Origin of the sequence: Xanthomonas sp. CFBP 8151 (assembly GCF_011761885.1) — a bacterium.
Taxonomy (GTDB): Bacteria; Pseudomonadota; Gammaproteobacteria; order Xanthomonadales; family Xanthomonadaceae; genus Xanthomonas; species Xanthomonas arboricola_B.
Map to the genome: position 1 here is coordinate 287069 of NZ_JAASQZ010000003.1, position 115343 is coordinate 402411.

Annotated in this window: 102 protein-coding genes, 1 tRNA gene and 1 other RNA gene (2 of these 104 running past the window's edge); 50 read left to right on the plus strand and 54 right to left on the minus strand. The window is 66.1% G+C overall.

All coding sequences use genetic code 11. The annotated features are described in order from the left end of the window. From hrcA to FHT08_RS15450, 6 genes are all read left to right on the plus strand, one after another. Positions 1-500: the final stretch of a heat-inducible transcriptional repressor HrcA gene (gene hrcA, locus FHT08_RS15425; protein ID WP_104538049.1), read on the plus strand. The gene continues 553 nt to the left of window position 1, outside the view; the window shows 500 of its 1053 coding nt (coding positions 554-1053); its start codon lies off the left edge, out of view; it ends in the stop codon at positions 498-500. A 99-nt stretch (positions 501-599) separates the two neighbouring features. After that, positions 600-1118: a nucleotide exchange factor GrpE gene (gene grpE, locus FHT08_RS15430; protein WP_010366360.1), complete on the plus strand. Its 519-nt coding sequence runs from the start codon at positions 600-602 to the stop codon at positions 1116-1118. A 142-nt stretch (positions 1119-1260) separates the two neighbouring features. Beyond that, complete coding sequence (gene dnaK, locus FHT08_RS15435) at positions 1261-3189, plus strand: molecular chaperone DnaK (RefSeq protein WP_104538048.1); 1929 nt, start codon at positions 1261-1263, stop codon at positions 3187-3189. A 142-nt stretch (positions 3190-3331) separates the two neighbouring features. Beyond that, positions 3332-4459: a molecular chaperone DnaJ gene (gene dnaJ, locus FHT08_RS15440; RefSeq protein WP_104605398.1), complete on the plus strand. Its 1128-nt coding sequence runs from the start codon at positions 3332-3334 to the stop codon at positions 4457-4459. A gap of 334 nt (positions 4460-4793) precedes the next feature. Beyond that, positions 4794-5702, plus strand: a complete 909-nt coding sequence (gene pdxY / locus FHT08_RS15445) for a pyridoxal kinase (RefSeq protein ID WP_166775602.1) — start codon at positions 4794-4796, stop codon at positions 5700-5702. After that, positions 5699-6823, plus strand: a complete 1125-nt coding sequence (locus tag FHT08_RS15450; protein WP_166775603.1) for a prephenate dehydrogenase — start codon at positions 5699-5701, stop codon at positions 6821-6823. Before pdxY ends, FHT08_RS15450 begins: the two co-directional genes overlap by 4 nt. A gap of 259 nt (positions 6824-7082) precedes the next feature. Here FHT08_RS15450 and FHT08_RS15455 read toward each other — a convergent pair whose 3' ends face one another. The 17 genes from FHT08_RS15455 to FHT08_RS15535 all read right to left on the minus strand — a co-directional run bounded on the left by FHT08_RS15455 (position 7083) and on the right by FHT08_RS15535 (position 28149). Further along, entirely contained in the window at positions 7083-7295 is a 213-nt protein-coding gene (locus tag FHT08_RS15455) for a hypothetical protein (protein WP_166775604.1), read from the minus strand. A gap of 152 nt (positions 7296-7447) precedes the next feature. After that, the gene (locus tag FHT08_RS15460; RefSeq protein WP_166775605.1) at positions 7448-8851 is read right to left on the minus strand and encodes a TolC family protein; all 1404 of its coding nucleotides are present in this window, start codon (positions 8849-8851) and stop codon (positions 7448-7450) included. Next, on the minus strand, positions 8848-9933 hold the full coding sequence (locus FHT08_RS15465) for an HlyD family efflux transporter periplasmic adaptor subunit (protein WP_104605406.1): 1086 nt from the start codon (positions 9931-9933) through the stop codon (positions 8848-8850). Before FHT08_RS15465 ends, FHT08_RS15460 begins: the two co-directional genes overlap by 4 nt. Further along, the gene (locus FHT08_RS15470; protein ID WP_104538042.1) at positions 9917-11605 is read right to left on the minus strand and encodes an ABC transporter ATP-binding protein; all 1689 of its coding nucleotides are present in this window, start codon (positions 11603-11605) and stop codon (positions 9917-9919) included. The genes FHT08_RS15465 and FHT08_RS15470 overlap by 17 nt, the downstream gene beginning before the upstream one ends. A gap of 88 nt (positions 11606-11693) precedes the next feature. Continuing rightward, positions 11694-12593 (minus strand): hydrogen peroxide-inducible genes activator, encoded by a 900-nt coding sequence (locus FHT08_RS15475; RefSeq protein WP_166775606.1) that lies wholly within the window; start codon positions 12591-12593, stop codon positions 11694-11696. 101 nt (positions 12594-12694) lie between these two features. Beyond that, complete coding sequence (locus FHT08_RS15480; protein ID WP_166775607.1) at positions 12695-14464, minus strand: ABC transporter transmembrane domain-containing protein; 1770 nt, start codon at positions 14462-14464, stop codon at positions 12695-12697. After that, entirely contained in the window at positions 14461-15063 is a 603-nt protein-coding gene (locus tag FHT08_RS15485) for a YigZ family protein (RefSeq protein ID WP_166775608.1), read from the minus strand. The genes FHT08_RS15480 and FHT08_RS15485 overlap by 4 nt, the downstream gene beginning before the upstream one ends. Positions 15064-15433: 370 nt before the next feature. Beyond that, on the minus strand, positions 15434-16027 hold the full coding sequence (locus tag FHT08_RS15490; RefSeq protein WP_104605414.1) for a TIGR00730 family Rossman fold protein: 594 nt from the start codon (positions 16025-16027) through the stop codon (positions 15434-15436). 155 nt (positions 16028-16182) lie between these two features. Then, positions 16183-17619, minus strand: a complete 1437-nt coding sequence (lpdA, locus tag FHT08_RS15495; RefSeq protein WP_166775609.1) for a dihydrolipoyl dehydrogenase — start codon at positions 17617-17619, stop codon at positions 16183-16185. Between the two features lie 150 nt (positions 17620-17769). Then, positions 17770-18984 (minus strand): dihydrolipoyllysine-residue succinyltransferase, encoded by a 1215-nt coding sequence (gene sucB, locus FHT08_RS15500; protein ID WP_166775610.1) that lies wholly within the window; start codon positions 18982-18984, stop codon positions 17770-17772. A 42-nt stretch (positions 18985-19026) separates the two neighbouring features. Beyond that, positions 19027-21930 carry a 2-oxoglutarate dehydrogenase E1 component gene (locus FHT08_RS15505; protein WP_208409072.1) on the minus strand — a complete coding sequence of 968 codons (2904 nt, stop codon included), beginning with the start codon at positions 21928-21930 and terminating at the stop codon, positions 19027-19029. A gap of 105 nt (positions 21931-22035) precedes the next feature. Continuing rightward, positions 22036-22968, minus strand: coding sequence for a GNAT family N-acetyltransferase (locus tag FHT08_RS15510; protein WP_166775612.1), 933 nt, complete (start codon positions 22966-22968; stop codon positions 22036-22038). Continuing rightward, on the minus strand, positions 22965-24443 hold the full coding sequence (locus FHT08_RS15515) for a cupin domain-containing protein (RefSeq protein WP_166775899.1): 1479 nt from the start codon (positions 24441-24443) through the stop codon (positions 22965-22967). Before FHT08_RS15515 ends, FHT08_RS15510 begins: the two co-directional genes overlap by 4 nt. 82 nt (positions 24444-24525) lie before the next feature. Then, positions 24526-24603, minus strand: a non-coding RNA gene (locus tag FHT08_RS15520) — sX9 sRNA. Positions 24604-24740: 137 nt separating this feature from the next. After that, a complete protein-coding gene (locus tag FHT08_RS15525; protein ID WP_104605426.1) occupies positions 24741-25364 on the minus strand; it encodes a DUF3060 domain-containing protein in 624 nt (207 codons plus the stop codon). 58 nt (positions 25365-25422) lie between these two features. Further along, positions 25423-26790 (minus strand): adenylosuccinate lyase, encoded by a 1368-nt coding sequence (gene purB, locus FHT08_RS15530; RefSeq protein ID WP_166775622.1) that lies wholly within the window; start codon positions 26788-26790, stop codon positions 25423-25425. A 36-nt stretch (positions 26791-26826) separates the two neighbouring features. After that, positions 26827-28149: a hemolysin family protein gene (locus FHT08_RS15535; protein ID WP_104605428.1), complete on the minus strand. Its 1323-nt coding sequence runs from the start codon at positions 28147-28149 to the stop codon at positions 26827-26829. 289 nt (positions 28150-28438) lie between these two features. Here FHT08_RS15535 and FHT08_RS15540 point away from each other — a divergent pair, with 289 nt between their 5' ends. Beyond that, complete coding sequence (locus FHT08_RS15540) at positions 28439-29845, plus strand: class II fumarate hydratase (RefSeq protein ID WP_166775625.1); 1407 nt, start codon at positions 28439-28441, stop codon at positions 29843-29845. Positions 29846-29964: 119 nt separating this feature from the next. Here the strand turns inward: FHT08_RS15540 and FHT08_RS15545 are convergent, their stop codons facing one another. From FHT08_RS15545 to FHT08_RS15575, 7 genes are all read right to left on the minus strand, one after another. Further along, complete coding sequence (locus FHT08_RS15545) at positions 29965-30387, minus strand: hypothetical protein (protein ID WP_104538031.1); 423 nt, start codon at positions 30385-30387, stop codon at positions 29965-29967. Positions 30388-30591: 204 nt separating this feature from the next. Continuing rightward, positions 30592-31122: a DUF2884 family protein gene (locus FHT08_RS15550; RefSeq protein WP_166775627.1), complete on the minus strand. Its 531-nt coding sequence runs from the start codon at positions 31120-31122 to the stop codon at positions 30592-30594. A 33-nt stretch (positions 31123-31155) separates the two neighbouring features. Continuing rightward, positions 31156-31980, minus strand: a complete 825-nt coding sequence (locus FHT08_RS15555) for a DUF4097 family beta strand repeat-containing protein (RefSeq protein WP_166775629.1) — start codon at positions 31978-31980, stop codon at positions 31156-31158. Between the two features lie 10 nt (positions 31981-31990). Next, positions 31991-32977: an ABC transporter permease gene (locus FHT08_RS15560; RefSeq protein WP_104538028.1), complete on the minus strand. Its 987-nt coding sequence runs from the start codon at positions 32975-32977 to the stop codon at positions 31991-31993. Beyond that, positions 32974-33849 (minus strand): ABC transporter ATP-binding protein, encoded by an 876-nt coding sequence (locus FHT08_RS15565; protein ID WP_016901534.1) that lies wholly within the window; start codon positions 33847-33849, stop codon positions 32974-32976. Before FHT08_RS15565 ends, FHT08_RS15560 begins: the two co-directional genes overlap by 4 nt. Next, positions 33846-34208 carry a GntR family transcriptional regulator gene (locus tag FHT08_RS15570; RefSeq protein ID WP_003483692.1) on the minus strand — a complete coding sequence of 121 codons (363 nt, stop codon included), beginning with the start codon at positions 34206-34208 and terminating at the stop codon, positions 33846-33848. The genes FHT08_RS15565 and FHT08_RS15570 overlap by 4 nt, the downstream gene beginning before the upstream one ends. Positions 34209-34210: 2 nt before the next feature. Continuing rightward, positions 34211-34459, minus strand: a complete 249-nt coding sequence (locus FHT08_RS15575) for a hypothetical protein (protein ID WP_104538027.1) — start codon at positions 34457-34459, stop codon at positions 34211-34213. Positions 34460-34594: 135 nt separating this feature from the next. Between FHT08_RS15575 and FHT08_RS15580 the strand changes: the two genes are divergently transcribed. The 10 genes from FHT08_RS15580 to FHT08_RS15625 all read left to right on the plus strand — a co-directional run bounded on the left by FHT08_RS15580 (position 34595) and on the right by FHT08_RS15625 (position 44432). Further along, positions 34595-35152, plus strand: a complete 558-nt coding sequence (locus FHT08_RS15580) for a glutathione peroxidase (RefSeq protein ID WP_104538026.1) — start codon at positions 34595-34597, stop codon at positions 35150-35152. A gap of 90 nt (positions 35153-35242) precedes the next feature. Further along, complete coding sequence (locus FHT08_RS15585; RefSeq protein WP_166775631.1) at positions 35243-36214, plus strand: FKBP-type peptidyl-prolyl cis-trans isomerase; 972 nt, start codon at positions 35243-35245, stop codon at positions 36212-36214. A 24-nt stretch (positions 36215-36238) separates the two neighbouring features. After that, complete coding sequence (locus FHT08_RS15590) at positions 36239-37588, plus strand: UDP-glucose/GDP-mannose dehydrogenase family protein (protein ID WP_047125002.1); 1350 nt, start codon at positions 36239-36241, stop codon at positions 37586-37588. Continuing rightward, positions 37581-37817 carry a SlyX family protein gene (locus FHT08_RS15595; protein ID WP_005988457.1) on the plus strand — a complete coding sequence of 79 codons (237 nt, stop codon included), beginning with the start codon at positions 37581-37583 and terminating at the stop codon, positions 37815-37817. Before FHT08_RS15590 ends, FHT08_RS15595 begins: the two co-directional genes overlap by 8 nt. Before the next feature lie 18 nt (positions 37818-37835). Beyond that, positions 37836-38573: a DUF2058 family protein gene (locus tag FHT08_RS15600; RefSeq protein ID WP_343125444.1), complete on the plus strand. Its 738-nt coding sequence runs from the start codon at positions 37836-37838 to the stop codon at positions 38571-38573. 249 nt (positions 38574-38822) lie between these two features. Further along, entirely contained in the window at positions 38823-39656 is an 834-nt protein-coding gene (locus FHT08_RS15605; RefSeq protein ID WP_166775632.1) for a transporter, read from the plus strand. Positions 39657-39798: 142 nt separating this feature from the next. Then, positions 39799-40923 (plus strand): LacI family DNA-binding transcriptional regulator, encoded by a 1125-nt coding sequence (locus tag FHT08_RS15610; RefSeq protein ID WP_166775634.1) that lies wholly within the window; start codon positions 39799-39801, stop codon positions 40921-40923. Positions 40924-40936: 13 nt separating this feature from the next. After that, positions 40937-42247 carry an L-fucose:H+ symporter permease gene (gene fucP, locus FHT08_RS15615; protein WP_166775636.1) on the plus strand — a complete coding sequence of 437 codons (1311 nt, stop codon included), beginning with the start codon at positions 40937-40939 and terminating at the stop codon, positions 42245-42247. Continuing rightward, positions 42244-43230, plus strand: coding sequence for a carbohydrate kinase (locus FHT08_RS15620; RefSeq protein WP_166775638.1), 987 nt, complete (start codon positions 42244-42246; stop codon positions 43228-43230). The genes fucP and FHT08_RS15620 overlap by 4 nt, the downstream gene beginning before the upstream one ends. After that, entirely contained in the window at positions 43227-44432 is a 1206-nt protein-coding gene (locus FHT08_RS15625) for an AGE family epimerase/isomerase (protein WP_104538020.1), read from the plus strand. The genes FHT08_RS15620 and FHT08_RS15625 overlap by 4 nt, the downstream gene beginning before the upstream one ends. Positions 44433-44569: 137 nt before the next feature. On the opposite strand, the gene metH is transcribed toward FHT08_RS15625, so the two are convergent. Genes metH through FHT08_RS15640 form a run of 3 tightly spaced genes read right to left on the minus strand, consistent with a single transcriptional unit; the run spans position 44570 to position 49484 of the window. After that, positions 44570-47323, minus strand: coding sequence for a methionine synthase (gene metH / locus FHT08_RS15630; RefSeq protein ID WP_104605448.1), 2754 nt, complete (start codon positions 47321-47323; stop codon positions 44570-44572). Next, a complete protein-coding gene (locus tag FHT08_RS15635) occupies positions 47320-48492 on the minus strand; it encodes a homocysteine S-methyltransferase family protein (protein WP_166775640.1) in 1173 nt (390 codons plus the stop codon). The genes metH and FHT08_RS15635 overlap by 4 nt, the downstream gene beginning before the upstream one ends. Continuing rightward, the gene (locus tag FHT08_RS15640) at positions 48489-49484 is read right to left on the minus strand and encodes a metalloregulator ArsR/SmtB family transcription factor (protein WP_166775642.1); all 996 of its coding nucleotides are present in this window, start codon (positions 49482-49484) and stop codon (positions 48489-48491) included. The genes FHT08_RS15635 and FHT08_RS15640 overlap by 4 nt, the downstream gene beginning before the upstream one ends. A 152-nt stretch (positions 49485-49636) precedes the next feature. Between FHT08_RS15640 and FHT08_RS15645 the strand changes: the two genes are divergently transcribed. Continuing rightward, a complete protein-coding gene (locus FHT08_RS15645) occupies positions 49637-50755 on the plus strand; it encodes an acyl-CoA dehydrogenase family protein (RefSeq protein ID WP_243849071.1) in 1119 nt (372 codons plus the stop codon). 326 nt (positions 50756-51081) lie between these two features. Continuing rightward, complete coding sequence (locus FHT08_RS15650) at positions 51082-52605, plus strand: platelet-activating factor acetylhydrolase IB subunit (RefSeq protein ID WP_166775646.1); 1524 nt, start codon at positions 51082-51084, stop codon at positions 52603-52605. Between the two features lie 230 nt (positions 52606-52835). On the opposite strand, the gene FHT08_RS15655 is transcribed toward FHT08_RS15650, so the two are convergent. After that, positions 52836-52922: transfer RNA gene (locus FHT08_RS15655), tRNA-Leu, on the minus strand. Between the two features lie 121 nt (positions 52923-53043). On the opposite strand from FHT08_RS15655, the gene rnr reads away from it, so the two are divergent. Further along, positions 53044-55584 (plus strand): ribonuclease R, encoded by a 2541-nt coding sequence (gene rnr, locus FHT08_RS15660; protein ID WP_166775648.1) that lies wholly within the window; start codon positions 53044-53046, stop codon positions 55582-55584. Positions 55585-55757: 173 nt separating this feature from the next. Then, a complete protein-coding gene (gene rlmB, locus FHT08_RS15665; protein ID WP_166775649.1) occupies positions 55758-56507 on the plus strand; it encodes a 23S rRNA (guanosine(2251)-2'-O)-methyltransferase RlmB in 750 nt (249 codons plus the stop codon). A 446-nt stretch (positions 56508-56953) separates the two neighbouring features. On the opposite strand, the gene rnt is transcribed toward rlmB, so the two are convergent. The 9 genes from rnt to FHT08_RS15710 all read right to left on the minus strand — a co-directional run bounded on the left by rnt (position 56954) and on the right by FHT08_RS15710 (position 65642). After that, complete coding sequence (rnt, locus tag FHT08_RS15670) at positions 56954-57595, minus strand: ribonuclease T (protein ID WP_102584351.1); 642 nt, start codon at positions 57593-57595, stop codon at positions 56954-56956. Between the two features lie 136 nt (positions 57596-57731). Further along, a complete protein-coding gene (locus FHT08_RS15675) occupies positions 57732-58130 on the minus strand; it encodes an RcnB family protein (protein ID WP_104538012.1) in 399 nt (132 codons plus the stop codon). Between the two features lie 121 nt (positions 58131-58251). After that, a complete protein-coding gene (gene phoU / locus FHT08_RS15680; protein ID WP_005994733.1) occupies positions 58252-58962 on the minus strand; it encodes a phosphate signaling complex protein PhoU in 711 nt (236 codons plus the stop codon). Positions 58963-59091: 129 nt separating this feature from the next. Continuing rightward, complete coding sequence (gene pstB, locus FHT08_RS15685) at positions 59092-59922, minus strand: phosphate ABC transporter ATP-binding protein PstB (protein ID WP_104582775.1); 831 nt, start codon at positions 59920-59922, stop codon at positions 59092-59094. 22 nt (positions 59923-59944) lie between these two features. Beyond that, positions 59945-60808 carry a phosphate ABC transporter permease PstA gene (pstA, locus tag FHT08_RS15690; protein WP_166775651.1) on the minus strand — a complete coding sequence of 288 codons (864 nt, stop codon included), beginning with the start codon at positions 60806-60808 and terminating at the stop codon, positions 59945-59947. Then, positions 60808-61782, minus strand: a complete 975-nt coding sequence (gene pstC / locus FHT08_RS15695) for a phosphate ABC transporter permease subunit PstC (RefSeq protein WP_006450306.1) — start codon at positions 61780-61782, stop codon at positions 60808-60810. The genes pstA and pstC overlap by 1 nt, the downstream gene beginning before the upstream one ends. A 112-nt stretch (positions 61783-61894) precedes the next feature. Beyond that, a complete protein-coding gene (gene pstS, locus FHT08_RS15700; protein ID WP_166775654.1) occupies positions 61895-62986 on the minus strand; it encodes a phosphate ABC transporter substrate-binding protein PstS in 1092 nt (363 codons plus the stop codon). Between the two features lie 187 nt (positions 62987-63173). Further along, complete coding sequence (gene pstS / locus FHT08_RS15705) at positions 63174-64193, minus strand: phosphate ABC transporter substrate-binding protein PstS (protein WP_166775656.1); 1020 nt, start codon at positions 64191-64193, stop codon at positions 63174-63176. A 198-nt stretch (positions 64194-64391) separates the two neighbouring features. Continuing rightward, a complete protein-coding gene (locus FHT08_RS15710) occupies positions 64392-65642 on the minus strand; it encodes an OprO/OprP family phosphate-selective porin (RefSeq protein WP_104605472.1) in 1251 nt (416 codons plus the stop codon). Between the two features lie 336 nt (positions 65643-65978). On the opposite strand from FHT08_RS15710, the gene FHT08_RS15715 reads away from it, so the two are divergent. The 3 genes from FHT08_RS15715 (at position 65979) to FHT08_RS15725 (ending at position 68673) form a co-directional block, all read left to right on the plus strand. Further along, a complete protein-coding gene (locus tag FHT08_RS15715) occupies positions 65979-66299 on the plus strand; it encodes a hypothetical protein (protein WP_181141263.1) in 321 nt (106 codons plus the stop codon). A gap of 113 nt (positions 66300-66412) precedes the next feature. Then, positions 66413-67093: a carbonic anhydrase gene (locus FHT08_RS15720; RefSeq protein WP_016902474.1), complete on the plus strand. Its 681-nt coding sequence runs from the start codon at positions 66413-66415 to the stop codon at positions 67091-67093. An 11-nt stretch (positions 67094-67104) separates the two neighbouring features. Beyond that, positions 67105-68673, plus strand: coding sequence for a SulP family inorganic anion transporter (locus FHT08_RS15725; RefSeq protein WP_166775658.1), 1569 nt, complete (start codon positions 67105-67107; stop codon positions 68671-68673). Between the two features lie 210 nt (positions 68674-68883). Here FHT08_RS15725 and nth read toward each other — a convergent pair whose 3' ends face one another. From nth to FHT08_RS15740, 3 genes are read right to left on the minus strand one after another with little or no spacing between them, the layout of a single operon-like run. Then, positions 68884-69594, minus strand: coding sequence for an endonuclease III (gene nth, locus FHT08_RS15730; RefSeq protein WP_166775660.1), 711 nt, complete (start codon positions 69592-69594; stop codon positions 68884-68886). Beyond that, on the minus strand, positions 69591-69971 hold the full coding sequence (locus FHT08_RS15735; RefSeq protein ID WP_166775662.1) for a hypothetical protein: 381 nt from the start codon (positions 69969-69971) through the stop codon (positions 69591-69593). The genes nth and FHT08_RS15735 overlap by 4 nt, the downstream gene beginning before the upstream one ends. Before the next feature lie 10 nt (positions 69972-69981). Continuing rightward, a complete protein-coding gene (locus tag FHT08_RS15740) occupies positions 69982-70764 on the minus strand; it encodes an enoyl-CoA hydratase-related protein (RefSeq protein ID WP_166775664.1) in 783 nt (260 codons plus the stop codon). A gap of 163 nt (positions 70765-70927) precedes the next feature. Here FHT08_RS15740 and FHT08_RS15745 point away from each other — a divergent pair, with 163 nt between their 5' ends. The 4 genes from FHT08_RS15745 to FHT08_RS15760 all read left to right on the plus strand — a co-directional run bounded on the left by FHT08_RS15745 (position 70928) and on the right by FHT08_RS15760 (position 74455). Next, on the plus strand, positions 70928-71626 hold the full coding sequence (locus tag FHT08_RS15745; protein WP_104538002.1) for an FKBP-type peptidyl-prolyl cis-trans isomerase N-terminal domain-containing protein: 699 nt from the start codon (positions 70928-70930) through the stop codon (positions 71624-71626). A gap of 120 nt (positions 71627-71746) precedes the next feature. Continuing rightward, positions 71747-72544, plus strand: coding sequence for a CoA pyrophosphatase (locus tag FHT08_RS15750; protein WP_104538001.1), 798 nt, complete (start codon positions 71747-71749; stop codon positions 72542-72544). Continuing rightward, a complete protein-coding gene (locus FHT08_RS15755) occupies positions 72541-73413 on the plus strand; it encodes a sulfurtransferase (RefSeq protein WP_104605482.1) in 873 nt (290 codons plus the stop codon). The genes FHT08_RS15750 and FHT08_RS15755 overlap by 4 nt, the downstream gene beginning before the upstream one ends. 88 nt (positions 73414-73501) lie before the next feature. Then, a complete protein-coding gene (locus tag FHT08_RS15760) occupies positions 73502-74455 on the plus strand; it encodes a DUF1684 domain-containing protein (RefSeq protein ID WP_104537999.1) in 954 nt (317 codons plus the stop codon). Between the two features lie 50 nt (positions 74456-74505). Here FHT08_RS15760 and FHT08_RS15765 read toward each other — a convergent pair whose 3' ends face one another. Further along, a complete protein-coding gene (locus tag FHT08_RS15765; RefSeq protein ID WP_104537998.1) occupies positions 74506-75081 on the minus strand; it encodes an N-acetylmuramoyl-L-alanine amidase in 576 nt (191 codons plus the stop codon). Positions 75082-75104: 23 nt separating this feature from the next. Here FHT08_RS15765 and FHT08_RS15770 point away from each other — a divergent pair, with 23 nt between their 5' ends. The 9 genes from FHT08_RS15770 (at position 75105) to FHT08_RS15810 (ending at position 83833) form a co-directional block, all read left to right on the plus strand. Then, positions 75105-75596 (plus strand): MOSC domain-containing protein, encoded by a 492-nt coding sequence (locus FHT08_RS15770; RefSeq protein WP_104537997.1) that lies wholly within the window; start codon positions 75105-75107, stop codon positions 75594-75596. Then, positions 75593-76120 (plus strand): YqiA/YcfP family alpha/beta fold hydrolase, encoded by a 528-nt coding sequence (locus FHT08_RS15775; protein WP_104537996.1) that lies wholly within the window; start codon positions 75593-75595, stop codon positions 76118-76120. The genes FHT08_RS15770 and FHT08_RS15775 overlap by 4 nt, the downstream gene beginning before the upstream one ends. Positions 76121-76160: 40 nt before the next feature. Further along, a complete protein-coding gene (locus FHT08_RS15780; RefSeq protein WP_104605490.1) occupies positions 76161-76667 on the plus strand; it encodes an N-acetyltransferase in 507 nt (168 codons plus the stop codon). 392 nt (positions 76668-77059) lie between these two features. After that, positions 77060-78673, plus strand: coding sequence for an ABC-F family ATP-binding cassette domain-containing protein (locus FHT08_RS15785; RefSeq protein ID WP_166775666.1), 1614 nt, complete (start codon positions 77060-77062; stop codon positions 78671-78673). Continuing rightward, on the plus strand, positions 78652-78843 hold the full coding sequence (locus FHT08_RS20215) for a hypothetical protein (protein ID WP_166775667.1): 192 nt from the start codon (positions 78652-78654) through the stop codon (positions 78841-78843). The genes FHT08_RS15785 and FHT08_RS20215 overlap by 22 nt, the downstream gene beginning before the upstream one ends. Continuing rightward, entirely contained in the window at positions 78840-80975 is a 2136-nt protein-coding gene (gene rlmKL, locus FHT08_RS15795; protein ID WP_166775669.1) for a bifunctional 23S rRNA (guanine(2069)-N(7))-methyltransferase RlmK/23S rRNA (guanine(2445)-N(2))-methyltransferase RlmL, read from the plus strand. Before FHT08_RS20215 ends, rlmKL begins: the two co-directional genes overlap by 4 nt. A gap of 197 nt (positions 80976-81172) precedes the next feature. Continuing rightward, complete coding sequence (locus tag FHT08_RS15800) at positions 81173-81949, plus strand: NAD kinase (protein ID WP_016902458.1); 777 nt, start codon at positions 81173-81175, stop codon at positions 81947-81949. A gap of 175 nt (positions 81950-82124) precedes the next feature. Continuing rightward, complete coding sequence (locus tag FHT08_RS15805; protein WP_024940674.1) at positions 82125-83090, plus strand: 5'-nucleotidase; 966 nt, start codon at positions 82125-82127, stop codon at positions 83088-83090. After that, a complete protein-coding gene (locus FHT08_RS15810) occupies positions 83087-83833 on the plus strand; it encodes a transferase (protein ID WP_166775671.1) in 747 nt (248 codons plus the stop codon). Before FHT08_RS15805 ends, FHT08_RS15810 begins: the two co-directional genes overlap by 4 nt. A 67-nt stretch (positions 83834-83900) precedes the next feature. On the opposite strand, the gene FHT08_RS15815 is transcribed toward FHT08_RS15810, so the two are convergent. The 12 genes from FHT08_RS15815 to asnS form a co-directional block, all read right to left on the minus strand. Further along, on the minus strand, positions 83901-84467 hold the full coding sequence (locus FHT08_RS15815; RefSeq protein WP_166775673.1) for a DUF2939 domain-containing protein: 567 nt from the start codon (positions 84465-84467) through the stop codon (positions 83901-83903). Positions 84468-84591: 124 nt separating this feature from the next. Further along, entirely contained in the window at positions 84592-85278 is a 687-nt protein-coding gene (locus FHT08_RS15820; RefSeq protein ID WP_104605496.1) for a DUF2461 domain-containing protein, read from the minus strand. Further along, on the minus strand, positions 85275-86720 hold the full coding sequence (gene sbcB, locus FHT08_RS15825) for an exodeoxyribonuclease I (protein ID WP_166775675.1): 1446 nt from the start codon (positions 86718-86720) through the stop codon (positions 85275-85277). Before sbcB ends, FHT08_RS15820 begins: the two co-directional genes overlap by 4 nt. Before the next feature lie 106 nt (positions 86721-86826). Continuing rightward, complete coding sequence (locus FHT08_RS15830) at positions 86827-88194, minus strand: NAD(P)/FAD-dependent oxidoreductase (RefSeq protein WP_166775677.1); 1368 nt, start codon at positions 88192-88194, stop codon at positions 86827-86829. Positions 88195-88367: 173 nt separating this feature from the next. Next, the gene (kynU, locus tag FHT08_RS15835) at positions 88368-89639 is read right to left on the minus strand and encodes a kynureninase (RefSeq protein WP_166775679.1); all 1272 of its coding nucleotides are present in this window, start codon (positions 89637-89639) and stop codon (positions 88368-88370) included. 34 nt (positions 89640-89673) lie between these two features. After that, positions 89674-91815 carry an FUSC family protein gene (locus FHT08_RS15840; RefSeq protein WP_166775681.1) on the minus strand — a complete coding sequence of 714 codons (2142 nt, stop codon included), beginning with the start codon at positions 91813-91815 and terminating at the stop codon, positions 89674-89676. Between the two features lie 201 nt (positions 91816-92016). Then, a complete protein-coding gene (locus FHT08_RS15845; RefSeq protein ID WP_024939857.1) occupies positions 92017-92547 on the minus strand; it encodes a 3-hydroxyanthranilate 3,4-dioxygenase in 531 nt (176 codons plus the stop codon). Between the two features lie 85 nt (positions 92548-92632). Further along, positions 92633-93295, minus strand: coding sequence for a carbonate dehydratase (gene can / locus FHT08_RS15850; RefSeq protein ID WP_046342290.1), 663 nt, complete (start codon positions 93293-93295; stop codon positions 92633-92635). A gap of 93 nt (positions 93296-93388) precedes the next feature. Then, positions 93389-94027 carry an FMN-binding negative transcriptional regulator gene (locus FHT08_RS15855; protein ID WP_166775683.1) on the minus strand — a complete coding sequence of 213 codons (639 nt, stop codon included), beginning with the start codon at positions 94025-94027 and terminating at the stop codon, positions 93389-93391. A 1-nt stretch (position 94028) separates the two neighbouring features. Beyond that, the gene (locus FHT08_RS15860) at positions 94029-94355 is read right to left on the minus strand and encodes a hypothetical protein (protein ID WP_046342292.1); all 327 of its coding nucleotides are present in this window, start codon (positions 94353-94355) and stop codon (positions 94029-94031) included. Further along, the gene (locus FHT08_RS15865) at positions 94352-94657 is read right to left on the minus strand and encodes a hypothetical protein (RefSeq protein WP_046342293.1); all 306 of its coding nucleotides are present in this window, start codon (positions 94655-94657) and stop codon (positions 94352-94354) included. Before FHT08_RS15865 ends, FHT08_RS15860 begins: the two co-directional genes overlap by 4 nt. Positions 94658-94729: 72 nt before the next feature. Further along, positions 94730-96124, minus strand: a complete 1395-nt coding sequence (gene asnS, locus FHT08_RS15870; RefSeq protein WP_026064746.1) for an asparagine--tRNA ligase — start codon at positions 96122-96124, stop codon at positions 94730-94732. A gap of 207 nt (positions 96125-96331) precedes the next feature. On the opposite strand from asnS, the gene FHT08_RS15875 reads away from it, so the two are divergent. The 7 genes from FHT08_RS15875 (at position 96332) to FHT08_RS15905 (ending at position 103532) form a co-directional block, all read left to right on the plus strand. Continuing rightward, the gene (locus FHT08_RS15875) at positions 96332-96670 is read left to right on the plus strand and encodes an iron-sulfur cluster assembly accessory protein (protein WP_016904198.1); all 339 of its coding nucleotides are present in this window, start codon (positions 96332-96334) and stop codon (positions 96668-96670) included. A 407-nt stretch (positions 96671-97077) separates the two neighbouring features. After that, on the plus strand, positions 97078-97512 hold the full coding sequence (gene rpsF / locus FHT08_RS15880) for a 30S ribosomal protein S6 (protein WP_006451585.1): 435 nt from the start codon (positions 97078-97080) through the stop codon (positions 97510-97512). 11 nt (positions 97513-97523) lie between these two features. After that, positions 97524-97754 (plus strand): 30S ribosomal protein S18, encoded by a 231-nt coding sequence (rpsR, locus tag FHT08_RS15885; RefSeq protein ID WP_005991243.1) that lies wholly within the window; start codon positions 97524-97526, stop codon positions 97752-97754. A 235-nt stretch (positions 97755-97989) separates the two neighbouring features. After that, positions 97990-98439, plus strand: coding sequence for a 50S ribosomal protein L9 (gene rplI, locus FHT08_RS15890; RefSeq protein ID WP_016904199.1), 450 nt, complete (start codon positions 97990-97992; stop codon positions 98437-98439). A 207-nt stretch (positions 98440-98646) separates the two neighbouring features. Further along, positions 98647-102150: a chromosome segregation protein SMC gene (smc, locus tag FHT08_RS15895; RefSeq protein ID WP_166775685.1), complete on the plus strand. Its 3504-nt coding sequence runs from the start codon at positions 98647-98649 to the stop codon at positions 102148-102150. A gap of 56 nt (positions 102151-102206) precedes the next feature. Beyond that, positions 102207-102938 carry a cell division protein ZipA gene (zipA, locus tag FHT08_RS15900; protein WP_104605506.1) on the plus strand — a complete coding sequence of 244 codons (732 nt, stop codon included), beginning with the start codon at positions 102207-102209 and terminating at the stop codon, positions 102936-102938. Positions 102939-103127: 189 nt separating this feature from the next. Further along, the gene (locus FHT08_RS15905; protein ID WP_166775687.1) at positions 103128-103532 is read left to right on the plus strand and encodes a hypothetical protein; all 405 of its coding nucleotides are present in this window, start codon (positions 103128-103130) and stop codon (positions 103530-103532) included. A 159-nt stretch (positions 103533-103691) separates the two neighbouring features. Here the strand turns inward: FHT08_RS15905 and FHT08_RS15910 are convergent, their stop codons facing one another. Next, a complete protein-coding gene (locus FHT08_RS15910) occupies positions 103692-104816 on the minus strand; it encodes a pyridoxal phosphate-dependent aminotransferase (protein WP_104605582.1) in 1125 nt (374 codons plus the stop codon). Positions 104817-104993: 177 nt separating this feature from the next. On the opposite strand from FHT08_RS15910, the gene ligA reads away from it, so the two are divergent. The 6 genes from ligA to FHT08_RS15940 all read left to right on the plus strand — a co-directional run. Next, positions 104994-107495 carry an NAD-dependent DNA ligase LigA gene (ligA, locus tag FHT08_RS15915; RefSeq protein ID WP_166775689.1) on the plus strand — a complete coding sequence of 834 codons (2502 nt, stop codon included), beginning with the start codon at positions 104994-104996 and terminating at the stop codon, positions 107493-107495. After that, positions 107492-108454 (plus strand): EF-P lysine aminoacylase EpmA, encoded by a 963-nt coding sequence (gene epmA, locus FHT08_RS15920; RefSeq protein ID WP_166775691.1) that lies wholly within the window; start codon positions 107492-107494, stop codon positions 108452-108454. The genes ligA and epmA overlap by 4 nt, the downstream gene beginning before the upstream one ends. A gap of 155 nt (positions 108455-108609) precedes the next feature. Further along, entirely contained in the window at positions 108610-109296 is a 687-nt protein-coding gene (locus FHT08_RS15925) for a DUF3011 domain-containing protein (RefSeq protein ID WP_104537976.1), read from the plus strand. 632 nt (positions 109297-109928) lie between these two features. Next, positions 109929-110993 (plus strand): S-methyl-5-thioribose-1-phosphate isomerase, encoded by a 1065-nt coding sequence (gene mtnA, locus FHT08_RS15930; RefSeq protein WP_166775693.1) that lies wholly within the window; start codon positions 109929-109931, stop codon positions 110991-110993. 209 nt (positions 110994-111202) lie between these two features. Beyond that, the gene (gyrA, locus tag FHT08_RS15935; protein ID WP_166775695.1) at positions 111203-113914 is read left to right on the plus strand and encodes a DNA gyrase subunit A; all 2712 of its coding nucleotides are present in this window, start codon (positions 111203-111205) and stop codon (positions 113912-113914) included. A gap of 194 nt (positions 113915-114108) precedes the next feature. Further along, positions 114109-115343, plus strand: the 5' portion of a protein-coding gene (locus tag FHT08_RS15940) for a membrane-bound PQQ-dependent dehydrogenase, glucose/quinate/shikimate family (protein WP_166775698.1). 1243 nt of this gene lie beyond the right edge of the window; the window shows 1235 of its 2478 coding nt (coding positions 1-1235); it begins with the start codon at positions 114109-114111; the stop codon falls past the right edge of the window.

Here is a 115343-nt window from a genome sequence, read left to right on the forward strand (position 1 = left end):
ATTACCTCAACGCGCAATTCGCCGGGCGGGCGTTGTCGGACATCCGCGCCTGCCTGCTGCGCGAGTTGCGCATGGCCAAGAACGAGATGGAGCAGCTGCTGGCGCACAGCGTCGATCTGGCCAGCGAGGCGCTGGTGCCGGCCGACGCCGACGACATGGTGATGGCCGGGCAGACCCGCCTGATGGGCGTGCAGGACCTGTCGGACCTTGACCGTCTGCGCGAGCTGTTCGAGGCCTTCGCCAGCAAGCGCGAGATCCTGCAACTGCTCGAACGCACCATCCAGGCGCCGGGCGTGCGCATCTTCATCGGCGAAGAGACCGGCATGGTGTCGCTGGACGATGTCTCGCTGGTCACCGCGCCGTATGCCGCCAATGGCCAGGTGCTGGGCGTGCTGGGCGTGATCGGGCCCAAGCGCATGGCCTACGACCGGGTGATTCCGCTGGTGCAGACCGCCGCCCAGGTGCTGGGCGCGGCCATGGAACCGCCCGGCACGCGATAAGCGGCAGCGATCGATACGATCGTTTTGCTTGAAACGCGCGCGCGCGCCCACATACGGGGTGACGTTGGGGCGGGCGTTCCGCTTGCCCGGGAACTGCACATGAACCAAGACCACCCCGAATTCGACTCCGAAGACCTGTCCCAGAACCCACCCGAGACCGATCCGCTCAAGGCCGAGATCGAGTCGCTGCGCAGCGAGATCGCGCTGGTCAAGGCCGATGCCCTGCGCGAGCGTGCCGATCTTGAAAACCAGCGCAAGCGCATCGCCCGCGATGTCGAAAACGCGCGCAAGTTCGCCAACGAGAAGCTGCTGGGCGAGCTGCTGCCGGTGTTCGACAGCCTGGACGCCGGCCTGACTGCGGCCGGCACCGAGCCCAGTCCGCTGCGCGATGGCCTGGACATGACCTACAAGCAATTGCTCAAGGTCGCGGCCGACAACGGCCTGACCCTGCTCGACCCGGTCGGCCAGCCGTTCAACCCGGACCAGCACCAGGCGATCAGCCAGGGCGAGGCCGAGGGCATCGCCCCGGGCCACGTGGTGCAGGTGTTCCAGAAGGGCTATCTGCTCAACGAGCGTCTGCTGCGCCCGGCCCTGGTGGTCGTGGCCAAGCACGACTGAACCGCAGCGCCCGGCTGAACTGCCCGGCGCATGCGCGAAACGCAGATTCGTGCAGGTGGCTTGAACACCTGCGCACCACCCCCACATCTCAGCCAGACCCGGCGTCGCCGGACACAGCTACAGAATCATCAGGAGCGTATCCATGGGCAAGATCATTGGTATTGACCTCGGCACCACGAACTCGTGCGTGTCGATCATGGACGGCGGCAAGGCCCGCGTCATCGAAAATTCCGAGGGCGATCGCACCACGCCTTCGATCGTCGCCTACACCAAGGATGGCGAAGTGCTGGTCGGTGCCTCGGCCAAGCGCCAGGCGGTGACCAACCCGAAGAACACCTTCTACGCGGTGAAGCGCCTGATCGGCCGCAAGTTCACCGACGCCGAAGTGCAGAAGGACATCTCGCACGTGCCGTACGGCATTCTGGCCCACGACAACGGCGATGCCTGGGTGCAGACCAGCGATGCCAAGCGCATGGCGCCGCAGGAAATCTCTGCCCGCGTGCTGGAAAAGATGAAGAAGACCGCCGAGGACTTCCTGGGCGAGAAGGTCACCGAGGCCGTGATCACGGTGCCGGCGTACTTCAACGACAGCCAGCGTCAGGCCACCAAGGACGCCGGCCGCATCGCCGGTCTGGACGTCAAGCGCATCATCAACGAGCCGACCGCCGCAGCCCTGGCCTATGGCCTGGACAAGAATGGCGGCGACCGCAAGATCGCCGTGTACGACCTGGGCGGCGGTACCTTCGACGTGTCGATCATCGAAATCGCTGAAGTCGATGGCGAGAAGCAGTTCGAAGTGCTGGCCACCAACGGCGACACCTTCCTGGGCGGCGAAGACTTCGATAACCGCGTCATCGAGTACCTGGTCGACGAATTCAACAAGGACCAGGGCATCGACCTGCGCAAGGATCCGTTGGCGCTGCAGCGCCTGAAGGACGCCGCAGAGCGCGCCAAGATCGAGCTGTCGACCAGCCAGCAGACAGAAGTGAACCTGCCGTACGTCACCGCCGATGCCTCCGGTCCGAAGCACCTCAACATCAAGTTGACCCGTGCCAAGCTCGAAGCGCTGGTGGAAGACCTGGTCAAGAAGTCGATCGAGCCGTGCCGCACCGCGTTGAACGATGCCGGCCTGCGCGCCAGCGACATCAACGAAGTGATCCTGGTCGGCGGTCAGACCCGCATGCCGAAGGTGCAGCAGGCGGTTGCCGATTTCTTCGGCAAGGAACCGCGCAAGGACGTCAACCCGGACGAAGCCGTGGCCGTGGGCGCGGCGATCCAGGGCGGCGTGCTGGCCGGCGACGTCAAGGACGTGCTGCTGCTGGACGTGACTCCGCTGTCGCTGGGTATCGAAACCATGGGCGGCGTGTTCACCAAGATCATCGAAAAGAACACCACCATCCCGACCAAGGCCTCGCAGACCTTCTCCACCGCCGAGGACAACCAGTCGGCCGTGACCGTGCACGTGTTGCAGGGCGAGCGCGAGCAGGCCCGCTTCAACAAGTCGCTGGCCAAGTTCGACCTGTCCGGCATCGAGCCGGCACCGCGCGGCATGCCGCAGGTGGAGGTGTCCTTCGATATCGACGCCAACGGCATCCTGCACGTGTCGGCCAAGGACAAGAAGACCAACAAGGAACAGAAGGTCGAGATCAAGGCAGGTTCCGGTCTGTCGGACGAAGAGATCCAGCGCATGGTCGCCGACGCGGAAGCCAACCGCGAGGAAGACAAGAAGTTCCAGGAACTGGTGCAGGCCCGCAACCAGGCCGATGGTCTGATCCACGCCACCCGCACCGCGATCACCGAGCATGGCAGCAAGGTCGGTGGCGATGTGATCGGCAAGGTGGAAGCGGCACTGTCGGATCTGGAAACCGCCATGAAGAGCGACGACAAGGCGCAGATCGAGGCCCGCAGCAAGACCCTGGAAGAAGCCGGCCAGTCGCTGTACGCCGCCGCCGCCGCGGCAGAGCAGGGCGGCAACGCCGATGCGGCCAGCGGCAACGCGCAGACCTCCAAGGCCGCCGACGACGTGGTGGACGCCGAGTTCACCGAGGTCAAGGACGACAAGAAGGCGTGAGTGGGGAATAGGGAATCGAGAATGGGAGGAGCGGTGCTGCGGCATCGCTCCTTCCCGTTGTCCGACCCTTCCACTTCGATTGCGATTTACTGAGGATGTGCGCTTTGAACGATTCCCGTCTCCCGATTCCCGATTCCCTGTCATGAGCAAACGCGATTACTACGAAGTGCTGGGCGTTGCCCGTGGCGCCAGCGACGAGGAGCTGAAAAAGGCGTATCGGCGCTGTGCAATGAAGCACCATCCGGACCGCAATCCAGGCGACGCTGCTGCCGAGGCGATGTTCAAGGAGTGCAAGGAAGCCTATGAGGTGTTGTCGGACGGCAACAAGCGCCGTGCCTACGATGCGCATGGCCACGCTGCGTTCGAGCACGGCATGGGCGGTGGTGGTGGGCCGGGTGGCCCGGATATGGGAGATATCTTTGGCGATATCTTCGGCAATATTTTCGGCGGTGGCGCCGCCGGTCCGCGCGCTGCGCGACGTGGCGCCGACGTCGGTTATGTGTTGGAACTGGATCTGGAAGAAGCCGTCGCCGGCATCGAGCGCCGCATCGAGATCCCGACCCTGATCGAGTGCGAGCCCTGCCACGGCAGCGGCTCGGAAGACGGCAAGGTGGAAGTGTGCGGGACCTGCCACGGACGCGGCCAGGTGCGCATCCAGCGCGGCATCTTCGCCATGCAGCAGAGCTGCCCGCATTGCGACGGGCGCGGGACGCTGATCCAGAATCCGTGCAAGACCTGCCACGGCGCCGGTCGCGTGGAAGAGGACAAGGTGTTGTCGATCAAGGTGCCTGCCGGTGTGGATACCGGCGACCGCATCCGCCTGGCGGGCGAAGGCGAGGCCGGTCCGGCCGGCACGCCGCCGGGCGATCTGTATGTGGAAGTGCGCGTGCGCGAGCACGCGATCTTCCAGCGCGATGGCGACGACCTGCATTGCGAAGTGCCGATCCGCATCTCGCAGGCCGCGCTGGGCGATATCGTGCGTGTGGCGACCCTGGGCGGGGAGGCGGAGATCCGCATCCCGGCCGAGACCCAGACCGGCAAGCTGTTCCGGTTGCGCGGCAAGGGCGTGCGCTCGGTGCGTAGCCGCACCGAAGGCGATCTGTATTGCCGCGTGGTGGTCGAAACGCCGGTGAACCTGACCGCCGATCAGCGCGCGTTGCTGCAGCAGTTCGAGGCCACGTTCACCGGTGAGGATGCACGCAAGCATTCGCCCAAGTCGGCTACGTTCATCGACGGCGTCAAGGGCTTCTGGGATCGGATGACGTCCTGAGGCTGGGAATCGGGAGTCGGGATTGGGGAATCGTAAGGGCGGCGTGACCGGGCCTGCCGGGATGGTGCGCCAGTGTGGCGATTCGGGATTCGCAAGTGCGGACGCCCGCTTCCGAATGCCCGGAGAGTTGCACGGCTGAGCGAGGTTCTCTCTAGGAATGCCGGCCCCAGGGGCCGGCATTAACGTTTGTGCGGCGGGAGCCCGCAGAGGTAAGGGCGATAGCGACTGCTGCCGGCGCCCAGACAGGCCTGGCGGCGGTGTGTGCGGCGGCAAGCAGACGACGGTCGCATCGATCGACGGTGGGCGTGCCGTGGCGCTGGCGTAAAATGCGGCGATGAACAATCCCCCCGACAGTCATCTGGTCCACGGCCGGCGCCAGCGCCCGGATGGTCCTTCGCCGATCGATGTGATCTCGGTGCAATCGCAGCTGGTGTATGGCCATGCCGGCAACAGCGCTGCGGTGCCGCCGTTGCGTGCGCTGGGCCTGCGGGTGGCGGAAGTGCCCACCACGCTGCTGAGCAACGCGCCGTTCTACGCCACCTTGCGCGGCCGCATCCTGCCGGCCGACTGGTTGGCAGACCTGTTGCTGGGTGCCACCGAGCGCGGTCTGCCGCAGCGCGCCCGCATGCTGGTCTCCGGCTACTTCGGCAGCCTGGCCAATGGCGAGGCGTTTGCCGACTGGCTCGAGCAGACCTTGCCGCAGGCGCCGCAGCTGCGTTACTGCCTGGATCCGGTGATCGGCGACACGCACACCGGCCCGTATGTGGAACCCGGACTGGAGCGCGTCTTCGCCGAGCGGCTGTTGCCGCATGCCTGGCTGGTGACGCCGAATGCGTTCGAGCTCGGGCGCCTGACCGGTTTGCCGAGTCTGCAGCAGGACGATGCCATCGTTGCCGCGCGCGCATTGCTGGCGCGCGGTCCGCAATGGGTGCTTGCACACAGCGTGGCCGGTGCGGCCGGTGAGCTGGTGACCCTGGCGGTCAGCGACACGGCAGTGTATCGCTGGGCCACGCCGCATCTGCCGGTGGATGTGGCCGGTACCGGCGATGTGCTGATGGCGTTGCTGATCGGTTTGCTGCTGCGCGAGGTGTCGTTCGAGCAGGCGGTGGGGCATGCGCTCAGCGGCGTGCACAGCGCGTTGGAAGCGACCCTGGCTGCGGGCTTTGAAGAGTTCGATGTGCTGGCCGCCGCCCCGGCCGCCCTCGCTGCCGCACCGCGCTTTGCCGTCGAGCGATTGGCATGACGCAGCCGGTGGTCGGCATCGTCGGCATCGCCGGCGCCTACGGGCGCTGGCTGGCGCAGTTTTTGCGCACGCGCATGCGGCTGGAGGTGATCGGCTTCGATCCGGCCGGTGACGGCGACATCGACGAAGCCACGTTGGCGCAGCGTGCGGATGTGTTGATCTTCTCTGCACCGATTCGCCACACCGCCGGCTTGATCGAGCGCTATGTGGACCTTGCCGGCCCGCGCGCCGCGTCGCAGTTGTGGATGGATGTCACCTCGATCAAGCAGGCGCCGGTTGCCGCGATGCTGGCCTCGTCGGCCGAGGTCGTCGGCCTGCATCCGATGACCGCACCGCCCAAATCGCCGACCTTGAAAGGGCGGGTGATGGTGGTCTGCCAGGCGCGCCTGCAGCAGTGGTCCACGTGGGTACAGGCGCTGTGTACCGCGTTGCAGGCCGAGTGCGTGTACGCCACGCCCGAGCACCACGACCGGGTGATGGCGCTGGTGCAGGCAATGGTGCACGCCACCCATCTGGCGCAGGCCGGCACCATGCGCGACTACGCGCCGCTGCTCGGCGAGCTGCGCGCGCTGATGCCGTATCGCTCGGCCTCGTTCGAGCTCGATACCGCGGTGATCGCGCGCATCCTCTCGCTCAATCCGGCGATCTACGAAGACATCCAGTTCGGCAATCCCTACGTCGGCGAGATGCTCGATCGGCTATTGCTGCAACTGCAGGAGCTGCGCGGCCTGGTCGCGCAGGGCGACGATGCGGCGCGCGCGCAGTTCCGCGCCCGGTTCCTGGACGACAACGTGCAGGCGCTGCAGGGCGAGTCGCTCGCCGCGGGCAATTACACCTATGAACGCGTGGGCTACCTGCTGGCCGACCTCACCGAGCCGTTGACCTTAAGCGTGTATCTGCCGGAAGACCAGCCCGGCTCGTTGCGTGCGTTGCTGCATGTGTTCGAGCAGCATGGAGTGAACCTGTCCTCGATCCACTCCTCGCGCACGCCGGTGGGCGAGTTGCATTTCCGCATCGGGTTCGAGCCGGGCAGCGATCGCGCGGCGCTGGCGCAGGCAGCCAGCGACATCGACCGCAGCGACATCGGGCGAGTGCTGGAGCGTTCCGATCGCGTCGGGTAGCAGCAGTGCAGGGCGGCCGTGGGCCTGCTCGATGTCTCAGGGTGCAGCTGTCCGGCAGCGATCACGTCCTGGCCCATGGCAGCGCATGCGATGAGCCGAAGGCGAGAGTGATCGTCGATTGGCGCAAGGCCGAACAACACGCACCGGTTTCATCCACATAGGGTGTGGATGAAACCTGCACAAGCATGTGGATAACTGCGCGCAGCCATTGCGCTGCAACGGCTACGGGCAAGTTGGTCAAAAAATGACCAGTGCTATTTCAGGGCGTCGACAGGCGCAGCTCGCCACCAGCGGTGATGAAGCGCTGGCCTTGCCGTTGCAGGCGGCGGCCATCGGGCAGTTCGTAGCGTGGCGCCTTGTTCGGCTGCGTGCGGGCTTGCTGCTCGTTGCGGGATTCGAGCTCGTCGTGGAATTCGATGATGACGTAGGACTCGCCATCTGCACCGATTGCGGGAAATTGCCGGAAAGACATACGCACCTCCGAAGGATTTCAGGGTCGCAGTGCGAGTCGTCAGGGACCGCACGCCCGGCGCCGGGCCGGTGCAGGCGAGCATGCGCAGGCAGGTGTTACCCGGGCGTCATTGCGCACTGCGGAAACGCTTGGCGAGCCGGCCGGCAGCCTGCTCAACGGCCCAGCTGCAACGCGTCCCGGTCGGCCGTTGCCGCTGCCAGCTCGGCACGCGCCGAGGCGATCCGCGCCTGCGCATCGATCAGGCGCACGCGGGCATCGTTGGCGGTCTCCTCGCGCTGATTGACCAGGAAGAAATCGCCCGATCCCAGTTCGAAGCGGCGGCGCTCGGCCGCGGCGAGGCGGTCGGCCAGGCTGCGTTCTTCGTCGGCGATCCTGGCCAGCCGCTCGGCAGCGGTGAGCGAGATGACGACCGACTCGACCTCCACCGTGATCTGGTCGCGCAGGTAGCGGCTGCGCTGATCCAGCGCCTCGATCTCGGCGCGTGCTTCGGCGACCTTGCCCTTGGCGGCGCGGTTTTCCAGCGGCACGCTGAAGCGGAAGCCGATGATCGCATCGGTCGGCGAGCGGTTCGGGCCGCCCATACCGGGCGCGCCCAGGTCCTTGCTGACCTCGAGGCTGACATCCAGGCGTGGTTTGAGATCGTTCTGCGCCAGCATCAGTCGCGCGGTGGCCTGATCGATACGGGTCAGCACCGCGCGGTAATCGGGGCGCTCCACCGGTGCGGTGATCCTGCTGGCACCGGCCAGACTTTCCAGCGCCGAGGTATCGGCCGGCAGGCGTTCGGTGGAGACGATCAACGGCATGCCGGCGTCGTCGCGCAGGTACAGCGACAGGGCATTGGCGGCATTGGCGAAGTCCTGTTCCGAGCGCACCACCAGGGCGCGCCGGCGGACCAGGTTCTGGTCGTTCTCGGTCAGCAGGATGGTGGGCCGCGCGCCCAGCGTCACCTGCCGTGAAATTGCATTGCGGCGCTGCTCGGCCAGCTGCAGCAGGTCGCTGTAGGCGCGCAGTTTCAGGCCGGCCGCGACCCAGCTCTGGTAGGCATCCACCGCGCGGCGTTGGACGCCGATGGCGACCATTTGCGCCTCGTACTGGGCGACATCGATATCGCCACCGGCAACGTTGCGGCGGGTGCGGCGCTCGTCGACCACCCGGTCGCGCAGCAGCGCATACAGCGCGCCGACTTTCACTTCGCCGCCGCGGTCGGTGTAGGACTTGTCCTCGTAGACCGGGAACGCACCGCGCGAGGAACGATAACCGCCGTAGTAATAGCCGCCGTTGTCGTCGAAGGGACGCTTGACGGTGCTTTCGATCGTGCTGCCGTCGTAGTAGCCGGCCTCGCGCGAGCGGCCGTCGAGATCGAACACGGTATCGAACGCACCGTCGGCCGAGATGCCCTTGCCCTCGGCCTGGCGGACCTTGGCCAGCGCTTCGACGATCTGCGGGGAAGAGCGGGCAGAGGAGCGCAGCACGTCATCCAGCGTCAGCGGGGTGGTCTGGGCGGCGACCACGCCCGGGGCGAGCGCGATCAGCACGGCGACAAGACGGCGGATCATTTCTTGCCGGTCTCGTCGTCTTCGGCCTTGGGCGCCGCCTTGGCCTTGCCCTCATCCTGCGTCGTCGTTGCCGCCGGACGGCGGCCGAACTCCAGCGGGAAATTGTTGAGCTGGCGCCACAGTTCGTAGCCCACCCTCACCGTTTCGCCCTGCACCCAGCCGCGCACCTTGCCGCCCTGGCGGGCGAATTCCTGCGCCGGCCAGGCCGGCTTGCCCGGCTGCGGTTCGACCAGGATACGGAACAGCCCATCGGGCGCGGCATTGGGGTCGATGGCGCGCACGCGGCCATCGAACATGCCGTGCGCCACTGACGGCCAGCCGCTGAACTGGATCGCCGGCCAGCCCTCGAACTCCAGCCGCACCGGGCGGCCGGGGCGGATCAGCGGCACGTCGCGACCGTCGATATACAACTCGACCGCACGCTCCACCCGCTCCGGCGCAATCACCGCCAGCACCGTGCCGGGCGAGACCATCGCACTGCCGCTGGCGGCGTTGAGCTGCTGCACGCGGCCATCGCGCGGTGCGCGCACCAACTGCGCCGACTGGCGGTTCAACTGGATGTCGATGCGGGTCAGCTTGGCGCGCGATTCGGCCAGCTTGGCATCGGCCTCGGCGACCTTGATCTGGGTCAGTTCGAAGTCGCGGCGGCCGGCCAGCCCTTCGGCGAGCAATTGCCTGCTGCGCGCCACATCGATGCTGGCAACCGCGCGCGATTGCTGGATCGCGGTGATTTCCGCCTGCACCTGGGCCCGTTCGCTGGCCAGGCGAACAAGCAGATCCGGGTCCAGGTCGCCGACGCGCGCGATCGGATCGCCGCGCGAGACATGCTGGCCGTCGTGCACATACCAGCGTTCGACCCGGCCTGGCACGAAGGCGGTGACCTGCTGCTGGCGGTCGCCCGGATCCAGCGCCACCACCTGGCCCTTGCCGCTGGCGGTCTGCACCCACGGCGCTAGCGCCAGGATCGCGCTGGCAATGACAATGCCGATCAGCAGCATCCAGGCCAGCGCCTTGGCGATGCTGGGTGGGCGCATCGCCGCCAGGGTGGGGAAGTGCGCGTTGCGATCAGTAGCGTGCTGCATCGTTGGCCTCCTGCGTGGAGGCGATCAGTTCGGCGCGGGTGGCAAAGCGCTGCTGTCGCTCGGGCTGCAGGTGGAACCAGCCATCCAGGGTGATGTCCTCCGGCCGGCCGGTGCACAACAGCACGGTGGTGCCGGCCGCCTTCAGACGTCGCAGCACGCCGGCCAGGCGGTCGGCGGGAATCAGGTCGTACAGCTGCGACAGCATCAGCACACGCGGGCGCACCAACAGCGCGTTGGCCAGCTTCAAGGCCATCACTTCACCGATCCACAGCGGATAGCCGGAGGCGGCCAGCCGCGTGTCCAGGCCTTGCGGCAGCGCGGCGATGCGGGTGCGCAAGCCCACCGCATCGATTGCTTCCAGCATCGCTTCGGAGCTCACATCGGCCGACGCCAGCGCCAGATATTCGCGGATGGTGACCTCGACGATGGTCGGCCGGTCGAGCACCGTCACTTCCGAGCGCAACAGATACATGTCGAAGGTGGCCATGTCCGCACCGCCCACCATGACCAGCCCGCGATCGGGTACCACATGGCGCTTGAGGATCATCGCCAGCAGCCGCTCCGCGCCGCCATCGGCGATCGTCACCAGCTGCTCGCCGGCAGTCAGCGAAAAATCGAAACGCGCGCCGTCGATCACCACGCCATCCAGGCGCACCGCGCTGTTGCCGGGCGTCTTGCCGGGCGCCACGACCGCACGTTCCTGCGGAATGGCGAACAGCAGCGACAGTTCCTCTGAGCTGGCGACCAGGTCGTAGAACGCGTCCAGATACGCACCGAGTTGCGAGATGCCGTAGAAGACCGCGCTGAGGATCAGCTCGGCGGCCACCAGCTGGCCGATCGATAGCTCGCCACGCAGGATCAGGTTGCCGCCCAGCGCCAGCAGCGCCGCGCTGGCGATCGCATAGACCAGCAGGAACGCGACCGTCTGGGTAAAACTGTAACGGAAGTGGCGCCGATGCCGGTCGACATAGGCGGCGGTGACGGACTCGGAGCGGTCCATCGCAAAGTTGAGGTGGCGGCTGGATTTATAGAAGCCGTTGGAGCCGCCGACACTTTCCAGCCAGCGCGCGGCCTCGTGCTTGGCATGGCTCAGGTCGACCGCGGTGCGGATCGACCCGCGCGACCAGATCATCCAGATGCCGAAGATGACCAGCAGCAGCAAGGCATTGAAGCCCAGAAAGAACGGGTGGTAGAAACTGGTGAGTATCAGCCCGACCGCCGATTGCAGCACGATGGTGAAGGCGCCGATGGCCAGGCTCGGCACCGCTTTCTGCACCACCACCAGATCGAAGTAGCGGTTGAACATGTCGCCGCGGTTCTGGTCGGCGAAGAATGGATTCTGCGCATGCACCGCGCGCACGGTGATTTCCGACACCACGCGCGCGAACAGCCGGCGCTCGAACAGCGCCATGACCCATACCCGCATCGCGCTCAGGCCGGCCACCAGCAGCAACAGGCCCAGCAACAGGCTCGACAGGGTCCACAACGGCGCCGGCAGTGCGGTATTGGCCACGCTGTTGATCAGCAACTGCACCGAGATCGGCGTGGCCAGCGACAGCAGGCTGATCGCGACCCCGTACACCATGGCCAGGCGCACATAGGGCATGTCCGGCCCGACGATCTCCGCCAGCCAGGCTCCCGCTTCCCGCCATCCGATCTGCTTGCCCGCCATTCGATTTCCGTTGATGAGTTCAATGAAGCATTGACGAGTTGCAGCTGGCGAACAAGGCCGCCGCGCTTATTCGACGCATAGGATTTTCCTATGCGGCCACCGCACGCAGAAGATCGGCGATCAGACCGAAGGCCGGCGCGCGTCCTGCGCCCTGCCGCCACAACAGCCCGATCTCCCTATAGTAGCGTCCGCCTTTGATCGGCCGGACCACGACATCGTCGCCCTCGCGGATTTCCTGGCGCACATACAGGTCTGGCAGCAATGCAAGACCCATGCCCATCCCGGCCATCTGGCGGATCGCATCCAGGCTGGTGCCTTCGTAATCGCGCAGCACATTGGCACCGACGTCCATGGCGATCGCCGCCACCTGTTCGGCCAGGCGGTACTCAGGCATCAAGGTGAGCAGGTTGGTGCCGCGCAGATCAGCCGGCGTGATGCAGGTCTTGGCACGCAACGGGTGATCGGCGGCCATGGTCACATGCAGCGGTTCGCGAAACAGCCGCTCGCTATGCAGGCCGCGCCCGGCCACCGGCAATTGCGCCAGGATCAGGTCGTGCACGCCGCTGGCCAGGCCACTGGCGAGCACGGTGGGCAGGCCTTCGCGCACGTGCACGCGCAGTGCCGGGTGTTCGCGATGCAGGCGCGCCACCAGGCTCGGCATCAGGTAGGCGCCCAGCGTGGGCGACACGCCCAGCCGGATGGTGCCGATCAGGGTGTCGGCCGAGGTGGCGCGGACGTCTTCCAGGTCGGCGACGTCCAGCAGGATGCTGCGCGCGCGTTCGAGCAGGTCGCGCCCCAATGGCGTCAGGATGGCCGGCACGCCGCGTTCGAACAGCGCGGCGCCGACGATGGTTTCCAGCGCACGGATCTGTTGCGACAGCGACGGTTGCGACACGCCCATCTGCTCGGCGGCGCGGGTGAAGCTGCCGGTGTCGGCGAGCGCGACGAAGTAACTGAGCTGGCGAATGGTGGTTCTGGGGCGGGGCATGCGTGACGTCGTCATTTAGGGGCGCGTGGGGGCGCTGGATCGGCCCGGGCCGCTGCCGCGGACATGCCGGCATGACAGCACATGCCGGTGTCGCCCAGACGTCACTGATCGATGAACTGCAGCCGCGCCAGCTCCGCGTACAGACCATCTTCGGCGATCAACTGCGCGTGCGTGCCCTGCGCGACGATGCGGCCGGCATCCATCACCACGATGCGGTCGGCCTTGAGCACGGTGGCCAGGCGATGGGCGATGACCAGCGTGGTGCGGCCTTCCATCAACCGGTCCAGCGCCTGCTGCACGGCACGTTCGCTCTGCGCATCCAGCGCGCTGGTGGCCTCGTCCAGCAGCAGGATCGGCGCGTCCTTGAGCAAGGCGCGCGCGATCGCCACCCGTTGCTGCTGGCCGCCGGACAGGCGCGTGCCGCGTTCGCCGAGTTCGCTGGCGTAGCCCTGCGGCAAGGCGCGGATGAAACTGTCTGCCTCGGCGGCTGCAGCGGCGGCTTGCACCTCCGCATCGCTGGCGTCCAGGCGCCCATAGCGGATGTTGTCGGCGGCGCTGGCGGCAAACAGCGTGGGCTGCTGCGGCACCAATGCAATGCGTTCGCGCAGCAGTACCGGGTCGGTATCGCGCAGGTCCACCTCGTCGATGCGCAACCTGCCGCTGACCGGGTCGTGGAAGCGCAGCAACATCGCCAGCACCGTGCTCTTGCCGGCGCCGGAGGGCCCGACCAGCGCCACGGTTTCGCCCGGATGGACATGCAGGTCGAAGCCATCCAGCGCCGGCGCGTCGGGGCGCTGCGGATAATGAAATACCACCCGATCGAAGTGGATCGCGCCGCGCAGCGGCTGCGGCAAGGGCTGCGGCGTGGCCGGCGCGACGATCGCCGGCTGCTCGTCGAGCAACTCGCCAACCCGGCCCATGCCTCCGGCCGCGCGCTGCAACTCGTTCCAGACCTCGGCCAAGGCACCGACCGACCCGCCGCCGATCAGTGCGTACAACACGAACTGTCCCAAGGTGCCGGGGGTCATGCGTCCGGCGATCACATCGTGCGCGCCCAGCCACAGCACACCGACGATGGCGCCGAAGATCAGCAGGATCGCCACCGCCGTCACGGTGGCCTGGGTGCGGATGCGCAGCCGCGCGGTATCGATCGCGGCGAACAGTGCCTGGCTGAACCGCTGGCTCTCGTAGCGCTCGCGCGCGTGCGCCTGCACGGTGCGCACCGCGCCCAGCGTTTCGGCTGCCAGGGTGTTGGCATCGGCAACGCGGTCCTGGCTGGCGCGCGAGATCTTCTGCAGGCGGCGTGCGCCCAGCACGATCGGCAGCACCGCCAGCGGAATGCCGACCAAGGTGAAGCCGGCCAGCCGCGGGCTGGTGACGAACAGCATCACCATGCTGCCGATCACCGTCACCGAGCTGCGCAACGCCACCGACATGGTGGTACCGATCACGCCGCGCAGCAGCTCGCTGTCTGCCGACAGGCGCGACACCAGCTCGCCACTGCGGCTGCGGTCATGAAAGCCGGCATCCAGCCCGATCAGATGCGCGTAGAGGCGGCCGCGCAAGTCGGCCACCACCTTTTCGCCCAGCAACGCGACGAAATAAAAGCGCGCGGCCGTTGCCACCGCCAGCACCACCGCCACCGCGAACAGCAGCGCGAAGGCGTGGTTGATCTGCGAGCCGCCGGAGAAACCATGGTCGATCATCTGCTTGACCGCCGCCGGCAGGCTCAATGTCGCGGCCGAGGAAATGGCCAGTGCGATCAGCCAGGCGGCGAACAGGCCACGCTGGCGCCGCACGAAGGGCCACAAGGTGCGCAGGCTGCCAAGCTTCCGCAATGGGTTGGGCCTGGCGGCGGCTGGCTGGTTCATGCGGCTTCCGGTGACGAGAGATGGACACGGTTGCGAGTGGCGTCGCACAGGCGCGTTTTCAAGCCGGCCAGTTGATCGGCAGGCAGTTGCACGCGCAGTGCGGCGCCCTGCGCGTCGAAACGCTCGTCCAGCTTGTCGGCGTGGAAGGCGCTCAATGCAGCATGCACCAGGCCCAGGTCGTCGAACCGGCATTGCAGGTCGAGCAGCGACAGCGCAATCAATGGCTGTCGCGTCGCCAGTCGCAGGCATTCGGCCGCTGCGCCGCCATAGGCACGCACCAGTCCACCGGCGCCGAGCTTGATGCCGCCATACCAGCGCGTGACCACCACGACCACGCGGTCGTAGCCCTGGCCATCAATGGCCGCGAGAATCGGCCGCCCGGCGGTGCCGCTGGGCTCGCCGTCGTCGCTGGAGCGATAGTCCTGCCCGAATCGATAGGCCCAGCAGTTGTGGGTGGCATCGGCAACGGATACGCGCTGCACGATCTCCAGCGCCTGTGCGGGAGAATCCAGTGCCGCAGCGTTGGCCAGAAAGCGACTGTGCTTGATGTCCAGGCTGTGGTGCGCATCAGCGGCGAGGGTATCGAGCATCGTCGCCATTCTATGCGAGCCGGTCGTGCCGGACGCTGCAGCCATCGGCAAGCTTGCAGACCGGCAGGGTGTTCGATGGGGCGTTGCGACGGGGCGGATGTGCAATGAGCGCGCGCTGGCTCCCGGGCGGTTGCGCGCGCGCGCTGTCGTTGCTCTGTCGACCTGGTGAACAACGTGACGCACGGTGCGTGACGTGGCAGCGCCGCCGGGTGCGGCATCGCGCCCGAGCGATGGCCGCATAAGTAGGACATGGTCCGGTGCGTCGCTGCACTTCCACGCAGCTGACGTATGACTACAGCGCCGCTGCGCGCCTGTTGGTGCGCATGCCTGATGCCTGGCCTGGCCTGCGATGGGGTAGGGAGCTTACCTCGCCCCCGCATCACACCAGGGTGGAGCGGCGCTTCTCGTCGATCCACTTGGAGGCCTGCGCCGGCGTGTAGCGCTGCATCCACTGCAGCATCTGTTCGATATCGGCGCCGTACCACAGGTCGCTGCGCTGGTCCGGGTGCAGGAAGCGCTCTTCCACCATGCGATCGATCATGCCGATCAGCGGTGCGTAAAACCCTTCGATGTCCAGGAACGCGCAGGGCTTGTTGCCGATGCCGAGCTGGCGCCAGGTCAGCATCTCGAAGATCTCTTCCATCGTGCCGAAGCCGCCGGGCAGGGCGACAAAGGCATCGGACAGCTCGAACATACGCATCTTGCGCTCATGCATGGAGCCGACGATTTCCAGTGTGGTCAGTCCACGGTGCGCCACTTCCCAATCGGCCAGCTGCTGCGGAATCACCCCGGTGACCTCGCCACCGGCCGCCAGCACCGCATTGGCCACGGTGCCCATCAACCCGACGTTGCCGCCGCCATAGACCAGCCGCAGGCCCTGCTCGGCGATGCGCTGCCCCAGCGCGGTGGCGCGCTCGGCGTAGGCGGGCTTGTTGCCGGCATTGGAACCGCAGTAGACGCAGATGCTTTTCATGGGATTCGGGAACCGGGAGTGGGGAATAGGGAATGGGTCAAAGCAAACACAGAAGCCAGAACGCATGACGCCGGACCTGGGTCCGGCGTCAGCATGAAGAGCGAGGTGATGGGAACGCTCTTACGATTCCCAATTCCCCACTCCCGATTCCCGGCTCAGTTGGCCTTATGAATCGCGCGCTTGCTCACTGCCATCGCGGCGTCGTGGATCGCTTCGGACAGCGTCGGGTGGGCGTGGCAGATGCGTGCCAGATCATCGGCCGAGCCGTTGAATTCCATCGTCAGCACGCCTTCGTGGACCAGCTCCGACACGCCCACGCCGACCAGGTGCATGCCCAGCACGCGATCGGTTTCGGCATCGGCGATGACCTTGACGAAGCCGGCCGGCTCGCCCATGGCCACCGCGCGGCCGATCGCCGCGAACGGGAAGCTGCCGGCCTTGTAGGCCACACCCTCGGCCTTCAACTGCTGCTCGGTCTTGCCGACCCAGGCGATTTCCGGCTCGGTGTAGATGACCCACGGAATGGTGTCGAAGTTGACATGGCCGGGCAGGCCAGCGATTAGCTCGGCCACCGCGATGCCTTCCTCGAAGCCCTTGTGCGCCAGCATCGGGCCACGCACGCAGTCGCCGACCGCCCACACGCCATCGACGCCGGTGTGGCAATGCCCGTCCACTTCGATCTGGCCACGCTCGTTGAGCTTAACGCCGGTGCCCTCGGCCAGCAGGTTCTTGGTCGCAGCCTTGCGGCCTACGGCCACCAGCAACTTGTCCACGGTCAGGGTCTGCTCGCCAGCGGCGTCGGTATAGCTGACCACCACCTGCTTGGCATCGCCGCTGCCGGTGATCTCGGTCTTGCTGACCTTGGCGCCGAGCTTGATGTCCAGGCCCTGCTTCTTGAATTCCTTCAGCGCGGTCTTGGCCACTTCGGCATCGGCCAGCGCCAGGAAATCCGGCAGCGCTTCGAGGATGGTGACCTCGGCGCCCAGGCGCTTCCACACGCTGCCCAGCTCCAGGCCGATCACGCCGGCACCGATCACCGCCAGACGCTTGGGAACGGCAGTGAAATCCAGGCCGCCGACATTGTCGACGATGGTGTCGCCTTCGAACTTGGCAAACGGCAGCTCGATCGACTCCGAGCCCGGCGCCAGGATCACGTTGGTGCCCTTGAGCGCGATCTCGCCGCCTTCGTGCTGGGCGACCTTGACGATGTTGCCCGGCAGCAGCTGGCCGAAGCCGTAGTACGGGGTGATCTTGTTGGCCTTGAACAGCATCGCGATGCCGCCGGTGAACTGCTTCACGATCTTGTCCTTGCGGCCGATCATGGTGGGCACGTCCATCTTGGCGTCGTTGAAGCTGATGCCGTGGTCGCCGAACAGGTGGCCCATGTTCCAGAACTGGCGCGAGGAATCCAGCAGCGCCTTGGACGGAATGCAGCCCACGCGCAGGCAGGTGCCGCCCAGTGCAGGCTTGCCGTCCTTGCCGATGGCCGCGTCGATGCAGGCGACCTTCATGCCCAGCTGGGCCGCGCGAATCGCAGCGTGATAACCGGCCGGACCGGCACCGATGACGACGACGTCGAATTGTTCGCTCATTTCATTTGCTCACGGGAATGGGGAATAGGGAATGGAGAATCGCAAGAGCGCATGCGTGCGCCTGCCGCGTCCCATCCAGGTCCAGGCGGGAATGGAGCGGTTGATGGGCGCTTGTCCCATTCCCCAGTCTCCATTCCCGATTCCCGGCTCTTACAGACCGAACAACATCCGGCCCGGGTTTTCCAGCTGATTCTTGATGTCGACCAGGAACTGCACCGAATCCTTGCCGTCGATGATGCGGTGGTCGTAGGACAGCGCCAGATACATCATCGGGGCGATCACGATCTGGCCGTTTTCGGCAATCGGACGCTCCTTGATCGCGTGCATGCCCAGGATGGCGCTCTGCGGCGGGTTGATGATCGGGGTGGACAGCAGCGAGCCGAAGGTGCCGCCGTTGGTGATGGTGAACGTACCGCCCTGCAGATCGTCCAGTCCCAGCTTGCCGGCGCGCGCCTTGGCGGCGTAGTCCGCAATGCCCTGCTCGACGTCGGCGAACGACTGGCGCTCGACGTTACGCAGCACCGGCGTGACCAGGCCCTTCTCGGTCGAGACCGCAATCGAGATGTCGCTGTAGCCGTGATAGATGATGTCGTCGCCGTCGATCGAGGCATTGACCAGCGGGAAGCGCTGCAGCGCGTTGGCGGCGGCCTTGACGAAAAAGCTCATGAAACCGAGCTTGATGCCGTGCGCCTTCTGGAATTCGTCCTGCAGCTCCTTGCGCGCGGCCGACACCTTGGCGAGGTTGACCTCGTTGAAAGTGGTCAGCATCGCGGTGGAGTTCTTGGACTCCATCAGGCGCTTGGCGATGGTCTTGCGCACGCGGGTCATCGGCACGCGCTCTTCCGGACGGGCGCCGGACGCCTTGCCCACACCGCCGGCTTTGGCGAAGTTGACGATGTCTTCCTTGGTCACCGCGCCACGACGGCCGGTGCCTTCGACCTGGGCCGGATCCACGCCCTGGGTGATTGCGGAAAAACGCGCACCCGGGGGCAAGGCATCGGCAGCGGACTTGGACGCAGCGGCAGGCGCAGCGGCAGCAGCCGGGGCCGGCGCCGCGACCGGTGCAGCAGCGGCAGGCGCCGGTGCATCGGCCTTCTTCTCGTCGGCCGGTGCGGCCGCAGCCACGGCGCCTTCTTCGATGATTGCCAGGATCTGGTTGCTGGTGACGGTGCTGCCGGCTTCGAACTTGATTTCCTTCAGTACGCCGTCGACCGGCGAAGGAACTTCCAACACGACCTTGTCGGTTTCCAGGTCGACCAGATTCTCGTCGCGCTTGACCGCTTCACCGGCCTTCTTGTGCCAGCTGGCGATGGTGGCGTCGGAAACGGATTCGGGCAGTACCGGAACTTTGACTTCGGTGGCCATTCGGGGAGCGTCCTAGGGTTTTCGTTCTTTGGGGAAGAGGAGTTATTCAGCGACTTGGTCGTTGAACGGATTGAGTAGCGCATCGGCGACCAGCTTCTGCTGCTCGACGATGTGGTCGGCCATGTGGCCGGCGGCAGGCGAGGGCGAACGGGCACGGCCGGCGTAATGCAGGCTCTGACCGCTGGCCAGGCAGAAATTCAGATGGTGACGGATCTGGTACCACGCACCCTGGTTCTGCGGTTCTTCCTGGCACCACACCACGTCGGTGGCGTTGGCATAGGCCTTGAGCTCGGCGGCCAGCTGCGCACGCGGGAACGGATACAGCTGCTCCACGCGCAGGATGGCGACGTCGTCCTGGCCACGCTTGGTCTGGTCTTCGAGCAGGTCGTAATAGACCTTGCCCGAGCACAGCACCACGCGCTTGACCTTGCCGGCATCGGCCTTGGCGTCGGGAATCAGATGCTGGAACTCGCCCTCGGCCAGTTCTTCCAGGCTCGACACCGCCAGCTTGTGGCGCAGCAACGACTTGGGCGTCATCACCACCAGCGGCTTGCGGGTGGTCATGCGCATCTGGCGGCGGATCATGTGGAAGCACTGCGCCGGCGTGGTCGGCACGCAGACCAGCATGTTCTCCAGCGCGCACAGCTGCAGGAAGCGCTCCAGACGCGCGGAGCTGTGCTCCGGACCCTGGCCTTCGTAGCCGTGCGGCAGGAACAGCGACAGGCCCGCAATGCGGCCCCACTTGGCTTCGCCAGCGGCGATGAACTGGTCGATCACCACCTGCGCGCCGTTGGCGAAGTCGCCGAACTGCGCTTCCCAGATGCACAACGCATTCGGGTCGGTGGTGGAGTAGCCGTATTCGAAGCCCATCACCGCTTCTTCGCTGAGCAGCGAGTCGATGATGGTGGCGTCTTCGGGGTTCTGCACCAGCTGGCGCAGCGGCAGGTAATAGCTGTCGGTCTTCTGGTCATGCAGGATCGCGTGACGGTGGAAGAACGTGCCGCGCCCGGCATCCTGGCCGACCAGGCGCAGCTTGTGGCCTTCGGCCAGCAAGGTCGCATAGGCCAGGTTTTCGGCAAAGCCCCAGTCGCCGGCCTGCTCGCCGGCGGCCATCTTGACGCGGTCGTCGTAGATCTTGCCGACGCGCGCATGCAGCTCGACGCCTTGCGGGATCGTGGTGATCAGCTTGGCCAGACGATCCAGCTGCTCGCGCTTGACGCGGGTGTCGACCGGATCGGCAGCGGTGCCGACCAGATACTTGGACCAGTCGATGGCAAATTCGTCCGGCTTGCGTGTCGCCAGCTCGGTGGTGTATTCGCCCGAATCGAGCTTGTTGCGGTAACCGTCCACCAGCGCCTTGGCCTCGTCGGCGCTCAGCAGGCCCTCGCCTTCCAGCTTGGCGGCGTACAGCTCGCGTGTGGTCTTGTGCTTGCGGATGGTCTGGTACATCACCGGCTGGGTCGCTGCTGGTTCGTCGGCCTCGTTATGGCCCCAACGGCGGTAGCAGACCAGGTCGATGACCACGTCCTTCTTGAACTGCTGGCGGAACTCGTAGGCCAGCTTGGACACGAACATGACCGCGTCCGGGTCGTCGCCGTTCACGTGGAACACCGGCGCGCCGATCATCTTGGCCACGTCGGTGCAGTACAGCGTGGAACGGGCGTCGTCGCGGGCGCTGGTGGTGAAGCCGATCTGGTTGTTGATCACGATGTGCACGGTGCCGCCGACGGCGAAACCGCGCGCCTGCGACATCTGGAACAGTTCCATCACCACGCCCTGGCCGGCGAATGCGGCATCGCCGTGGATCAGGATCGGCAGCACGGTCTTGCGCTCGGCATCGCCGAAGCGTTCCTGACGCGAACGCACGCTGCCGACCACGACCGGGTCGACGATTTCCAGGTGCGAGGGGTTGAAGGCCAGTGCCAGATGCACCTGCTTGTCGCCACCGACCGCGATGTCGGCCGAGAAACCCATGTGGTACTTGACGTCGCCGGTATGCGCGCGGTCGTCGTGGGCGTGCTCGAACTTGCCTTCGAACTCGTCGAACAGCTTGCGGGGGTTCTTGCCCAGCGTGTTGACCAGCACGTTGAGGCGGCCGCGGTGGGCCATGCCGATCACGATGTCCTTGACCTGATCGCTGCCGGACTGGCGAATGATCTCGTCCATCATCGGGATCAGCGCGTCGCCGCCTTCCAGCGAGAAGCGCTTCTGGCCGACGTACTTGGTATGCAGGTAGCGCTCCAGGCCTTCGGCGGCGGTGAGCCGCTCCAGCGTGCGCTTGCGGCTGGCCGCGTCGCCGGCGATCTTGCCGCCGGCATCTTCCAGGCGCTTGTAGATCCACTGGCGCTGGTCGAATTCCTGGATGTGCATGAACTCTGCGCCGATGGTGCTGGCGTAGGTCGCCTTCAGGCGGGTTAGCAGGTCCTTCAGCTTCATGCGCGGCTGGCCGCCGACGCCGCCGGTGCTGAACTCGCTGTCCAGATCCGCCTGCGACAGGCTGTGGAACGGCAGGTCCAGATCGGGCGGGTTGACCGGCGGGGTCAGGCCGAGCGGGTCGAGCTGCGCGCCGAGGTGACCACGCGCACGATAGGCGGTGATCAGGCGGCCGACGTTGCGCTCGCGCTCGTCACTGGCCCCTGCGCCGGTCCCGGCGCTGGCAGCCTGCTTGGAGGCGGTGAGGATGTGGGCAATGGCCGCCGAGTGCGGCACATCACCGGCATCGCGACCCTTGAAGCCATCGAAATAGCTCTTCCACTTCGGGTCGACACTGTCCGGGGCGACGAGGTACTGCTCGTACAGATCCTCGATATAGGCGGCGTTGCCGCCGGCGAGCTGCGATGACTGTGCGAACTGCTTTAGGAGATTATCCACGATGGTAAGTCGGGTCTGCTGTGGGGATGATTGTGCGGAAGCGGCAGGGCGAGATGCCCTGTCGGTCGGTCTCAAATCTCGAAAAATTATACCCCCTTGCGTTAGTGAGGGGGCGTCTGCCAGCTGACCGGACGGGTAGGTGCAACCGCCTGGCGCCCACGTGCGAAGGGCGCTGCGGTCTCAGATGCCGAGTGCGCGCGGTTCGTTCCAAAGCGCGCTGCGCTCCCATATCTGCGCGAATTCGCGCTCCAGCTGGCGGCTGCGCGCTGCCCCCGAAAGCCAGGTTTCGCCATCGTCGAAGCGATGGCCAGTTGGACGAAAGTAGTAGGCGTCATCGCCCACCACATAGGCCGACGCGTAGCTGGCATCGACCGGATCGCTGACCGCGCGGAAGCGGAACACGCTGGGCAGGCGCTGGGCCAGCCGCAACATCGCGCTACTGTTGGCGCCTGCGACGGCGGTGTCCTGCACCAACACCTGCACGCGTTTGTCGTGGCGGGCGGTGGCGAAGCGGCGCAGCGCATCGAGCACTGCGGCGTTGTCGAACAGCGGCGGATCCAGTGCCCGCGTATAGATCAGTACCTGGCGGCGTGCGGCGCACAGCAAGCCGGTGGTGGCAGCCAGGGCCGCGCGCAGGTCGTCCACCGCCATCGGGCCGTCGAGACGGCGGTGCAGGGGCCTGCCCGGCCGATCGCCCGCGGCTGCGGCGCGATCTGGATGCACGCCGTCACAGGTGTCCGGCAGAAAGCCTAGACGTGCGAACACGGCCTCGGCGCTTGGGGTCACGCGCGTCCGTACGCCGGGCCAGCCACGTTGTCGCGCGTTGGCGACGGCCGCTGCGAGCAACGCGTCGGCGAGGCCGCGGCGGCGCCAGCCCGGCAGCACGCCGAGCCTGTCGATACGCCGATCTGCCGTCAGCCGCACCGAGCCGATCAGCTGGCCACCCTCGTTGCGCAGGGCCAGTTGCAGGCTGAGTGGGTCCAGTGCGTCCCATTCTGCAGTCCCGCTGTGGTCGGCGCCGCCAGTGCCGCAGGCCAGGCGCAGCGCAAGCAGGGCCGCAGCGTCGGATGCCGCATCCAGCGGGACGACCTGCGGCCCGGCCTGGGGACTCATGAGCGCTGGTCGGACCCGTCGTCGCCAGCGTCCGATGCCGCGCCGTCGTCGGCCAGCCGGCTGTCGTCGTTCTGGTCGGCATCCTCGCCGTGTTCGGCCTCGTCGGCCTGGGCCGGGCCGTCCGCGGCATCGGCGACCTGCTCGACGTCGGCCTCGGCGTCGATCTCATCGTCCGCATCCGGCGTGTCGGCTTCGGCCTCGGCGTCGTCATGGTCGCCCGACAGGCTCAGGACGTGGGCCTGGTCGTCGTCGATGTCGTCCTCCGCGTCCTCGTGGGCGCGCTGGTAATGGCCCTGCGCCAGCAGCTCCAGCACCACCTCGCGGCCACGGTTGGACAGCTGCGCATACAGCGCGCCGTCGATCTCTTCGGCCGCGGCCAGCCGTGCGGCGTCCTTGGCCGACAGCGCGAACTCCAGGCCACTGCAGAACAGGGTGGCGCCACGCTTGGCGCGCCGCCAGGCCAGCCGCGACCAGGGGTGACGGTGCAGCAGGACGCCTTCGTCCAGGGCCTGCTCGACCGCCTCGCGGGGGATCGGTTCGGGCGCCGGCACCACATCGCCCGAGGCGCGGTAGGTGGTCATGAAGCGACCGAACCAGTCACCCAGGCGATCCGGGTCGTTCATGCGCAAGGCATTGAGCGCTTCGACCGCGCGGTTCATCGCGGTAACGTCGATCTCGTAAGGATCGGCCGGCACCTTGAGGTCTTCGTCGTGATAGCGCACCGCCTCGTCGGCATCGGCGATCAAGGTGTCCAGATAGTCGCCGATCAGCTCGGCCGAGGACGGCGCGCGGGTACCGATGGAGAAGGTCAGGCAGGCGTCTTCGGCCACGCCGTGGTGCGGCACCAGCGGCGGCAGGTACAGCATGTCGCCCGGAGCCAGCACCCAGTCGTGGGTGGGCTTGAAGTCGCGCAGCAGCTTGAGCTCGACATCGTCGCGGAACGCCAGCGGCGCGGCCTTGCGGCCTTGCTGCGCGCGCGCGTCGATCTGCCAGCGGCGGCGGCCATGGCCCTGCAGCAGGAACACGTCGTAATGGTCGACATGCGCGCCGACCGAGCCACCGGTGGCGGCGAAACTGATCATGATGTCGTCGATACGCCAGCGCGGCAGGAAGCGGAACTGTTCCAGCAGCACGCGTACGTCGGCGTCCCACTTGTCCACGTCCTGCACCAACAGGGTCCAGTCATGGTCGGGCAGGCCGGGGAAGTCGGCTTCCTGGAACGGGCCGGTGCGCACGGTCCAGTCGTCCGTGGCACGGTCGTGGCTGATCAGGCGTGCCAGCACGCCGTCTTCGCAAGCCAGGCCGGCCAGGTCTTCGGGCTGCAGCGGGGACTGGAAGTCTGCAAACGCGTTGCGGATCAGCAGCGGGTGCTTGTGCCAGTAGTTGCGCAGGAAGCGCTCGACCGGCATGCCCAGCGGCTGGTCGCGGGTGGCGTGGATCTCGAAGGGCAGCGGCGCGCCTTTCCTGGCGGCGATCTTCTTTGCGGGGGTTTTTTTCATGGTGTCACGGGTCCGACTGGAGGGCCGGCACGGTGCGGCCGGCGAGGTGGCTTGGAGCGGCTAACAAAACAACGTAGCCAGCGGTCGTCAGGTGGTGGGACGGCGCGCTCAGAACCGCAGTGTACGAGTGATACATGCCGATTCCGAGCACCGGCCGCGCCCGCCTGACGGCGGTGCAGTGGTCCAGCCCGCCGTACGACGCCTTGGATGCGGGTATCGCGAAGGTTTCAGTGCATCTACGGGCCACCGATGACCTGGGGGGCCGGCGGCGGGTCAGCGGGTGGAGATCTGATTGTCGCTGCCGTAGTCGTTGAGCACGGCGTTGCCGGATTGCTGGGTGATGCGGTTGCCGCGGCCGTGCAGCGTGGCGGAGGCGATCGCCTGCGCCTGTACCTGATTGTTGTCGCCAGGTACCAGCAGGGTGTCGATGCGACCGGCCTTGAGCATGGAGGAGCGACTCAACACTTCGACGGTCCTGGCATCGCCAGCGAGGGTGAGCTGGGCATCGTCGCCGACCAAGCGCACTGCCTCGGCGTGCTCGATGTGCACGATCGCATGCTGCCCCAGCACGGCGACCGTGCCGCAGGCGCCCTTGAGGACCAGATTGGCGTTCTGGCCGGTCAGGTCGACGTTATGCCCCTCGCAGCTGACCGTGCCGCCGGTTGAGGTGATCATCAGTGTCGGCCGCTCGCCGGTGCTGGCGGCCTGGCTAGCGCCGTCCAGGCTCGGGACCGACGGCACCGACGGCACCGGTGCGATCGACGCGCCGGCCGGCGCTTGCGGCGCGGCAGCGGCAGCGTCGGGGTGCGAGTCGGGAGCGGCCTGCTTCCCGCAGGCCAGCAATCCGCAGGCCACCGACGCAAGCAGGGAGACAGACAGCAGCGAGCGCAATGCCATGGCAATACTCCTGACAGCTGGATACAAGGGCGTGATAACGGGCGTTAGATGCCGCCGCTTAGATGGCGCGCGCCAGCTGTTCGGCCAGCCCGGTGTAGGCGCCCGGCGTCAGCGCGCGCAGGCGCTGCTTGTCCTGCTCCGGCAATTGCAGGCTTTCCACAAAGGCCTGCATGGACGCGGCGGTGATGCCCTGGCCGCGGGTCAGCGCCTTGAGCTGTTCGTACGGGTTGGGCAGGCCGTGGCGACGCATCACCGTCTGCACGGCTTCGGCCAGCACTTCCCAGGCCGCATCCAGATCGGCATCCAGACGCTCGGGATTGACGGTCAGCTTGCCCAGGCCCTTGGCCAGCGAATCCAGCGCGACCTGGGTATGACCGAACGCGGTGCCCAGCGCGCGCAGCACGGTGGAATCGGTCAGGTCGCGCTGCCAGCGGCTGATCGGCAGCTTGGCGGAAAAATGCTCGAACAGTGCATTGGCGATGCCGAAATTGCCTTCGGCGTTTTCGAAGTCGATCGGGTTGACCTTGTGCGGCATGGTCGAAGAGCCGACTTCGCCTTCCTTGAGCTTCTGCTTGAAGTAGCCCAGCGAGATGTAGCCCCAGATGTCGCGCGCCAGGTCGATCAGGATGGTGTTGACGCGGCGGCTGGCGTCGCCGATTTCGGCCACGTTGTCGTGCGGCTCGATCTGGGTGGTGTAGGGGTTGAACACCAGGCCCAGGCTTTCGACGAAGCGCTGCGCGAACGCGGCCCAGTCCAGCTCCGGGTACGACACCAGGTGCGCGTTGTAGTTGCCGACCGCGCCGTTGATCTTGCCGGTCAGTTCGACCGCGACGATCTGCTTGCGCTGACGCTCCAGGCGCGCGACCACGTTGGCGATTTCCTTGCCCAGCGTGGTGGGCGAGGCGGTCTGGCCGTGCGTGCGCGACAGCATCGGCTGGCCGGCCTGGGCATGGGCGAGCGTGCGCAGGCTGGCGGTGATGCCGTCCAGCGTCGGCAGCAGCACCTCGCGGCGCGCCTGTTCCAGCATCAGGCCGTAGCTGAGGTTGTTGATGTCTTCGCTGGTGCAGGCGAAATGCACGAATTCCAGCGCCGGGCCCAGCTCGGCATCGTCCTTGAGCTGCTCCTTGATGAAGTACTCCACCGCCTTGACGTCGTGGTTGGTGGTGCGCTCGATCTGCTTGACCCGCGCCGCGTCGCTGACGCTGAAGTCGTCGGCCAGACGGCGCAGGGTCTGGGTAGCGGCCGCCGAGAACGGCGCCAGCTCGGCGATACCCGGCTCGGCGGCCAGCGCCAGCAGCCATTCGATCTCGACCTTGACCCGTGCCTTGATCAGGCCGTATTCGGAGAAGATCGGGCGCAGCGCATCCACTTTGGAAGCGTAGCGACCGTCGAGCGGGGACAGGGCGAGCAGGGCGGAATCCGACATGGGCAGGGCACTGGGAGGCTGGCGGGGGTGCGTATTCTACGCCGCCCCGGCGCCGGCTTCGCCGATCGGCCGCACCGTGATCGCCTGGATGCGGTGGCCGGCCATGCGCCGCACCGTCAGTGCATGGCCGTCCAGCTCCAGGGTCTCGCCCTCTTCGGGCAGCCGCTGCAACCGGTGCACGATCAGCCCGCCGACCGAATTGACGTGGTCCGGCGCGCTCAGGTCCCGGCCCAGCAGGCGTTCCAGGCGGAAGATGGAGGTGCTGCCGGCCACCAGCAGCGAGCCGTCCTGGCTGCGGACCGGGGCATCGCGCACCACGTGGCGGTGCTCGTCCTCGATCTCGCCGACCACCACCTCCAGCAGGTCTTCCAGGGTGAAGAATCCCAGGATGCGTCCCTCGTCCTCCACGCACAGCGCCAGATGGGTGGTGCCGGTACGGAACTGTTCCAGCGCGCTGGGAATCGGGGTTTCCAGCGGCAGCAGGGTGGGCGGACGCAGCAACGGGCGCAGATCGTCCAGGTCCTGGCTGCGTGCCATCGCCACCAGCAGATCCTTGGTATGCAGGATGCCCAGCACCTGCTCGCCATCGGCGTCGAACCACGGGTAGCGGCTGTAGCGCGACTCGCTGAACTCGGCCAGCACCGATTCCAGCGTCATGCCTTCGCGCAGGCTGCGCAGGTGCTCGCGCGGGCGCATCAGGTCGCCGGCGACCAGGTCGGGCAGTTCCAGCGCGTGGCTCATCAGGGCCAGCCCGTGATCGGGCGTGGCCGCGTTGGGATCCTGGCGGCCGACGATGAGCATCAGTTCTTCGCGCGAATAGCGATGCGATTGATGTTCCACATCGCCCCAGCCCAGCACGCGCAGCAGGCGGTTGGCGCTGGTGTTGAGCACCCAGATCGCCGGATACATCAGCCAATAGAACACGTAGAGCGGCGCGGCGGTCCACAGCGACATCCGCTCCGGGCGGCGGATCGCCATGGTCTTGGGCGCCAGCTCGCCCAGCACGATGTGCAGGAACGAGATCAGGCTGAAGGCGATCGCCAGTGCGGTGAACTGCGCCGCTTCGGGCGCCAGGCCGGCGCTGTCGAACAACGGCTGCAGCAGATGCGCAAAGGCCGGCTCGCCGACCCAGCCCAGGCCGAGCGAGGCCAGGGTGATGCCGAGCTGGCACGCCGACAGATAGGCATCCAGATGCGCATGCACCCCGAGCAATAAACGTCCACGCCACCCGTTGTTCTGCGCCAGGCCCACCGCCTGCGTATGTCGCAGCTTGACCAGCGCGAACTCGGCAGCAACGAAGAAGCCGTTCAACAGCACCAGCAGCAGTGCGACCAACAACAGCAGCACGTTACCCACCATGGCGTCGGCCTCCGTGCTGCGTAACAGCGGTCACGCTGCGTGTCAGCCGCTGCGCGTCAGTGCCGGGGCGGTGTGCGAGGGAGAAAGACGCAAACGAGGCGTTTCTACAGTCAGGGTCGTCGCCCATGGCGGCGTGGTACCTCGTATGGATCAATGGGCAGTCTAGCCCACCGTTTGCGACGACACGGTCGCAACGCCGCGAGCGAGTATCGTAGGCAGCCTCGCCAGCGTGGGTGCGCCCGCTGCCAGCCATCCATCACCACAAACCAACCATGTGCGGAGAGTGCAGATGAGCGAACGTTTCAGGACCGAACACGACAGCATGGGCGAACTGCAGGTGCCTGCCGATGCCTTGTGGGGCGCGCAGACCCAGCGTGCCGTGCAGAATTTTCCGGTGTCCGGCCAGCCGATGCCGCGCGGCTTCATCCGCGCGCTGGGGCTGATCAAGGCCGCTGCGGCCGGCGTCAATGCCGAACTCGGGCTGCTGCCCAAGTCGATCGGCAAGGCCGTGCAGGACGCGGCGCTGCAGGTCGCCGACGGCGCGTATGACGCGCAGTTTCCGATCGACGTCTACCAGACCGGCTCGGGCACCTCGTCCAACATGAATGCCAACGAGGTGATCGCCACGCTGGCCACGCGCGCCGGCAAGGATGCGGTGCATCCCAACGATCACGTCAATCTCGGCCAGAGTTCCAACGACGTGGTGCCCACCGCGATCCGGGTGTCGGCGTTGCTGGCGGTGCAGGAACACCTGCAGCCGGCGCTCAAGCATCTGCGCAAGACCATCGACAAGCGCGGCAAGGGGCTGGACAAGGTGGTCAAGACCGGGCGCACGCATCTGATGGATGCGATGCCGCTGACCTTCGGCCAGGAATTCGGTGCGTGGTCGGCGCAGCTGAGTTCGGCGCAGGAGCGCATCGACGATTCCCTCAAGCGCCTACGCCGGTTGCCGCTGGGCGGCACGGCGATCGGCACCGGCATCAACGCAGATCCGCGTTTCGGCGGCAAGGTGGCCAAGGCCTTGTCGGGCACGAGCAAGTTCAAGTTCGAAAGTGCGGACAACAAGTTCGAAGGCCTGGCCGCACAGGACGATGCGGTGGAGTTGTCCGGTCAGCTCAACGCGCTGGCCGTGGCATTGATCAAGATCGCCAACGATCTGCGCTGGATGAATGCCGGCCCCCTGGCCGGGCTGGGCGAGATCGAGTTGCCGGCGCTGCAGCCGGGCAGTTCGATCATGCCGGGCAAGGTCAACCCGGTGATTCCCGAAGCCACGGTGATGGCCTGTGCGCAGGTGATCGGCCACCACACCGCGACCACCGTGGCCGGGCAGACCGGCAACTTCCAGTTGAACGTGACGCTGCCGTTGATCGCCTACAACCTGCTGGATTCAATCACGTTGCTGGGCAATGTGGCGCGGTTGCTGGCCGATAGCGCGATTGCCGGGTTGAAGGTGCGCCAGGAGCGCGTGCGCGAGGCGCTGGACCGCAATCCGATCCTGGTCACCGCGCTCAACCCGATCATCGGTTACGAGAAGGCGGCAGCGATCGCCAAGCGTGCCTACAAGGAACAGCGCCCGGTGCTGGACGTGGCGCTGGAAGACAGCGGGCTCAGCGAAGCGGATCTGCGCCGTTTGCTGGATCCGGCTGCGTTGACGCGTGGTGGCATCCAGGCCGGCAGCAGTGGCGGCGGCGGCTGACCACCGCAGTGTGCATGCGTAGGAGCGCACCCGGGCGCGACGGGCGTTGTCGATAAAGCCCCGTCGCGCCCAGGTGCGCTCCTACACGGCTTTGCGCGAATCCTCGGCTTCGCCAGGACTCAGTGCCGCTCGGCCTGCACGTTGCCGAAGCTCTCGCGGTACGGCTGCAGCGACGGGATCTCATTTAGCAATTCGCCGCTGAGCTGCTGGATCTGTGGCGTTGCGGTCAGCTTGATCGACTTGTATTCCGGATCCGCGCCAGCCTCGTTGACTGCCTGCTGGCGCAGCATCTGCAGGTGCCCGAACAGCAGCTGCAACTTGGCGCGCGTCGGCTCCTTTTGCGGCAGCGCGATATCGTCGATCTTCAGCGTGCCGTCCGGGGTGATTTCCGCATTGGCCGCCGGTGGGCGGCGGATCATCACCGACTGAGTGGTGATGGCAACGCGCGGCTTGCCGCGTTCGGCGCGCCGCGACGACTGGTCGCCACAGGCGGTCAGGGCGCATAGCAGAAGCGCCATGCAGAGCATCACGAACTTGTTCATGGGGTCGCTGGGTTCGGAGGGGTGCACTAGTGTAATCCCGCTCCGACCGGCCGATCGGTGCCTGCGGCACATGGTGCGGCTGACAAGATGTCGCAGGCGGTATCGGGTGCCTGGCGTGCGCGCAGCAATCGGCGTGACGGTCCCTCCGGTTCCGATCAGCCGCTGCGCCCGTCGATGAGGGCGCAGCGGCGATCCAGGCCACGCTTACTTGCGGCAGTCGTCGACATCGTGCTGGGTAAGCGTCGAGTACGGCGCAAATGCCGGCACCAGATGCGCGGCGGCGTCCTGCGCGTTGCGCAGCTTGGCCAACTGATCGCAGATCTGCATCGCCTTGTGTTTGAAGGTTTCCGCCTGCGCCTCGATCTTGTCGCCGATCTGTTCGGTGTTGCCGCTGAACACACCCTTGAGCGCTTCGCCGGCGGCGTGCGCACCGAAGGCCGCGCCCTGCGTGCCGATGTCGATGCCTTTTTCCGCGACGCCCTGAATCTGCACGTAGAAACCGCGCATCGCCTGCCGCTGCGCATCGTTCAGGCTCACCGGCTTGCCAGCGATGCTGAGCGCGCCATCCGCACCGATGGTGGCCTCGGGCAGGCCGTCGCGGTGGAGCGTCAGGCTCTTGCCGTTGAAGATCACCCCGCTCGCGTTGGTCTGGCCCGACACAATGACCTTGGGTTCGGACTTGCCGCAACCGACCAGCAGTACGCCCACCAATACCGCACAAATCAACAGTTTCATCAGCCGTCCCCTCTCGAATGGTCAATGCAGTGGTCAGTTGTCGGTCGGCATGCGGGTGTTGCCGGCAACGTCGCTGACGTCGATATCGCCGCTGCCCTTGCGCGCGACGCTGACGTCGCCGCGCACCTTGTGCACGCTCAGGGCGCCGGAGTTGACCGCTTCCACGCCCACATCGCCCTGCACATCCTCGATGTCGACATCGCCGGAGCCAATCGTGCCGAGCTTGACGTTGCCCGCAACGCCGCGCAGCTTGACGTCGCCCGAACCGACCTTGCCGAGCTCGGCCGCGCCATGCACCTGCCTGGCCTTGAGATCGCCCGAGCCGACCGCCAGCACGCGCAGCGACCCCATCTGTTCCAGCTCGATATCGCCGGAACCGACCTTGGTGGTGACCCGGCCCCTGGTGCGGCGGATGGTCATGTCGCCGGAACCGACATCGGCACTCACCGCGGCAGCGCCGCTGATCTCGGCGTCGCCGGAGCCCACGTCGAACTGCATCAGGAGCGCGTCGGGCACGCTGCCGCGCAGGTCCAGGTACGCGTAGCTGTCGCCGATGGAGATGCGCAGCGGGCGGTCATCGGCCAGCGTCACCACCAGCTTGTCGCCGACACGCTTCTGGGTGACGGTCAGGCCCTTGAGCAGATCGGCCCTGGCTGCGCAGGCGCGGCCGCTCAGACGCCCGCCGTTGCCCGGCGCGGCGTCCAGATGCAGATCGTTGGAGGCGACCTCGAACAGCACCGACTTCACTCCACCCAGTTTCAACTCCAGGCTGCGCGGTTCGGAGAATTTGCATTGCTCCTCGGCAAACGCAGCGCCGGGCAAGGCGAACAGGATGGCCAGACTCAGCAGACGATGCATGGGATGTCCTTCAGGCTTCGGAGCGCCGACGGCGCAGGTAGATGGAGGCGGCGATCAGGACAACGCCGATTGCAGCGCCGATCCAGATGTCCGGATTGCCGTAGACCCGCGCGCTGTCGGTGTGCTGCAGCGCCCACTGCACCAGGTCGCTGGGGTTCTGCATCGCGCTGCTGTCGAGGTTGCCGCTGACCGCACGCGGCGACCAGGTGCCGGGCAGGGCGCTGAGCAGGCCGCGGTAGCCGACGATGTACCAGATCCAGCCGATCGGCAGCGAGATGCCCGGCATCGCCGAGAGGATGCTCAGCATCACGCAGGCCAGCAGCGGGAACAGCACCGCCCACAGGAACGGCTTGCTGGTGGCCCAGGCCGAGCAGAACATCAGCCAGCCCACCGTCGGCAACGCCCACAGCAAACTCATCGGCACGGTCTTCAGCAACAGCCACAGCAACGAGAACGGGTGCGAATGGGTCGCCAGGGCCCAGGGGCTGGGGACGCCGGCGATCGAGGCGCCAACGATGGCGATCAGCCATAGCGCCAGGCCGACCAGCACGCCGATCGCGATGGCGATCAGCGGCGCCAGCAACAGCGCCCAGGCGGCCTTGGACAGCACCGTCTGCACATCGGACACCGGCAGCGATTTCCAGAACAGCACGCTGCGGTCGCGGCGGTCGTCGTACAGGCTGCCCAGCGAATAGAAGAACACCACAAACGCCAGCACCACCGAGGCGATGCCGATACCGCCGAGCAGCAGGCCGTCGCCGACCTGGCCCAGGGTGCGCGTGTATTCGGCCAGATCGTCCATCGTGATGCTGTCGCCGATCATGTTGCGACGCGCGCTGATCGCGCCGATCACCGCGCCCAGCAGCGCGAAGAACACCGCGATGCCGCCGGTGATGATCTGTGCCCAGACGAAACCGCCACGGTGTTCCCAGTACTCGCGTTTGAGCAGCCAGCCGAACGTGCGTGCGGGAGAAGCTTGGTGGGTGAGTGCATTCATGCGTAGGTCCCCTTCATGACCGCAACGAACAGGTCGGCAAGGCCGGGATTGCGGGTTTCGCCAAAACGGGCGAGCTGCGCTTTGGGCACGCCATCGAACAGCATCACGGTCTTGCCGAACGGCAGGCTGCGCTCGTCGATCGGCTGCAGGCCTCGGGCGGCGTCGAGATGCTCGGCACCCACCAGCACTTCGGTGTAACGCTCGGCCACGTTCTCCATGTCGGCGGTCAGCACGATGCGGCCGTCGCGGATGAACATCACATCGGTGAGGATGTGTTCGATCTCTTCGACCTGGTGGGTGGTGACGATGATGGTCTTCTGCTCGTCGAAGTAGTCCTCTAGCAGGCGCTGGTAGAACTGCTTGCGATACAGGATGTCCAGGCCCAGGGTGGGCTCGTCCAGCACCAGGATGCGGGCATCGATGGCCATCACCAGCGCCAGGTGCAGCTGCACGATCATGCCCTTGGACAGCTCGCGCACCCGCGACTTGCGGTTGAGCTGCGTATTGGCCAGGAAGCGCTCGCACTTGGCGCGATCAAAGCGCGGATGTACGCCGGCGACGAAGTCGATCGCCTCGCCGACCCGCAGCCAGCGCGGCAGCACCGCCACGTCGGCGATGAAGCAGACCTCGTTCATCAGTGCGTTGCGCTGGGTGCGCGGATCCATGCCGAGCACGCTCAGTTCGCCGTCGAAATCGGTCAGCCCCAGCACCGCCTTGAGCGCGGTGGTCTTGCCGGCGCCGTTGGGGCCGATCAGGCCGACGATGCGCCCGGCGGCGATGGTGAAGCTGGTGTTGTCCAGCGCGAGCCGGTGCTTGTAAGCCTTGCGCAGGCCACGTGCGTCGACCACATGGTCGGAGGAGACGGCGGTCATGGTGTTTTTCCCTGTGGCAACAGATCGTCGATGGACAGTCCCAGGCGCTGGATGCGTTCCAGCACCGCGGGCCATTCTTCATTCAGGAAACGCTCGCGCTCGCTGCCGCGCAATTTCTGTGCGGCCTCCGGGGTCATGAACATGCCCAGGCCGCGGCGTTTCTCCACCAGGTTCTCGTCGGCCAGTTCCTGGTAGGCACGCGAGACGGTGATCGGGTTGAGTTGGTAGTCGGCCGCCACCTGGCGTACCGAGGGCAGGGCATCGCCCGGCTTGAGGATTCCATCGAGCATCATGGCAATCACCCGTTCCTTGAGTTGGCGGTAGATGGGAGCGCCGTCGCTCCATTGGATGTCGTTCATGGTCAGCTCCGTGGGCGCAGAACCTGCGCGAAGGAGAAATAGGGCATCGACAGCGAGGTGCGCAGGTGCCGGCTGGGCCGGTTGCGCGCCTCGGGGGGAGTTGTCGCGTTTTCCGTAACCGCCTCCGACACGCCATAATCGGCGCCGGATTCCGTGACCTGACTGGAAGCGGCTCCCAGGCAACCAATGGCGAACAGGGCGCTGCCGAACAGCAGCAGTGGAGCTGGTCGCGTGAAGCGTGTGCTGTTCATGCTTTCCCCTGCGTTGGATGACTGGTGTTGTATTCAACTATAACACCGACACGCAGGCAGTCAACTGCCTGTCATACCCAACTGATGGCACCCCCGCGTCGTTGGGTGGCCGGAACCAACCGAAAGGGATCGCTCATGTTGCTCAAGCGTCTGCTGGTCGTTGTATTTGCTGGCTTTTTCTCCGTCTCGGCGCTGGCCGCCGATGCGCCGCTGCTGGATCTGGACTACCGGCCGCTGGCCGGCAAGGCGCCGATCAACCTGAACCGTACCTACGGCGGCAAGGTGCTGATGGTGGTCAATACCGCCAGCAAGTGCGGCTACACGCCGCAGTACGAAGGGCTGGAGGGGCTGAATCAGCGCTTCGGCAGCCGCGGCTTCTCGGTGCTGGGCTTTCCGTCCAACGATTTCCAGGGGCAGGAACCAGGATCTGAGAAGCAGATCCAGGAATTCTGCACGCTGACCTATGGCGTCAAGTTCCCGATGTTTGAGAAGGTGCATGTGCTGGGTGCGCAGGCCACGCCGCTGTATCAGCGCCTGACCCAGGCCACCGGTGTGGCGCCGGGCTGGAACTTCCACAAGTATCTGATCGGTCGCAATGGACGCGTGGTGGCGCAGTTCCCCAGCAAGATCAAACCGGACGATCCGCGCGTGTTGGCGGCAATCGAACGCGCGCTCAGCGCGCCGTCGCGCTGAGCGCGGCGCTCGCAAGCTCGCGTGCGCATGCGACAATGCGCATTCAGCGCCGGCGTCGGCGTGTCTTTTCACTTTCGGGAAGTGCATCGAATGAAGATGGGAAAGCGCGGCGCGGCGGCGTCGCTACTGATGGTGGCAGTGTCGGCATCGATGCCGGCGATGTCGCAGCAACCGGCCGCAGCGGCCACCAAGGAGAAGCCAGTTTTGAATGCATCGTCTGAGAAGAGCACGCGCGACAACGTCAGCTACGCCATCGGTATGGATGTGGCACGTTCGTTCGAGCCGATTGCCCAGGACATCGATGTAAGCGCGCTGCAACGCGCCATCGAGAATGCGTTCAAGGGCGGCAAGCCGCTGTTGTCCGACGAACAGACCCAGGCCACCGACACCGCATTGCGCACCGCGCTGGCGGCGCGTAACGGTCAGCAGGTCCCGGGCATGGCGCCAGGTAGCGCGCCGGCCGCGCCGTCCAAGGAAAATGTCGGCCTGATGCTGGGCGATCGCGCGGTCGGTCCGTCGCTGGCCGGTATCAAGGACGAGATCGATCTGTCGATCCTGATGGAAGCGGTGCGGACCGTGTTCGCCAAGGGCACCACGCGTCTGACCCAGCAGGAAGCCGCTGCCACCATGCAGGCGTTTGCCTCTGCCAAGCAGGGCGCTGCCGGCGCCAAGAATCGCGAGGAAGGCAATGCCTTCCTGGCCAAGAACAAGACCGAGAAGGGCGTGATCACCACCGCGTCGGGCCTGCAGTACACGGTGCTGCGCCAGGGCAGCGGCGAGCGTCCGATGCCCACCAATACGGTGCGCGTGAACTACGAAGGCAAGCTGCTCAACGGGCAAGTGTTCGACAGCTCCTACCAGCGCGGCCAGCCGGCCGAGTTCGGTCTGAATCAAGTCATTGCTGGTTGGACCGAGGGCGTCGCATTGATGCCGGTCGGTTCGAAGTATCGTTTCTGGATTCCATCCAACTTGGCCTATGGCCCGAACGGCACGCAGGGGGGGCCGATCGGACCAGACGCAACGTTGACGTTCGATGTCGAACTGATGGGTATCCTTCCCTGATCCCCCACAGGAGTACCCCCACCCATGCGAGTTGCGATCTTTGGTACCGGCTATGTTGGTCTTGTCACCGGTACCTGTCTGGCGGAAGTAGGTCATCACGTTATCTGCGTGGATATCGACCAGGCGAAAGTTGATGGTCTCAATCGTGGGGTGATTCCCATCTATGAACCCGGCCTGGAGCCGATGGTGAAAGCCAACCACGCCTCTGGCCGGTTGCGCTTCACCACCGATGCGGCCGAGGCGATTGCGCACGGCGAAATCACCTTCATCGCCGTGGGCACGCCGCCGGACGAGGACGGCAGTGCCGACCTGCAGTACGTGCTGGCGGTTGCGCGCACCGTCGGTCGGCATATCGATGGCCCGTCGGTGGTCGTCAACAAGTCCACCGTGCCGGTTGGCACCGCCGACAAGGTGCGCGCCGCGATCCAGGAAGAGCTGGACGCACGCGGCCTGGACCATGAGTTCGATGTGGTCTCCAACCCCGAGTTCCTCAAGGAAGGCGACGCCGTGGCCGACTGCATGCGTCCGGATCGCATCGTGATCGGCGCCAAGAAGCCGGCGGCCATTGCCCGCATGCGTCGTCTGTATGCGCCGTTCAACCGCAACCGCGATCGCATCGTGGAGATGGACGTGCGTTCGGCCGAGCTGACCAAGTACGCGGCCAACGCAATGCTGGCGACCAAGATCAGTTTCATGAACGAGATCGCCAACATTGCCGAGCGTGTCGGTGCGGACGTCGAGCACGTTCGTAACGGGATCGGTTCGGATCCGCGCATCGGCTGGCACTTCATCTATCCCGGCGCCGGTTATGGCGGCTCGTGCTTCCCGAAGGATGTGCAGGCACTGGCCAAGACCGCAGAGCAGTACGGCATGGAGCCGACCCTGCTCAACGCGGTGGAAAGCGTCAACAACGCGCAGAAGGGGCACCTGTTCGAACTGGTGCAGCGTCATTACGGCGCTGAGGGCACCGGCAGCATTGCCGGCAAGACATTCGCGGTGTGGGGCCTGGCATTCAAGCCCAATACCGACGACATGCGTGCCGCGTCCAGCCGCCGTTTGATGGAGCAGTTGTGGGAGGCCGGTGCCACCGTGCGTGCCTACGACCCGGAAGCAACCCATGAAGCCAAGCGCATCTTCGGCGAGCGCGACGATCTGACCTTCTGCGACGAGGCATTTGCCGCACTGGAAGGCGCCGACGCCCTGGTCGTGGTCACCGAGTGGAAGCAGTTCCGCAGCCCGGATTTCGGCAAGATCAAGCAGGCCTTGAAGGACGACGTCGTGTTCGACGGCCGCAACCTTTACGATCCGCAGGAAATCGAGGCCGCAGGTCTGGCCTACTACGCCATCGGACGAGGCCGTTCGTTACATGCATGAGCAACTCTCGCCGCGCGACCAGGCACTGGACGCGCGGTTGGTTGAACTGGAAACGCGCCTGTCCTTTCAGGAGCAGGCGCTCAATGAACTGAGTGAAGCACTTGCGGACGCCCGTTTGACGGGCGCCCGCAATGCCGAACTGATCCGCCACCTGCTCGAGGATCTGGGCAAGGTGCGCTCCACGTTGTTTGCCGACGCTGCGGATGAACCGCCGCCTCCGCATTATTGATTGCAGATTGCCACCGCCATGAGCGATACCTTACGTGACCAGTTGCTTGGGTTGGGCTTCAAGTCCGCACCCAAGCCCGAACGCAAACCCGACGCACGGCCTGCCGCGCGTCAACATGGCAACGGTGGCAGGCCTGCGCCCGGCGGCAACAAGCCGGGCGGCCAGGGCAGGGGACCGCAGCGGCCGCATGCCGCTGCGGCGACCGACGGCAAGGACGAGCGCAAGAACGACCGCAGGCCGGAGCGTCGCAACGATGGCAAGCCGGCAGCGGCTGCACGTCCGCAGCAGTCCACCGCCGACCGTCGCGGCCCCAGGCCGGCACGCACGCGCGAAGACATCGACCTGGCCAAGGCCTATGCGATCCGCGCGCAACGCGAGAAGGATGAGCGCATCGAAGCCGAGCGGCTCAAGCAGGAAGAAGCACGCCTGCGTCGCGAAGCCAAGACCAAACTCGAGGAGTTGCTCAAGGACAAGGGGCTGAATCATGCCGATGCGGATATCGCCCGGCATTTTCCGTATGGCGGCAAGATCAAGCGTATCTACGTGACCGCCGATCAGCTCAAGGCGCTCAATGCCGGCGAGCTGGGCGTGCTGCAGCTCAACGGCCGTTACCTGTTGGTGACTGCCGAGGTACTGGCCGAGGCGGAAGCGGTATTTGCGCCATCGGTAGCATTGAAGGTGGACCCGAATGCGCCGGCAGGCGAAGACCCGTATGCCGATCCCCAGTACCAGGTGCCCGACGACCTGGTCTGGTAACGCTGCGTGTAGTGTTTGTTGGCACATGGGCACCTGATGGGTGCCCATGTTCTTTGGGTGCGTTGCCCTGTGTGTTGCGTGCTTGAATCGTGAATTGCGCACCTTCGGTTTGAACTATGCGGCAAACCTACCGCCGGCGATACACGGGCCGGTCACGGCGCGCGCGGCACGATCGCCGCGTTACTGGCCGACGCATCCGGACATGGTGTCCACTGCGTTGCCGCTCACTCCCTGCCGATGGTGCCGCGTATGTCCATGTTGTCGAAAATGTCGAATTCCTGTGCCATTGCGTCGATTGCGTCCACCGCACGTGATGCTTCGGGTTTGCAGCCCACGCGCGCCCTGGTGCCCGCCGCGGTCGTGCTCGCGTTATGCGTGGTGAGTCAGCAGGCCGCTGCACAGACGGAGGACGCACCGGCGTTCGACCGTCCCGGTATTCCATTTGCCGCCGAAGTGCTGCAGCCCGGCGTGTTTGCCTGGGAGCAGGGCCTGCCGGATGCGAGTACCGATCGCAGCGACGGGCAGCGAGTCACGCAGTACACCGCCGATACGGTGCTGCGCCTGGGTCTGTTCCAGAACGTGGAGCTGCAGGTCGGGAGCGACAGCTACAACTGGCAGCACGGTGGTGGTGAACATGTGCGTGGCGGAGGCGATAGCCATATCGGCTTGAAAGTGGCATTGCCGTCGCAGTCGGACAACTTTCATTGGGCTGCGCTCGGCAGCTACAGCGTGCCGACCGGCAGCCCCGCCTTCAGTGATGGCTATGCGCGCGAACTCGGCGTGACCGCGTCCTGGGATCTGGCCCAACAGCGTGCACTGGCGCTGTACGTCAACTACGCGCGCGACAGCGACGGGCATACCTGGACCTTCTCGCCCAATTACACGTTCTTTTCCGGCGAGCATTTCAGCAGCTACGTGGAAGCAGGCTTCGACACCGGCAGCGAGCACTCGCGCGTGGCCGGTGCCGGCGGTGCCTGGCAGTTGCCGTATGCGATGCAACTGGATATCTCGGTGCTGCGCGGGCTGACCTCGGAGAGCCCGGACTGGCAGGGCGGGATCGGCCTGTCGATCGCGTTTCAATGATGGGGATGGAAGGGCAGTAGTTGAACGCAGTTGCTGCGCATGCTGCACTGCCGCATGCATTGGGCGCGCGGACAAGGCCTAATTGGATCGATCCAATCGACGCCTGACGCATGCGCACTTTTTTCATTGCTAGGTCGGCAACGTGACGCGTGCCAAGCCGCCGCCCTCCGCTCCAGAGGACGGCGACGCGCGCCGCAGCGGACGTGGCGCGGTGACCTTGCGCGATATCGCCGCCGCCATCGGCGTGTCGCGCGCGACCGTGTCGTTGGTGCTGCGCGGCAGCCCGCTGGTGCATGCGGCCACGCGCGCGCGCGTGGAAGCCGAACTGGATCGGCAGCATTACGTCTACAACCGTGCTGCGGCCAATCTGCGCCGCCGTACGTCATCCAGCGTCGCGCTGGTCATCAACGATCTGTCCAACCCGTTCTTTGCCGAATTCGCTGCAGGCGTGGACGAGGCGCTGGGCGCGGCCGGTTATGTGACCCTGCTCGGCAGCACCGGCGAATCGACGCAGCGCCAGCAGGCAGTACTGACCTCGCTGATGGAGCACACGCCTGCCGGCATCATCCTGTCGCCGGCCGAAGGCAGCCAGGCGCAGGCACTGACCCAGGTGCTGGGGCGTCAACACAACGTGGTGTTGTTCAACCGCGAGGTGGAAGGCGCGGGCTGGGATCTGCTGGCGCTGGACAACGAGCAGGGCGCGTTGCTTGCCTGCGCGCACCTGATCGCGCAGGGCCATCGGCGCATCGTGTTCTTCGGTGGCCACGCCCAGTCCAGTTCCTGCCGGCAACGCCGCGCCGGTTACGCGCGCGCGATGGCCGATGCCGGTCTGGCCGTGCACTACGTCGAATCCGCACCGAACCGGCAGGATGCTGCACTGTGCGCCGGTCGCATGTTGGATAGCGCCGAGCACGATCGCGCAACTGCGGCGGTCTGCTACAACGACAGTGTCGCATTGGGCCTGATGGCGGCGCTGGCGATGCATGGCATCGTGCCGGGGCGCGACTTCGCGGTGACCGGCTTCGACGATATCGCCGAAGCCGCGCTGTTTACGCCCGCGCTGACCACCCTGGCCGCAGATCCGCGTGCGCGCGGCCGCCAGGCTGCGCAACTGGTGTTGCAGCGTATCGGCAGTCCTGCCCTTGCATCGCAACGCCTGACCGCCGCAGTCGAATTGAAGATCCGCGCCAGTAGCGCCAGCGCGTCAAGCTCCGTCGTTCCGCTTCACTCCCCCAGCGATTCCCCCACCAAGGCCTCAGGCCGCTGACCAGGCAACTCCTATGGTTTCCCTTTCCACGCAATCCACTGCGCCAAGCGGCAACAAGGCGCCCGTCAACAACCGCGTAGCGTTGTCGGTCGTCACCACCATCTTCTTCATGTGGGGCTTTCTTACCTGCCTCAACGACATCCTGATTCCGCATCTGAAGGCGGTGTTCGAACTCAACTTCGCGCAGGCGATGCTGGTGCAGTTCACCTTCTTCGGCGCCTATTTCCTGATGTCGCTGCCGGCCGGTTGGCTGGTGGCCAGGCTTGGCTACAAGCAAGGCATCGTGGCCGGGCTGGCGGTTGCCGCGATCGGTGCGTTGGGCTTCTGGCCCGCGGCAGAACTGCGCGTCTATGGCGCATTTCTCGGCGCGCTGTTCGTGCTGGCCACCGGCATCACCATCCTGCAGGTGGCCGCCAACCCGTATGTCGCGCTGCTGGGCCCGGAGCGCAGTGCGTCCAGCCGCTTGACCCTGGCGCAAGCGCTCAATTCGCTGGGCACGGCGATCGCGCCGCTGTTCGGTGGCTGGCTGATCCTGTCCAACACCGTGATGAGCGGCGACCAGCTCAAGGTGCTGCCGGACGCCGAGCAACTGGCCTATCGCGTGCAGGAAGCGCAAGCCGTGCAGGGGCCGTACATCGGTCTTGGCATCGTGCTGTTTCTGCTGGCGATCTTCGTATTCCTGTTCCGTCTGCCGGCTCTGACCGATGCGAGCGCGCAGAAGGATGACAGCGGGCATTCGCTGCTGGATGCGCTGGCGCATCCGCATGTGCGCTTCGGTGTCTTGGCGATCTTCTTCTATGTCGGTGCGGAAGTGGCGATCGGCAGCCTGATGGTCAATTATTTCTCGTTGCCGCAGATCGGCGGGTTCACCGAGCGCCAGGCGACCCACTACGTGTCGGCGTACTGGACGCTGGCGATGATCGGCCGCTTCATCGGTTCGGCCTTGCTGGCCAAGTTGTCGCCGCGCGTGCTGCTGTCGGTGTTCGCCGGGATCAATGCACTGCTGCTGGGTCTGACCATGGCCAGCGGCGGCATGCTGGCGGTGTATGCGCTGGTGGCGATCGGCCTGTTCAATTCGATCATGTTCCCGACCATCTTTACGCTGGGCATCGAGCGGCTCGGTCCGCTGACCGGCCGCGCCTCGAGCCTGTTGATCATGGCCATTGTCGGCGGCGCCATCGTGCCGTATCTGCAGGGTCTGCTGGCCGACAGCATCGGTCTGCACGCGTCCTTCGTGCTGCCGCTGGTGTGCTACCTGTACATCGTGTTCTACGGCATCTGGGGCTCGCGTCTGCGCGGCGCACTGGCGGAGGCGCACGCATGAGTGCTGCCAAGGACCGGGTGGTCTGTTTCGGCGAGGCCCTGATCGACATGCTGGCACTGCCGCAGGCCGGTCCGGATGAGGCACGCACGTTTGCGCAATACGCCGGCGGTGCGCCGGCCAATGTCGCGGTCGCGGTGGCGCGCCTGGGTGGCGCGGCGCATTTCGTCGGCATGCTGGGGCGCGACATGTTCGGCGATTTTTTGCTGCAGAGCCTGCAGCAGGCCGGCGTCGCCACCGATGGCATCGTGCGCACCGATCAGGCCAAGACCGCGCTGGCCTTCGTGGCGCTGGATGAAGCCGGCGAGCGCAGTTTCAGTTTCTATCGTCCGCCTGCGGCGGATCTGCTGTTCCGGCCGGAGCATTTCGCCGCGGACGGCTTCACGCAGGCCGCCGTGCTGCATGTGTGTTCCAACAGCATGACCGAGCCTGCGATCGCGCAATGCACGCTGGACGGCATGCGCCGCGCACGCGCCGATGGCGCCATCGTCAGCCTGGATCTCAACCTGCGCCCGATGCTGTGGCCGCAGGATGTGGACCCGGCTGCGCTGCTGTGGGAGGCGTTGGCGCTGGCCGATGTGGTCAAGCTCTCGCGCGAAGAACTCGATTACCTGGCCGGCACGCTCGATGGCGACGCCAGCGCGGTCACCCGCAAGCTCTGGCAGGGCCAGGCCAGCTGGTTGCTGGTTACTGACGGTGGCGGGCCGGTGCACTGGCAGACACGCACCGATTCGGGCCAGGTGCCGGCCTTCCGCGTGCAGGTGCGCGACAGTACGGCAGCGGGCGATGCGTTCGTCGGTGGCTTGCTGTTTCAGCTGGCGACGCGTGCGTCCACGCTGGAGCAGCTGTCCGGCGATGCTGCCGCGATCACCGAGGTGATCCGTTTTGCCGCGGCGGTCGGCGCGCTGGCGGTAACGCGCAAGGGCGCGTTTGCGGCCATGCCGAGCGTCGATGAAGTCCATTCCCTGATCCAGGAACAATCATGAGCCGTTTGCCTGCGAGCCCCGCACCCGATTTCCGTTCGGCCGATGTACTGCGTCAGCATATCGCCGACACCATGGCGTTCTACCACCCGCGCGCGATCGACCCGGCGGGCGGGTTTTTCCAGTATTTCCGCGACGATGGTTCGATCTACGATGCCGGGCATCGGCATCTGGTCAGCAGCACGCGCTTTGTCTTCAACTACGCGATGGCGTATCGCGAATTCGGCGATGCGCAGTACCTGCAGGCGGTGCGTCACGGCCTGGACTATCTGCGCAACGTGCATCGCAATCCGGCCACCGGCGGCTACGCATGGACCTTGCGCGACGGCGTGGTCGAGGACGACATGAATCACTGCTACGGCGTGGCCTTCGTGCTGCTGGCGTACTCGTGCGGCCTGAAGGCGGGCATCGAGGAGGCGCGCGCATGGATGGACGAGACCTGGCAGCTGCTGGAAAAACATTTCTGGGAGCCGGAATTCGGCCTGTACCGCGACGAAGCCGATGCGCAGTTCAACTTCACCAGCTACCGCGGCCAGAACGCCAACATGCACATGTGCGAGGCGATGATCGCCGCCTACGAAGCCAGTGGCGAACAACGCTACCTGGACCGTGCGCTGTCGCTGGCCGACACCATGACCCGGCGTCAGGCGGCCAAGGCCGACGGCCTGGTGTGGGAACACTACGATCTGCAATGGAACATCGACTGGGACTACAACCGCGACGATCCCAAGCACCTGTTCCGCCCCTGGGGTTTCCAACCGGGCCATCAGACCGAATGGGCCAAGCTGCTGATGCTGCTGGATCGCTACGCACCGACCGACTGGCTGTTGCCGACCGCGCAACACCTGTTCGATGTGGCAGTGGAGCGCTCCTGGGATGCGCAGCGTGGCGGGCTGTATTACGGCTTCGACCCGGACGGCAAGGTCTGCGACGACGACAAGTACTTCTGGGTGCAGGCAGAATCGCTGGCGGCGGCCGCATTGCTGGCGCAGCGCAGCGGCGAGCAGCGCTATTGGCAGTGGTACGACCAGCTCTGGGAATATTCCTGGAAGCACATGGTCGACCACCGCTACGGTGCGTGGTACCGCATTCTGGACGCGGACAACCGCAAGTACAGCGATGAAAAAAGCCCCGCCGGCAAGACCGATTACCACACCATGGGCGCGTGCTACGAAGTCTTGAACGTGTTGCGGCCGGCTGCTTGATGCTGGTGTGATCAAGGGCACCGCCGTGCAATGCGTCGGCGCCGCGTAGGAGCGCACCCGGGCGCGATGAGGCTTTACCGGCAAAGCCTCATCGCGCCCGGGTGCGCTCCTACGACGTCTGCAGTCTGCAGCTGTTCTTACTCCGGGTCGTAATCCAGATTCGATGCCAGCCAACGTTCGGCCAATGCCAAGGTGATGCCCTTGCGCTTGGCGTAGTCGGCCACCTGTTCCTTGCCCAGGCGCCCGACCACGAAGTACTGGCTCTTGGGATGGCTGAAGTAGTAGCCGGAGACCGCTGCGGTGGGCAGCATCGCGAAACTTTCGGTCAGCGTCATCGTGGTATGACGCTCGGCATCGAGCAGGTCGAACAAGGTGCGCTTTTCGCTGTGCTCGGGGCAGGCGGGATAACCCGGTGCCGGGCGAATGCCGCGATAGCGCTCGGCGATCAGCGCTTCGTTGTCCAGCGTCTCATCTTCCACATAACCCCAGAATTCGGTACGCACGCGTTGATGCAGGCGTTCGGCCAGCGCCTCGGCCAGACGGTCGGCCAGGGCCTTGAGCAGGATGGAGTTGTAGTCGTCGTGCGCGGCTTCGAACCGTGCCACATGGGGGTCGATACCGATACCGGCGGTCACCGCAAACGCACCGATCCAGTCCTGCTTGCCGCTGCTCTTGGGCGCGATGAAATCTGCCAGGCAGAAGTCGGGGCGGTCGATGGGTTTGTCGACTTGTTGGCGTAAAAAGTGCAGGGAATGGGGAATGGAGAATCGGGAATGGTCGGGCGCCGATGCGCCGCCTTGCGATTCCCGATTCCCGATTCCCGATTCCGCAGGCTCGGTCAGCACGACAACATCATCGCCTACCGCATTGGCCGGCCACAGCCCGAACACCGCCTTCGCGGTGAGCCATTTTTCGGCGACGATGGTGCGCAGCATCTTGCGTGCATCGCGGTACAACTCGCTGGCCTGGGTGCCGACCACCTCGTCGCTGAGGATCGCCGGAAACTTGCCGGCCAGTTCCCAGGCCTGGAAGAACGGGGTCCAGTCGATCAGCTCGATCAACTCCTGCAGCGGATAGTCGTTCAACACATGCAGGCCCGGCTGGCGCGGGGCGGGCGGCGTGTAGGTGTCCCAGTCGCCATCGAAACGCTGGGCGCGTGCCTTTTCCAGCGACACCAGGCGTTTGGCGTCGCCGCGGTTGCGATGGCGCGCGCGGATCTCTGCGTAGTCGGCATCGTTGGCGGCGACGAAGGCCTGGCGCAGGTCGCGCGAGATCAGCGATTGCGCAACGCCCACCGCACGCGAGGCGTCCTTCACCCACACGGTGGGGGCGGTGTAATGCGGGTCGATCTTCAATGCAGTGTGCGCGCGCGAGGTGGTGGCGCCACCGATCAACAGCGGAATCTCGAAGCCTTGCCGCTGCATCTCGCGTGCAACGTGCGACATCTCTTCCAGCGACGGCGTGATCAGGCCGGACAAGCCGATCAGGTCCGCATTCTCTGCGCGTGCACGGTCCAGGATCACCTGCGCCGACACCATCACGCCCAGGTCCACCACATCGAAGTTGTTGCATGCCAGCACCACGCCGACGATGTTCTTGCCGATGTCGTGCACGTCGCCCTTGACGGTGGCCATGATGATCTTGCCGTTGGACTTGCCGACATCGCCGGTCCGCAGCTTTTCCGCTTCGATAAAGGGCAGCAGATACGCCACCGCCTTCTTCATCACACGCGCGGACTTGACCACCTGCGGCAGGAACATCTTGCCGGCGCCGAACAGGTCGCCGACCACGTTCATGCCGTCCATCAGCGGGCCTTCGATCACATCCAGCGGACGGGTGGATTGCTGGCGCGCTTCCTCGGTGTCGGTTTCAACGAATGCGTCGATGCCGTGCACCAGTGCATGCGCCAGCCGCGCACGCACCGGCTTCTCGCGCCAGGCCAGGTCCTCGACTTTCGCCGCGCCCTTGCTGCCTTTGTAGCGTTCGGCGATTTCCAGCAGCCGCTCGGTGCCGTCGCGGCGCCGATTGAGGATCACATCCTCCACGCGTTCGCGTAGTTCCGGGTCCAGCTCGTCGTAGATCGGCATGCCGCCGGCGTTGACGATGCCCATGTCCATGCCAGCCTTGATCGCATGGAACAGGAACACCGAGTGGATCGCCTGGCGCACCATCTCGTTGCCGCGGAACGAGAACGACACGTTGGAGACGCCGCCGGAAATATGGCAATGCGGCAGCGTGCGTTTGATCTGGCGGGTGGCTTCGATGAAGTCCACCGCGTAGTTGTCGTGCTCCTCGATACCGGTGGCCACGGCAAAGATGTTTGGGTCGAAGATGATGTCTTCCGGCGGAAATCCTACCTGTTCGGTCAACACCTTGTAGGCGCGCGTGCAGATCTCGACCTTGCGCGCGCAGGTATCGGCCTGGCCGACTTCATCGAACGCCATCACCACCGCGGCAGCGCCATAGCGCAGCACCTTGCGCGCGTGTTCGATGAACAGTGCCTCGCCTTCCTTGAGCGAGATCGAATTGACCACGCTCTTGCCTTGCAGGCACTTCAGGCCGGCTTCGATCACGCTCCACTTGGACGAATCCACCATCACCGGAATGCGCGCGATATCCGGCTCGGACATGATCAGGTTGAGAAAGCGCGTCATCGCCTTTTCCGAATCGATCAGGCCCTCGTCCATGTTGACGTCGAGGATCTGCGCACCGTTGGCGACCTGCTGGCGCGCCACTTCCACCGCTTCTTCGTAGCGCTCCTCCTTGATCAGCTTGCGGAACTGCGCGCTGCCGGTGACGTTGGTGCGCTCGCCCACGTTGACGAACAACAGGTCAGGGGTGATGACCAGCGGTTCCAGTCCGGACAGGCGGGTGTGGCGGGGAGTGCTCATGCGATGCTCTGGAGAAGGGCGGCCGCGTTGCTAGTCCGGCTGGATACAGGCAATTGCCGCGGCGGCAGGTCGGCGACCGCTTCGGCGATTGCGCGGATGTGATCCGGCGAGGTGCCGCAGCAGCCGCCGACCAGATTGAGCAGGCCGGCCTGCGCGAATTCGCGCAGGGTTTGGGCCATTTCTTCCGGCGTTTCGTCGTACTCGCCGAAGGCATTCGGCAGGCCGGCATTGGGATGCGCGCTGACATAGGCGTCGGCAATCTGCGCCAGCGTTTCCACATGCGGGCGCAAGTCCTTGGCACCGAGCGCGCAGTTCAGGCCCACCGACAGCGGCCGCCCGTGTGCGACCGAGGCATAGAACGCTTCCGCCGTCTGGCCGGACAAGGTGCGTCCGGACGCATCGGTGATGGTGCCGGAGATCATCACCGGCAGGCGCCCGCCGCGCGCTTCGAACACTTCCTCGATCGCATACAGCGCAGCCTTGGCGTTGAGCGTGTCGAAGATGGTTTCCACCATCAACGTGTCGGCGCCGCCATCGATCAAACCGTCGATGGCCTCGCGATAGGTGTCGCGCAAGGCGTCGAAGCTGGTGTTGCGGTAGCCGGGGTCGTTGACGTCCGGGCTGATCGAGGCGGTGCGGCTGGTGGGGCCGAGCACGCCGATCACGAAGCGCGGTTTATGCGGGGTCAGCGCCTCCACTTCGTCGCAGCAGGCGCGCGCGACCTGCGCGCCGGCCTTGTTCAATTCGTAGACCAGATGTTCCAGGTGATAGTCGGCCTGGCTCACCGAGGTGGCGTTGAAGGTATTGGTTTCCAGCAGGTCGGCACCGGCGTCCAGATAGGCGCGATGGATGCCGGCGATGATTTCCGGGCGCGACAGCAACAGCAGATCGTTGTTGCCTTTCAGGTCGTGGCCCTCCGGCGCATGTGCGTGATCGCAGCCTGGGCCATGCACGTGTACCTGCGCGCTGTCGTAGCCGTCGGCAAAGCGGGTGCCGCGATAGTCGGGCTCCTGCAGATCGTGGCGCTGGATCATGGTGCCCATCGCACCGTCGATGATGAGGATGCGTTCGGCGAGCGCGGCAGTGAGCCGGGCGGCGCGCTCGGGATGCAGCCAGGGCAGCGCAAACGGGACTGGGGATTGGGGATTGGGGATTACCGCGGGCGTCATGATGCGATTCTCCGTGAGGCAGTGGCGCTGCTTTCACCGTTTCCCGATTCCCGATTCCCAGTTCCCGGCTTCGCCGCAATCAACGAAATCACCTCGAAATGCGGCGGGCGCTTCTCCCGCGTCACCGTTTCCAGGCTGGACACGTCCAGGCCGGCTTTCTCGGCGAACCTGCGCAATTCCTTGGCAGCAAACCCGAGATTGACGTGGCCATAGGCGTGCACCGCGGCGCGGTGTTCGTGCTTGGCCAGGCTGCATAGCAGCAGGCGGCCGCCGGGGCGCAGCACGCGCGCGGATTCGGCCACTGCCTGCGCCGGCTTGGCTGCGTAGGTGAGCGCATGCATCAGCACCACCAGGTCGAAACTGGCATCGGGAAACGGCAGCGCATGCATGTCGCCCTCGCGCACTTCCACATTGCGCAGCTTGCGCAAGCGCTCGCTGGCGGCGGCGACCACGCGCGCGCTGGTGTCGATGCAGATGTAGCGGGTGGCATGCGGCGCCACCAGCTCGGCCAGCACGCCGTCGCCGGAGGCGATGTCGAGCACGTCGCCGGTTTCCAGCAAGGGCAGGGCGGTGCGCGCCAGCGCTTCCCAGGTGCGCCCCGGGGAGTAGTGCCGCTCCATGTCGCCGGCCACCGAATCGGCCCAGTTCTGGTCGGCCGCGCGGTTGGCCAGCACCGCGGCCACGCGCTCGGCGTCCTGGCGCAGCAGCGGATCGTCGCTGCCGGTGCTCAGTGCCAGCCACAGGGCGCGCTGCGCCGGGTCCAGCGACACCTCATCGAAACGGTAGTAAGCCGACACGCCGGCGCGGCGGTCGCGCACCAGCCCGGCTTCCTTGAGCTTGGCCAGGTGCGTGGACACGCGCGGCTGGGCCAGGCGGGTGATCGCCGACAGCTCGGCCACGGTGAGTTCTTCCTGCTCCAGCAAGGTCAGCAGGCGGACGCGGGTGGCGTCGGCAAATACCTTCAGGCGCGCCGACCAGTCTTCCAGATCCATGAATATCTCTATATCGCGATATGGAGATATTTTCGGCCGGGCAGGGAGTGGGGTCAACTACATACGCATGCGAATGGTTGGGGCTACAATGGACACTCAGCCTAGGCCTGGAGGGGTGCGACGTGGATTTCAGCTTTACCGAAGAACAATTGATGATCCAGGATGTGGCGCGCCGCATCGCCCAGGAAAAGATCGCCCCCAGCGCGGAGCAGTTCGATCGCAGCGGCGAGTTCCCGCTGGAGAACATCCGCCTGCTCGGCGAAAACGGCCTGATGGGCATCGAGGTGCCGGCCGAGTACGGCGGCGCCGGCATGGACCCGATCAGCTATGCGCTGGCAATGATCGAGATCGCCGCGGCCGACGGCGCGCATTCCACCATCGTGTCGGTCAACAACTCGCTGTTCTGCACCGGCATCCTGAAGAACGGCAGCGAGGCACAAAAACAGCTGTACGTGCGCGCGATCGCCGAGGGCGCGCGGATCGGCGCGTTCGCACTGACCGAGCCGCAGTCCGGCTCGGATGCCTCGGCGATGCGTTGCCGCGCGGTCAAGCAGGCCGATGGCAGCTTCGTGATCAACGGCAAGAAGAGCTGGATCACCTCCGGCCCGGTTGCCAAGTACATCGTGTTGTTTGCGGTGACCGAGCCGGACAAGGGCTCGCGCGGTATCACCGCCTTCATGGTCGACGCCGATCGCGCCGGCTTCCATCGCGGCAAGACCGAGCCCAAGCTCGGCATCCGCGCTTCGGCCACCTGCGAGATCGAGTTTGCCGATTACATTGCCCAGCCCGAGGAAGTGCTGGGCGTGGAAGGCGAAGGCTTCAAGACCGCGATGAGCGTGCTCGACGCCGGGCGCATCGGCATCGCTTCGCAAGCGGTCGGCATCGCGCGTGCGGCGTACGAAGCGACCTTGGCCTACGTCAAGGAGCGCAAGGCTTTCGGCGCGGCCATCGGCACGTTCCAGATGACCCAGGCCAAGATCGCCGACATGAAGTGCAAGCTGGATGCAGCGCTGCTGCTGACGCTGCGCGCGGCCTGGTTGAAGGGGCAGGGGCAGAAGTTCGGCACCGAGGCGGCCGTGGCCAAGCTCACCGCCTCGGAAGCGGCGATGTGGATCACCCATCAGGCGGTGCAGATCCATGGCGGCATGGGCTATTCCAAGGAAATGCCACTGGAGCGCTACTTCCGCGACGCCAAGATCACCGAGATCTACGAAGGCACCTCGGAAATCCAGCGCCTGGTGATCGCGCGCGGCGAAACCGGCCTGCGCTGAGCAGCTGATCCGGCAGCGCCGCCGCCATCGGCTCGATCGGCCCAAGATGCGCAGCGGTCGATCCGGCAGCTCGGTGCGGTGATTGCTTCGCATTGCATAGGAGCGTGCCTGCGCGCGATGAAGCTTATCGATAGCGCTTCATCACGCGCAGGCGCGCGCTCACGCAAGCGTGCGCGACCTGGCATCAGAGATGCGCCGTGTCAGTGGCCTGGCGTCGGCACCTGGCAAACACTTCGCAGTGTTACATCGCAGCTGGCGGCGTCCGCGCTTGTCGTGTGCAGCGCACGCGGATCACAATCGCTGCTTCTCCAGCCTCTGGTGCGCGCATGCCCCGGTCTTCGCACGCGGTAGTTCCTCGCTTCTCGTTGTCTGCCATTGCGCCCATGCTGGTGTGTTGGGGGCTGTTGCTGGTCTGCGCTGCGGCAGGTGCGCAAACGCCGCCGCCCTCGATCGTGCCCACCGACCGCCTGCAGGAAGCCTGGTGGTCGCAGCGGCATGCGCAGGTGCTGGAGCAGGTGAAGCAGCACGCCGACACGCCGCTGTTGTTGATCGGCGATTCGATCACCCAGAACTACGAAAAAGCCAAGGCGCCGGACGAGGATTTCCAGCCGACCTGGCAGACCTTCTACGGCAGCCGTGGCGCGCTCAACCTGGGCTTCAGCGGCGACGGCACCGAACACGTGCTGTGGCGGCTGGCCAATGGCGAGGTCGATGGCCTGCAGCCCAAGGTCGCGCTTGTGTTGATCGGCACCAACAACACCGGCCATCTCGGCCAGACCGCGGAGCAGGCCCAGCTCGGTATCGATGCGGTGGTGGCGGCGATCGAACAGAAATTGCCGCGCACGCAGATCTTGCTGCTGGGCGTGCTGCCCAGCGACCTCTCCGGCGAGAAGTCGCGCCGCGATGCGCAGATCAACCAGGGCCTGGCGGTGCGCTATGGCGACAATCCACGCGTGACCTATCTGGATGTGGGGTCGATTTTCCAGCGCGACGGCAAGCTGCGCACCGAGCTGTTTTACGACACCCGCTTCCGTCCGCCGGCCGCTGCCCTGCATCCGGACACGCAAGGCCAGCGCATGCTGGCCGAGGCGATCGAGCCGACCCTGGCGCGCCTGCTCGGCGAGCCACCGGTCAAGCCGGTTGCGGCGCTGGGCCGCGATTTTGCGACCTCGCTGATTCCGGTCGACCGGCTGGAGCAGGATTCCTACGACTGGTATGCGCGTCACCATGCGGCGCTGGCCGCAGCGCGCGCGCTCAAGCCCGAGGTGGTGATGATCGGCGATTCGATCACGCACTTCTGGGCCGGCCCACCGCAGGCAACGCGCGTCAGCGGACCCGAATCCTGGAGCTGGTTGTACGGCAGCCGCCCGGTGCTGAATCTGGGCTTCGGCTGGGACCGCACCCAGAATGTGCTGTGGCGGATCCGCCAGGGCGAGCTCGACGGCCTGGATCCGCGCTGGGTGGTACTGCATATCGGCACCAACAACCTCACCGGCACCGCGCAATCGCGCGCGGCTACGCCGGCCGAGACCGCGCAGGGCGTGGAGGCGGTGGTGAGCGAGGTGCGTCGCCGTTTGCCCAGCAGTCAGCTGATCCTGATGGCGATCATGCCGCGTGGCCGCCATGCCGGGGATGCGCAGCGCGCGCCCATTGCCGAGACCAATCGGCTGCTGGCCGCGCGTTATGGCAAGGATCGGTCCGTGCGCCTGGTCGACATCGGCCCCCGGATGCTGCAGCCGGACGGGACCTTGCCCGAGGCGCTGATGCCCGACGGCACCCATCCCAGTGAGGCCGGGTATGCGATCTGGGCGACGGCGCTGCGCGAGGCGGGCATCACGGCAACGCCATAACCAGCCTGCGTTGCGGAGTCAGGGCTGCGGCATCGAAGAGGGCGCTGCTGCCGCGCAGCAGGCTATCCGGTTGCACAGTTGCCGCGTCATGGGGTGAGCGGAATGAAAGCTTTGGCCGCCGATCAATAGCGGGCTGCCATCGGCCGGCAACGCAGGCGCACGGCCACCGTCAGAACTTTCCGGACCCCAGAAACCAGAAGACCCCCGATCGCTCGGAGGTCTTTTTAAACTGGTGCCCAGAAGAGGACTCGAACCTCCACGAAGTTGCCCCCGCTAGCACCTGAAGCTAGTGCGTCTACCAATTCCGCCACCTGGGCAGGTGAGCCGCGAATTTTGCAGACTCCCGGCGGGCTTGTCAATGCCTGGCGAGCGGCGATGATGGCCGGCCGGGCGAGGCTTGCTGCCCATGGCGCGGCCGCAAGGGGTACCATGTAAGCAATGACGAAGAAAAACACCCCAGATTCCGATCGGCCCAGTCGCCGCAAGTCCACCAGCCCGGGCGAGTCCACCACCGCCGAAAAACAGAAGTTGCCGGGCTGGATGCCGGACTTCCTGGTCCGCGCCGCCGCCGGTGCGTCGACCAAGTCCGCCAGCAAACGCGCTGCCGACAAGGCCGCCAACGCCTCGCCCGAGCCGCCGTTAGCGCCCGTACTGCCCACGCCGCCGCCACGCGCCCCGCATCCGCGCAAGAGTGGCCCGCCGGCGCCGCCGCCGGAACGCTTCCAGCAGGCGCCAACCGAAGCGCCCGCGCCGGCGGCGGAGTTCAAGGATCCGCATGCCGATCGCGAAGCACTGCGCTACGCCGAACCGATCGCCAGCCGCGAGGCCATCCTGCAGCTGCTCGACGCCTGCGATGGCCCGCAGACCGCCGAGGAAATCGCCGAACAACTCAATCTCAGCGACCGCATCGACGCGCTGGGTAAGCGCCTGGCGGCGATGGTGCGCGAAGCGCAGTTGGTGCAGAACCGTCGCGGCGGCTATGCACCGGTGCAGCAGACCAGCTTGATCGCCGGGGTGGTGATCGCCAATCCGGAAGGCTTCGGCTTCCTCAAGCCCGACGAAGGTGGCGACGACCTGTTCCTGCCGCCTTACGAGATGCGTAAGGTCATGCACGGCGATCGGGCACTGGCCAACGTCACCGGCATCGACCGCCGCGGCCGTCGCGAAGGTGCGATCGCGCGGGTGCTCGAGCGCCGCATGTCGCGCATGCTCGGGCGCTTCTTCTACGAGCATGGCGTGGCCTATGTCGACCCGGACGACAAGCGCGTGCAACGCAACGTGCAGATCGCACCGGATGGCATCGGCGAGGCACGCGAAGGGCAGTTGGTGGTGTGCGAGCTGATCGCGCCACCGGACGCGCGGCGCCCGGCGATCGGCAAGATCATCGCGGTGCTGGGCGACAAGCTGACGCCGTCGCTGGTAGTGGAAATGGCGATCCACGGCCATGAGCTGCCGCACGAATTCCCGCAGGAAGTGCTGGACCAAGCCGCGGCGGTGCCGTTGGTGGTCGAGCCGCAGATGATCGGCGGGCGCGTGGATCTGCGGCAGATGCCGCTGGTCACCATCGACGGCGAAGACGCCAAGGATTTCGACGACGCGGTGTATTGCGAATCCAATGCCGACGGCTTCCGTCTGGTGGTGGCGATCGCCGACGTGTCCAACTATGTGCGTCCCGGCACCCCGCTGGACGACGAGGCGCAAAAGCGCGCCACCTCGGTGTATTTCCCGGGTTTCGTCGTGCCGATGCTGCCCGAAACGTTGTCCAATGGCATCTGTTCGCTGATGCCCAAGGTCGACCGCATGTGTTTCGTCTGCGACATGCAGGTGGGTCGCGATGGCGAAGTCACCGGTTCGCGCTTCTATGAGGCGGTGATGAACTCGCATGCGCGCCTGACCTATAACCAGGTCTGGAAAGCGGTCGGCGAAGACGACGCGGACACCAAGGCCTTCATCGGCCCGCTGCTGCCGCAGGTGCAGCGCCTGCATCAGCTGTACAACGTGCTGTCGAAGGCGCGCACGCAGCGTGGCGCGATCGAGTTCGAAACCTCCGAAGTACGCTTCGTGCTCGACAACACCGGAGAAGTCACTCAGGCCGGCATGCTGGTGCGCAACGATGCGCACAAGCTGATCGAAGAATGCATGATCGCCGCCAACGTCGAGGCCGCGCGTTATCTGCTGAGCATGCATGTGCCGGCGCCGTACCGCGTGCATGAGCGGCCGCCGGAGAGCAAGTACGAAGACCTGCTGGAGTTCCTCAAGGAGTTCCAGCTGAGTCTGCCGGCGTGGAGCAAGGTGCGCCCTGGCGACTACACCAAGTTGCTGAAAAAGGTGCGCGCGCGGCCCGATGCGGCGCTGCTGGAATCGGTGCTGCTGCGCAGCCAGAGCCTGGCGGTGTACTCGCCTGACAACAACGGTCACTTCGGTCTGGCGCTGGAGGCGTATGCGCACTTCACCTCGCCGATCCGTCGTTACCCGGATCTGCTGGTGCACCGCGCAATCAAGCACGCGTTGACCGGCGCCAGCCCGGAAAAATACATCTACACCTCGCGCCAAATGGCGGCCTTGTCGCTGCAGTGCTCCGAGCGTGGTCGGCGTGCCGACGAGGCCGAACGTGAAGTCGACGAGCGGTATCGCGCCGCGTGGATGGAAAAGCATGTCGGCGGCCAGTTCGACGGCGTGATCAGTGGCGTCACCGGATTCGGCCTGTTCGTGGAATTGAACGAGTCCAAGGTCAATGGCCTGGTGCATGTCACCCAGTTGCCGCAGGACTATTACCAGTTCGATCCGATCCGCAAGACGCTCAGTGGCGAGCGCCGCGGCCGTGCATTCCGCCTGGGCGATCCGGTGCGGGTGCTGGTGCTCAAGGCCAGCATGGAAGAGCGCAAGATCGACTTCCGCTTGGCAGAGGATCGCGGCGATTCGCCCGAACCGCCGCCGCCGCGCGCTCAGCCGGCCAAGCGCAAGAAAAAACAATACTGAGCGCGTTTGCAATACCGCGCGCTGCCGTCTGACGGCGGCGCGCGTTGCGCACGAAGTCAACGAGGCGCCTGCGTTTTCGCAGCGGCTGCGCCGTCACGCGGTCCAGGTTGCGGCCGTGACGTGGCAGGCCGCAGGCCCTACCATTCCCTCTTTACCTCTTCCTATCCCGCGCAATGAGCAAGCAGAATCAGTGGATCGTCGGCGTCAACGCCGTCGCCTCGTCCGTCGAGAACGACGCCGACAACGTGCGTGAGGTATTGATCGAGGCCGGTAGCAAGAACCCGCGCCTGATCGAAATCGAAGAGCAGGCCCGCCGCAAGGGCATCGACGTGCGCCGGGTCAACACCCAGGCACTCGATGGCGTTGGTGGGCAGGTGCGCCACCAGGGTGTGGTCGCGCGCTATGCCGCAGCGCGGCTGTGGGCCGAAAACGAGCTCGAGGCGTTGGTGACCGCAGCCGAGGGACGGGCGTTGCTGCTGGTCCTCGACGGCGTACAGGACCCGCACAATCTCGGTGCGTGCCTGCGCAGCGCGGCGGCGGCCGGCGTCACTGCGGTAATCATTCCCAAGGACAAATCGGCCACGGTCAATGCGACCGTGCGCAAGACTTCGGCCGGTGCGGCCGACCGTATTCCGGTGGTAGCGGTGACCAATCTGGCGCGTTGCCTGCGCGATCTGCAGAAGCAGGGCGTGTGGCTCTACGGCCTTGCCGGCGAAGCCGAGGCGTCGTTGTATGGCGTGGACCTGCGCGGCAATGTCGGGCTTGTACTCGGTGGCGAAGCCGACGGCCTGCGTCGACTGACCCGTGAGCACTGCGATGGCCTGGTCAAGATTCCGATGCCGGGCGATATCGAGAGCCTCAACGTGTCGGTAGCGGCCGGTGTGACCTTGTTCGAAGCGGTACGCCAGCGCCTGGGCGCCTAAGCGGCAATCGACGCTGCTGCGCGCATCGCCAGGCAGGCGCGGACGGCATCGCAATCGGCATAAGCCATTCGTACGCAGCGGCTTCTCCGCCTCGTGCGTACCTAGCTGGCGACTGCTCACTACATCGAAAGACCCCGACGTGGTGCGGGCTGGCCACGCAGCGCGGGGTGGGGAGTGGGTGAACGGCAAGCGGCGTCCCTGGCCGTCGACGGCCCGCCTGCACGAAGAGCGCGCCGATCACGCGCTGTATCAGGCCAGGAATGCGAGGCGCGATCGCGCTTGTATCGGCTAGGCGCTGGGAATGGGGATTTGGATTGGCAAAGGCAGTGAGGGGGCGCTTCAGAACCTACTGACTGGCTATCCCATTATCTGCGGCGCAGGGTGGCTCAGGACAAGCAACGCGTCAGGCAACTGGCCCTTGCGAATCGCCAATGCCCAATCCCCGCTCAAACAGGCCCCGGCCAGGCATTGGCGATCGTGCAGAACAGCCGCGCGGTCTGCTCGGTGTCGTAGACCGCGCTATGCGCATCGGCGGCGTTCCATTCCAGGCCCGCGGCTTGTGCCGCGCGCGCCAGCACGGTCTGCCCATACGCCACACCGGCCAGGGTCACGGTGTCGAACACGCTGAACGGATGGAACGGATTGCGCTTGTGGCCCACGCGCGCAACGGCAGCATTGAGAAAATTCAGATCGAAGTGCGCATTGTGACCGACCAGGATCGCGCGCTGGCAGCCGTACTTTTTCACTGCCGCACGCACCGGTGCGAACACGTGGTCCAGCGCGTCCTTTTCCTGCTTGGCAAAGCGGAATGGGTGGTCAAGCACGATGCCGGTGATCTCCAGCGACTTCGGGTCGATCTCCAGTCCCGGCGCCGGTACCAGATGGGCGCTGGCGGTGTCGCCGGGGAAGAACCGTCCGTCGGCATCCATTTCGATCGGCACGCAGGCAATTTCCAGCAAGGCGTGCTTGTTCCAGTCGAACCCTCCCGTTTCCACATCCACCACCACGGGTAGATAGCCGCGGAAGCGCCGCGACATGGGCAGGAAGGAGGGGGCAGGCTGCAGGTCGACCGGTTCGTTCATCGGCATAGCCTAGCAGGTCGCACGGCTGGCTCGATCGTGGCAGCTGGCGGCTTGCCACGTCTACTGAGCGGCGATCCGGCAACCAAAAGCCCGACCCGTGTCGCCACGGATCGGGCTCAGGAACTCTGCTAAACCGCCGGCGTCAGCGGGCAGCCACCACGCTTGCGATCAGCCCGGTGGCCACCGCAATCAACACGTAGTTGTTGTCCACGCGGCGCCACTCGTGCCCGCGCTGCGGCGTGTTCAAGTGATGCTTGCGGTAGTCGGCCACCCGCGTGCCGCGATGGTCCGGTGCCAGACGCTCGCCACGCCGGTAAGGCGGGCCTCGACGATCGTTGCGGTGATCGTCGTTGTGCGCGCTGCGGCGGTCGTCGCGCCGGTCGTCGTGTCTGTCGTTGCGGTGATCGTCGCGACGCTCCGGACCACGGTCGTCGTCGTGCTGCGCGCTGCGGTCGCGATCATCATGCTGTTGCGGCGCAGCGAACGCTGCACCGGACGTCAGCAGCGACACAACCATGAGGGATCCGATGATACGTTTCATCTGCCTACTCCTGCGTCACAGGAACAGCCTGTGAAAGATCACCGTAGGCATTTGGAGCTGAATACGTAATGAAATAAGGCGCTGCGCTTGTGCCGGCGGATGTCGCCGGCATCCGCTGCAATCAGATGACGCCGGTCGTGCTGGTGTCGTCGCGTTTCAGACGCGGCGGCAGCGGCTGCTCGCCGTGGACCAGAAACCACACATTCTCGGCGATGTTGGTGGCATGGTCGCCGATGCGCTCCAGATTCTTGGCCATGAACAGCAGATGCGTGCACGGGGTGATATTGCGCGGGTCTTCCATCATGTAGGTCAGCAACTCGCGAAACAGCGCGGTGTATTGCGCATCCAGGCGTGCATCTTCGTCGCGTACGCGGATGGCCGCATCGGCATCCTTGTTGCGGTACGCCTGCACCGCTTCGCGCACGGCATCGGCGGCCATCTGGCCGAGCGCACGCAGGCCCACCGTTTGCGGCAGCGGCGGTGCGGAATTGAGCGCGATCGAGCGCTTGGCGACATTGGCCGCGTAATCGCCGATGCGTTCGATATCGGCCGGAATGCGCAGGCCGGCCAGGATCTCGCGCAGGTCGCGCGCCATCGGGCCACGCAATGCCAGGCGCATCACGTCGTGGCTGATCGCATGCTCCAGCGCGTCAATCGCTTCGTCGTTGACCACGATGCGATGTGCGGCGTTGTCGTCACGACGCTCCACCACATCCAGTGCGGCTTCCAGCTGCGCCACCGCCGTGTCGCCCATGCGCACGATTTCGGCGACAAGACGGTGCTGCTCCTCGTCGTAGCTTTTGACGATGTGGTCGTTGAGGTGCTGGTTCATCGTAATCTCGATTCGTGGCGGTGGTGGATGTCTGCCGCTGCCTGGCAACATCGCATGCAGCGTGGATACCGGTCAGGGCAGGGTGTGGCGGGGTCGTTTGACTGCAGCGCTGCGGCGGCCCGCCTTGCATCAACCGAAACGACCGGTGATGTAGTCCTCGGTCTGCTGCTTGGACGGCTGGGAAAAAATCGTTTCGGTGCGGTCGTGTTCAATCAGGTCGCCCAGATACATGAAGGCGGTGTAGTCGGACACGCGCGCGGCCTGCTGCATGTTGTGGGTCACGATGACGATGGTGTATTCGCGCTTGAGCTCTTCCACCAGTTGCTCGATACGGCTGGTGGAAATCGGATCCAGCGCCGAGGTCGGCTCGTCCAGCAGCAACACGTCCGGGCGTAGCGCCACTGCGCGTGCAATGCACAGCCGCTGCTGCTGGCCGCCGGACAGGCCCAGCGCGCTTTGCCCCAGCTTGTCCTTGACCTCGTCCCACAGCGCGCCCTGGCGCAGCGCCTGCTCGACACGGTTCTGCATGTCGGCCTTGGACAGTTTTTCGTGGTGGCGGATGCCGTAGGCGACGTTTTCGAAGATCGTCATCGGAAACGGCACCGGCTTCTGGAACACCATGCCGACCTTGCTGCGCAGCCGGTTCATCGGGTACTTCGGCGACAGGATGTTTTCGTTGTCCAGCAACACTTCGCCGCGCGCTTCCATCTTCGGATACAGCGCATAGATGCGGTTGAAGATGCGCAGCAGGGTCGACTTGCCGCAACCCGACGGCCCGATCAGCGCGGTGACGCGCTTTTCCGGAATCTCGATGTTGATGCCCTTGAGCGCGTGGTATTTGTCGTAATAGAAGTCCAGATTGCGTGCGGCCACCTTCACCGGCGCCTGCGCGGTCGGTGCCCCCTTGGCGGCCGGAACGGCGATGCGATGCATCGGCATGGCGTTTTGGAGATCGTTCATGTCGGGTGTCCGGAGGGAGAGGTCAGTCATTGGAAATCTTGTTGCGCAATAGCAGGGCGCGCGCGCCCAGGCTCACCAGCAGCACGAACACGGTCAGCACCAGCGCGCCGGACCAGGCCAGGGTCTGCCAGGTGTCGTACGGGCTGCCGGCGAACTGATTCATGATCACCGGCACGCTGGCCATTGGCTGGAACACGTTGCTGTTCCAGTACTGATTGCCGAAGGCGGTGAACAGCAACGGCGCAGTCTCGCCGCTGATGCGGGCCAGCGCCAGCAGGATGCCGGTGAGGATGCCGGCCGAGGCGGCGCGATACAGCACCTGCACGGTGACCTTCCACTGCGGGATGCCGAGCGACAACGCCGCTTCGCGCATCTGCGCCGGCACCAGGCGCAGCATCTCGTCGGTAGTGCGCACCACGACCGGCAGCACGATGAAGGCCAGCGACAGCGCGCCGGCAAACGCGGAGAAGCGCCCGCCGGTCTGCATCACGTACAGCGTGTAGACGAACAACCCCAGCACGATCGACGGTGCCGACAACAAGATGTCGTTGACGAAGCGCACTACCACCCCGGCCTTGCGTGCATTGCCGTATTCGGCCAGCCAGGTGCCGGCGGCAATGCCCAGTGGCGTGCCGATCGCCAGCGCCAGGCCGCACATCACCGCACTGCCGAAGAAGGCATTGAGCAGGCCGCCTTCCTGCATCGGCGGCGGTGTCATCTTGGTAAACAGGTTGATGTCGATGCCCGGCACGCCCTTGGACAACAAGGTCCACAGGATCCAGGCCAGGAAGAACAGACCGAACAGCGCGGTAACGCACGAGAGCAGCAGTGCGATCGCGTTGGTCACGCGGCGGCGGTTGTACAGCGATTGCGAGACCGAGGACATCAGTTGCCCTCCCGACGCGACAGCTGCATCAGCATGAAGCGCGCAATCGCCAGCACGATGAAGGTCACGATGAACAACACGAAGCCCAGCAGCAGCAATGCCGAGCGATAGGTTTCGGTGGCCTCGCCGAAGTCGTTGGCGATCAACGCGGCGATGGTGGTGCCGGGCTCCAGCAGCGACGGCGACAGCCGCACCGTGTTGCCGACCACGAACGCCACCGCCATGGTTTCGCCCAGCGCACGGCCCAGGCCCAGGAACACGCCGCCGATCACCGCGGAGCGGGTGTAGGGCAGCACGATGTCCCAGCTGACTTCCCATTTGGTGGACCCCAGCGCGTACGCCGATTCCTTCAGGCGCGTCGGCACGGTCAGGAATACTTCGCGCATCACCGAGGAGATGAACGGAATCACCATGATCGCCAGCACGAAGCCGGCGGTCAGCAACCCGATTCCCAACGGCGGGCCCTGGAACAACGGGCCGATCAGCGGCAGCGTGCCCAGGTGATCGTTGAGCCACGGCGTCACGTGCTCGGTCATCACCGGCACCAGCACGAACAGGCCCCACATGCCGTAGATGATCGACGGGATGCCGGCCAGCAGTTCGATGGCGGTGCCGACCGGGCCGCGCAACCAGCGCGGCGCCACCTCGGTGAGGAAGAACGCGATACCGAAACTCACCGGCACCGCGATCACCATCGCAATCAATGCGGTGACCAGGGTGCCGTAGATCGGCGCCAGCGCGCCGTATTTGTTTTCCACCGGATTCCAGTCGGCGGAATAGAAAAAGCTCAGGCCCTGCATCTGCAAGGCATGGCGCCCGCCCCACAGCATCGACAGCGCGGCGCTGCCGAGCGCCAACAGGACGAAGACGACCGTGGCGGCCAGCGCAAGCTTGAACAGGCGATCGGCACGTGCATCGCGCAGGTCGCGGCCGCGCGGGGCGGTCATCGCTTCGGGAATGGCGGTGGCATTCATTGGATTGGACTCGTCACCCGCGCACTGGCGGGAGCGTGAGACAGCAGGAACGGCGAGGCGCCCGCAGGCACCTCACCGCAGCGCAGCCCGCCATGACAGCGGGTGCAGGGCATCACTTGAACTCGCTGGCCCAGTAGGCCTGGATCTGCTTGACCAGTTCCGGCGGCAGCGGCACGTAATGCAGTCCGCTGGCCTGGGCCTGGCCGTTGTCCAGCGCCCACTTGAAGAAGTCCAGCGTCGCCTTGCTGCGCGCCGCATCCTTGGGCTGCTTGTGCATCAGCATGAAGTTGGTCGCGGTGATCGGCCAGGCCTTCTCGCCTGGGGCGTTGGTGATCACCAGGTTGAAATCCTTGGCGTTGGCCCAGTCGGCGCTGGCGGCAGCGGCGGCGAAGCTTTCCGCATTCGGCTCCACCCACTGTCCGGCCGCATTCTGCAGCGAGGCGTACGGCATCTTGTTCTGCAGTGCGTAGGCCAGTTCGACATAACCGATCGAACCCTTGATCTGCTGCACGTAGGAGGCCACGCCTTCATTGCCCTTGCCGCCGACGCCACCCGGCCACTGCACCGAGGTGCCTTCGCCGACCTTGCTCTTCCACTCCGGGCTGACCTTGGACAGGTAGTTGGAGAAGTTGAAGGTGGTGCCCGAACCGTCGGAGCGATGCACCAGGTTGATCTTGGTCGCCGGCAGCGTCACGCCCGGATTGGCCGCGACGATCGCCGCGTCGTTCCACATCGTGACCTTGCCCAGGAAGATGTCGCCCAGCAGCGCGCCGGTCAGGCGCAGCTTGCCCGGTGCGATGCCTTCCAGGTTCACCACCGGCACCACGCCGCCGATCGCCGACGGGAACTGGCCCAGACCGGCCTGCTGCAGTTCGACGCTGTCCAGCGGCTTGTCCGTCGAGCCGAAATCCACCGTGCCGGCCTTGATCTGCGCGATGCCGCCGCCGGAGCCGATCGACTGATAGTTCACCTTGTTGCCGGTGGCGGCGTTGTAGTCGGCCGACCACTTGGAGACCAGCGGATAGATGAAGGACGCACCGGCACCGGAGATCTCCGCGCTCTTGCTGTCGCCGGCCGTGGCGCCTGCGCTGGGGGAATCCTTGGCGGTATCGCCGGACTGCGCATCCTTGCCGGGCGAGCAGGCGGCCAGGGCGAGGGCGATGGTGAGAGACAGGGCGGTCAGGCTGGCCGACTGCAGTTTCATGGAAGCTCCGAGGCTGGATTGGCCGGGGGATCCGGCAGACCACGCTATGAAATGATGTTTTTGTTACACGTGCATGACAGTGCCTTTTGGCGAAGGCATCACAAAAAAGACGCGACCCCTTGGGGGCCGCGTCCCGGTGCCGACGCCGGGGAGAGAGACGGCGTCGTTCCTGTCGCTGTGGCTGGCGTTACTTGGGCAGGTTCTTGGCCCAGTAGCCTTCAATCTGGGTCACCAGGTTGTCCGGCAGCGGCACGTAGTCCAGCTGCTTGGCCTGCGCATCGCCCTTGCTGTAGACCCAGCGGAAGAACTCCAGCGTGTTCTTGAGGCCGGCCGCGTTCTTGGGCTTCTTCTGCACCAGGATGAAGTTGGTGGCGGTGATCGGCCAGGCGTTGTCGCCGGAGGCATTGGTCATCACCAGGTAGAAGTCCTTGCTGTTGCCCCAGTCGGCGCTGTTGGCGGCGGCGGCGAAGGTCTCGTCGGACGGCTGCACGAACTTGCCGGCGGCGTTCTTCATCGCGGTGTAGGCCATCTTGTTCTGCAGCGCATACGACAGCTCGACGTAGCCGATGCCGCCCTTGATCTGCTTCACGTACGCGGCCACGCCCTCGTTGCCCTTGCCGCCAATGCCGGTCGGCCACTGCACCGCGGTGCCTTCGCCGACCTTGCCCTTCCAGTCCGGGTTGACCTTGGACAGGTAGTTGGTGAAGTTGAAGCTGGTGCCCGAACCGTCGGAGCGATGCACCACGGTGATCTTGCCGTCGGGCAGCTTCACGCCCGGGTTGAGCGCGGCGATCGCCGGGTCGTTCCAGGTGCTGACCTTGCCCAGGAAGATGTCGCCCAGGGTCTTGCCGTCCAGCTTCAGCGCGCCTGCCGCCACGCCGGGCACGTTGACCACCGGCACCACGCCGCCGATCACCGACGGAAATTGCGCCAGGCCGGCCGCGGCCAGTTCTTCCGGCTTGAGCGGCGCATCGGACGCGCCGAAATCCACGCTGGCTGCCTTGATCTGGGCAATGCCGCCGCCCGAACCGATCGATTGATAGTTGACCTGCTTCTTGGTGGCCGCGTTGTAGTCGGCCGACCACTTGGACATCACCGGGTAGATGAACGACGCACCCGCGCCGGTGACATCGGCGGCCTGGGCGCACAAGGCCAGCGAGGCGGTGAGCACGCCGACGGCCAGACGGGTCTTCAAAGAGTGGATCACGGAACAGCTCCTGTAGCGAAGGGATGAGGACGTCCCGCGGTCGTGCCATTGCAGGGCAGGGGCATGACCGCGCGGTGTCCGGGAGATGACATGCAGATGACGGCGTTGCGGTGACGCTTTTGCCGGGGCGGGCCAGGGTGGTCGCCGCCGTGGCGCGCTCACAGAAAACGCATCACAGCGGCCGGTTCCACCGCGCACTTACCAATAGAACTGCGCACGTGCCTCGATGATCGACGGGTTGTCGTCCACCAAGCCACGCGTGGCGCTGTTGTAACGGGTGCTTTCCACCTTGGCGTAGTCGAGTGCGAACTTGAAGTTGGAGCGCCAGTACCAGTTGGCACCGACCGTCCATACATCCATCTTGCCGCCCAGCACGCCGTCCACGAACGGCGTGGTGCCGTTGGAGACCAGATGTCCGTCGTTGAGGTCCAGGGTGTCGTAGCGCACCGCCAGCTGCCACATCCCCGAGGCCGGTGCGTTCGGCAGCGGGGTGGTCGGCACGCCGGCCTTGTAGCCCCAGGTCTCGCCGGTGATGTTCCAGACGCCGCTGACGTACCAGCCGTCACTCTTGTAATCGTGGGCGTTGCTGCCGATGCGCTTGGCGTTTTCCTGGAAGAATTCGCTCTGTAGCTTGAACGGGCCGGTGATCCACATCGCCTCGGCTCCGGCCACACCCACGCTGTCCACGTTGGTGATGGCGCCGCTGTCGATCAGGCGCACCGTGGTCAGGTCGGCGTCCGGGCGCGCGCGCAGGCGCAGGGTGTCGTCGTCGGTGTCGTAACCCAGGTAGCTCAGGCCGACGTGCAGCACGTTGCCGCTCTCGTTGATCGGCGCCCAGGTGCCGCGCGCGCCGTAGCCGCTGCCGTGTGCCTGGTTGCGGGTCAGTTCGCGGCCGAATGCACTGGCGGTGATGCTCCAGTTGTTGTCGCCCATGCCGTAGGCCACGCCCAGCCGGCGCGAGATGCCGTAGGTGTTGGTCACTGCTGCCTTGGAGACAAAGTCGTTGTTCTTGGTGCTGGACAGCTCTTCCAGGCTGTTGGGCTGCTTGAACTGGCCGACCTGCAGGTAGTTGTTGGCGTTGCCGGCGAACTTGTACTTGATGTTGTTGTCGAGGAAACGCCCGGTGCTGCGGATGGTGGTGCCGCGGATGGTGACTTCCTTCAGCACGCTGGGGTCGTAACCGGCCACCCATTCGAAATTGCCCGGGCCCTTGCCCTTGAGCACCAGCTCGGCACGCCGGATGCTGAACTCGGAATTGTCGCCGTTGGCACCGATCGGGCCATTGAGGTCTTGCACATCGTTGTGGAACCAGTTGCCATCGGCCTGGACCAGGCCTTCGAGCGACATCTCCGAACCACCGATCACGTCGATGGCGATTTCGGCGTGCGCAGCGGGTGCGGCCAGCGCCAGCAGCAGGGCGGAGCCAAGCAGGGTGGGAGAACGTTTCATGTGTGCCTTGCGACCTGAGAAAGTGAGCGCAGGCTATGGCGTGAAAGTTGCGTTAATGTGACAATTTCAGATCGCGTTGCAATCTGATATTTGTCAGTAAAGACAAAGATTTACGTGCGTTTGTTTTTTGTCAGCGTGTGTCATGAGTCTGAACGGGTCGCGCCTTATGACAGATGTGACAGCGGCGCAATTCGCCGTCTCAGCGCGCCCAGGCTTATTGCGACCTGAACCAACCACATGAAACTGTGGCGTATCAAGCGCCTTGTGCGTCGCACCACTTGCGCAGGCGCGTTCTAAATTGTTAGTTTCGAGGCCATGTTTCCTCGATTCCTCCAGCTGCTGTTGGTCTGCCTGCTCGCGCTCACTGCGTGGTCGGCGGCCGATGCGCATGACCGCATCCACGATGCGCTTGTGGGCGACGGCGTGGCGGTCATGACGGATGCTGGCGAAGAACGTGATGCAGCCGATGAGCTGCAGGGCGACGGGGACGCACAGACCCAGGTCGATTCCCATTCTGCAGATGACATCCCCTTGCTCTCCCAAGCATGGCCGGTGGTCGCACGTTATTTCCCCTCCTGGTACGCGCATTACGCGCCGGCAACTCAAAAACGCGACCTGATCCCGCAACTGCGTCCTCCCAACGCAGTGCGCGCCTGATCCTTCGTTAGTCGCGTCACCCGGTGTAGCGCACCGGCTTCCTTTGACTTGTTCGTCTTTGCACTTCGCGGTTCTCGCCGCGGAGAGCTATCCGTTACCTAGAGGTATCTCCCATGGAAAGTTTGCTAGAAGGTTTTCGTCATTTCCGTAAGGAAGTGTATCCGCGCCAGAGTGCGCGCTTTCAGGAACTGGCCGGTGGCCAGAGTCCGCATACGTTGTTCATCACCTGCGCCGATTCGCGTGTCATGCCGGAGCTGATCTTCTCCGCACAGCCGGGCGAACTGTTCGTCTATCGCAACATCGGCAATGTGGTGCCGCCTTACTCCCAGCATGTCAGCGGCGTGGTTGCGGCAATCGAATACGCCATTGCCGTGTTGGGCGTGCGCCACATTGTGATCTGCGGCCACACCGACTGCGGCGCGATGAAGGCCGTGCTCAAGCCGGAATCGCTGGAGGACGTGCCGTCCGTGGCGGCCTGGCTCAAGCACACCGATGCAGCGCGTCATGTCACTGCGCACCATGGACACGATCCGCACAGCCAGGAAGCACTGAGCTGCATGACCGAAGAGAACGTGGTCTCGCAGCTGGACCATCTGCGCACGCAGCCGGTGGTGGCCGCGCGTCTGGCTGCCGGTACCTTGCGCATCCATGGCTGGATCTACGACATCGCCCACGGCGAGATCCGTGCCTTCGATGCCGAGAAGGGTGGCTTCCGTCCGTTGTTGGCGGACAACACCCCCGAAGCCACCCCACGTCCGCGACTGCAGCAAGTCGTGCGCGCTGAACTCGCCTGAGGGAGCACATCATGAACACATCAGGTATCGGCGGATATTTCCGTCAGGGACTGTTCGGGCGTGACTTGTTGTCGTCGGTCGTAGTCTTTCTGGTCGCGCTCCCGTTGTGCATGGGTATCGCAATCGCTTCCGGCATGCCGCCGGCCACAGGCCTGATCACCGGCATCATCGGTGGACTGGTCGTTGGCTTCCTGGCGGGCTCTCCCTTGCAGGTGAGTGGACCGGCCGCCGGCCTGGCTGTGTTGGTGTTCGAACTGGTCCGCGAGCACGGTATTGCCGCACTCGGTCCGGTGATCCTGCTGGCTGGTGCGATTCAGTTGATCGCCGGTCTATGCCGTGCAGGCGTGTGGTTCCGGATGACGTCGCCGGCCGTGGTGGCCGGCATGTTGTCGGGCATCGGCATCCTGATCGTGGCCTCGCAGGCGCATGTGCTGATGGACGCCGCTCCCAAGGCGCGCGGTCTGGAAAACTTCGCTGCATTGCCGGCCGTGGTGTGGCAGGCGATCACCGAAGGAACAGGCCGTACCGCGTTGTTCGTGGGCCTGGCCACCATCGGCATCATCCTGGCATGGGACAAGCTGCGTCCGCAGCGTTTGCGTTTCCTGCCGGGTGCGTTGATCGCGGTGGTGGTGGTCACGGCGACGGTGCAGTTGCAGGGCCTGAACGTCAACAAGGTCGATGTGCCGACCAATCTGTTCTCGGCGATCAGCATCCCCAGCGTGGCGGACATCTTCGGCGTGTTCAATGCGACGTTGGTGGTGTCGGCGGTGACCTTTGCCTTCATCGCCAGCGCAGAGACCTTGCTGTCGGCGGCGGCGGTGGATCGCATGCATCAGGGCGCGCGTACGCAGTACGACCGTGAGCTGGCGGCGCAGGGTGTGGGCAATATGCTGTGCGGCTTCCTGGGCGCCTTGCCGATGACCGGCGTGATCGTGCGAAGTGCGGCCAACGTGCAGGCCGGCGCGGCCACGCGCATGTCCACGGTGCTGCATGGCGGCTGGTTGCTGGTCTTCGCGATGCTGCTGCCGTGGCTGTTGCGGATGACGCCGGTGGCGTGTCTGGCCGGCATCCTGGTCTATACGGGCGTGAAGATGATCAAGATCGGGCAGGTCAAGGAGCTGGCGACCTATGGTCGTGGCACCGCGGCGATCTACCTGGCGACCACCTTCGCGATCGTGGCGACCGACCTGCTGACCGGTGTGCTGATCGGCTTCGGCCTGTCGTTGCTCCGTCTGGCCCTGCATTCTTCGCGCCTGAAGGTGGACGTGCGCGAGCACGAGCACAAGAAGGACGAGATGCATCTGACCCTGCAGGGCTCGGCGACGTTCCTGAAGGTGCCGGCGATGGCGCGTACGTTGGAAAGCGTGCCGCCGAACACCGCACTGCATCTGGACGTGGCCAGGCTGCATCACGTCGACCATGCCTGCATCGAGTTGCTGCGCGACTGGAGCCGGAATGCGGCCTCGCGCGGCTGCGAGCTGGTGGTGGACTGGAACGAGTTGGATCGACGCGTGGAAGGACAGCCGACGGCGGAAAGCGTGCTGGTCGAACAGCGCGTGGAGCAAGCGAAGGCGGCGTAAACCTGCTGCAAACGCCCGGCGCTTGCGCTAGGCGATCTCTGTCGCGACCGGGTGATGCATGGCGCCGAAAGACGCATCATCCGGTCGCGATTTTTTTTTGGGGCGGGGATTGGGGAATCGGGAATCGGGATTCGCAAAAGCACACGCTGGCTTGTCGGCGTGATTGCCTGGCGTGGGGCGTGCAGGTTGCCTGGTTGTCGTGATGCCTGGTTAGTTTCTTGGAGTTGTCGGCCGTTCGTCAGGCGCGCGGGTCTTGTCGCGGTAGCGGCATAGGTCGTGGATCACGCAGCCTGGGCAATCGGGTTTGCGTGCCTTGCAGACGTAGCGGCCATGCAGGATGAGCCAATGGTGTGCGTCGTGCAGGAATTCGGCCGGAATGACCTTGACCAGTGTGTCCTCGACCGCGCGCACGTCCTTGCCTGCGGCAAGACCGGTGCGGTTGGCGACGCGGAAGATATGCGTGTCCACCGCCATGGTGGGTTCGCCAAACGCGGTGTTGAGCACGACGTTGGCGGTCTTGCGGCCGACGCCGGGTAACGCCTCCAGTGCAGTGCGATCGTGCGGCACCTGGCCGCCGTGTTGCTCCAGCAGGATCCTGCAGGTGGCGATGACGTTCTTGGCCTTGGCGTTGAACAGGCCGATGGTGGCGATGTAGCGCTTCAGGCCTTCTTCGCCCAGATCGAGAATGTCGCGCGGGGTATTGGCCACCGGATACAGCTTGCGGGTGGCCTTGTTGACGCCGACATCGGTGGCTTGTGCCGACAGCAGCACCGCGATCAGCAACTCGAACGGCGTGGTGTATTCCAGCTCGGTGGTCGGGTGCGGATTGAGCTCGCGCAGGCGCGCGAACATCTCCTGTATTTCAGGCTTGCGCATGCTGCTGCCGCGCCGTGCCGGCGCGGATGCGTGGATCGCGTTCATGGCTGTGCTCCACCAGCGGCCTTGGCCTTGGCACGCGCCAGGATGGCGGCAGCCAGCGGCGGTAACGCGGCGGCCGCCGGTTGGCTGGGCGCCGGTGCCGGCGTCCGGCGTGCATCGCGTTCGGCGGCGCGACGTTGCAGGCGCGCGGCGCGTGCACGGTAGCGGTCGCGTGCGGCCCAGGCATCGCGCAGCCGTAGCTGTGTGGTAAGCAATGCCGCGCTCAGCTGCGGGCAGGCCGGATCCAGCAGGTCGTCGCGCGGATCGGGTCGGTACTCCATCAGGCCCAGTGCCAACGCACGATCGAGATCGTCGGCGTGGACGCAGTCGAACAGCTGCAGGGCCAGTGGACGTGGTGCCGGTGTAGGGTCGAACGTCATGGCAGGCCGATCAGCGGTTGAGAAAGTGCGCGGGGCGTTTTTCGAGAAAGGCGCCGGTGCCTTCGCGCATGTCGTCGCTGGCGAACAACAGCGCAAATTGCGCGGTTTCCAGCTGCAGGCCTTCTTCGATGGCGCATTCGCCACCGAACACCACCGCATCCAGGATGCCGCGCAGCGCGAGCGGTGCGGCGGCGGCCAGGCGCTGTGCCAGGGCAAGAGTTTCGTCCTGCAGTGCCTCCGGTTCGACCACGCGATTGACCAAACCCAACTGCAACGCGCGTGCGGCATCGATTGGCAGGCCGAGCAGGCACAGTTCCAGCGCCGCCGCTCGCCCGGTCAGACGCAACAGCCGTTGTGTGCCGCCGAAACCGGGGATCAGGCCGAGATTGACCTCCGGCTGCCCCAGGCGTGCGATGGATGCGGCAATGCGCAGATGGCAGGCCATCGCCAGCTCCAGTCCGCCACCGAGCGCAAAGCCGTTGACCATGGCGATCACCGGCTTGGGCATGCGCTCGATCCGGCGCATCAGCTGCTGACCGAGCAGCGAGAACGCGCGGCCCTGCATCGCCGACAGATCGCGCATCTCGGCGATGTCCGCGCCGGCGACAAACGCCTTGGGGCCGGCACCGGTCAGGATCACCACGCGGATATCGTCCGCGTTCGCTGCCTCGGCAAAGGCGTGATCCAGCGCCCGCAGCGTTTCCTGGTTCAAGGCGTTCAGTTTGTCCGGTCGATTGACCGTGATCGTCCGTACACTGGCGTGGTCGGCGATCAGAATGACGTGATTGGACATGGAAATCCTTACGAACGTAAAAAATTAGTAAATGCGGAACTTCCGAAAGCCTTGCTGGTCATAGCTTTCGTGATAAGTAGCGGTTCGCTATCGCGGCCGCTATCCTAGCGCGTCATCTCAGGCGGCAGACCCGTCCTGTGCCACCACCCTGGAGAATTGTTTGATGAAGTTGCGTTCTATCGCGGTCGCTGTGGCGGCCCTGGCCCTGTCGGGCAATGCACTGGCCCAGGACACGACGTCCGAGAAGGGCAAGTTGAGCTATTACTTCGGCTACGACTACGGCAACAACCTCGCCGAGCTCACCGGCCGCGGCGAGCAGCTCGACATCAACTCGGTGGTAAAGGGTCTGCAGGACGCCTATGCCAAGAAGCAGCCGGCGATCACCGCCGACCAGCTGAAGCCGGCTGTCGAAGCGTTCCAGAAGCGTGAGCAGGGCCGTGCCCAGCAGGCCAAGGCCGAGTACGACAAGGCCGCTGCTGCTAACAAGACCAAGAGCGACCAGTTCCTGGCCAAGAACAAGGGCACCGCTGGCGTGCAGACGCTGCCGAGCGGCGTGCAGTACCGCGTGATCGAAGCAGGCAAGGGCGCCAAGCCGACCCAGGCCAGCACCGTGCAGCTGGAAGTGGCCGGTCCGTTCCCGTTCGGCGACCGCGAGAAGGCGCGTCCCGCGCAGCAGATCCCGGCCATCAAGGTCAGCGAAGTCGAAATGCAGGCCATGCGCGACACGCTGCTGCAGATGCCGGCTGGTTCGAAGTGGGAAGTGACCCTGCCGCCGGAGAAAGCCTACGGTGCCGATCCGCGTACCCCGTTCCCGCCGAACGTGGCTGTGCAGTTCGAGATCAAGCTGGTCAGCGTCAAGTAATTGCCTTTGATGTTGCTGCGACAACGCCGGCCACCAGGCCGGCGTTGTCGTTTGGGTTCACCGGATACGCGTGACAGGATGGCGGAACGGCGTGACGATGCGGTGTGGCGGGAGGCAGCGATGAGCGACATCGATTCGAACCGCAGTGGCCTTCCCAGCCCGTGTATCGGTGTATGTTCGCTGGACGCGCAGGCGCACTGTGTCGGCTGCCTGCGCAGCCTGGATGAAATTGCACGTTGGATGAGCATGAGCGACGGCGAACGTCAGGAGTATCTGCACACGGTTCTGCCCGCGCGCGCGTTGGCCGCGCGGCTGCCCGAATGTGCGCAGCTGCAGCGTGCGTTGTATGCGCTGGACACCGCGCCCGACGGGCCTGGCTGGAATCATGCCGAATTGATCGATCTGACCGAAGGCGGCGCGTCAGCCGAGGCCGCGGTGCTGTGCGGCCTGGTGGCGCGCACGCACGGCACCACGGTGCTGCTGACCCGGCGCACCGACAGCCTGCGTCACCATGCCGGGCAGGTCAGTTTTCCCGGTGGACGGGTCGAGCCGTCGGATGCGGATGCGGCCGCTGCGGCCTTGCGCGAGAGTTGCGAAGAAATCGCGCTCGGCGCCGGTCAGGTGCATGCGCTGGGATATCTGGATCCGTTTCTGACCGTGAGCGGCTTTCGCGTCACGCCGGTGGTGGCGGTCATCGACCCGGCGTTCGTGGCGGTGCCGCAGCCGGATGAAGTGGCCGAGGTGTTCGAGGTGCCGTTGGCCTATCTGATGGACCCGGACAATCTGCGCAGCGTGGAGCTGGAGTTTCGCGGCCGGCCACGCCGCGTGCTGGAATACGACTGGCCGGGCCACCGCATCTGGGGTGCCACCGCGGCCATTCTCCTCAATCTTCGTCGTCGTCTGGAGCAGGTAGCATGAGTGCGGAACTCCACTGGACCACGCTGGTCGACAGCGCCACGTTGGCAGCAGCATTGCCGCACCCGCGGTTGCGACTGCTGGACGCGCGCGCTGCGCCACCGACTGCGCCGGACCCGGATGCAGCGCGCAAGGCCTATGCGCAGGGGCATCTGCCAGGCGCGCACTACGCCGATCTCGACGATGATCTGGCCGATCTGTCGCGGCCTGCACGGGGGCGGCATCCGCTGCCGCACAGCGCCGCATTCGCCAGGCGGCTGGGCGAGTGGGGGATCGACCCGGACAGCCAGGTGGTGATCTACGACGCTGCCGACGGCAGCATGGCCGCGGCGCGGGCGTGGTGGATGCTGCGGCTGATGGGGCATCGTCGCGTGGCGGTGCTCGACGGCGGATTGGCCGCCTGGCGCGCTGCGGGGTTGCCCGAAAGCGCCGAGCCGCCTGCAGTGCGCGATGGCGTGGCATATCCAGGCAGCTTTGACAGCGATGCCGTGGTCGAGGCCGAGCAGATTCTGGCGCGGCTGGATCAGGCGCCGGGTTGGTTGCTGGATGCGCGTGCGGGCGAGCGTTTTCGCGGCGAGGCGGAGCCGGTCGATCCGGTGGCCGGGCATGTGCCCGGCGCGGTGAGTCGTCCGCTAGATGTGAGCCTGCGCAACGGCCGTTTCAAGCCGGCAGGGGAGCTGCGTGCGGAGTTGGCTCCGCTGCTGGGCGCGTATCGCCCCGAGCAGGCGGTGGTGATGTGCGGTTCGGGCGTGACCGCGTGTCATCTGCTGCTGGCATTGGAAGTGGCCGGCTTGTCGGGCGCGCGCGTTTACGCCGGGTCCTGGAGCGGTTGGGTGCAGGATTCGACACGTCCGGTCGCGACCAGCCCCTGATTGCAGGCACAATGGCGGCAGGAACGGTGACCTGTGGGGACGCAGGTTCGCTGCGCGGAGCGCAGTTTCTTGCAGTGCTGGGTGACTCATGCGGTTGCAGTTGCAGGTCGGCGCGCTGTGCGTCGCGATGCTGTCGATGGCGGCCTGTTCGGCCGGCTCGACCGCCGACGCTGACGGTGCGCGCATCGCCGGTCGTGAACAGGGCGACCGCCATGCGGTGTATCAAGTTGAACTCGAACGTGTACGCGCCAAGCGCCTGCAGCGCTTGCGTGCGCCCGACGGTTGGCTGAGCTTCACCGGCTCCGGGCGCGTGCGTGCAGGCCGGTACCAGGTGGGTAGCGATCCGCGCAGCGATCTCGTATTGCCGGCCGGCCCTGCGCAACTGGGGCAGCTGACGCTGGGTACCGACGGCCGCGTGCACTTCGAAGCCGCGGTCGCCGCACAGGTGCACTTGAACGGGCAGCGCGTCGAGCGCGTACGCCTGGAGCCGGAGCGCGCAGGGCAGCGCGGTGATCGCCTGGATGTGGAAGGGCGGCAGTTCTATCTGGTGCAGACCGGCAGCCTGTTCGGCTGGCGTTTCCGCGACCCGGCAGCGCCGCTGCTGACCCACTTCGCCGGGCTGGAATATTTCCCGACCGATCCGCACTGGCGCATCCAGGCGCGCTGGCAGGCGTATCCCACGCCGCGTACGACCACATTGCTGACCTCGATCGGTACACCGCTCACCGTCGAGGTGCCGGGCGAGGCGGTGTTTTCGCGCAATGGCCAGGAGTATCGGTTGCAGCCGATCGTCAGCGACGACGGGCAGGGTCTGTTCTTCCTGTTCGCCGATCGCACCAGCGGCAAGGAAAGTTATGGCGGCGCGCGCTATCTCCATACCGCAGCGCCACGTGAGGGCCGGCTCGTGCTCGACTTCAACCTGGCCGAGAATCCACCCTGCGCGTTGACGCCGCACGTGGTCTGCCCGATCGCATCGCCGGAAAATCGCCTGGACCTGGCGGTGAATGCAGGCGAGAAGACCTACCGCGCGGCCGAACGCTGAGCGCTGCACCAGCGAAGACAGCATGCGGTGTCGATGGCGTTGTGCCGCTGCTAGCGCGGCGTATGCGGCCAGCTGACTGCCGCTTCGATCTGCGGCCACGGAAACAGCGGCCCTGGGTCGAGCTTGCGTTGGATCTTGCGCGACGGGTCATCGCTGGCTGCTTCCCGAGTGGTGTCCAGTGCCTGGTGGCCGGCGATGCGGCGTACCGATGGCAGCTGCTGTTGCAGCCATTGCAGCAGCGTGATCAGCGCGCTGATCTGCACCTGCGGATACGGTTCGTTCATGCACTGATGGCGCGAGTCCAGCCAGTGCGGGTAACGGCCGCTGTTGACCAGTTCGATGCCCAGCGTATGCGGGTTGTGGCCGCGCACGTGATGGGCGACGCGCTCCAGCGCGACGTATTGCTGGATGCTGCCGTTGCGGTCGATGTAGTAATGCCCGCTGTTGCCGGTGCCGCTGTCGTAGAGCACGCGTTCGCCGTATTCGCGCGCCATCGCCATGTCGGGCAGTTCGGTGCAATGGATGACCACCATGTCGATCTGCGTGAGCGCGCGTCGCGCCAGCCGCGATTCGTAGGACAGGGGCGCGTAGGTGATCGGTGGCGACGGCAGGACGGCATCGGACATGGGGCGGATGCTAGCATTCGACGATGGCTTTGAATCCCGACAGCCCTTTGGGCCAATTGATGGCAACCCTGCCGCAGACCGGCCAGGTGACCTGGATCGGCGTGCGCCCGGCGCGCGACGTGGACATGATCGAGGTGGACGCGGCGCAGGCCACCACCGGCATCGGCCTGGTCGGCGACCGTTACAAAGGCGGCAGCGGCAAGCGTGGCGTGACCCTGATCCAGGCCGAGCATCTGCCGGTGATCGCGGCGCTGGCCGGTCACGCAGTGATTGCGCCGGCCACCTTGCGCCGCAATCTGGTGGTGTCCGGCATCCCGCTGATCGCCTTGAAAGGGCGTCGCTTCCGCATCGGCGGTGTCGAGCTGGAAGGCACCGACCCCTGCGATCCGTGCTCGCGCATGGAGGATGCGCTGGGGGCGGGCGGCTACAACGCCATGCGCGGCCATGGCGGCTTGTGCGCGCGCATCCTGCGTGGCGGCGTGTTGCGCATCGGCGATACGGTGCAGGCGCTATGAGCCGCGGTCACTGCATCCTGTCGCACGGCTTCGAAAGCGGCCCGGACGCGCTGAAGGTCACCGCCCTGGCCGACGTCGCCGGGCAGCTGGGCTGGACCCACGAGCGCCCGGACTACACCGATCTGGACGCACGCCGCGAGGTCAGCTCGCTCGGCGACGTGCAGGGACGGCTGCAACGCCTGCTGCAGATCGCGCGTGCGGCGGCCGACAAGGGCCCGCTGGTGCTGGTCGGTTCCAGCCTGGGCTCGTACATCGCCGCGCAGGTGTCGTTGCAGGTGCCCACGCGCGGGTTGTTCCTGATGGTGCCGCCGACCAGGATGGGGCCATTGCCGGCACTGGATGCGGCGCGCGTGCCGATTTCCATCGTGCATGCCTGGCGCGATGAATTGATTCCGGCCAGCGAGGTGATCGCCTGGGCGCAGGCGCGGCATGCGCGCTTGTTGCTGGTCGACGACGAACACCGGCTGGCATCGCATGTGGATGCGTCGGCACGCGCCTTCGCCGAACTGTTGCAGAGCCTGTGATGCGCAATGGCCTGAAGACGTGCGGGCTGCGGGGCCTGCGATGAACGTGCTGATTCGCGAAGCCAGCGATGGCGATGCCGCGGCGATCGAACTGCTGACGATGGTCGCGTTCATGCGCGACGAACATAGCCGCCACGACGAGCAGCACGTGATCACCGCCTTGCGCGACGACGGCGCGCTGGCGCTGTCGCTGGTGGCCGACCACGACGGCTATGTGGTCGGGCACCTGGCGGTATCGCCGGTGTCGCTGTCGGACGATTCGCCCGGCTGGTACGCGTTGGGGCCGCTGGCAGTCGGGCCGGGGCATCAGCGCCAGGGACTGGGCACGCGCCTGGTGCAGGCGGCGTTGGCCAGTTTGCGCCAGCGTGGCGCTGCCGGTTGTCTGGCATTGGGCGAGCCGGCGTTCTTCAGGCGTCTGGGTTTTGCGGTGGAGCCGGGGTTGGTGTTGCCCGGCGTCCCGGCATCCGAGCTGCAGGCGCTGGCGTTCGGCGACCGTCTGCTGCCGCTGGCCGATGTTGCCTATCACCCGGCCTTCGGACTGGGTTGAGTCCAGCTGCTGGCGACCAGTTGGCGTGATCCACGCCGGGGCTTGCGTGCGGAGGGACAGCTCTTGCTCCGGCTCGGGAACGCATGGACACCGATCTTGGCGGTTGCGTGTCGGCGAGCGCTCGCCGCGTTTTTCCAGGGCGCCTGGAAATCGGGGTGGCGGCCTTCAGGAGCTTGAATATATCTGTGAAGGCTGCTGCTTGCCATGCTGTGCTTGAACGCGACCAGGCCGGTAATTTGGCTTGCGTCGCAGGCTGACCTACACTTCGCCGCATTGCCCACGGTCTGAGGATTGGTCCAATGCGCCATTGATGCCGCCGTCGTGATGACGGCCTTGACCCGCTGCTGGTCCGCTTGGATCGGCGCGTGTGCTGGCATGCAATGGAGACCGGTATGACCTGTCCGTCGTTGACGCTGGAAAGCGTTGCGTATGTGCTGCCCGATGGCAGCTCGCTATTTTCCGATCTGACGATCCACATCGACCAACGCGCCACCGGCCTGGTCGGGCGCAATGGCGTGGGCAAGAGCGTGCTCGCGCGCCTGCTGGCCGGCGAGGTGCTGCCCAGCGCCGGGCATTGCGTGCGCAACGGCAGCGTGCATTACCTGCCGCAGCACGTGCGCGTGGCGCCCGGGCAAAGCATTGCCGAATTGGCCGGCGTCGCGCCGCTGCTGGATGCGCTGGACCGTATCGCCGCCGGCAGCGTTGCGCCCGCCGATTTTGAACGCGTCGGCGAGCGCTGGACTGCCCATGCGCAATTTGCCGCAGAACTCGAGCGGCAAGGCCTGGGTGGGCGCGATCCGCGTGCACCGGCCGCGCAGCTCAGCGGCGGCGAAGCGATGCGCGTGGCACTGGCCGGTGCGTTTCTGACCCGGCCGGACCTGTTGATTCTGGACGAGCCCAGCAATCACCTGGATGGCCCGCAACGCCAGCGGCTGATGGATCAGTTGCTGGCGTGGAGCGGTGGCTTGCTGGTGATCAGCCACGACCGCGGCCTGCTCGATGCGATGCAGCGCATTGTTGAGTTGTCCGCGCAGGGGCTGCGCAGCTACGGCGGCAATTACACGTTCTATGCGCAGCAGCGCGCCATCGAACAGCAGGCCGCCAGCGCGTTGCTGGCCCAGCGCAAACAGGCGCGTGCACGCGGCGAGCAGGCGCTGCGCGAGCAACAGCAGCGTCAACAGCAACGCCACGTGCGCGGCGCGCGTGCTGCAGGGCAGGCCAATCAGGCCGCGATCCTGCTTGGCGCGCAGAAGCAGCGCAGCGAGGTCAGTGCGGGGCGGCTGCAACAGCAACGTCAGGCCGAACAGGCGCGGCTGAGCGCGGCGGTGGTGCAGGCCGCAGCCCAGGTGCAGAGCGATCCTGCGATTGCAGTACTGGCGCCGACATCGCCTTCCGGTGCATCGCGGCGCTTGGCCACGCTGCACGAAGTGGCACTGGCCGACGGGCGGCTGGGCGGGCGGCGGGTGGATCTGCTGCTGCATGGGCAGCCGCGGATCGGCTTGGTCGGTCCCAATGGCAGCGGCAAGTCGTCGTTGTTGCAACTGCTGGCCGGGCGCCTGCAACCCAGCGCGGGGCAATGCCAGGTGCATGTGCCGGCGGCGTATCTGGATCAGCACCTGGGGCTGCTGGATCCGGCGCGCTCGGCCGCTGCGCACCTGCGTGACGCAGATCCGGGCGTGCCGGCCCACGCACAGCGGCTGCGCCTGGCGCTGCTGGGACTGGACCAGACGCATGCCGACCTGCCCACCGGCCAGCTCAGCGGCGGGCAGCGGCTCAAGGCCGCGCTGGCCTGTGCGCTGTACCGGGCGCAGCCGGCGCAATTGCTGTTGCTGGACGAGCCGACCAACCACCTGGATCTGGCCGCGGTGGAGGCGATCGAGGCGCTGCTGCGCAGCTACCAGGGGGCGCTGATCGTCGCCTCGCACGATGCCGCCTTCCTGCAGCGGCTGGGCCTGCGGCAGCGCCTGGAGACTGCGCAGCCGCAGTGGCGGCTGGCGCCGTGGTGAACCGCGCGGCGGGCGATCCCGCCGCCGGGCTGGTAAAGCCGGCTCCGATGGCCGACCATTTGCGCCCCGCCCGCGGCGGCCACGGCTTTGCCCTCCCGGGCGCCGGCCCAGCGTCCTGCTCCCGCGCTAGCCCTCACGGCCAGCGTCTCCATCGATACCTGCCTACGTGAAATTCTTCGCATCCTGTGCCAAGGGCCTGGAATACCTGCTTGCCGACGAGCTGCTGTCGCTCGGCGCCAGCAAGGCCACCGCCACCATCTCCGGCGTCAACGTCGAAGGCGACCTGCGCGACGCGCAGCGCGCCGTGCTGTGGTCGCGCCTGGCCAGCCGCGTGCTGTGGCCGCTGAGCGAGTTCGATTGCCCGGACGAGGACGCGCTGTATGCCGGGGTGGCCGAATTGCCGTGGGACGAGCACCTGTCCGTCGGGCACACATTGTCGGTGGACGCACATGTCTCCGGCACCGCCATCACGCACGCCCGTTACGCCGCGCAGCGCATCAAGGACGCGGTGGTCGACACCATGCGCCGGCAGGGCCTGGAACGTCCGTCGGTGGATGTGGACAGCCCGGATCTGCGTTTGAACCTGTCGCTGCGCAAGGGCCGTGCCACCATCTCGGTGGATCTGGGCGGCGGCCCGCTGCATCGGCGCGGCTGGCGCATGGCGCAGAACGATGCGCCGCTCAAGGAGAATCTGGCCGCGGCGGTGTTGCTGCGCGCCGGTTGGCCGCGCGCCTACGCCGAGGGCGGCGGCCTGCTGGATCCGATGTGCGGCAGCGGCACCCTGCTGATCGAAGGCGCGCTGATGGCCGCCGACGTGGCCCCCGGCCTGCAGCGCTATGGCAGCGATATCCCCAGCCGCTGGCGCGGCTTCGACCGCGAGGGCTGGCAGCAGCTGGTGGGCGAAGCGCGCCAGCGCGACAGTCTTGGCCGCGCCGCGCTCAGGCAGGTGATCCACGGCAGCGACATGGACCCGCATGCGATTCGCGCCGCGAAAGAGAATGCGCAAGTGGCCGGCGTGGCCGAGGCGATCTGGTTCGGCGTGCGCGAGGTGGGCGATCTGCAGACCCCGCCGCAGGCCACCGGCGTGGTGGTGTGCAATCCGCCTTACGACGAACGTCTTGCCGCCGATGCGGCGCTGTATCGCCGCCTGGGCGATACCCTGCAGCGCGCCGTGCCGCAATGGCGGGCCAGCCTGCTGTGCGGCAACGCCGAGCTGGCATATGCCACCGGCCTGCGCGCTGGCAAGAAGTACCAGCTGTTCAATGGCGCGATCGAGTGCGCGTTGATCGTCTGCGACCCGATCGCGGTGCCGCGGCGCACCCCGCTGGCGGCGCCGACCGCGCTTAGCGAAGGCGCGCAGATGGTGGCCAATCGCCTGCGCAAGAATCTGCAGAAGTTCAAGAAGTGGCGCGCACGCGAAGGCATCGAATGTTTCCGCGTCTACGACGCCGATCTGCCGGAGTATTCCGCGGCCATCGACGTGTACCAGCAGGCCGATGGCGATCGCCGCGTGTTTCTGCATGTGCAGGAATACGCGGCGCCGGCGACGATTCCGGAAGCCGACGTGCGCCGCCGTCTGGGCGAACTGCTGGCCGCCGCACGCGAGGTGTTCGAGGTGCCGGGCGAACGCGTGGCGCTCAAATCGCGCGAGCGCGGCAAGGGCGGCAGCAAGTACGGCCGCTTCGAGCAGCGCAACGAGTTCATCAACGTGCGCGAGCATGGCGCGCTGCTGCGGGTGAATCTGTTCGATTACCTGGACACGGGCCTGTTCCTGGACCATCGCCCGTTGCGCGGCACCATGGCCGCGCAATCGAAGGGGCGGCGTTTCCTCAACCTGTTCTGCTATACCGGCGTGGCCAGCGTGCAAGCGGCAGTGGCCGGCGCAAGCTCGACCACCAGCGTGGACCTGTCCGCTACCTATCTGCAGTGGTGTGCCGACAACCTGGCCCTGAACGGCCAGGCCGGCAGCAAGCACAAGCTGGTGCAGGCCGACGCGCTGGCCTGGCTAGAAGCCGAGCGCGCGCATTTCGACGTGATCTTCTGCGACCCGCCGACCTTCTCCAACTCCGCGCGCGCCGAAGACTTCGACATCCAGCGCGAACACGTGCGGCTGTTGCGTGCGGCAGTGGCGCGGCTGGCGCCGGGCGGGGTGCTGTACTTCTCCAACAACTTCCGTCGCTTCAAGCTGGATGCCGAACTGGTGGCCGAGTTCGCGCAGTGCGAGGAAATCAGCCCGCGCACCATCGACCCGGATTTCGAGCGGCATGCGCGCATCCATCGCGCCTGGCGGTTGACTGCCTGAGCACGTGGTGCGGTCGCGTCTGACCGGGCAGTGCGCGCTGGGTATCGCCAGCGTTCGACCGGCTAATGTGCGCCGTGTCGCCGGTGGCGCCCGATCGCGCAGGCGCAAGCCCGGCCGTGCAGGCGAGGGCGGGGCGGGCAGCCAACAAGCCCACCACAGCGCTGCGGTATGCTGATTCGCATGCTCTGGAGTCAACGATGACCGCACCACCCCGGATTGCCTTTCTCGCCAGTCACGCCGAGCCGGCGGTGACCGCGCGCGCGCGTCTTGTGCAGCGCTATGGCGATCATGCGCTGGACACCGCCGACATCGTCTGCGCCCTGGGCGGGGACGGTTTCATGCTGCAGACCCTGCACCGGCACGGCGCTGCCAGCAAGCCGGTGTTCGGCATGAAGCTGGGCTCGGTCGGGTTCCTGATGAACCAGTACCGCGACGACGAGGACGACCTGCTCGCGCGTCTGCAACGTGCCGAACCGGCGCACCTGCGCCCGCTGGAAATGCAGGTGCAGACCGAGTCCGGTGCCAGCACGGTGTCGCTGGCCTACAACGAGGTCTCGCTGCTGCGCCAGACCCGCCAGGCCGCGCACCTGAGCGTGGATCTCAATGGCCAGACCCGCATCGCCGAGCTGATCGGTGACGGTGTCATGGTCGCCACGCCAGCCGGCAGCACCGCCTACAACTATTCCGCGCACGGGCCGATCCTGCCGCTGGGCTCGCACACGCTGGCACTGACGCCGATCGCCCCCTATCGCCCGCGCCGCTGGCGGGGCGCCATCCTCAAGGCCGACACCGAAGTGTGCTTCCGCGTGCTGGACCCGTACAAGCGCCCAGTCAGCGTCACCGCCGACTCGCACGAGATCCGCGACGTGGTGGAAGTGACCATCCGCGAATCCACCCAGCGCCAGGTGACGCTGCTGTTCGATCCCGAACACAATCTGGAAGAACGCATCTTCAGCGAACAGTTTGCGGTTTGAGGAGCGGGGATTTGGGAGTGGGGATTCGGGATTGGCAACGGCAGCAGCGCGACGTGCAGCCGAGCCTGCGCGTGCCCAAGGTACGATGCAGTGCAAGTAACCATCTCAAATCCCAGAACATTCGTTGTTGCTCCAGCCCATTCCCCAATCCCGATTCCCCATTCCCGGCACCCCAATGGCTGATAATTCCCCAAGACTCCTGACCGTCGCGGTGACCTCGCGCGCGCTGTTCGATCTCGAAGAAGGCCACGCGCTGTTCGAGGCTGATGGGGTGGAGGCGTATTCGGCGTTCCAGCGCGAGCATGAGGACGACATCCTGGAGCCGGGGGTCGCCTTTCCGGTAGTGCGCAAGCTGCTGGCGCTCAACCATGATGTGCCCGAAGAAACCCCGCGTGTCGAAGTGATCCTGCTGTCGCGCAATTCCGCCGACACCGGGCTGCGCATCTTCAATTCGATCCAGCACTACAACCTGGGCATCGTGCGGGCGACCTTCACCTCGGGTCAGCCGACCTGGCCATACGTGAAGCCATTCGGTACCGATCTGTTCCTGTCGGCCAATCCGGAGTCGGTACGTCGCGCACTCACCCATGGCATCGCGGCGGCGACCATCATGCCGCGCGCACCGGGCGAACGCGCCGAGGCCGCCGCGGCGATCGTGGACAACGACGAAAGCCGCCTGTCGACCCAGCTGCGTATCGCCTTCGACGGCGATGCGGTGATCTTTGGCGACGAGAGCGAGCGCATCTCGCGCGAGCAGGGCGTGGAGGCGTTTGGGCGCCACGAGCGCGAACGTGCGCGCGAGCCGTTGTCGGTCGGTCCGTTCCGCAATTTCCTGTCGGCGCTGCATACGCTGCAGGCGGCATTTCCACCGGGCGAGGCCTCGCCGATCCGCACCGCGCTGGTCACCGCGCGCTCGGCGCCGGCCCACGAGCGGGTGATCCGCACCCTGCGCGAGTGGGGCGTGCGTCTGGACGAGGCGCTGTTTCTGGGCGGGCGGCACAAGGGGCCGTTTCTGGAGGCGTTCGGCGCGGATATCTTCTTCGACGATTCGCAGCACAACATCGACAGTGCGCGCCAACACCAGCATGTGGCGGCCGGTCACGTGCCACATGGCGTGGCCAACGATCCGCCGGGCAGGTGAGCGACGCAGCGGAGCCGTCCGGACGCGCAACGCTGCGCTCCAGCTGGCGCCAGCTGGAGCTGTATTTCGTCGACGACACCGTGCAAACCCGCATGTCGCGCTGGGCGCCGTACCGGCTGATGCTGCCGTATACGCGCGGCATGCTGGCGGCGCTGTGGCTGCTGCAGCCGCGCCCCGAGCGCATCGGCCTGATCGGCTTCGGCGGCGGCGCGCAGGCCAAGTTCTGCCACCGTTACCTGCGCAGCACGCGCATCGAGGCGGTGGACGTCGACGCGCAGGTGCTGGCGTTGCGCAATGCGTTTGGCGTGCCATGCGACGATGCGCGGCTTGAGGTCACGCATGGCGACGGTGCGCAGTGGATCGGCACGCGTGCCGGGCGCTACGACCTGTTGCTGCTGGATGCCTACGATGCCGATGGCATTCCGCCGGCGTTGTGCACGCCCGAGTTCTACGCTGACTGCCGCGCTGCGCTGACGCCCGGCGGTGTGTTGGCCCTGAACCTGTTCCAGGTGCCGCTCGGCGGGCATCTGGGCGCCCTGCGCGAGCTGTTCGATGGACGGGTGCTGCTGTTGCCCGAGCCGGATCCGCGCAACCAGGTACTGTACGCCTGGAACGGCAAACGCACGCCGCAGCCTGCGGCGCAGACGCTGGCGGCCTTGCCATGGTCGGCGCGTCGGCAGCTGCGGCCGGCGATGCTGCGGCTGCAGGCAGCGTGGATGGAACGCGACTGGCAATTTTCGTGAGCTGCAGGCCGGCGCCCGTCAGCAGCCTGCGAAGACGAAAGTCTCAACACCGCTCGCAGGTGCACGGCTATGGGGCGAGCGGACTTTCTGCATCCGCCAGCGGCAACTGGATATCGGTCAACCGCCAATGCAGGCCTTGGCGGGTCAGCACGAACACCACCGGCGCTCCGGCGGCGGTGCGGGTGGTCGCGGTGAAGCGGCGGGTGGATTCGAAGCGCTGCTCGGCGCCTTGCAGCGGACGCGCCGGTGCTGGCGCCGCATAGGTGTCCGGGCTGACGGTGTCGCCGGTGACGCGATTCCACACGCTATGGCCTTGCAGCAATGCGCCGATGCCCAGAGGCGTCACCAGCGTGTCCACGCCGGCGCCGCTGATGCCGCTGGCAAGCTGCAGGGCGAATCCGCCGAGCAGGCTCGATTGCATGCGGCTGCCGGCCTGGCGAATCAGGTAATCGTCCAGCTGTGCCTTGAGGTTGACCCGCAGGCTGGGGAAGTCCACATGGCGTTCCAGCTGCGCCGCGTCGCGATTGGCGACTGCCTCGCTGATGCCGCGAATGGCCAGGTACGGGCCTGCAACCACGTAACTGGCCAGCAGCAGCACGGCCAGCACAGGCAACAGCAACCAGCGCTTCTTCATGGTGTGCATTCCCTTGCTGTGGTTTGCGCAAGATGCATCGATGCACGGCGTCGTGCAGCAACAAACCGCTGTGATCCGCCGTTTGCCGGCACCGCGTCGATTGCTGTCGGCGCCGCGCGATCCATCAAAATTCCAGATCCAGCGCGGCGCACAGATAATCGACGAACGGCGCCAGCACCACCAGGTCAGCCTCGATGGTCTGGCGCAGGCGCGGGCCGGTCATGACGGCGTCGTCGAGATGCCGCAGATACGCCCAGTTGCGATGCTTGAGATCGTCGATGAACTCGAACTCGTTGGGAAAGCCGCGCGGTGCACGCACTAGCTTCTCGCTGTCGTCCAGCGCGAACTTGCGGCGCAGTCTGGGTTCGTAGGCTGCCGCTTTCCAGTTGGCGGGGTTGTCGAAAATGAACTGGCGCAGCTTGCGCTGGGTGTCCGGCTCCGGATGCCACAGCCCGGCACCCACGAAACTTTCGCCTGGCTGCAGATGGATGTAGAACGACGGCGCCGGCACCTGGCGGCGGCGCTCATGAAACAGGCGCGCGCCCTGCCAGTTCTTGTACGGCGATTTGTCGTTGGAAAAACGCGCATCGCGATAGATGCGAAACAGCGAGCCGCCCTGGGTCTTGGGATCGGCGCGATAGTGCTCGCTGACCTCGGCCAAAGCCGGCTGCAGGTCGGTGATGAGCTGCAGGAACGGCTGGCGCACATGCGCCTCGTACTGATGCCGGTGGTCGTTGAACCAGGTCTTGTCGTTGTGGCGCGCCAACGCGCGCAGGAACTTGAAACTGGCGTCGGAAAAATAGCTGGTCATAGCGTGCGTTGGAGGTCCAGACCCCAGGCGGTGAGCTGATCGAGCAGGGACTGCTTGGTAGCATCGTCCGGGTGAGCGAGCCGTAAATCCGCGATCTGCGCATGGAACTGATCGAGCGTGACTTCGCCCAGGCCCCTGTCTTCCAGCAGGCGCTGGCGGCGGTAGACGTTCCAGCGTTCCTGCTCTTCGAACGACAGCGTCTGCGGCCAGTTGCGCGCGCGGTAGCGGAACAGCAGTTCGACCAGGCGCGGGTCGCGAAAGCGCGACTCCAGCGCGCCCAGTTCGGCCGGCGCACTGGCGCGCACCTGCGCAAGCAGGCGCTTGTCGCCTTCGGCCAGGAAGCCGTCATAGAGCGAGGCATCGGCATCGTTGACGGCCGGCGCGGCAGCGCGCTCGCTGCCGTACACCTGGCGCACTTTTTCGGCCAGTTCAGGGCCCAGCTCGCGCAGGCGCGCAGCCTTGGCCAACACTGCGTCGTGGTCGATGCCCAGACGCTGGAAATCCGCCGCACGCAGATGCTGCCAGGCCACCAGCGCCGGCGACTTGTTCAAGTGCACTTCCTTGAGCGCAGTGCGCTGTTCGCCTTTGGGCAGGTCGGCAGCGCGGATGTACAGCCGGTCGGCGATCTCGTCCGGGCTCAGGCGCAACAGCACTTCAGGATCGCCTTCCAGATCGAACACGATCACGCGGCTGTCGATGCGCGGATGGCGCGTCAATGGCAACACCGCAGCGGCGCACATGCGCGAGGCGGGATAGCGCTGCGAGATATGCAGCACCGCCTGCATCGCGACGACGTCCAGCAGCGTCGCCGCAAAGCGCTTGTCGCGCAGACGCAGTGCGTAGTCCCATAACTTGGGCTGATGCTGCTGGAACCTGCGCGCCATGCCGATGGTGGCGTACACGTCCGACAGCGCCTCGTGCGCATCGCCTTCGCGCACCGCGTTGGCATCGGCCAGGTGTTCGAGCTTGAACGAGGTGGCGCCGTCTTCGCGCTGCGGCCAGACGATGCCGTCCGGACGCAGCGCATGCACCAGCCGCAACACGTCGAGCAGGTCCCAGCGCGAATTGCCGCCGCGCCACTCGCGCTCGTACGGGTCGTAGAAATTGCGGAACAGCCCGCAGCGCACGAACTCGTCGTCGAAGCGGATCGAGTTGTAGCCCAGCGTGCAGGTCTGCGGCCGGCTCATCTGCTCGGCGATGCGCGCAAACGCTTCGGCCTCGCTCACGCCTTCGCGCAGTGCGTGCTGCGGGGTGATGCCGGTGACCATGGTCGCGTACGGAGAGGGCAGCAGATCGTCGGCCGGCTGCACGTAGAAACTGATCGGCTCTTCGATCACGCGCAGTTGCGCATCGGTACGCACCGCGGCGAACTGTGCGATGCGGGTGCGGCGTGGATCCTGGCCGAAGGTTTCCAGGTCGTAGAAGAGAAAGCTGTCAGGCATGCCGTATGAGATCCAGGTCCGCGGCGCGCTGCGCATGGCGCCGCCAGTGCTGCCTAGTATCTCCCATCCGCGCGCCGGCCCGCTGACGCCGGCCGGTGCAGGCCGATCAGTGCGCGCCTTCCAGCGGCTGCAGGCGCGCATGCACGACCGCTTCCAGCGCGGCCCAGTCGATGCGCGACAGGTCGCTGTGCCCGCGTGTGGCCTCGACCAGGATCTGGCGCTGGACCTCGCTGCGCGCCAGGGCGATCGCGTAGCGCGTGCGCAGGAAGGTCACCATCGTGTAATGCGGCACGAAACGGGTGGGCCAACGTGCCTGCAGTTGCTGTTCGAGCGCGCGTTGCAGCAGGAAGTCGGGATCGTCGACGCGGTCGCGCATCTCCAGATAGTTTTCCAGTGCCATCTGCTGGATCGCTGCGGCATCCTCATGGCGTGCGGCCTGGAATGCGGCAAACGCGGTTTCCAGGTCGTCGTGCGCGTCCAGTTGTTCTGCCAGCGCCACGCAATCTTCGAACGCGCAATTCATGCCCTGGCCGTGGAACGGCACCATCGCATGCGCGGCGTCGCCGATCAGCAGGGCGCGGCCGCCCAGATGCCAGCGGTCCAGCGTCAGCGTGCCGAGCAGGCCAGGCGGATGTTCTTCCCAATGCTCCTTGAGCTGCGGGATCAGCGGCAGGGCATCGGGAAAATCACGCGCGAACAGGGCCAGCGCTTCGTCGCCGGTGCGCGTGGTGGCAAAGCTGGGCGCGCCGGCGTTGGGCAGAAACAGGGTGACGGTGAAGGTGCCGCCATCGTTGGGCAGCGCGATGCACATGTAGCGCCCACGCGGCCAGATGTGCAACGCGTTGCCTTCGATGCGGAAACCGCCACCGGGCAACGGAGGGATTTCCAGCTCCTTGTAGGAGTGATCGAGGAATTCGGTGCGCTCGCCCAATGGCGATTTGCGCTGCATCGCCGCGCGCAACGCCGAGCCGGCGCCATCGCTGCCAATCAGGCTCTGGAAGTGGATTTCGTGCGGCTGGTCGTCGCGGTCGTCGATGAAGCGCGCATAGCCGGCATCGAAGTCCACCGTGTGCAGGCGGCGGTAGAAATGCACGCGTGCGCCGGCCTGCTCGGCCAGATCCAGCAGCGCGACATTCAACGCGGCGCGGTGGATCGACCAGATCACTTCGCTGTCGTCGCGCCCGTAGCGCTGCAGCTGCGGTTGTGCATGCAGCGGATGCACCATGCGCCCGCGCATCATCACCGCTTTGGCCATCACCGCGTCTTCGGCGCCGGCCTGGCGCAGCGCATGGCGGCCGCGTTCGGCCAGCGCCAGGTTGATCGAGCGGCCGGACTCGTAACCCTTGATGCGCGGATCGCCGCGGCGCTCGTAGACGGTGACCTGCCAGCCGCGACGCGACAGCAGGATGGCCAGCAGGCAACCGGCCAGGCCAGCGCCGATCAAGGTCAGGGAACGGGGAGAGACTGCGCTCAATGCGGTATCCGGCAGCGGCCGGACGTGAGTACCGGCCAAGAGGGGAAAAGGAGAGTGATTGGCAACTGCACCTGCCGTGGCCGGCCAGGTGCGGGTTCGGAGTGTACGTGGGCGTGTGCCGGTCCCGGCTCACGCGCCGATCTGCTCGATGGCACAGTGGGTGCCGTGCGTGCTCAGGCGGTGGCCCAGGTCTCCACCTGTTCCACCAACTGGTGCAGATCGCCAAAGCGGTTGTACAGCGGCACCGGCGCGATGCGGATCACGTCAGGTTCGCGCCAGTCGCCGAGCACGCCCACCGACTGCAGGTACTCGAACAGCGAGCGCCCCTGTGCGCGACCGCCGGCCACGCGCAACGATAGCTGGCAGCCGCGTTGCGCCGGCTCGGCCGGGGTGACGATCTGCAGCACCTGCGGCACGCGGGCGTGGATCAGCTGTTCCAGGTGCCCGGTGAGCTGTTCGGACTTGGCGCGCAGTGCCGGCATGCCGGCCTGATCGAACAACTCCAGCGACGCGCGCAACGGCGCCAGCGCCAGCACCGGCGGATTGCTCAGCTGCCAGCCTTCGGCCCCAGGCGAGGGCACGAACTGCGGATCCATGCGGAAGCGGCTCTGCTGCTCGTGTCCCCACCAACCGGCCATGCGCGGCAGGTCGCTGTTGGCATGACGTGCGTGCACGAAACAGCCACCCACCGCACCGGGGCCGGCGTTGAGATACTTGTAATGGCACCACACTGCGAAATCCGCGCCGTCGTCGTGCAGCGTCAGCGCGATATTGCCGACCGCATGCGCCAGGTCGAACCCCACCATTGCGCCCTGTGCGCGTGCCAGCCGCACGATGTCGCCCAGCTCGAAGGCCTGGCCGGTGCGGTACTGGATGCCGGGCCACAGCACCAGCGCCAGCCGCGGACCGTGCCGTGCGATGGCATCGGCGATCGCCGCCATCGATACCGTGCCATTGGGTTGGTCGGCTTCCACTTCGATCAGTTGCGTGGCCGGATCCAGCCCATGCAGACGCAGTTGCGATTCCACCGCATGGCGGTCGGACGGAAACGCGCCGGCTTCGATCAGGATGGCGCCACGCTCGGGCGTGGGCCGGTAGAAGCTGGCCATCATCAGATGCAGGTTGACGCTCAGCGTGTTCATCGCGACCACCTCGCCAGGCTGCGCGCCGACCACGCGCGCCAGGCCATCGCGCACCAGCTGGTGATAGGTCAGCCACTGGGTGGGACCGGTGAAGTGGCCTTCCACCGCGAACGCGCCCCACTGGTCGAGCACCTCGGCCACCATCGCGCGTGCGCCGCGCGGCTGCAGGCCCAGCGAATTACCGACGAAATAGGTCTGGTCCTGGCCGGCATGCTGCGGGAACACGAAGTCATCGCGCAGGTGGCGCAGCGGGTCGGCGGCGTCCAGGGCAACGGCATGGGCGCGGGACAGCAGGTCGGTCATGATCACGGCTCGCAACGCAGGTCAATGACGCAGTTTACCCGCCGGCACCGTGTGCGCCGTCATGCGCGGCCGCTGGCTCGGTTGCAGCGGTGGTCGAGCCCAGCCGGGCAGGGCGCAGTAGATGCGTCAGGGTGCCGATGCTGTCGGTGATGCGGTCGATGGTGTCGGCCAGTGCGGCGGTGGCGGGCGAGCCGTCGGGCAGGGCGGCCAATGCATCGGACAGCTGGCGCTCGGCGCTGCGCAAGGTGGCCGCTGCCGGAGTGCCGCCCTCGACCAGGCAGGCGATCAGCTCGGACAGCGCCTGGTCGGCCTGTTGCGCAAAGGCGGGCAGCGCTTCCAGCGCGGGCAAGGGGTGGCCATCGCGCAGCACCGCTTCCAGCGACAGGGTGGCGCGGATCAGCCGGTTGCCGTTGGCCAGCAACGACTCGGCGAGTTTGAGCTCGTGCAGATTGCGCCGGCTGCGTGGCTCGCCGCGCAGGCGTTCGATCGAGGCCTGCGCATTGGTGCGCGCCACGCGTGCGGCAGCGCGGGTGTCGCCCAGATCGTCCATCCTGCCGAGCAGCAGATTGCGCAGATGATCGCGGTAGGCGCTCAGCAACTGCGCCAGCGAGGCGCGGATATGCCGGCGTTCGCGCGTGGGCCACACCGCGTAGGCGATCAACGCCCAGGCACTGCCGGCGACCGTGGCCTGCAGACGCGCACCGATGGCCTCGCCCGGTGCCACGCCTTCGAACGACAGCAGCAGCACCAGCATGCCGGTCAGAAACGCCACGCCGATGCCGTAGTTCACCTGCGTCAGCAGGCGGAAGCCCAGGCAGAACAGCGCCAGCAACGCCAGGCGGACGCTGGCGCCGTCCATCGCCAGGTGCGCCAGCAAGGTCGCCACCAGCAGGCCGACGAAGGTGCCGGCCACGCGCAAGGCGCCGAAGCTGAAAGTGCCGCCGAAATCCGGCTTGAGCACGATGGCGGTGGTCATCGGAATCCAGAAGCCGTGCGGGATCTGCTGCCAGCGCTGGAAGGCGACCGCCAGCGCCAGGCACACGCCGCAGCGCAAGGCATGCCGGAACGCCACCGAGGACAGATCCAGGTTCGCGCGCAGCGTGGCCCAGGTTGCTGCGGGCCTGAGTGCCGCCGGCAGGCGCGCTTCGGCCAGCTGCGCCTGGATCTCGCCACGGCTGCTGGCCCAGTGCGCGTTGCGGATCAGGGCGCGCAGCTGGCCGCCCAGGCCTTGCGCGCGCGCCACCGCCACCCGCACCAGCCGGCGCTCGCGGGTATCGGCGTTGTCGTGCTGGAACTGCGCCAGTGCGGCGACCAGATCGTCGAAACCGGTCATCGAGGCATTGGCGGCGAGCGGGTCTTCGCCCACCGTCATCGCATGCGCGAGCTGTTCCAGCACGATGGCGCTGCGTTCGAGCACGCGCTCGATCGCCGGGCGCGCCTGCGAGTCGGTCAGGCGGGTATCGACATCGGCCAGCGACAGCAGCTCCAGCCGCACGCGCTCGCACAGCTCGGCGATGATGCGGAAGCTCTGCACGGCGATCGCGCGCGAGCGATGCTCGCCATGCAGCATCACCATCGCGTCGAGCACTTCCTGGGTGGCCGGCGGCGGGGCGCTGGCTTCCGGACGCTGGCGTGCGATGCCGGCCAGTTGGCGCATCAGGTCGGCCAGCGCGAAGCGCTCCGGGCGATAGCGTTGCAGTGGCCAGGCCGCCAGTGCCAGCACCACCTGGAGCAGGCCGCCAGCGAAGATCAATGCCGCCACGCCCGCGGCCTGCTGCACCGGCAGGCGCATGTCGGCGCTGACCACCAGCAGGATCATGCTGGTCAGCCCCACCCGTGCCGCTACCGGGCCAAGTGCCACCAGCAAGCCGCCGCCAAGACCGAGCAGCAGCCCGGCGATCACCAATGCCGGGGTGTTGTGGCCGACCCAGATGCCGAGCAACGCGGCCAGGCCCGCTGCCAGCGCGGCCATCAGCATGCGTTGCAGACGCGCGCGATACGGGCCGGGCTGGTCGGTGAACATGGTGTTGAGCGCGCCGGTACACACGGCCAGACCGGCGGCGACATGCCCGGTGGCCACACCGATCGCCAGCGGCAGCACTACCGCGGCGGTGTTGCGCAGCGCAACGCGCAATGGCACGTCGCGCGGCTTGAGGTCGATCAGCGTGCGCAGCATGGCATGGGGCTCAATGCGGACGCACAACGCGGCTGCGGCGCGTGCACACGCTCGACACACGGCGCGCTGCGCACAGCTGCATCGTCATTTGCGTTGCGCGGCATTGCGATGGCGCGGCGACGCGCCGATGGCCACCGCCGAGCGAGCGCGCTCGAAGACCTGTGCGACGCGTGCCTGGAATTGGCTCGGCCCATCGCCCACTCATGCCTCGACAGTGGCATAGCGCTCCGGCGCAGGGTGCAGATGCCCGCACTGGCTGCAGGTGCGCAGCGCGAGCGAACGGTAGAAATGATCGAACACCGGCGGAAAATCGGTTTCGATGTCCTGCAGCGGAAACATCGCCTCGTACAGTTTGTGATTGCACTGCGGGCAATACCACTGCAGGCCGTCCTGCTCGTTGGGCAAGCGCTCGCGTTCGATCACCAGGCCGATCGAGCCAGCCGCGCGTTGCGGCGAATGCGGCACCTTCGGCGGCAGCAGGAAGATCTCGCCGGCGCGGATCGGGATGTCGCGTGCCACGCCTTCGTCCTGCACCTTCAGTACCATCTCGCCTTCGAGCTGGAAGAACCACTCCGGGCCTTCGTCGTAGTGGTAGTCGGTGCGCGCATTCGGCCCACCGACGATCATGATGATGAAGCCGTCCTGCTGGATGCACTTGTTGCCCACCGGCGGCTTGAGCAGGTGGCGGTGTTGCTCGATCCAGGCTTGCAGGTTGATCGGCGGGACCAGCATCGACGTTCCTCGGCAAAGAAGACGTCCAGCATAGCCAACCGACGGCGCCGATGGGCGCCGCGGTGGGAGGGTGTGCGGGCGCGGCTCAGCGTTCGGCGTGATCGGCCTGGATCTGCGTCAGCGCGGCGTCGTAGCGTTCCTGCAGCAGCTCGGGGCGGTCGATCGACATGCCCAGGTCGTGCGCACGGCCGTCACGCAGGCTGTAGACCCAGCCATGCACCTGCAGTGCCTGGCCGCGGTCCCAGGCATCGCGCACGATGGTGGTGCGGCAGACATTGACCACCTGCTCGAGTACGTTGAGCTCGCACAGGCGCGCGTGCTGCACCGGCAGGTCGCCCGCGTCGTGCAGGCAGGCCTCGTGCTTGTCGGCCACATCGGTGACATGGCGGATCCAGTTGTCGACCAGGCCCATGCGCTTCTGGGTCAGGCTGGCAAACACGCCGCCGCAGCCGTAATGGCCGACCACCAGGATGTGCTTGACCTTGAGCACGTCGACGGCGAACTGGATCACCGACAGGCAGTTCAGGTCGGTGTGCACCACCACATTGGCGATGTTGCGATGGACGAACACCTCGCCCGGGGCCATGTCGATGATCTGGTTGGCCGGCACGCGCGAGTCCGAGCAGCCGATCCACAGGTACTCGGGCGTCTGCTGGGTGGACAGCTTGGAGAAGAATTCCGGGTCCTCGCGGCGGATGCGCTCGGACCAGGCACGGTTGTTTTCAAGCAAGTGGTTGAGCTCGTTCATGCGCGCAGTATTCCAGAGGACAGTGGGGCGGTGTGTGATCGAGAGATGAGCGATAAAGCGGTGATGCGGAAAATCCGCGCTGGACGGCGCCGCTCAGACCGCGCCGTCGCGTGCGCGCAGGGCGTCGCGCATCAGCGACGCCACCTCGCGGGAGTCGGTGGGCGCCTGTCGCTGCAATGCATCGCTCACGGCCGCCACATTAGCGGCCGGGTGGTTCTGGCTGAGCTTGAAGGTCAGCTGGATGCGGCTGGGAACGAAGCGGAAGCCGACCAGGCCGCGCAACTGCCGGCGGTGGCTGTCGCGCTCCATCTCGAACAGCCAGTCGCTGCCGACGCGTTGTTCGAAGCGCGTGCTCATGCGGCCGATCAGCTCGCCCAGCGCCGCCTCATCGCTCACCTGCTCGCAACGTCCGTGCAGATGCGCCACGGCGTAGTTCCAGGTCGGCACGCGTGCGGCTGCTTCCTTGTCCGGATACCAGCTCGGCGACACATAGGCATGCGGGCCCTGCACCACGAGTACCGCGTCGCCTGGGCTGTGTGCCTGCGGATTGGGGCGCGCCCAGTGGCCTTCGATGACCACTGCCTGCGCGTCGCGTCGGTACAGCACCGGCAGATGCGAGATTGCCGGCTGTCCATCGTCGCCGTGGCTGATCATGGTGACGAACGGGTCGCGCGCGATCAGCCAGTCCAGCAAGGCCAGATCGGTCTGCGCGAACGCGCGTGGGGCGTACATGTCAGGCGCGACCGCCCAGGGTCATCACCATGCGTTCGCGCAGGTCCGCATCGTCCTCGCCACGCGGCGGCGACACTTCGTCGAGCGAGAAGCCACGCATCAGCGCGTCTTCTTCGTCCAGCCCGTCGAGCGCGACGAACTCGGCATCGAACAACGCCGCGCGGGCGCTGTCTTCGCTGTCGTAGGGCAGGATCTTGCCATCGCTGTCCAGGACTTCGGCGGTACCGGCCTGCTTGACGCGCAGGCGCGCCCAGATCAGCGTGCGGCCGATCGTGGCCAGCCACCACGAATCGCGGTCGTCATATGCAGTGTCTTGCTGTGTATTCATGGCATTACCTTGGAAAGCAGGCCGAGCAGGGCCGCCATGCCCAGGCCGAAGAAGATGGTCAGCAGCGACAGCCAGGCGGGTGTGGCCAGGCCGGACAGCGCACTGTCGCGATGGCTGCGGTAGCGCCGCGTCAGCAACCAGCGCAGCGCCGCAGGACTGATGAAGGCCGGCTCGCCGAAGCTGGCCAGCGCCTCGGGATGACGGTCGCGCAGGTGCACCAGCGTCAGCGGCCAGAAGATCAGCAAGGCGGTGAGCCCGGCAACGGCAACACCGACAAAACACAGTGCGAAGAACAGGGTCATGCGCCCGCCAGCATCAGTGCGAGTTGGGGAGGTGCCGCGCCGATCACCAGCGCAGTGATGGTCCACCTCACATCAGAACTCCGCGCTGCCCGGCGCGCGCGGGTAGGGGATGGCGTCGCGGATATTGCTCAGCCCGCACACGTAGACCACCAGGCGCTCGAACCCCAAGCCGAAGCCGGCATGCGGCACCGAACCGTAGCGGCGGAAATCGCGGTACCAGCTGTAGTGCTCCTGATCCAGGCCGAACTGGGCCATGCGCGCATCCAGCACATCCAGGCGCTCTTCGCGCTGGCTGCCGCCGATGATCTCGCCGATGCCCGGCGCCAGCACGTCCATCGCCGCGACGGTCTTGCCGTCGTCGTTCAGGCGCATGTAGAAGGCCTTGATGTGCTCGGGGTAGTTAGTCACCACCACCGGGCGGCCGATGTGTTCTTCGGTCAGCCAGCGCTCGTGCTCGGTCTGCAGGTCCAGGCCCCATTCGACCGGGAAGTCGAACTTTTTGCCTGAATTCTGCAGCAGCTTCACCGCCTCGGTGTAGTCGATCTGCTCGAACGGGGCATTGATGAAGGCTTCCAGTTTGGCGATCGCGTTCTTGTCCACGCGCTCGGCCAGGAATGCCAGGTCGTCGCCACGCTCGTCCAGCACCGCGCGGAACAGGTACTTGAGGAACTGCTCGGCCAGGCGCGCGTCTTCGGCCAGATCGGCGAAGGCGATTTCCGGCTCGATCATCCAGAATTCGGCCAGATGGCGCGTGGTGTGGCTGTTCTCGGCGCGGAAGGTCGGGCCGAAGGTGTAGACCTTGCTCAGCGCCAGGCAGTAGGCCTCCACGTTGAGCTGGCCGGACACGGTCAGGAAGGTCTCTTTGCCGAAGAAGTCGCGGCTGAAATCCACCGCGCCGCTGGCATCGCGCGGCAGGTTGACCATGTCCAGCGTGGAGACGCGAAACATCTGCCCGGCGCCTTCGGCGTCGGAGGTGGTGATGATCGGGGTGCTGATCCAGTTGAAGCCGTTCTGGTGGAAGAAGCGATGTACCGCCTGCGCCAGGCAGTTGCGGATGCGGGTGACCGCGCCGAACAGGTTGGTGCGCGGGCGCAGGTGCGCCACTTCGCGCAGGAACTCCGGCGACATCGGCTTGGGCTGGATCGGGTAGGTCAGCGGGTCCTCGACCCAGCCGACGATCTCCACGCCGCTGGCCTGGATCTCGAACGACTGGCCCTTGCCCTGCGACTTCACCAGCACGCCCTTGGCGACCAGCGAGCAGCCGCTGGTCAGGCGCTTGATTTCGTCGAAGTTGGGCAGGGTGTCGTTGGCCACCACCTGGATCGGAGCGAAGCACGAGCCATCGGTCACGTTGATGAAGGCCAGTCCGGCAGATCCGCGCAGCGTGCGCACCCACCCCCGTACCGTAACTTCGCCGCCTTCCGGGAGTTTTCCCGCAAGCGCATGTTCAACGCTGACCACCGTCATGACTTGTCCTCGCCGTAGCGACCTTGAATGGTCTGCGAGTTTACTGGCTGCGGGCGCGCCGGCGCGAGCATCTGAACCGCTTGCGGATGGTTGCGCTTGTCCAAGGCCGGATATGGCCCCATCTGGGGAACACGTCGTAGCGGCGGGTCCAGCCCCCGGTTACTGCAGCCTCGCTATACTTGCCACCATCGTTTCCGGAGCACCTCCATGGCCATCAGCCTCACCCCTGCCGCGCTGGAGCGCGTGCAGCGTTTCGTGCAGCAGACCCCGGGGACGCTGGGCCTGCGCTTTGGCGTGACCAAGACCGGTTGTTCGGGCTGGGGCCATGTCACCGACCTGGCGCGCGAGAAGCGCGACGACGACGCGGTGTTCGAGCAGGAAGGCGTGCGCATCTTCGTCGATCCGGTCAGCCTGCCGTTGGTCGACGGCACCTGCATCGATTTCGGCAAGCACGGCCTCAGCGAGACCTTCACTTTCCGCAATCCCAACGCGACCGCCGAGTGCGGCTGCGGGGAAAGCTTCACGACCGAAGCCGAGCATCGCTGAGCTCGCCAGCGAGCGCTATCCCTTCTCCCTGCGGGAGAAGCTGCCCGAAGGGCGGACGAGGGTACGGGGCGAAGCCTCGCGCGGTTAGGCGTCACGAGTGGCTTTGCCCCGGACCCTCACCCCAATCTCCGCGCCCCGGCCCGCGCTTGCGGCACGGGCGCTCCAAGGCACGCGCGCCAGTGGCGCGCAAGCGGTGCCTTATCGCCCCGGCGGGAGACGGGCTCAAGCAGTCGCCGCGCAGATGTCCTGTTCGTGGGCTCGGCTTGGTTGCGGCTAAACGCCTGAACTGCGATACTTTCCTGCTTCCTGCCCGGTTCCGGGTGGGAATCCTTGCTCCACCGGCCGCCTTGCGCGGGTCACCGGGGAGCTGTCCGGCCCACGTGGCCACATTCGAAAGGTAATACAACATGAGTCGTCATTACGAAGTCGTGTTCCTGGTCCACCCGGATCAGAGCGAGCAGGTCCCGGCCATGATCGAGCGCTACAAGTCGCTGATCGAGGGCGGTAACGGCACCATCCACCGTCTGGAAGACTGGGGCCGCCGTCAGCTGGCCTACCCGATCCAGAACCTGGTGAAGGCGCACTACGTGCTGCTCAACATCGAAGTCGACCAGGCTGTGCTGAGCGAGCTGGTGGAAAGCTTCCGCTTCAACGATGCGGTGCTGCGTCACCTGGTCGTCAAGCGCGATGGCCCGGACACCGAGCAGTCGCTGATCATGAAGAGCAAGGACGAGAAGGGCGACAAGCCCGAGCGTAGCGAGCGTCGTCGTCGCGATGACGATGAGGGCGATGCTGCACCTGCCGCCACCGATACCGACGGCGACAACGCCGAAGCCGCTTAAGGAGCGCTGTCATGTCCAAGTTCTTCCGTCGTCGCAAGTTCTGCAAGTTCACCGCCGAGGGCGTCAAGGAGATCGATTACAAGGATCTCAACACCCTGCGTCAGTACCTCACCGAGAACGGCAAGATCGTGCCGAGCCGCGTGACCGGTACCAAGTCCAAGTACCAGCGTCAGCTGGCCACGGCCGTCAAGCGCTCGCGTTTCCTGGCGCTGATCCCGTACACGGACAATCACGACGTTTAATCCGAGTCGTTGATGTGAGTTCCTCACAAGAGCCCGCACGGTTGTATGTGAGTCCCTCACAAATGCCCGCACATCCATGTGCGGGTCACTAAAAAATATAGAGGCCGGTCATTCGAGATGCGGTGTTGATCGTGCTCTTGCGATTCCCAAATCCCGATTCCCGAATCCCGTCTTTTCGGACAGCAAACGTTGCGTCTGCCAAAGCGCCGGCGCTAACGAATAACGGAGCACCACCATGGATCTGATTCTTCTGCAGAAAGTGACCAATCTCGGCGGCCTGGGCGACAAGGTCAGCGTCAAGCCGGGTTACGGCCGCAACTTCCTCGTGCCGCAGGGCAAGGCCGTTCCGGCCACCGCTGCCAACGTCGAAGCGTTTGAAGCCAAACGTGCCGATTACGAAGCCAAGGCCAACACCATCCTGGCCGACGCACAGAGCCGCGCCGGCAAGTTCGAAGGCGCCAGCGTCACCATCGGCGCGCATGCGTCGACCGAAGGCAAGCTGTACGGCTCGGTCGGCCCGCGCGACATCGCCGAGGCGTTCACCGCCGCCGGCCTGCCGCTGGAAAAGAGCGAAGTGATCCTGGGCGAAGGCGCATTCCGCAATGTCGGCGAGTACGACGTTGTGCTGCACCTGCACGCCGATGTGGAAACCTCGGTCAAGGTCATCGTCGAATCCGACGCCTGATCCACGCTGTACGCTGTACCCGAAGGGCGCCTGGTTAGGCGCCCTTCGTCTTTCTGCGGCCACGCCAGCGATGCCAGGCCCGCTATACTCATGCTCCATTGCCGGTTCCACGGCCCATAGATCTTGTGGATCAAGGGCTTAGGGGCGGCTTCACAGGAAAAAGCGCCTGCCGGCCCCGCCCGTGCGGTGCCCGGAACCTTCAGTCCCATGCGCCTGTCCACGATCAAACTGTCCGGTTTCAAGTCGTTCGTCGACCCGACCACGTTGCACCTGCCCACCAACATGACCGGCATCGTCGGTCCCAACGGCTGCGGCAAGTCCAACATCATCGACGCGGTGCGCTGGGTGATGGGCGAAAGTTCGGCCAGCCGCCTGCGTGGCGACTCGCTGACCGACGTGATCTTCTCCGGCTCCTCGGCGCGCAAGCCGGTGTCGCAGGCGACGGTGGAGCTGATCTTCGACAATTCCGATCACACCATCAGCGGCGAGTTCGCCTCGTTCAACGAGATCTCGGTAAAGCGCCTGGTCAGCCGCGACGGCAACAGCGCCTACTATCTCAACGGCACCAAGTGCCGGCGCCGCGACATCACCGACCTGTTCCTGGGCACCGGCCTGGGGCCGCGCAGCTACTCGATCATCGAGCAGGGCATGATCAGCCAGATCATCGAGGCGCGCCCGGAAGACCTGCGCGTGTACCTGGAAGAAGCCGCCGGCATTTCCAAGTACAAGGAGCGCCGCAAAGAAACCGAAACGCGCATCCGGCATACCCGCGAGAACCTGGATCGCCTGGGCGACCTGCGCGAAGAGATCACCAAGCAGCTGGCGCATCTGCAGCGCCAGGCGCGCCAGGCCGAGCAGTATCAGGCCCTGCAGGAAGAGCGCCGGATCAAGGACGCCGAGTGGAAGGCGCTGGAGTACCGCGGCCTGGATGGCCGGCTGCAGGGGCTGCGCGAAAAACTGAATCAGGAAGAGACCCGGCTGCAGCAATTGATCGCCGAACAGCGCGATGCCGAGGCACGGATCGAAACCGGGCGCGCGCGTCGCGAGGAAGCCGCCGAAGCGGTGGCCAAGGCGCAGGCCGATGTCTATCAGGTCGGTGGTGCGCTGGCGCGCATCGAGCAGCAGATCCAGCATCAGCGCGAACTCTCGCATCGCCTGCACAAGGCGCGTGACGAGGCGCAGAGCCAGTTGCAGGAGCTGACCCAGCATATCAGCGGCGATTCGGCCAGGCTGGCGGTATTGCGCGAGGCGGTGGACGCTGCCGAACCGCAACTGGAGCAGCTGCGCGAAGACCACGAATTCCGCCAGGAGGCGCTACGCGAGGCCGAAGCGCGTCTGGCCGACTGGCAGCAGCGCTGGGAAACCCATAACCGCGACACCGGCGAAGCCTCGCGTGCCGGCGAAGTGGAACGCACGCGTGTCGATTATCTCGATCGTCAGTCGCTGGAAGCCGAGCGCCGCCGCGAAGCGCTGGTCAACGAGCGCGCCGGACTGGACCTGGATGCGCTGGCCGAGGCGTTCGAGCAGATCGAGCTGCGCCATGAAACCCAGAAGACCTCGCTGGACGGGCTGACCGAGCAGGTCGAAGCGCGCAAGCACGCACTCGGCGGGCTGCAGGAACAACAGCGCGCCAGCCAGGGCGAGCTGGCCGAGGTGCGCAAGCAGGCGCAGGCCGCGCGTGGCCGGCTGTCGTCGCTGGAAACCCTGCAGCAGGCCGCACTCGGCCAGGAGCAGGGCGCGGCAGTGGCGTGGCTGAAGTCGCGCGGGCTGGACTCTGCCGCACGTGTCGGCGAGCGCATCACGGTCGAAAGCGGCTGGGAAAACGCGGTCGAAGGCGCATTGGGGCAGCTGATCGAAGGCGTGCTGGTGGATGCGCCGGAGCAACTGGTCGATGCGTTGGGCGAGTTGGGCGAGGGCCGCATCGCGCTGGTCTCCGGTGCCAGCGACAACGCGAGCTTTGCGCCGACTTCGCTGGCGGCCAAGGTGCAGGGGCCGATCGCGATCCGTCGCCTGCTCGCGCGCCTGCACGCGGCCGAGGATCTGGAAGCCGCGCGCACGCTGCAGCGCGGCCTGCCCGAGGGCGATTCGGTCATCACCCGCAGCGGCGAGCGGCTGGGCGAGGGCTGGGTGCGGGTGTCGCGCTCCGGCGCTGCCAAGCAGGGCGCCTTGCTGCGCGAGCGCGAAATTCAGGAGCTGCGCGCGCAGATCGAAACGCTGCAGGAGCGCGAGGCCGACCTCGAGCAGCGCCTGGGCAGCTTCCGCGAACAACTGCTGGCGGCCGAACAGCAGCGCGAAGATGCGCAGCGCCAGTTGTACATGGCGCACCGCAGCGTGTCCGAACTAGCCGGTCAGCTGCAGAGTCAGCAGGGCAAGGTCGATGCCGCGCGCACGCGCATCGAGCGCATCGAAAACGAATTGTCGCAGCTGTTGGAAACGCTGGACACCAGCCGCGAACAGGCACGTGAGGCGCGCGCCAAGCTCGAAGACGCGGTGACCCTGATGGGCGATCTGCAAGGCACCCGGCAGGTGCTGGAGAACGAACGCCGTCAGCTCACCGATGCGCGCGATCAGGCCCGCGATGCCGCACGTGGCGTGCGCGATGCGATGCATGCATTGGCGCTCACGCTTGAATCGCAACGCACCCAGATCACCTCCCTGAGCCAGACGCTGGAGCGCATGGACAGCCAGCGCGGCCAGCTCGACACGCGTCTGGAGGATCTGGTCGCCCAGCTCAGCGACGGCGACTCGCCGGTGGAAACGCTGGAGCACGAGCACCAGGCCGCGTTGAGCGAGCGTGTGCGCACCGAGCGCGTGCTGAGCGAAGCGCGCACCATGCTGGAGAGCATCGATGGCGAGCTGCGCAGCTACGAGCAGACCCGTCAGCAGCGCGACGAACAGGCGCTAGCCCAACGCGAGCGCATCTCCCAGCGCAAGCTGGATCAGCAGGCGCTGGTGCTCAGCGCAGAGCAACTGGAAGCCGCCGTGGTGAAGGCCGGCTTCGTGCTCGAGGACGTGGTCAATGGATTGCCGGAAGCGGCGAACGTGGCCGAGTGGGAAGCGGCGGTCGGCCAGATCGACGGGCGCATGCGGCGGCTGGAACCGGTCAACCTGGCCGCGATCCAGGAGTACGGCGAAGCGGCGCAGCGTTCGGAATATCTGGACGCGCAGAACCTGGATCTCAACACCGCACTGGAGACGCTGGAAGAGGCGATCCGCAAGATCGACCGCGAAACCCGCGGTCGCTTCAAGGACACCTTCGACCGGGTCAATTCCGGCGTCCAGGCGCTATATCCACGCCTGTTCGGCGGTGGTCACGCCTATCTGGAACTCACCGGCGAAGACCTGCTCGACACCGGCGTAACCATCATGGCGCGCCCGCCGGGCAAGCGCGTGTCCAGCATCTCGCTGCTGTCCGGTGGCGAGAAGGCGATGACCGCGGTGGCGCTGGTGTTTGCGATCTTCCAGCTCAATCCCGCGCCGTTCTGCCTGCTCGACGAGGTGGACGCGCCGCTGGACGAAGCCAATGTCGGCCGTCTGGCCAACATGGTGCGGGAAATGAGCGAGAAGGTGCAGTTCCTGTTCGTCAGCCACAACAAGGCGACGATGGAGGCCGCGCGCCAGCTCTCCGGCGTGACCATGCGCGAGCCGGGCGTCAGTCGCTTGGTCAGCGTGGACCTGGAAGAGGCCGCACGTTTGGCGGGTGCGGCATGACGTGCCATGCTTGTCGGAATATCGACACCTGTCACTCTTATGCGGAGGCACGCTGAATGTCCGACATGGCCATGATCCGGATCGGGATCCTGATCGCTGGACTGCTGCTGGTCGCGGCCATCTTCCTATTTGGCCGCCCGAAAAAATCGCCGCAAGGGCGCCGGGTCGACAAGGACGACGGGCAGCCGCGCGAGCGCCGCGAGCCGGTGATTTCCGGCCAGCCTGACGTGGACGGCGACCCGTTCGAACGCAATGAGGGCGCCGAGCAAAGCGAACTGAACCTGGACAATGCCGATGCGGCCGGCGGCAACGATGTCGGCAAGCGTCCCAACCAGGATTTCGACAAGATCGTCTCGCTGTTCGTGGCCGCCAAGGCCGGCCAGGTTCTGCGCGGCGAAGACGTGGTGGTCGCTGCCGAGAAGACCGGGCTGGTGTTCGGTCACATGAATGTCTTCCACCGCCTGGTGGAAGGGCATCCGGAGCGCGGGCCGATCTTCAGCATGGCCAGCATCCTCAAGCCCGGCAGCTTCGACATGGCCAACATCCGCGAGATGCAGACCCCGGCGATTGCGTTCTTCCTCACCTTGCCGGCGCCGATGACCGCACTGGATGCCTGGGAAAAGATGCTGCCGACCGTGCAGCGCATGGCCGAACTGCTGGACGGCGTGGTGCTGGACGACAGCCGCAATGCGCTGGGCCGCCAGCGCGTGGCGCATATCCGCGACGAACTGCGCGCCTACGATCGCCAGCACCAGGCGCCGCCGCTGACCAAGTCGCCGCGCTGGTGAGTGCGTATTGCTGTTAAGTGCGCGCTGCTGGTGATGTGCGTCGGTGGTGATTGCGCACCGCTGGTGATCGAGCGTCGCTGAGTCAGTGATTGCGAGCCATTGACCGCGAGTCATCCCCGACCGTGCGTCATCCATACGCGGTCTAAGTCGCGACCTGCCGCAGGGCGCGTTCTAGCGTAGAGGTGAACGATGTGGAGCTTGCAGGGCGCGCTGGCGGTGCTGATGTTGCTGGCGGTGTGGGCCATCCTGGCCGCACCGCTGCTATGGATGGTGTTGCGGATTGCGCTGCATTTGCGCAAAGGCGCGTCGACAAGCCCAGGTCGCGCGCAATGGAGCTCGATTGGGTTTGCCGTTGCAGTGACGCTGCTGGTTGCGCCAGTGCCAACGCCCATCATCAGCGTCTTCCTGCCGCACGTGATCGCGCTGTTCGATATGAGCTACTACGCGCGCATTTTTCAAGGCCCGCCGATGATGCGCCAGCTCCTGGTGTGGAGTGCGGTGTCGATGGCGTTGACGTTTGCGCTCAGCTACGTGTGGATCCGGCGCGTGCTGCGTCCGAATGCTGCCGCGCCTCTTCCAACTCCCACGCGATAGGAAATCAAAGCCCCTCTCCAGCGGGAGGGGGGGCGGGGTGAGGGTACGCAGGCGAGGCCCTCGCGCGGCTGGGCGGCACGAGGCTTCGCTCGCACCCTCATCCGCTCTTCGGGGCACCTTTTCCCGGGGGAGAAGGGATGGCCCCTCTGTGCTTAGCGATCAGCGCTTGGCCTTGGTAAACGCCTCGCGAAAGCGCAGCATCTCCGCCTCGGTGCCGACGCTCACGCGCACGCGCTTGGGCCAGATCGGCCAGCTGCGGCCGACGATGACGCCCTGTTTCTGCATCGAATCGGCAAACACGCCGGCGTCGCGCTTGACGTCGAGCAGGAAGCAGTTGGCCTGTGTGGGCAGGCAGGTGTAGCCCTTGCTCTTGAGCCAGGCGATGGTGTCGTCGCGCACGCGGGCGTTCTCCGCGCGGCGGGTCTGCACCAGCTGCGGGTCGCGCAGGCTGGCGATGCCGGCGGCCATTGCCGGTACCGACAACGGGTTGCTGCCCAGGCTGGCGAGCTTGGTCTGCAGCCCCGGCGGCGCCAGCGCGGCGCCCAGGCGCAGGCCGGCCATGCCGTAGAGCTTGGAGAAGCTGCGCAGCACGATCAGGTCCTGGCGCTGGCGCACCAGGTCCGCCACGGACGGCTCGTTGCTGTAGTGGATATACGCTTCGTCGACCACCAGCACCGCGCTGGACGGCTTGTTGGCCAGCAGCCACTCGATGTCGGCGCGCGGGGTGATGGCGCCGCTGGCGTTGCCGGGGTTGCACAGGTAGATCAGGCCGGCGGACGGGTCGGCCTTGGCCATCGCCTTGACGTCGTGCGCGCCATCGGCCCGCAGCGGCAGCTTGCGCACCGGCACGCCGCGGGCGGTGGCGCTGTCGATGATCGGGTCGAAGCTCGGGTCGGCCACCACCAGCCCGGCACGTGCCGAGGTGAACAGGCTGCCGGCACGATGCAGTGCGTCCCTGGAACCGGGAAAGAACGCCAGATGGTCGCCGGGCAGTTGCAGCTCGCCGGTCACCAGGTTGCGCAGGTCCTGCTCCATCTCGAACTGATAGCGGCCTGCACGTGCCAGCGAGCGCGTTGCCGCATCCAGTGCGGCGGGCGAGGGGCCGAGCGGATGTTCGTTGAGATTGAGAAACACCGCGCCCGTTGCCGGCGCCACACCGGGCTTGGCCGGCGCAGCCGCACGCTTGCGGGCTGCCTCGGCCGCGGGTGCCAGTCCCAGTGCGGAAACCGCCACGCCGGAGGTGGCAAGGCTGAGAAACGAACGGCGCGAAACGGGCAACGGCACGGTGAGCTCCAGGCGAGCAGGCAAAAGAGGGCGCCACGCTAGCGGGTTTGTGCCTGTCTGCCTATCGGAAAATCGCTGCCGGGCTCGCTGTCGCGCGGTTTGGTCGGTGGTCGGGCCGCACTTGCACACCGGCACGGCCCGTTAGAATGGGCGGCCCAGAGCCAGCCCAGCGATCGTATGACTGTCAGCCCGGATCCCGCTCAGCGCATCGACGCCCTGCGTCGTCGTATCGAGGACGCCAACTACCGCTATCACGTGCTCGACGAGCCGCAGATGGCCGACGTCGACTACGACCGCCTGATGCGCGAACTGGAGGCCCTGGAGGCTGCGCACCCGGAGCTGGCCAGCGCCGATTCGCCGACCCAGCGCGTCGGCCACCTGGCCGCGTCGCGCTTTGCCGAAGTGCGGCATGCCCTGCCGATGCTGTCGTTGGGCAATGCCTTCAGCGATGAAGAGGTGACCGAGTTCGTACGGCGTATCAGCGAGCGGCTGGAGGTGAAACGGCCGGTGTTTTCAGCCGAGCCCAAGCTCGATGGCCTGGCGATCAGCCTGCGCTACGAAAACGGCGAGTTCGTGCAGGGCGCAACGCGGGGCGACGGCGCCACCGGTGAGGATGTCAGCGCCAATCTGCGTACGGTCAAGGCGATTCCGCTGCGCCTGCGTGGCGAAGGCTGGCCGCAGGTACTGGAGGTGCGCGGCGAGGTGTACATGCCGCGCACCGCCTTCGAGACCTACAACGCGCAGATGCGCCTGCAGGGCGGCAAGGTGCTGGCCAATCCGCGCAATGGCGCTGCAGGCTCGCTGCGTCAGCTGGATGCGCGCATCACTGCGCAGCGCCCGCTGAGTTTCTTTGCCTACGGCGTGGGCGAAGTGAGCGAGGGCATGTTGCCGCAGACGCATTCGGCGATCCTGGCGCAGTTGCGCGCGTGGGGTTTGCCGGTCAGCGCCCTGGTGGAGGTGGTGCAGGGCAGCGATGGCCTGTTGGCGTACTACCAACGCGTCGGTGAAGCGCGCGATGGCTTGCCCTTCGATATCGATGGGGTGGTCTACAAGCTCGACGATCTGGCCGGGCAGCGCGAGATGGGTTTTGTCTCGCGCGCGCCGCGCTGGGCGATCGCGCATAAATTTCCGGCGCAGGAGCAGTCCACCACGGTGGAGGCGATCGAGATCCAGATCGGTCGCACCGGGGCCGCCACGCCGGTGGCACGGCTGAAGCCGGTGCATGTGGCCGGGGTGATCGTCACCAACGCCACGCTGCACAACGCCGACCAGATCGCGCGGCTGGATGTGCGCGTGGGCGATACGGTGATCGTGCGGCGTGCCGGCGATGTGATTCCGGAAGTGGCCGGCGTAGTTGCCGAGCAACGGCCGCCCGGCACCCGGCCATGGCAGATGCCCACGCAATGCCCGGTATGCGGGTCGGAGATCGTGCGTGAGGAAGGCGAGGCGGTGTGGCGCTGCTCCGGCGAGCTGACCTGCCCGGCACAGCGCAAGGAAGCGTTCCGGCATTTCGTCTCGCGCCGTGCGATGGATGTCGATGGCCTGGGCGAAAAATTCATCGAGGTGCTGGCCGACAGTGGCGTGGTGCAGGGCGTGGCCGATCTGTACCTGCTCAACGTGGACCAGCTGCTGCAATTGCGCCTGATCAGCACTGCCGAGAGCCCGCATGCGTTCCTGCGCGAGGCGCGCGAGCATCTGGCCAGCGGTGCGTACGGCCAGCTGGAAAACACCGTGGTCGGCATCGGTGTGGACCTGGCCGGCGAGCGCGAGGCGCCGCAAACCTGGCAGGCCGATCTGCTACGTGCCGGGCTGCCGGCGTTCGACTGGAACCGCAAGAAGATCGCCACCAAGTGGGCGGAAAACCTGATCGAGGCGATCGAGCAATCGCGCGATACCACGCTGGAGCGCTTCCTGTTCGCGCTGGGCATCGAGCATGTCGGCGAGAGCACCGCCAAGGCCTTGTCGGCGTGGTTCGGCGATCTGGCGTTGATCCGCCATCTGCCGTGGCCGCTGTTCAAGCGCGTGCCCGACATCGGTGGCGAGGTGGCGCGCTCGCTCGGGCACTTCCTCGACCAGCCCGGCAATCAGCAGGCCATCGACGACCTGCTGCAGCGTGGTGTGCGCATCGGCGATGCGCATCCGCCATCGCCTAAATTGCGCGAGGCGCTGAGCTTTGCCAGCGTGCTGCAGGACATGGACATCCCCAAGGTGACGCCGGTGCGTGCGCAGCAGCTGGCTGCCGCGGTGGCCTCGTTCGATGCGCTGCGCAGCGCCGGGTCCGATGCCTTGTTGCAGGCCGGCGTTCCCGCGCCGGTGGTGACGTCGCTGCTGCACTGGTTGGAGCGGCCCGAAAATGCGGCCCTGGCAAGCGCCGCGCAACAGGCGATGGCAACGGTGCTGTCGCATCTGCCCGACGCCGACGCGCTGCAAACCGGCCCGCTCGACGGCCAGACCGTGGTGATCACCGGAACCCTGGCCGCGCTCACACGCGATGCGGCCAAGCAACGGCTGGAAGCGCTGGGTGCCAAGGTCGCCGGCAGCGTCTCCAAGAAAACCGCGTTTCTGGTGGCCGGCGAAGAAGCCGGGTCCAAGCTGGACAAGGCGCAGTCGCTGGGCGTGGAGATCTGGGACGAGGCGCGCTTGCTGGCCTTCCTCGGCGAGCACGGCCAGCAACCATGAGTGCGACGCAGGTCGATCTGGACGCGTTGCGGTTGCGCGCGCGGCTCAACGCGCTGATCCGCGATTTCTTCGCCGAGCGCGACGTGCTGGAAGTGGAGACGCCGGTGCTGTCGGAGGCCGGCAATACCGAGCCGAACATCGACAGTTTCAGCACGCGCTTCAGCGGCCATGTCGATGCCGGCGCGCCGGTGCGCTGGTTGCGCACCTCGCCGGAATATCCGCTCAAGCGGCTGCTGGCGGCCGGGGTGGGCGACTGCTACGAGCTGGGGCGGGTGTTCCGCAATGGCGAGGCCGGCGGCCGCCACAATCCCGAGTTCAGCATGCTCGAGTGGTACCGGGTGGGCTGGGACGATCGCGCCCTGGCGCAGGAGACCGTTGAGTTGATGCGCCGCGCGCTTGCGCTGGTCGGGCGCCAGGCGCAGGTGCAGGTGCTGAGCTATCGCGCGCTGTTCGTGCGGGCGCTGGGCATCGACCCGTTGCGCGATCCGATCGAAACGCTGCGCGCACCGCTACACAACATCGCCATCGATCCGGATGGCCTGACCCGCGACGACTGGCTGGATCTGCTGATGACCCATCGCCTCCAGCCGGGCTTTGCCAGCGACACGCTGACCGTGGTGCACGACTGGCCGGCTAGCCAATGCGCGTTGGCGCGCATCCGCCGCGACGAGCCGCCGGTGGCCGAGCGCTTCGAGCTGTATCTGGGCGCCTACGAGGTCGCCAACGGGTACCACGAGCTCAACGACGCGCAGGAGCAGCGTGCGCGTTTCATGCGCGACAACGCGGTGCGGGCGGCGCGCGGATTGCCGCAGCTGCCGGTGGACGAGCGCCTGCTGGCGGTGTTGTCGCAGCTGCCCGATTGCGCGGGGGTGGCGGTCGGTGTGGACCGGCTGTTGATGGCCATGCGCGGAACCACGCAGATTGCCGATGTGCTGGCGTTCGCGTTCGCCCGCGCCTGACCCACGGTGGTACCCAGTGCCTGCGCGGCACAGGCGCGCGCCCGCTGCCATCCCGCTGTCATGGCCACCGTATTGCTATCTTCACATCGATGATGCTCTCATCGTGGCGTCCACGGGGGCGCGGCGCAGAGCGTGTTTGGGTGAGGATTGTCGGCATGAAGTGGCTGATCAGCTTATGCGGTTTGTGGTGCTTGCCGCTGCTGATGCTCGCCGATGCGCGTGCGGCCGATCGCGCCTCAGGCGTGGTGCGCTGCGAATCCAAGGACATGGCGCGCGTGCATTGTGCGATGGATACCGAGCACGGCGTCCAGCTGGTACGCCAGCTATCGGAGACCAGTTGCATCCGCGGCAGCGAGTGGGATATCGAACGCGATGGCGTGTGGGTCGAGCAGGGCTGCCGTGCGGAGTTTGCCAGTGCGCGGGTGCCGAGCGCTGCGCAGATGCGCCGCGTGGTGCGTTGCGATTCCAACGGCGGCAAGGTGGTTTGCCCGGTGGTGCTGCGCGGAGCGCCGGTGCGCCTGCTGCGCCAGCGCTCGGTGTGGCCGTGCAAGGAGGGCCGCAGTTGGGGCGCGCGCCGTAACGAAATCTGGGTCTCGCGCGGCTGCGACGGCGAATTCGAAGTCGCTGCCGAGGACGGTTCCGGCTTCGTGGCCATGCCACGCATGGTGACCTGCGAATCGAAGAAGGGCGCACGCCGCACCTGCGGGATCTCGGTAGAGCGTCAGGTACGTGTAGGCCGGCAGATCTCCAAAAAGGAATGCGTGGAAGGCCAGACCTGGGGCTGGAGTCGCGACGGCGTGTGGGTCAACGACGGCTGCCGCGCCGAGTTCATCGTCGACTGATGGACTGACGAAACTGCCGCTCTCCATCGCATAGGTTGGCGTAGCCGGTGCCGTGGCCCCCGTTAGCACGCGATCAGGTTGGTGAGGGTGTCTAGCCCTCAACCAGCTCTGCTTGGAACATCCAGACCACGCTGAAGCTCAAGCTCCCAGTTGTCGTGAGATGTGATTGAACGGGGTGCGAATGCGTCGGGCGTGGAGCGGGCGATCTGTGGCTCGGTTGCAGGGCCCTTGCCCGCCCACCCTTACGGGACACGCCGCAAGTACGTCTGTAGGCTCTTACGCGGCATCCATGCCGCGTAAGGTTCCGCGACGGCAGGCGGGCAAGGACCCGTCGGGATGGTCGGTGTGCATGGTGCAAGCTGGGCATGACGTGCGCTGGTTGGAGCACTATGCGTCGGCCAGCTTCTCTTTGCCTTGCCATTGCAAGCCGGGCAACTGAAAGACGTTCAACACGCCACCTGCCAACTTCTCATTCGCCTCGCGCAGGCCGCGCAACAGGCTTTCAAGAAGCGGCCGGCCAACTCTGGCGCGGTGCGGGCACCGCGCACTCGACCAGTTCGGTTTGCGACATCGCCAGCGGGCCGAGCGATGCGGCCACTGACTGGGCTGCCTGGGCGCCTTACAATGTCCGGATGAACGACAGCGCCCATATCGATTACGCCCGCTACGACCATATCCGCCCGCTGCTGTGGACTGGCGATGCCCTGGAACTGCTCGACCAACGCAAGCTGCCCTTCGTGGTCGAGCACGTGCGTTGCGACACCAGCGACGCGGTGGCCGAGGCGATCCATTCGCTGGCCGTGCGCGGCGCGCCGGCGATCGGCATTGCGGCCGGGTGGGGCGTGGTGCTGGCGGCGCGCGACATCGCTGCCGACGACGGCGGTGCGGCCTTGCAGAAACTCGAGCCGGCGCTGTTGCGGCTCAATGCCGCGCGTCCGACCGCGGTCAACCTGGCCTGGGCGCTGATGCGCATGCGTCGCGTGCTCGGCGCTGCCGGTGCCGACTGGCGCGAGGTGATCGCGCGCCAGGCGCAGGCCATCGCCGACGAAGACCTGGCGGCCAACCGGCATATGGGCGCGCTGGGTGCGTCGTTGATCGAGACCGGCAGCGGCGTGCTGACCCACTGCAATACCGGTTCGCTGGCTACCGCCGGCTTCGGCACCGCGCTGGGCGTGATCCGTGCCGGCATGGCGCAGCAACGCATCGCCAAGGTGTTTGCCGGCGAGACCCGGCCGTGGTTGCAGGGCGCGCGCCTGACCGTGTGGGAGCTGCAGCAGGACGGCATCGACGCGACCCTGATCGCCGATTCGGCCGCCGCGCATCTGATGAAGTCCGGGCTGGTGCAGTGGGTCATCGTTGGTGCCGACCGCATCTGTGCCAACGGCGATACCGCCAACAAGATCGGCACCTACCAGCTGGCGATCGCCGCGCGCCACCACGGCGTCAAGTTCATGGTGGTGGCACCGTCGTCCACGGTGGACATGGACACCGCCAGCGGCGATCAGATCGAGATCGAGCAGCGCGACCCGGGCGAATTGTTCGGGGTCGGCGGCGTGCGCACGGTGGCCGATGGCATCAATGCCTGGAATCCGGTGTTCGATGTCACCCCCGGCAGCCTGATCGATGCGATCGTCACCGAACGCGGGGTGATCGCGCAGCCGGACCTGGCGCGCATGCAGGCGGCGTTCGGCGGCTGAGGCCAGAGCGGCGCGCTATCGCCGCATCGCCCCGCCAAAATCCTGCAAGTGCTTGTTTCTGGCCGGTAAACCGGCGGCATCGTGGTGCCCCTTCGTGATACAATCCGACGCTTGAATCGATCGGCGGGAGCGTGGGGTCGGCAGCCTGTCGTCAGGGCGCCCCTAACGTAGCTTTCCGGCTCGCCCGCCACCTCACTTACGGAACCCGAATGGCAGAAACCGCCAAGGAAATCATCCAGGTCAATCTGGAAGACGAGATGCGCAAGAGCTATCTCGATTACGCGATGAGCGTGATCGTGGGCCGCGCACTCCCCGATGCCCGTGATGGCCTCAAACCCGTGCACCGTCGCGTCCTGTACGCCATGCACGAGCTGGGCGCACACAGCAACAAGGCCTACTTCAAGTCGGCGCGTATCGTCGGCGACGTCATCGGTAAGTACCACCCGCACGGCGACCAGTCGGTGTACGACACGCTGGTGCGCATGGCGCAGCCGTTCTCGCTGCGCTACATGATGGTGGACGGCCAGGGTAACTTCGGTTCGGTCGATGGCGACTCCGCCGCAGCGATGCGTTACACCGAGTCGCGCATGTCGCGGCTGGCGCATGAGCTGATGGCCGACATCGACAAGGAAACCGTCGATTTCCAGCCCAATTACGACGAGAAGGAACAGGAGCCGACGGTCATGCCGACCCGGTTCCCGAGCCTGCTGGTCAATGGCTCGGCCGGTATCGCGGTGGGCATGGCCACCAATATCCCGCCACACAATCTGACCGAGGCCATCAACGCCTGCATCGCCTTGATCGACACGCCGGAGCTGGATGTCGAAGGCCTGATGGAATTCATCCCCGGCCCGGATTTCCCCACCGCCGGCATCATCAACGGCACCGCCGGCATCGCTGCCGGTTACCGCACCGGCCGTGGCCGCGTGCGCATGCGCGCCAAGGCCGATGTGGAAGTGGCCGACAACGGCCGTGAAGCGATCATCGTCACCGAGATTCCGTACCAGGTGAACAAGGCGCGGCTGATCGAGAAGATCGCCGAGCTGGTCAAGGAAAAGAAGCTCGAAGGCATCAGCGAGCTGCGCGACGAGTCCGACAAGGACGGCATGCGCATCTACATCGAGGTCAAGCGCGGCGAGTCGGCCGAGGTTGTGCTCAACAACCTGTATCAACAGACCCAGATGGAGTCGGTGTTCGGCATCAACATGGTGGCGCTGATCGACGGCCGCCCGCAGTTGATGAACCTCAAGCAGATGCTGCAGGCGTTCATCCGCCACCGCCGCGAAGTGGTGACCCGCCGCACCATCTTTGAGCTGCGCAAGGCGCGTGCACGTGCGCACGTGCTGGAAGGCCTGACCGTCGCGTTGGCCAACATCGACGAGATGATCGAGCTGATCAAGACCTCGGCCAACCCGCAGGAAGCGCGCGAGCGCATGCTGGCCAAGACCTGGGAACCGGGTCTGGTCGGAGCACTGCTGGGCGCCGCCGGTGCCGAAGCCTCCAAGCCGGAAGATCTGGCCCCGGGCGTGGGCCTGGCCAACGGCTTCTATCAGCTCAGTGAAGTGCAGGCCTCGCAGATCCTGGAAATGCGCCTGCATCGCCTGACCGGGTTGGAGCAGGAAAAGCTGACCGACGAGTACAAGCAGTTGCTCGAGGTCATCCAGGGCCTGATCCGCATCCTGGAAAACCCCGACGTGCTGCTGCAGGTGATCCGCGACGAGCTGATCAATATCCGCGAAGAGTACGGCGACGAACGCCGCACCGAGATCCGTCACAGCGAAGAAGATCTGGACATCCTGGACCTGATTTCGCCGGAAGACGTGGTGGTGACGCTCTCGCATGCCGGCTATGCCAAGCGCCAGCCGGTGAGCGCGTATCGTGCGCAGCGCCGGGGTGGCCGTGGCCGGTCTGCGGCGGCGACCAAGGAAGAGGATTTCATCGATCAGCTGTGGCTGGTCAACACGCACGACACGCTGTTGACCTTCACCAGCAGCGGCAAGGTGTTCTGGCTGCCGGTGTACCAGTTGCCGGAAGCCGGCTCCAATGCGCGTGGCCGTCCGATCATCAACTGGATTCCGCTGGACCCCGGCGAGCGTGTGCAGGCGGTGCTGCCGGTGCGCGAGTACGCCGACAACCGCTATGTGTTCTTCGCCACGCGCAACGGCACGGTCAAGAAGACCCCGCTAAGCGAATTCGCGTTCCGCCTGGCACGCGGCAAGATCGCAATCAACCTCGATGAGGGCGATGCGCTGGTGGGTGTTGCCTTGACCGATGGCGATCGCGACGTGTTGTTGTTCGCCTCCAACGGCAAGACCGTGCGTTTCGGCGAATCCACCGTGCGTTCGATGGGCCGTACCGCCACCGGCGTGCGCGGCATCCGTCTGACCAAGGGCGAAGAGGTGGTCAGCCTGATCGTGGCCGAGCGTGCCGGCGGCATCGAGGGCGATGTCGAGGACGACGGTGTCGAGGACGTGGTGGAGAGCACGGATGGTGTCGAGGCGGAGGTGATCGACGTTGCCGAGAGCGACGACATGGCCTACATCCTCACCGCCACCGAAAACGGCTACGGCAAGCGCACCCCGCTGACCGAGTACCCGCGCAAGGGCCGCGGTACGCAGGGCGTGATCGGCATCCAGACCACCGAGCGCAACGGCAAGCTGGTGCGTGCGGTGCTGCTGGGCGCCACCGACGAAGTGCTGCTGATTTCCGATGGCGGTACGCTGGTGCGTACCCGCGGTTCGGAGATCTCGCGCGTGGGTCGCAATACCCAGGGCGTGACCTTGATCCGCCTGTCCAAGGGCGAAAAGTTGCAGGCGGTCGAACGCCTGGACGCCTCGCTGGATGAGGCCGAGGACGTGCTGGACGATGCAGCGGCTGCACCGGCAGCAAGCACCGGCGAGCTGCCACCGACCGACGCGTGATCGCATCTGGCGAGCAACGCAGTTGACGAAAAACGCCGGCGCACAGCCGGCGTTTTTTGTTGCACGCGGTGACATCTGCAACGCAGTGTTTGTCGACGGCGGTCGCAAAGAACGCGGTGTTTTCACCGCAGCGGGTCGAAGGTTGTGGGCGGTGCGGCGGCGCTGCGTCGCCGCAGATCGAAGAGGAACAACTGATGACGACATTGCATCGTCCTTCCCGTCGCGGCCATTGGGCGCTGGCGACGTTGGGAGGCGTGATTGGAGTGCTGGGCGCCGTGCTGCTGGCAGGCGGCGTGTGGCTGGCCGCGCTGGGCGGCTCCTGGTATTACGCGCCTGCGGGCGCGGCCTTGCTGATCTCCGGCGTATTGCTGTTTCGCGGTCGCAATGCGGGCGCGTGGTGGTTTGCTGCAGTGGTGGCGGCGACGTTGCTGTGGACGTGGTGGGAATCGGGCAGCGACTACTGGCGTTGGGTGCCGCGGCTGGGCTTGATCGTCGGCCTGGCGTTTGTGCTGGCGCTGCTGCTGCCGAAACTGGAGCGCCCGGTGTCGCGTGCGGTATCGCGCAGCGTGGCCGGCGCCTTGGCAGCGGTGTTCGTGTTGGCCTTCGCGCTGGCCTTCGTACCGTTTGGGGTGACCGAGGCCGATGGCGCGCTGGCACATGCCGCCGGCATGGCCGCGAGCCTGGTCAAGCGCAGCGCGTCTGCAGCGCCGGCCGCCTCCGACGGGCAGCCGGGCAATGCGCCTGCCGACGACGACTGGGCCGCGTATGGACGCAGCCAGGCCGGGCAGCGCTATTCGCCGTTGCAGCAGATCAATCGCGACAACGTTGCGCAATTGGAGCAGGCCTGGGTCTTCCACACCGGCGACCTGCCGAGCAAGCGCTGGGGTGCGGAGACCACGCCGCTGAAGGTAGGCGACAGCCTGTATCTGTGCACTGCACGCAATCAGGTGATCGCGCTGGATGCCGCAAGTGGCAAGGAGCGTTGGCGCTACGATCCCAAGGTCAAGGACGAGGCGATTCCGTATACGGCCGCCTGCCGTGGTGTGTCGTACTACCAGGTGCCGGCGGCAGCCAACGACGCCGCCGCAGCGGTGGCAGCGGATGCGGCGCCGCTGTGCCGCACGCGCATCATCGAAGGCACGCTGGATGGCCGCCTGATCGCGCTGGATGCGCGTAGCGGCAAGCCGTGCACGGATTTCGGCAACGATGGCCAGGTCGACATCACCGTCGGCATGGGGCAGACACCGCCGGGCTATGTGTCGATCAATTCGCCGCCCGCCATCGTGCGTGGGGTAGTGGTCACCGGCCATCAGGTGCTGGACGGGCAGAAGCGTTACGAGCCGTCCGGTGTGATCGAAGGCTTCGATGCGGTGACCGGCCAATTGCGCTGGGCCTGGGACATGACCCATCCGGACTGGAACGGCGCGCC

Bases quoted from the DNA above. Each gene is read 5' to 3' on its own strand.
- FHT08_RS15760 (WP_104537999.1), top strand. From the start codon at position 73,502: ATGCGGTTGCAGTTGCAGGTCGGCGCGCTGTGCGTCGCGATGCTGTCG.
- pstA (WP_166775651.1), bottom strand. From the start codon at position 60,808: ATGTCCTCGGTCTCGCAATCGCTGTACAACCGCCGCCGCGTGACCAAC.
- dnaJ (WP_104605398.1), top strand. From the start codon at position 3,332: ATGAGCAAACGCGATTACTACGAAGTGCTGGGCGTTGCCCGTGGCGCC.
- FHT08_RS15640 (WP_166775642.1), bottom strand. From the start codon at position 49,484: ATGGATCTGGAAGACTGGTCGGCGCGCCTGAAGGTATTTGCCGACGCC.
- FHT08_RS15550 (WP_166775627.1), bottom strand. From the start codon at position 31,122: ATGAAACTGTTGATTTGTGCGGTATTGGTGGGCGTACTGCTGGTCGGT.
- FHT08_RS15925 (WP_104537976.1), top strand. From the start codon at position 108,610: ATGAAGTGGCTGATCAGCTTATGCGGTTTGTGGTGCTTGCCGCTGCTG.
- asnS (WP_026064746.1), bottom strand. From the start codon at position 96,124: ATGACGGTGGTCAGCGTTGAACATGCGCTTGCGGGAAAACTCCCGGAA.
- FHT08_RS15735 (WP_166775662.1), bottom strand. From the start codon at position 69,971: ATGACGTTCGACCCTACACCGGCACCACGTCCACTGGCCCTGCAGCTG.
- FHT08_RS15755 (WP_104605482.1), top strand. From the start codon at position 72,541: ATGAGTGCGGAACTCCACTGGACCACGCTGGTCGACAGCGCCACGTTG.
- kynU (WP_166775679.1), bottom strand. From the start codon at position 89,639: ATGACCGACCTGCTGTCCCGCGCCCATGCCGTTGCCCTGGACGCCGCC.
- sucB (WP_166775610.1), bottom strand. From the start codon at position 18,984: ATGGCCACCGAAGTCAAAGTTCCGGTACTGCCCGAATCCGTTTCCGAC.
- FHT08_RS15555 (WP_166775629.1), bottom strand. From the start codon at position 31,980: ATGCATCGTCTGCTGAGTCTGGCCATCCTGTTCGCCTTGCCCGGCGCT.
- FHT08_RS15465 (WP_104605406.1), bottom strand. From the start codon at position 9,933: ATGCAGCACGCTACTGATCGCAACGCGCACTTCCCCACCCTGGCGGCG.
- gyrA (WP_166775695.1), top strand. From the start codon at position 111,203: ATGGCAGAAACCGCCAAGGAAATCATCCAGGTCAATCTGGAAGACGAG.
- FHT08_RS15600 (WP_343125444.1), top strand. From the start codon at position 37,836: ATGAGCGATACCTTACGTGACCAGTTGCTTGGGTTGGGCTTCAAGTCC.
- FHT08_RS15785 (WP_166775666.1), top strand. From the start codon at position 77,060: ATGACCTGTCCGTCGTTGACGCTGGAAAGCGTTGCGTATGTGCTGCCC.
- FHT08_RS15675 (WP_104538012.1), bottom strand. From the start codon at position 58,130: ATGAAACGTATCATCGGATCCCTCATGGTTGTGTCGCTGCTGACGTCC.
- zipA (WP_104605506.1), top strand. From the start codon at position 102,207: ATGTCCGACATGGCCATGATCCGGATCGGGATCCTGATCGCTGGACTG.
- FHT08_RS15905 (WP_166775687.1), top strand. From the start codon at position 103,128: ATGTGGAGCTTGCAGGGCGCGCTGGCGGTGCTGATGTTGCTGGCGGTG.
- FHT08_RS15845 (WP_024939857.1), bottom strand. From the start codon at position 92,547: ATGCTGGTCCCGCCGATCAACCTGCAAGCCTGGATCGAGCAACACCGC.
- mtnA (WP_166775693.1), top strand. From the start codon at position 109,929: ATGAACGACAGCGCCCATATCGATTACGCCCGCTACGACCATATCCGC.
- FHT08_RS15485 (WP_166775608.1), bottom strand. From the start codon at position 15,063: ATGGCGACGATGCTCGATACCCTCGCCGCTGATGCGCACCACAGCCTG.
- FHT08_RS15620 (WP_166775638.1), top strand. From the start codon at position 42,244: ATGAGTGCTGCCAAGGACCGGGTGGTCTGTTTCGGCGAGGCCCTGATC.
- fucP (WP_166775636.1), top strand. From the start codon at position 40,937: ATGGTTTCCCTTTCCACGCAATCCACTGCGCCAAGCGGCAACAAGGCG.
- FHT08_RS15625 (WP_104538020.1), top strand. From the start codon at position 43,227: ATGAGCCGTTTGCCTGCGAGCCCCGCACCCGATTTCCGTTCGGCCGAT.
- purB (WP_166775622.1), bottom strand. From the start codon at position 26,790: ATGTCGGATTCCGCCCTGCTCGCCCTGTCCCCGCTCGACGGTCGCTAC.
- FHT08_RS15545 (WP_104538031.1), bottom strand. From the start codon at position 30,387: ATGAACAAGTTCGTGATGCTCTGCATGGCGCTTCTGCTATGCGCCCTG.
- pstC (WP_006450306.1), bottom strand. From the start codon at position 61,782: ATGAATGCCACCGCCATTCCCGAAGCGATGACCGCCCCGCGCGGCCGC.
- FHT08_RS15645 (WP_243849071.1), top strand. From the start codon at position 49,637: ATGATCCAGGATGTGGCGCGCCGCATCGCCCAGGAAAAGATCGCCCCC.
- FHT08_RS15525 (WP_104605426.1), bottom strand. From the start codon at position 25,364: ATGGCATTGCGCTCGCTGCTGTCTGTCTCCCTGCTTGCGTCGGTGGCC.
- FHT08_RS15740 (WP_166775664.1), bottom strand. From the start codon at position 70,764: ATGTCCAATCACGTCATTCTGATCGCCGACCACGCCAGTGTACGGACG.
- pstS (WP_166775654.1), bottom strand. From the start codon at position 62,986: ATGAAACTGCAGTCGGCCAGCCTGACCGCCCTGTCTCTCACCATCGCC.
- FHT08_RS15860 (WP_046342292.1), bottom strand. From the start codon at position 94,355: ATGAATACACAGCAAGACACTGCATATGACGACCGCGATTCGTGGTGG.
- FHT08_RS15470 (WP_104538042.1), bottom strand. From the start codon at position 11,605: ATGGCGGGCAAGCAGATCGGATGGCGGGAAGCGGGAGCCTGGCTGGCG.
- FHT08_RS15710 (WP_104605472.1), bottom strand. From the start codon at position 65,642: ATGAAACGTTCTCCCACCCTGCTTGGCTCCGCCCTGCTGCTGGCGCTG.
- rnr (WP_166775648.1), top strand. From the start codon at position 53,044: ATGACGAAGAAAAACACCCCAGATTCCGATCGGCCCAGTCGCCGCAAG.
- FHT08_RS15805 (WP_024940674.1), top strand. From the start codon at position 82,125: ATGGCTGATAATTCCCCAAGACTCCTGACCGTCGCGGTGACCTCGCGC.
- FHT08_RS15605 (WP_166775632.1), top strand. From the start codon at position 38,823: ATGTCCATGTTGTCGAAAATGTCGAATTCCTGTGCCATTGCGTCGATT.
- ligA (WP_166775689.1), top strand. From the start codon at position 104,994: ATGACTGTCAGCCCGGATCCCGCTCAGCGCATCGACGCCCTGCGTCGT.
- FHT08_RS15480 (WP_166775607.1), bottom strand. From the start codon at position 14,464: ATGAACCAGCCAGCCGCCGCCAGGCCCAACCCATTGCGGAAGCTTGGC.
- smc (WP_166775685.1), top strand. From the start codon at position 98,647: ATGCGCCTGTCCACGATCAAACTGTCCGGTTTCAAGTCGTTCGTCGAC.
- FHT08_RS15815 (WP_166775673.1), bottom strand. From the start codon at position 84,467: ATGAAGAAGCGCTGGTTGCTGTTGCCTGTGCTGGCCGTGCTGCTGCTG.
- can (WP_046342290.1), bottom strand. From the start codon at position 93,295: ATGAACGAGCTCAACCACTTGCTTGAAAACAACCGTGCCTGGTCCGAG.
- grpE (WP_010366360.1), top strand. From the start codon at position 600: ATGAACCAAGACCACCCCGAATTCGACTCCGAAGACCTGTCCCAGAAC.
- metH (WP_104605448.1), bottom strand. From the start codon at position 47,323: ATGAGCACTCCCCGCCACACCCGCCTGTCCGGACTGGAACCGCTGGTC.
- FHT08_RS15450 (WP_166775603.1), top strand. From the start codon at position 5,699: ATGACGCAGCCGGTGGTCGGCATCGTCGGCATCGCCGGCGCCTACGGG.
- FHT08_RS15650 (WP_166775646.1), top strand. From the start codon at position 51,082: ATGCCCCGGTCTTCGCACGCGGTAGTTCCTCGCTTCTCGTTGTCTGCC.
- FHT08_RS15840 (WP_166775681.1), bottom strand. From the start codon at position 91,815: ATGCTGCGCACGCTGATCGACCTCAAGCCGCGCGACGTGCCATTGCGC.
- FHT08_RS15590 (WP_047125002.1), top strand. From the start codon at position 36,239: ATGCGAGTTGCGATCTTTGGTACCGGCTATGTTGGTCTTGTCACCGGT.
- rpsR (WP_005991243.1), top strand. From the start codon at position 97,524: ATGTCCAAGTTCTTCCGTCGTCGCAAGTTCTGCAAGTTCACCGCCGAG.
- FHT08_RS15475 (WP_166775606.1), bottom strand. From the start codon at position 12,593: ATGCCCCGCCCCAGAACCACCATTCGCCAGCTCAGTTACTTCGTCGCG.
- FHT08_RS15725 (WP_166775658.1), top strand. From the start codon at position 67,105: ATGAACACATCAGGTATCGGCGGATATTTCCGTCAGGGACTGTTCGGG.
- dnaK (WP_104538048.1), top strand. From the start codon at position 1,261: ATGGGCAAGATCATTGGTATTGACCTCGGCACCACGAACTCGTGCGTG.
- FHT08_RS15490 (WP_104605414.1), bottom strand. From the start codon at position 16,027: ATGAAAAGCATCTGCGTCTACTGCGGTTCCAATGCCGGCAACAAGCCC.
- FHT08_RS15750 (WP_104538001.1), top strand. From the start codon at position 71,747: ATGAGCGACATCGATTCGAACCGCAGTGGCCTTCCCAGCCCGTGTATC.
- phoU (WP_005994733.1), bottom strand. From the start codon at position 58,962: ATGAACCAGCACCTCAACGACCACATCGTCAAAAGCTACGACGAGGAG.
- FHT08_RS15775 (WP_104537996.1), top strand. From the start codon at position 75,593: ATGAGCCGCGGTCACTGCATCCTGTCGCACGGCTTCGAAAGCGGCCCG.
- lpdA (WP_166775609.1), bottom strand. From the start codon at position 17,619: ATGAGCGAACAATTCGACGTCGTCGTCATCGGTGCCGGTCCGGCCGGT.
- FHT08_RS15745 (WP_104538002.1), top strand. From the start codon at position 70,928: ATGAAGTTGCGTTCTATCGCGGTCGCTGTGGCGGCCCTGGCCCTGTCG.
- FHT08_RS15585 (WP_166775631.1), top strand. From the start codon at position 35,243: ATGAAGATGGGAAAGCGCGGCGCGGCGGCGTCGCTACTGATGGTGGCA.
- FHT08_RS15765 (WP_104537998.1), bottom strand. From the start codon at position 75,081: ATGTCCGATGCCGTCCTGCCGTCGCCACCGATCACCTACGCGCCCCTG.
- pstB (WP_104582775.1), bottom strand. From the start codon at position 59,922: ATGAACGATCTCCAAAACGCCATGCCGATGCATCGCATCGCCGTTCCG.
- FHT08_RS15865 (WP_046342293.1), bottom strand. From the start codon at position 94,657: ATGACCCTGTTCTTCGCACTGTGTTTTGTCGGTGTTGCCGTTGCCGGG.
- FHT08_RS15595 (WP_005988457.1), top strand. From the start codon at position 37,581: ATGCATGAGCAACTCTCGCCGCGCGACCAGGCACTGGACGCGCGGTTG.
- FHT08_RS15770 (WP_104537997.1), top strand. From the start codon at position 75,105: ATGGCTTTGAATCCCGACAGCCCTTTGGGCCAATTGATGGCAACCCTG.
- FHT08_RS15460 (WP_166775605.1), bottom strand. From the start codon at position 8,851: ATGATCCGCCGTCTTGTCGCCGTGCTGATCGCGCTCGCCCCGGGCGTG.
- FHT08_RS15510 (WP_166775612.1), bottom strand. From the start codon at position 22,968: ATGAGTCCCCAGGCCGGGCCGCAGGTCGTCCCGCTGGATGCGGCATCC.
- FHT08_RS15800 (WP_016902458.1), top strand. From the start codon at position 81,173: ATGACCGCACCACCCCGGATTGCCTTTCTCGCCAGTCACGCCGAGCCG.
- FHT08_RS15875 (WP_016904198.1), top strand. From the start codon at position 96,332: ATGGCCATCAGCCTCACCCCTGCCGCGCTGGAGCGCGTGCAGCGTTTC.
- rnt (WP_102584351.1), bottom strand. From the start codon at position 57,595: ATGCCGATGAACGAACCGGTCGACCTGCAGCCTGCCCCCTCCTTCCTG.
- pdxY (WP_166775602.1), top strand. From the start codon at position 4,794: ATGAACAATCCCCCCGACAGTCATCTGGTCCACGGCCGGCGCCAGCGC.
- FHT08_RS15720 (WP_016902474.1), top strand. From the start codon at position 66,413: ATGGAAAGTTTGCTAGAAGGTTTTCGTCATTTCCGTAAGGAAGTGTAT.
- rlmB (WP_166775649.1), top strand. From the start codon at position 55,758: ATGAGCAAGCAGAATCAGTGGATCGTCGGCGTCAACGCCGTCGCCTCG.
- FHT08_RS15540 (WP_166775625.1), top strand. From the start codon at position 28,439: ATGAGCGAACGTTTCAGGACCGAACACGACAGCATGGGCGAACTGCAG.
- FHT08_RS15560 (WP_104538028.1), bottom strand. From the start codon at position 32,977: ATGAATGCACTCACCCACCAAGCTTCTCCCGCACGCACGTTCGGCTGG.
- FHT08_RS15580 (WP_104538026.1), top strand. From the start codon at position 34,595: ATGTTGCTCAAGCGTCTGCTGGTCGTTGTATTTGCTGGCTTTTTCTCC.
- FHT08_RS15855 (WP_166775683.1), bottom strand. From the start codon at position 94,027: ATGTACGCCCCACGCGCGTTCGCGCAGACCGATCTGGCCTTGCTGGAC.
- FHT08_RS15780 (WP_104605490.1), top strand. From the start codon at position 76,161: ATGAACGTGCTGATTCGCGAAGCCAGCGATGGCGATGCCGCGGCGATC.
- FHT08_RS15635 (WP_166775640.1), bottom strand. From the start codon at position 48,492: ATGACGCCCGCGGTAATCCCCAATCCCCAATCCCCAGTCCCGTTTGCG.
- FHT08_RS15455 (WP_166775604.1), bottom strand. From the start codon at position 7,295: ATGTCTTTCCGGCAATTTCCCGCAATCGGTGCAGATGGCGAGTCCTAC.
- rplI (WP_016904199.1), top strand. From the start codon at position 97,990: ATGGATCTGATTCTTCTGCAGAAAGTGACCAATCTCGGCGGCCTGGGC.
- nth (WP_166775660.1), bottom strand. From the start codon at position 69,594: ATGAACGCGATCCACGCATCCGCGCCGGCACGGCGCGGCAGCAGCATG.
- rpsF (WP_006451585.1), top strand. From the start codon at position 97,078: ATGAGTCGTCATTACGAAGTCGTGTTCCTGGTCCACCCGGATCAGAGC.
- FHT08_RS15820 (WP_104605496.1), bottom strand. From the start codon at position 85,278: ATGACCAGCTATTTTTCCGACGCCAGTTTCAAGTTCCTGCGCGCGTTG.
- FHT08_RS15575 (WP_104538027.1), bottom strand. From the start codon at position 34,459: ATGAACAGCACACGCTTCACGCGACCAGCTCCACTGCTGCTGTTCGGC.
- FHT08_RS15570 (WP_003483692.1), bottom strand. From the start codon at position 34,208: ATGAACGACATCCAATGGAGCGACGGCGCTCCCATCTACCGCCAACTC.
- sbcB (WP_166775675.1), bottom strand. From the start codon at position 86,720: ATGCCTGACAGCTTTCTCTTCTACGACCTGGAAACCTTCGGCCAGGAT.
- FHT08_RS15565 (WP_016901534.1), bottom strand. From the start codon at position 33,849: ATGACCGCCGTCTCCTCCGACCATGTGGTCGACGCACGTGGCCTGCGC.
- epmA (WP_166775691.1), top strand. From the start codon at position 107,492: ATGAGTGCGACGCAGGTCGATCTGGACGCGTTGCGGTTGCGCGCGCGG.
- FHT08_RS15535 (WP_104605428.1), bottom strand. From the start codon at position 28,149: ATGGTGGGTAACGTGCTGCTGTTGTTGGTCGCACTGCTGCTGGTGCTG.